Here is a 115,343-nt window from a genome sequence, read left to right on the forward strand (position 1 = left end):
CGCACGGCTCAACTGATCCGTCAATGGCTTCGTCAAAAACGACAGCGCCGTCCGCTCCTGTGTCGAGATGAAGACTTCGACCGGCATGCCGGGCAGGAGTTTGTGGTTGCCGAGCCTTGCGAGTTCTGTGGAGGAGACGGCGATGTCGGCTAAGTAGAAGATCTGGCCGGTTGACGGGTCGGTGCTGGTAGCGGCGGAGACGTAGGCGATGCTTCCGGAGAGCTCCGGCGTCGAGCGCTGGTTGAAGGCCGAGAAGCGCATGCGGGTCTCCTGGCCGATCGAGACCTGGTCGATATCGGTCGGCGCCAGGCGGGCCTCGATCTTCAGCGCGGCATCGGCGGGGACGAGGGTGAGCAGCTTTTCGGCAGGCGTGATGACGCCGCCGATCGTGTGGACGAAGAGCTCGTTAACGGTGCCTGAAAGAGGAGCGCGGATATCGGTGCGGGCGAGGCGGTCCTCGACGGCGATGCGGCGTTCCCTCAGTTCCGAGATTTTCGGCTCGACGATACCGAGTTCGCGCTGGGCTTCCGTTCGCGCCGCTTCGTCGATGGCGATGATCTGGACCTGGATTTCACTCATGCGGGCGCGGGAGCGGGCGATATTGGCCTGGATCTCGCCGCTCTCGCCGGTCAGCTTGGCGATCTCGCGGTCGATGAAATATTTGCGCGACGTGTCGATCAGCTTCCTGTCGGCCAGTCCCTTGATCTTGTCATGCTCGGTCTGGACCAGTTCGAGCTCGCCAGCCTTGGCGTCGCGCTGGGCGATCAGCCCCTTCAATTCTTCCTCAAGCTGCGAGATGCCATACTGCAGCTGCTGCTTCTGGTTCTGCCGGTTGCGGCGGTTGCCGTCGAACATCTTCTGTTCGCCGGTGGCGACCAGCGGGAATTCGCCGAGGATGGTTGCGAGCTCGGCCGGGTAGGCGATCGCCTCCACATTGTCGCGCTCGGCGATCAGCCGCGCCTGACGGGCGGTGAGTTCGACGAGCTGGGTGCGGACGATCGAGAGCTCGGCGCGGGTCTGGGCGTCGTCGAGGCGCAGCATGATCTGCCCCTTGCTGACCTGATCGCCTTCCTTGACCGCGATTTCGCTGACGATGCCGCCGTCGCGATGCTGGATCGATTTGAGGTTCCGGTCGACCTTCATCACCCCCGAAGCGATGATCGCGCCCCTGAGCTGCGTGGTCGCCGCCCAGCCGCCGGCGCCGGCAAAGAGCAGCAGGCCGAGGGCGATACCGGCGGTGATGCGGGTCGCCACCGGGAACATGTTGTTGGTTTCGGCCGACGGCCGCTGCTGGTCCTGGTTCATCGCTTGTCTCCCCCCGTCTCTACACATTCTCGACAATGACAAGCAGATGGTGACCCGTGAGATTGATGGTCATCTCGTAATGCTCGTCCTTGTCCATATCGACCTCGATCAGCGTCTGGCTCAGTTCGTCCGTGCCCTCGTGGCGGACGCGGATGGGTAGCGGCGTGCTGTCCGCCTTGTCGCCGTAGATATCCTCGAAGCGCTCCTCGATGCCGTCGAGCACCTCCTCGAAGATCTTGTATTTGGAGATGTCGATGCGATCGCCGACCATGAAATCGAGGATCTGGTGGACGACATCGGCGCTGCTTTCGCCGGCGGGGACGGTGAATTCGAACGTATCGTTTCCATCGCCGCCCGAGATGACCGCGGCGGTCAGTCCCGCCCGGATGACATCGTCGCCGGAGCCGGCAACGGCCTTTTCGAAACCCTCGATAATGTCCTGACCGACTTCGAAACCGGTCGCCTTGCCGCTTTCGAGATCGATCAGCACGCCATGGGCGGTCTGCGAATAATCGATCGTGTCGTCGCCATCGCCGCCGTCGAACACGTCGTCGGCTTCATCGGCCCGCGCTTCAACCGTGTCATCGCCATCGCCTGCGAAGAGAAATTCCTCGCCGTCGCCATCGCGGAGGATGTCGTCGCCGTCGCCGGTCTTGATCACCTCGAAGTTGCTGATGCTGTCCGTGCCGATGTCGGCGCCGCTGGCATTGGCGGCGACGAGGTCGACGACGACGGAGAGGACGGCTGCGGAATAGTCGAGCGTATCGACGCCTTCGCCGCCGTCATAGCTGTCGGCAGCCCAGTCGAAATCGCCGGTGACGGTGTCGTTTCCTTCGCCGCCCTTGACGAGATCGGTACCGGCGCCGCCGCTGATTTCGTCATCGCCGGCATTGCCATGCAGCTCGTCGGCGCCATCGCCGCCGGTGAGCGTATCGTCTCCCGATCCGGCGCGGACGATCTCGAAATCGGTGACGGTGTCGCAGCCGATCTCGCTGCTTTCGGCCTCGCCGGAGCCGAGGTCGATCGCGACGGCTTCGGCAAGGGCGGAATAGTCGAGCGTATCGGTTCCGGCGCCGCCGTCATAGATGTCGTCGGCCTGGTCGGCATCGCCGGTGACGGTATCATCGCCATCCTCGGCCTTGACCGTATCGGCGCCGCGGCCGCCGCTCAGCACATCGCGGCCGGTCCCGCCTGCGAGGTGATCGTCGCCGGTGCTGCCGAGGACAACGTCGTCGCCGTCGCCGCCATCGAGGCGGTCGTTGCCGTCTTCGCCGTCGATGATGTCGTTTCCGGCATCGCCATAGAGCTGGTCGGCGCCATCGCCGCCGCGCAGCAGATCGGCATCGGCGCCGCCGCTGAGGAGGTCGTCGCCGGCCTCGCCGAAGAGGCTGTCCCGGCCGTCCTCGCCATAGAGCCGGTCGTTTCCGGCGCCGCCCCAGACATGGTCGTCGCCGAGGCCGCCGAGCACGATGTCGTCGCCATTGCCGGCAAAGATCGTGTCATTGCCGCTGCCGCCGAGGATGTGGTCGTTGCCGTCTCCGGCGCTGATCACGTCATTGCCGCTGCGGGCATCGATGTTGTCATTGCCGGCGAGGCCTTCGATATCGTCGGCGCAGGCGGTTCCGGCGATCAGGTCGTCGCCCGATGTGCCGGTGATCGGTGGTGCCTTGACGACGGAGAAATGCGCCGTCTGCGAGACCAGGGCCCGGCCGTCGCTGATCATGTAGGTGATGGTGACCGGGCCGAGACCGGCGGCGTCGAAGCTCCAGCCGCTGGCGGTCTGGACGAGTTTTCCCGAGGACACGGCAATATCCTTGATCGACAGCAAGTCGCCATCGGGATCGATGCTGCCGCGCAGCAGATCGGCAAGGCCGATCAGCGCCAGGCCGCAGCCGGATATATCGGCGAGTGTCACCGGGCCGTTGGTACGCGGAGCGCGGTTGACCGGTTTCGCCGTTGGTTCTGCGTTCGAAGAACGATCAGCGCCGCCTGCGCGCGGGCCGGGATCCGGTTGCACCTGGCGCGGCCCGGTCCAGGCATTGTCATTGGAGGCGTGGAAGGAGGCGGAGACGCCGCCGAAGCTTTTCAGCAGCGACAGGCTCGGCAGGTTCAGCCGGTTGAACTCGATGGCGTCGGAATCGGTGAGCGCATAGCTGACCCGGTTCTTGTGGCCGGAGAGCACGACGCCACCCGGTTTGCCGCCGGAGTAGGAGCCGCCGATCTCTTCGTCGGGCATGCGGACCACGGCGCCGGCGGTTTCGACGTCGATCGGCGGCAGATCGTCTTCATCGCCGGCGGGGCGGCGGGGATCGGCCTCGCCGCGCCGCGGGGCTTCCTGCGGGCTCCCGAGCGCGCTTTTCAGGTAGAGCGCAAAGCCCGTCAGCAGCAGGGAAAGGAAGACCGGCACCCGGGACAGCTTGTCGTCACTTTTCAGGACGTAGCGGTCGTGCGGGTCTTCTTCGGTCTTTGCGGTTTTGGTGCCTTTGACCTCGATCATTCTGACATCCTCGCGGTGATGCGTGATCCAAGCTGCGTCATGGCGGCCGGCCGGCTGCCGGTTTCGGCGGCTGCGGGCTTGAGGATCTCGTCCTTGGGTCCGAAGGCCACCATCTTTCCGCTCTGGATGACGGCGACCATATCGACTGCGGCCAATGCGCTTGGCCGGTGAGCGATGACGATGGCAATGCCGCCGCGGGCGCGCACGGCCTTGATCGTCTGAGTGAGTGCTGCTTCGCCCTCGCCATCGAGGTTGGAGTTCGGCTCATCCATGACGACGATGAAGGGATTGCGGTAGAGCGCGCGGGCAAGGCCGATGCGCTGGCGCTGCCCCGCAGAGAGCGAGACGCCCTGTGGCCCGAGAGCGGTGCGATAGCCCTCCGGCATGCGCACGATCATCTCGTGGATGCCGGTGGTCTGCGCTGAATCGACGATCGCCCGGGCATCCACCTGCGGCTCAAGCCGCGAGATGTTTTCCTCGATCGAGGCATCCAGCAGCGCGACATCCTGCGGCAGGTAGCCGATATGCTGGCCGAGATCGTCGTCCGACCACTGCGTAAGCTCGGCGTCATCGAGCCGGACACTGCCGCGCAGCGTCGGCCAGACGCCGGTGAGTGCGCGGGCGAGCGTCGTCTTGCCGCCGCCGCTCGGGCCGATGATGCCGAGCGCCTGCCCGGCGGCAACCTCGAAGCTGACTTCGCTGAGCAGCACGCGGCCGGAGCCGGGGGCGGCGACGGTGATCTTCTCGACCTTCAGCGAGCGGCTGGGGGCGGGAAGCGCCATCGGCGGCTCGGCGCCGGCAAGCGCGATCACGGTTTCCTTCAGTCGCAGGAAGGCAGTGCGGGCGGCGACGAAGCCTTTCCAGTTGCCGATCGCCAGATCGACAGGGGCGAGCGCCCGGGCGGAGGCAACGGAGGCGGCGATGATGGCGCCTGCCGAAAGCTCGCCCTTGATCGTCAGCCAGGCGCCGAGACCGAGCACGGCCGATTGCAGGATCATGCGCAGCACGCGGGAGATCGCCCCGAATGTGCCGCTGATATCGTTGGTGCGGGTCTGAAGTTCCAGATGATCCTGGTTGGCGCGATTGAAGCGCTCGACGGCCCGCCCGGCAAAGCCCATTGCCTTGAGGATATCGGCGTTGCGGGCGTTGGAATCGGCAATGGCGTTGCGCTCGATGCCGGATTTGTGCGTGGCGCTCGCCAGCCGCCGGGTCACCAGCTCGGTGATGATCGTCAGCATGGAGAGCACGAAGGCGCCGGCGAAGGTAAGCGCTCCCAGATAGGGATGCAGCATGTAGACGAAGATGAGATAGAGCGGCATCCAGGGCAGATCGAAGAGTGCCACCGGGCCCTGACTGCCGAGGAAGGAGCGGACGGTATCGACATCCCGGCCGCGCTCCAGCGCTTCGGCTGTCGAGAAGCCGAAACGCGGCATGTCGATCGCCACCTGATGGGCGAGGGGGGCGATCCGGCTGTCGAGCCGGGCGCCCATGCGCACCAGGATTTGCGAGCGGATGATGTCGAAGAGGCCCTGGAAGAGATAGAGGCCGATGGCGAGCGCCGAGAGGCCGAGCAGCGTCGGGACACTGCCGCTCGTCAGCGCGCGGTCATAGATCTGCAGCATGTAGAAAGAGCCGGTCAGCGCGAGAATATTGATGGCGCCGGAGGTGAAGAAGAGGAACACGAAGATCCCTCTCAATCCGGATGTCAGCTTCTCGACCTGTTTGCGCTTGGCTCCGGTCAGCGGGTTCTTGGGGCGCATGTCGTTCACCACTTCTTTGATGACGGGAATTCAGGTGCGCCGGGTTTTCCGGCGCACCTGACCTTTCGGATCAGAGATTGAAATCCGAAGTGGTGAGGTTGTGGTTCCCCTTGATGCTGAGGCGCAGCTCGGCGCTGTTGTCGCCATCGACGCTGCCCTGGACGACCGTGTAGTCGCCATCGGCACGGACTTCATGCGTGACGATCAGTTGCGCCGCGCCCGTCAGCGTCGAACCGTTGACCAGCGTGAAGGCCTGGTTGCCGGCAAGACCGCCATTGGCGTCGGTGCCGCTGAGGTCGATCTTGTCGCCGGGCTGGAAGCCGATGATCGTGTCGCCATCGGCATCCTTTTCGGAGAGGAAGACGAACTTGTCGTTTCCGGCGCCGCCATCGAGAGTGTTGGCGGAGGCATTGGCGGTGATCGTGTCGTTGCCGGAGCCGGTGACGACATTTTCCATGCCCCAGAGCGTATCGGTGCCGGATTGCGTGCTCGAGGCGCTGCCCCGGCCCATGAAGCCGCTGCCGAGATCGACATTCAGATTGGCGGTGATCGCCGCCAGATCCAGCGTGTCGCTGCCGGCGTCACCGTAATAGGTGTCGTCGCCGTCACCCGCTTCGGCCACGAAGAGATCGTTGCCGTCCCCGCCATGGGCGGTATCGTTGCCCGTACCGGTCTGGATCATGTCGTCGCCGGCATCGCCGAAGACGCGGTCGGATCCGGCATCGCCATAGAGCATGTCGTTGCCATCGCCGCCGAGGAGATCGTCGTTTCCGGCGCCGCCGAAGACCATGTCACTGCCGCCTTCGGCATTGAGGAAGTCGTCGCCGTCATCGCCGCGGATGATGTCGGCACCGGCGCCGCCGGTTGCCACGTCATTGCCCGCAAAGCCGACGATCGTTTCGCCATTCGCCGTACCGAGGAGAACGTCGCCTGCTGCCGTGCCGGCGATCATGGCGCCTGTCGTTGCTGCCGGCGGGGTTGGGTTGGCCGGCGGTGTCGGCGCCGGCGGCGTGCCGGCATCGTCTTCTTCCTCTTCGGCCGTCGTGCCTTCACCATTGAACTGCGGCAGCCCGCCTTCGCTGGTGAACTGGATGCTGTGCTCGCCATTGGTCATCGTCGTCACGCCGTTTGCCCCGGTCGTGATCTCGTAGTCTGCAGCGGTGGTACCGGCGGCAAGCTCGATGACATCCTGCGGACGCAGCGTTCCGATGATCGTGTCGTTGCCGCCATTGGAGCGGAAGACGATGCGGTGGGCGGAACCGAGCGCCGAGATATCGATCGTATCATCCCCTGCGTCGCCATCGATGGTGATGGTGTTGAGACGCAGGCTGGTTGTCGAGAAGTCGCCGACGATGTTGAAGCTGTCGGCCCCTGCGCTGCCGGATGTTCCGGAGGGATCGACACCATTGATGCGGATTTCCTCGATCTCGCTGAGTTCGGCGATGACGGAGGCATTGTTGCTGCCATTGCGGGTCACGACGATTTCGGTCGCGGCATTGAGGTTTGCCGCGACATTACCCGCGATCGCCAGCCAGGCTGCCCTGGTGTAGATCGTGTAGGCCTCGGCCGTGGCATTGCCGTTGATGACGAAGGTGTCGCCCGCGGCTCCTTCCGTTCCGCCATTGACGATATCGCGGCCATCCGTGGCGCCGGAAGCATTGGCATTCCAGATAACGGTATCGTCGCCGGCATCGCCGTTGATGGTGTCGACGCCGAGGCTTCCGGTGGCGGTGACGATGAAGTTGTCGACGAAGAAGTCGTCGCCAGCATCCCAGTCGCCATTTGCCAGGAAGCGGATGGCAGACTGCGGTCCCATCTGCGCGGCCGACAGGGTGGTGTTGAACGTGCCGCTTGCCGTGCTCAGCACGCCGCCGGTCAAAGTCTCCCAGCTGTTGGTCGTGTGGTTCCAGGCCTGGACCGTTACGTTCTCGTTGCCGGTGAGTCCGCCGTCGCCGACATAGGTGAACTGGACACTTGCTCCGGTTGCGCCTGTGAGGTCGAAAGCGCGCTGGATGAACTCACCGCCGGTGATGCCGGGTTCGAAGTGCAGGCGGCTTCCGTCGGCGGTATTGATCTGGATATCACCATTGCCTGCGCCGGTATTCTCACCGCCACCTTCTGTCCACCCTCCGGCGAAGGTCAGCGTGCCATTGTTATCAGTGTAGGAGACCGCGCCATCGAAATTATCGCTGAACGTGCCGCCGTTGACTCCGGTCCCGCCGGTCAGCGTGTCGTTGCCATCGCCGCCGTTCAGTGTATCGGCGCCCTCGTTGCCGTTGATCACATCGTCCCCACCCGCGCCACTCAGCGTATCGTTGCCGCCGAGGCCGTTGATGGCGTTGGCTGTACCATTGCCGGTGATCGTGTCCGCATTTGCCGTCGGTGCGCCGAAGTTGGCGGGTGGTGCTGCTGCGAGCGTGAAGTCCGATATGTCGATGTTGGCGTTGGTGACGCCATTGATCTGGATCGTGCCCTGGACGGTCGAGGCCGCGCCGTTCTCACGGATGGTAATGATGGTGCTGCCGCCGGGGCCGGCGGATTCGAACACACGGTTGGCAAAGTTCGCTGCCGTCACGCCGAGGCCGGTGAGGTCAATGCGATCCTGATTGGCCGGGGTGCCGCCGGTGGCGTCGAAGCTGTTGATGACGTCGTTACCGAAGTTGGTGGCGTTGTAGATGATCGTGTTGAAACCACCGCCGACGTCGATCGTGTCGTTCCCGGCACCGCCGATGATGGTGTCGTTATCGTCGCCGCCGCTGATCGTGTCATTGCCGGCGCCGCCATCGAGGACGTCGTTGCCGTCATTGCCCGTCAGTGTGTCGTTGTCGCCGCCGCCGAACAGCTGGTTGGCGGCGTCATTGCCGATGATCGTGTTGATTCCGGCATTGCCGGTGCCGTTGATGGCGTCGGCGCCCGTCAGCGTCAGGTTTTCGAGCCCGGTCGCCAGCGTGAAGCTGACCGAAGCCTGTACGGTATCGACATCGGCCGCGAGACCGGTGCTTTCGTTGATGACGTCACCGACATCATCAACGAGATAGATATCGTTGCCTTCACCCCCGATCATGGTGTCGGCGCCGAGGCCGCCATTCAGGGTGTCGTTACCGGCGAGGCCGCTCAGCGTGTCGGCGAGGTCGCCGCCGGTGATGGCGTTGTTGCCCGCGTTGCCGGTGCCGACGAACTGGCTGGCATCGGCGCCGAGGAAGGCGAGGTTCTCGACGTTGGCCATGGCCGCAATCGAGAGTTCGGCCAGGAAGGTCTGGACGGTATCCGTGCCTTCGCCCGCGGCTTCCACCACCACGTCGAGGACATCGTCGACGCCGTAGGTGTCGTTACCGGCGCCGCCGACCATCGTGTCGGCGCCGATTGCGCCTTCGAAGTCATCGAGGGCTGCATTGAGACGGCTGTCGAGATCGTCGTCTCCGGTGCCGCCGACCAGGAGGTCGTCGCCGAGGCCGCCGACGAGATCGTCGCCCTGACCGCCACCGAAGATCAGGTCGTTACCGCTGCCGCCGGTGATCGCGTCATCATCGCCATCTTCGCCGGCAATGAGGTTGTTTGCGATGGATGCGGAGAGGTTGACGGTTCGGGTGCCGCCCGTCGGGTCTGCCCGGCTGATCGCATAGTCGCCGACCAGCTGGTAGCCGTTGAAGAAAGCGCCGTTGAAGTTGATGAACTCGACGCCGGTCTGGGCATTGATGCCGTCGAAGTGGTTGAGAACCGTGACGCTCTGCGCCAGCGGGGTCGCGCCATTGGGCAGGCTGTAGTTGACGACGAGGTCGCCGTCATTGGTGCCGGCGCCGTTGTCGACCACGTTGAGTGCGGAGATCGTATAGATGGGGAGACCATCGACATCCGTTCCGGTAACCGGCGCAAGGATCGAGATCTTGTCCGCCGTGCCCCCGCTGGTGGCAGAGACGCCTTCATTGATGACATCAGTGCCGTCGCCGAGTGAGAAGGAATAGGTGTCGTTGCCGAGGCCGCCATTCAGTGTGTCGCCGGCAGGCGTGGAGGTGACGGTGGTAAAGTTGATGACGAGGTTATCGATCTCGACATTTTCTTCCGTCGCGCTGATGCCCGAGACTTCGAACCGGATACGTGCAGTCGCCGAGAACGGTCCTGCGATGACGTGGTTCCCGCTGCCAGTATCATTGGCATCTATCGTGTTCAGAGTGGTGTAGTTCACCCCATCGGCAGCGAAACGCACCAAGACGAACTCGCCGGCATCCAGGTTGTCCGCGTCATAGTCATATGTGATTGTTGCCGTCGTGGCGGCGGACAAATTGACGTCACGGGTGATCTGGGCACCGTTCATCCCCGTGCCGCCATAGAAACGCAATACGTTGTTGTTGCCGTCGTCGATCCGGATCTGGTTGGTCTGACCGGTGCCGTCGTTCGTTTCGATCCAACTCGGTCCCCAATTGGTGGTTCCATCGCTATTCCCGGAACTATTGCTCTGGAAGTTGTCGCGGTAAGTTGCTGTTGTGCTCGTCGTCGTCGCCCCGTCGGCACCACCGACGAGAATATCGTCACCCGCAAGGCCATTCAGCGTATCCGCACCGGCAAGGCCAAGGATGAGGTCATCCTCGGCCGTCCCGTTGAGCGGAACATCACTGTTGGCCGTACCGACAATGATATTGAGCGCATTGCCCGTGGCAAACTCCACCTTCTCGATGTTGCGCAGCCGGTCGCTGCCGTCGATTGCGTCTTCGACAGCATGAGTAACGATGACCTGTCCATCAGTGGTGGCCGAGAAGGCATATTCACCGCGGTCGCCGCGGAAGACGGCGATATCGGTATCGGCGATGCCATCGGCTCCGGTGGTGGTGATTTCACGGATGATCTGCAGCTGGCCGGGGTTGATCTTGCCTTCGAACATCCAGGCAGCGAGCGTCTTCTTAACTTCAGTCCCACCAGTTTCGACAATTTCGCCTGCTTGATTAAGGCGTAGCGTGACGAGGCTCGTCATGCTCTTGATGTTCGGATTGCCGGCAATTTCCGTTCCGGTCGGGCCGTTGTCATTGAAGCCACTCATGATGCCGATGCGGACGTTCAGCCACTTGTCGCCATCGATGATGTCGTCGCCGCCATTGCCCTGGATCCTGTCGCTGCCGTCACCGCCGAGGATGATGTCTCCACCGGCAAAGGAGGTGACGCCCGCCCCGAGGACGGCCTGCAGGCCTGAGATCAGGGCGATGCCCTGGGCATCGAGCACGCTGCCGAGATAGCCGCTGGCGCCGCCGTTGTTGAGGCTCGCGCGGTCGGCCGCCACGTCTTCGGTGCCGCCGAGCTCGTCGGCGAACCTGGTGCCTGACAGGCCTTCCATCGACTCGTATTCGTCGAGGGCGGCGTTCTGCGGCAGGGTCGGAGCCTCGTCGAAGACGATCGGGCGCGACAGGTCGGCATTCACGCCGAGCGTATTGTCCTTGTAGGTCGCCCAGTCGAAGCCGGACATACCGGCCATCTTGCCGCGGCCGGCGCTGCCGACCATGATGTCGTCGCCGCCTTCGCCGATGAACTCGTCGAAGCCGCCGTCGCCGAGGAACACGTCGTTTCCGTCGATGCCGTCATGGGCGAAGATTTCGTCGAAGTTGTCGCCGGGGGCGCCGTCGAAGGTACCGGTTTCGATCCAGTCGTCGCCCTCGTTGCCGAGGATGCGTTCGGCATTCTTGTTGCCGTAGATGAAGTCGTTGCCGGTGCCGGCAAAGACTTCCGAGCCCATGTCGGTGCCGAGGAAGATGAAGTCCTGGCCGTCATTGCCCATCACGAGGTCGAGGCCGGGACCGGCATGCACGACGTCATGGCCCTTGCCGGCCTTGATATTGTCGTCGCCGCCGCTGTCGACGATGATGTCGTGGCCGTCGCCGCCGTTGATGATGTCGTTGCCGAAGCCGCCTTCCAGCCGGTCGTTTCCGCCGTCGCCGAACAATGTGTCGTCGCCGATGCCGGCAATCAGGGTGTCATTTGCTTCAGTGCCGCCAAGGACGACGTGGTCGCCGCCGGTATAGCGCAGATAGTTCGCATCGGCGCCCGCGGTGGCCGGGTTGTCGCGAATGACGAGCGGTGTCAGCAGGCTGGTGCCAAGAGGATCGATGCCGCGGTTGTCGGCGCTTTCATTCGCCACCGTATTCGGATCGTCCTCCAGTATGCCGTCGGCGCCGGGATCTTCACCCAGGCCGGGATTGTATTGCTTGGTGCGGTCAATCTCGAGGATGAGGCCGGGCGTCGAGAAGACATCCGACGGCAGATGCGTGGCGTCGGTGTTGCGCATGATCATCGCAGCGAAGGAGTTGTTCTCCATCTCGCCAAACAGATGCAGCCCGTCGAGGCGCTGCAGATAGTAGAAGCGGTCGCCGTTCTGCAGCTTTTCCATCTGCACTTCGAAGACGAAGTTGAAGGTCGAGCCGAGCATGCCGCCGAAGGGCATGATCTGTTCGGCAAGGCCGCCGATCCAGAGATCGACGTTTTCAAGGCCGCCGAGCGAGCCGCCGGCATAGGCGCCTGTAGCGTTCAGGAAGTCGAGCCGGTCTGTCGGCACGACGACCCCGCCCGTGGAGACGCCGGTGATGATGGTGAGCGCCGCGTCGCGCTTTTCCTGTAGCGTATCGGCTCCGGTGATCAACTCATGTGTGCCATAGGCGGCGATGAAGTTGATAATCGACGCCTCGTGCTTGAGGTGACCAGCGAAGTCGACCCAGCTCTCATAGGGCTTGAGCAGCGAGTCCTCGTTTGTGGCCTCATAGAAGGTGCGCCGCGCCTCGTTCAATGAGGGCACCCCGGTGTCGCGTCCGCGGGCGAGGTTGATCGTTGCAAGATCGAGCGGCAGGCCGAGCAGGTTGTTGCGCAGCGCCGTCGTGACGAACTCGTCGATCTCGTTGCCGACCTGCCGGGTCATGCCGCGGACAATGGCACCAGCCGCAATGTCGTCAGTGATCGAGTGAGCAACGCCGGTGTCGCCGCCGTCGAAGGCGAGCGGATTGAGGAAGCCCTCGATCAGGCCGATATGGTCTTCGTTGAACGACGGATCGAAACGGTCGATCGACTCGGTCAGCATCGAGTGACCGAAGCGATAGACGACATGAGCGAACTCGGCGACGATCGACGGGTCGATGGTGGTGTCGAAGCCATCCGGCACCAGGAAGACGTTGATATTCGGCTGGATCTTGCGCGCGAACTCTTCGAAGACGAGATGCTGGTACTGCATCTCGGTGCCGAACTTGGCTGCCTGGAACAGGCGCTCGCCATCCCAGACCAGTGCTGCGATCTGTGCGGGCGTCGGCAGGGCAACCAGATCGACTTCCAGCCATTCGTTGATGAAGGTCAGATCGTTGCTCGCCAGCACCGTGTCCTTGGTGTGCTGGACGAGCCGGTTGTGCTCGGCATGGAAGACATGGTGGACGGCGGTCAGGCCGATATTTTCGTTGACGCGGCCGTCGCCGGCGATGAAGTGCGCGTCCAGCAACTCGTTATCATATTCGGTATCGCCATTGCCCGGGTTGCCGAGGCCGATGGTGATGTCGCCATCGGCGATCTTGCCGATCGGCACGGCCTCATGGGCGATGTCGGCCAGGAACGCGCTGGCGGTGCGGATGGCGCCCGTCGTCGAGACGCCTAGTCCGCCGTTGGCGGCCGGATTGCCTTCGAGTACGACGTCATCGGCCGTGTTGGGGATGCCGTCGGCGCCGATCCCGAGGATGATCTGCGGGAAGCCGTTCGGACCGGGAATGAAATTGCCGTAGGGGTCGGTGCGCAGCAGCGGCACGGCGCCGACATCGGCATCCGTCAGGTTGATGCCGAGCAGCGTCTTCGCCTGAGCTTTCACTTCGCCCCAGGTGGCCATGCCGCCATTCGCGCCCTCGATAAGCTTGCCGGTCGCCACGGGGTCGCCCGCTGCATTGAGCTGATACTGGCGCAGGAAGACCTGGTGCGATGCATGCGAGGCATAAGTCTGGTTCTGGTCGACATAAGAGGTCGTAGTGTTGACGGGGCGGATATCATCCTCGGTGCCCATCATATTGTCCGGGCCCGCAGAGACTGTCGCGCGGGTCAGCACCATGAAGTTTGTATGGCTACCGGGGACGTAGAGCGGATCGTCTTCCGCCAGAGGGATGAACACCGTGCCGCTGCCGCCCTTGTTGATCAGGTCCAGGCCGTGATCGAAGAACTGGCCGAACAGCGTGAACCACGAATTGAACGGTGCCGACAGGCCTTCATCCGGCGCGACGGCGGGGAGGTAGACATTGTCGCCCTGCATGGTGATACCGAAGGGCTCAAGTGCCGCATCGCGGACCTCGCGAGCGGCTTCCAGAGCCGTCACTGTCGCGGCATGCGCTGCCGTGGCATTCGCCAATGTGTCCAGGGCGTTCTGCTCTTCCGGGGTCGGCGTGTTGTTGGGATCGCCATCGCCGAGCGCATCGGCCGCAGCCTTCGCGTTCTGCATCGCGACGCGCGCCTGATATTCGGCATCGGAAGCGGGCTTGAACGTCTGGTAGATCGCCGTAACCAAGGGGAGATCAGTCATCGGACTTGCTGCGCCGGCCCGCTCAAGTGCGGTCAGGATCGCGGCCGGGTTGCCGAGAGTCTGATCGACGAGCAGGTTGGAGATGGTGCGCAGGCTGGAATCGAAGACCAGCGAATTGGGATTGTTCGATGGGTTGTAGTTGGGTGCCGTCGGCATCGCCGGAGCCGGACCGTTCGGGCCGTCGGGATCGAAGGGCGTGCCATCAGCGGGCCGGTAGATCGGCGACATCAGTTCGGGGAACTCGGCACCTGCGGCGCCCCACATTTCCTGGCCGGGCAGGAGGTGGTTGTAACTGCCATCGACCGTGCGCAGGCCCCAGGCGACGTTGTACGCCGGGATCAAGCCGTCTTCGCCGTAGAGCGTGGCTCCCGCGGAATGCGCCTCCGCAATCTTGATCTGCGCCAAGATGAAATCGAGATCCGAGCGAATATAGGTGACCATGTTACTCTCCCCTCCGATTGCATTGGAAACGTTATCGTTTCGCCAATGCTTGATCCCCAGTGTGAAATCGCAGGGATATTCCGGTCGCCTTCCGGTTTTTACTGTGCGGTCATGCCGCGAGCGCAAAAATCCGGTGGAAAGTGAACGGCATTATCTGCGATGATCAGATGATGTCTTCGGGGGAGGTCATGGCATAGTTCCAAAGGTCCGGAGACGTCTAAAGACTTTGGTCTTCAGGGGGCCGGGACTTTCGACCCGGGAGGAAATGTGACTTACGTCCCGTACAAAAAAGAGCCGGGCGGCGGTGTGTCCGGCATTTCCAGGGTGTGGCAACGCCTTGATCTGACACAGCAATTTCTGATCGTTGCCGGGCTCGTCATCTGTTGCTCGATGGCGCTTCTCGGCGAGTGGCTGAGCGGTCGGATCGCTGCGAACCAGCTCAGAAGCCGGGCCGAGTCCGGGGCGCTCTATATGGAGGGGTTCCTTGCCCGGCATGTCGACGGACCGGCGAGCGACCCCAAGGTTTCAGAGGCCCGGCAGCTCGAACTCGACGATCTCCTGATCGGCACCGATCTCGCAAGACGGGTCGAGGGCTTCAGGATCTGGCGGCATGATGGATTGGTCATTTACAGCACCAACAAGCAGCTGATCGGCCAGAAATTCCCGTCCGAGGACATCGACCGCGCTTTTGCCGGGCAGGTCGTGGCGCAGCTGGAGGACAGCCATGACGACGGCGAGGAGGACGGGCCGCCGACGCGGCGGCCGCTGATCGAGATCTACGCGCCGATCTACGAGCCCGATACCCATGAGGTGATCGCGGTCGGTGAGCTCTATGAGGAAGCGGCCGATTTCATCGTCCAGCGCAACCGGGTGCAGCAGCAGACCTGGGCGATCGTCGGGGCGACGACGCTGGCGATCATGGCGCTCTTGTTCCTGATCGTGCGGCGCGCCAGCCATACGATCGCCTATCAGCGGATGATCCTGAAGACGCAGCTGACCCAAGCGCAGGCCCTGGCGCGGCAGAATACCGAGCTGCGCAAGGCGGCTGACCGGGCGCGCATGGATGCCAGCAAGTCGAACGAGCAGCTGTTGAACCGGATCGGCGCCGATCTGCATGATGGCCCGGTGCAGCTGCTCAGCCTGCTGATCCTGAAGCTCAGCGGCGGGGCGTCAGGGCTGCCGAAGGCGGCGCTCGAGCACCTGCCGGATATCAGGGGCGCCGAGCTTGCGCCGGCGCATCTTGCCCGGCTGGTGCTGAACGAACTGCGCGAGCTCTCGACCGGGCTGGTCATGCCGGAGATCGAGCATATGCCGCTGGAGGCGGCGCTGCGCAATGCGGTGGAGCAGCATGAATATGCGACAGGATCGAAGGTGTCGGCTGACTACGAGGCATTGCCGGAGCGCGTCGCCCATCCCCTGAAGATCTGTCTGTACAGGGTGGTGCAGGAGGGGTTGAACAATGCGTTTCGCCACGGCGGCGGGCAGGGGCAGCATGTCTCGGCTTCGGCCGATCTTTCGGCGATCACCGTCGTCATCACCGATGAAGGTCCCGGTCTTTCGGCGCCGAGCGCCACGTCGAGCCACCGCCCGCTCGGGCTGCAGGGCATCCGCAACCGTGTGGAAGCCTTCGGCGGCAGCGTCGAAATCCGGGCGCGGCAGGGGTCGGGAACGGAGTTGAAGGTGATCGTGCCGATGGAGGGAAACGGCATCTAGTGCGTCGCCCGGCGTTCAGTGGCGCGGCAGCGCCTCTCCGCCGCCTTCGAGCTTCTGCGCGGCAATCAGCACTTCCAGGCGATTGCGGGCATTCAGCTTCTGCATCAGGATTGTCATGTAGTTCTTGACGGTCTTCTCGCCGATATTGAGGCCGGTTGCGATCTGCTTGTTGGTGAAGCCGCGCAACAGCATGCCGATGATCTGCCCTTCGCGGATGCTGAGCTTCACATCGCCGCCCGCCTTCTTGCGCAGCGAGGCGATCTTCAGCTCCTCGATCACCTTGCAGGCAAAGGCCGGGGTGATGAACATGTCGCCGCGGTGGACGGCGGCGATCGCCTGGATCAGCTCCTGGATGCTGCTGCCTTTCAGCACATAGCCGCTGGCGCCGGCATTGAGCGCACGCACGGCATAGTCGCTGCCGGTATTGGCGGTGAAGACCAGGATTCTCGTGCGGATTTTCTCAACCAGCTTGGCGATCGCGTCGAAGATATTGCCGGGCATCATCAGGTCGACGATGAAAACATCGGGCGCGCATTTCAGCCCGATCTCCAGCGCATCATCGGCACTCGATCCGGTGGCGGCGACCGTAAACTTCGGATGGCTTTTCAGGATTTCACTCAATCCCGCCAGCATTACCGGGTGGTCGTCTATGAGTGCCAATGAAATCTTGCTCATTTTACGCACCATCTACAACTTACATAGAATAATTTATAGGATCAAACCAATATAGTGTCCATCTAGTCCATTAGGACTACATTGGAAGTCGTAATATCGCTTGCGATGGATGTTTTATTCTATGCTATCTATTTGCCGTAACTTGCAATTGGTTCGCAATTGCATCTGTGACCTTGTCTGCTCGACATGCCCGGCAAAGCCGCCCTTTTGGGGTGGGTGAGGTGGTTCGATGCGGTGCTTCGCTCGAAATAATTCACTATCAATGCGTGTATCGATAGATTTCGTGCACGCCGATTTCCCGGCTGCAAATGCGTCGCGAGCCAGGCCGCCCCGGCTCGCGACTTATGCGGTCAGGCCTCGCTCTTGACCGGCATATTCTCCGCCATCGTCCGCTTGAAGCCGCCACCGCCGCCCATGCCGGGGGTGATGATCACGGGGTAGAGGTAGAGGAAATCGTGGAAGTGGACGACGGTCGTCGGGCCGTCGGCGAGGGTCACGGCATATTCTGCCGGGCCCGAGCGGTCGGGATGCTTCATGCCGCTGAGATTGAGGCCGGCCTGGTGGTTCAGGCCGTAGCTCATCGACATCGGGATGCCGTGCCAGGAGCCGGCGATCGGGCGGTGGACATGGCCGAAATACATGTGGCGGATGGCCGGATGCGTCTTGAGCACGGCGAGCAGCGGCTCGTCGTCCACCATGCGGATCCGGTCGACGCCCATGCCGATGTCGAAGGGCGGGTGGTGGAAGAAGAGGTAGACGGGCTTGTCCAGCACCTCGGCAAGGCGGTCCTTCAGCCAGCTGAGGCGGGCCTCGTCCATATGGCCGGTATGTTTGCCGTGCTCCACGGTGTCGAGCATGATCAGGCGGCAGCTGTCATAGTCGATCACCGACTGCACGAAGCCATTGTCGTCGACGGGCTGATCCGGGAAGATCGAGCGGAAGTTATCGCGATTGTCGTGATTGCCGATCATCAGGCGGTAGGGGATGACGGTTTCCTGGTCGAGGATATCGCGCAGCAGCGCATAGGCTTCCGGCTCGCCGCGATGGGTCAGGTCGCCACTGAAGATCAGCCATTCGGCATCTGCCTGGTTGGCGCGGATATCGCGCAGCGCCTGGCGCAGGCGCACTTCCGGATCGGTATCGAACAGCGCGCTGCCCGGCGGCATCAGGTGCACGTCGGTCAGCTGGATGAATTTGGGCATATCAGTCTCCTTATGATTTCGTGATTTTATCGTTTCAGGCTGCCGCGCTTTTCGGCTGCAATTCCATCAGGCGGCCGTCGCTGCCGAAGAAATGGAGGTGTTCGGAGGGCAGGCTGACCGGGAGCGTGGTGCCGACGGCCTGCTTGTCGCTGGCGGGCAGCAGGGCGGCCATGCCCGTCTGGCCGATCCGCAGATGCACCTGGCGGCCGTTTCCGAGTTCCTCGACGAACTCCACCGGCAGATTGGCGCCCCGGCCGATCTGCACATGCTCGGGCCGGATGCCGGCGACGATCTCGCTGCCGGGTGCTGCGGGCACGGCGCCGCCGAGCGGGATGCGCATCTCGCCGCCGAGCACCACGCCGCAGCCGCTGTCATCGACAACAGCCGGGATCAGGTTCATCGGCGGGGAGCCGAGGAAGCTCGCGACGAAGGCGGTTGCCGGGCGCGCGTAGATATCGGCAGGCTTGCCGATCTGCTCGATGCGGCCCTTGTTCATGACGATCAGGATGTCGGCAAGCGTCATCGCCTCGATCTGGTCATGGGTGACGAACAGGCTGGTGACGCCCTGCTTGCGGTGCAGGCGCTTGATCTCGAGCCGCATCTGGGTGCGCAGCTTGGCGTCGAGGTTGGAGAGCGGCTCGTCGAAGAGGAAAACCTTGGGCTCGCGGATGATGGCGCGGCCCATGGCGACGCGCTGGCGCTGGCCGCCGGAGAGCTGGCCGGGCTTGCGCTGCAGGTAATCCTCGAGCTGCAGGGTGCGGGCGACCTCGGCGACGCGGCGGTCGATCTCGGCGCGCTTGACGCCTGCGACCACCAGCGAATAGCCGAGGTTCTGAGCAACCGACATATGTGGATAGAGCGCGTAGTTCTGGAACACCATCGCGACGTCGCGCTGGCGCGGTTCCAGCGTCTCGACGCGGCGGCCGGCGATCTCGATCTCGCCGCCGGAGGCACGCTCCAGCCCGGCAAGCAGCCTGAGCAGCGTGGACTTGCCGCAACCGGACGGACCGAGGATGACGGCGAAGGCGCCGCGCTCGATCTGCAGGTTGAGGCTGTGGAGCACCTGCGTCGCGCCGAAGGACTTGGTGATGTTGGAAAATTGGATTTCGGCCATGTGAAATATCCTTGCTTTTAGTCAGCCGCAGGCGGCTACTTTTCCGAGTTGACCAGGCCCTTGACGAACCAGCGCTGGGCGAAAACCACCACGGCGACCGGCGGCAGCATGACGAGCAGGGCGCCGGCCAGGATGACGTTCCAGTCCGAAGCGCCATCGGGGCCTGGCTGCATGAAGGTCAGCCCGATGGTCAGCGTGCGGTATTCGGAACCTGATGTGACGAGGAGCGGCCAGAGATACTGGTTCCAGCCGAAGACGAACATGATGACGGCAAGGGCCGCGATATTGGTGCGCGACAGCGGCAGAAGCACATCCCAGAGGAAGCGCAGTGCCCCGGAACCATCCATCTTCGCCGCTTCCGTCAGCTCGTCGGGGATGGTCAGGAAGAACTGGCGGAACAGGAAGGTGCCGGTTGCCGTGGCGATCAGCGGCAGGGTCAGGCCGGCGTAGGAATTGATCAGGCTCCAGTTGAGATCGACGCGGATGCCGGATGCGGTCTGGATCAGCCAGGCGAGGCCGGTCCATTCCAGGATCCGCTGCAGCGGCAGCAACACGTTCGAGGCGACTTCGTAGGTCGGCACGATGCGCACTTCGAGCGGCAGCATCAGGGTGATGAAGATCATCCAGAAGGCGATGCCGCGGAAGCGGAAACGGAAGTAGACGAGGCTGAAGGCGGTGATCATGGCGATGACGATCTTGCCGACCATGATGATCGTCGCCGAGATCAGCGAGTTCATATAAAGCGTCGAGAAGCCGCCTTTTTCCCAGGCGGCGGCCATGTTGACCAGCAACTGGTCGTCGGGCAGCAGCGGCTTCGGGAATTACGCCATGCGCTCCAGCGGCAGCGTCGCGGTGATGAACGACACATAGATCGGGAAGCACATCAACAGCGTTGCGGTGATCAGCACGGCATGGGTGACGAAATTGAGGATTGGGGTTTTCTCGATCATTCGCTTGCCTCCCCCTTGTCGGAACCGGCGTAGTGGACCTTGCGCTCGACGAAGCGGAACTGCAGGAGCGTCACCGAGATGACGAGCGCCATCAGGATCAGCGACTGTGCCGAGGACGAGGAGAGGTCGAGGCCGACGAAGCCGTCCTTGTAAATCTTGTAGACCATCGTCTGCGTGGCGTTGCCGGGGCCGCCCTGGGTCATGACGTTGATGATACCGAAGCCTTCAGTGAAGGAGGTCGTGACGTTCAGCACCAGCAGCAGGAAGAAGGTCGGCGAGATCAGCGGGAAGACCAGGTCGAAGAAGCGGCGCACCGGTCCGGCGCCATCCATGGCGGCGGCTTCGACGAGGCTGTTGGGGATTGCCTGCAGGCCGGCCAGAAAGAACACGAAATTGAAAGTGATCGAGGTCCAGCTGGAGGCGACGATGACCATGATCAGCGCGTCGCCGCCATTCAGCGACGGGTTCCAGAAACCCGGATACCACTGGTTGACGATGCCCATGAAGCCGATCTGCGGCTGGAAGATATATTGCCAGGCGACAGCGGCGACGGGTGCTGCGACCGCATAGGGCCACATGATCGCGGTCTTGTAGATGATCGTGCCGCGCAGGCCCCGGTCGGCGAAGACGGCAAAGATCAGCCCGAGACCGAGCGCAATCACCGTCGTCGAAACCGACATGATCAGCGTGTTGCGGATGGCGCTGTGATAGACCGGGCTGACGGCGATCTCGGCGATGTTGCGAAGACCGACCCAGACGGCATCGCCGCCGAAAGGCGGTTCGAGCGTGAAGGACCAGAACAGGGCCTAGCCGGTCGGCCAGTAGAAGAACAGGAAGATGATCAGCAGCTGCGGACCTATCAGCGGGTAAGGCAGCCACCGCTCTTCGAAGACGACGCGTTTAATCATGTGATGCTCGGCCAGAAACTATGGGGAGCTTGCCCGGATCGCGTGGGGACCCGGGCAAGCGTGCTCATGATCGTGCAATGCCGGATCAGGGCAGGGTGGCTCCCGGATAGGTGTCGGCGAAGCGCTTCAGCAGCTGGTTGCTGCGGTCGGTCGCGGTATCGAGCGCCTGCTGCATCGTCACCTGGTTGTTGAGAGCCTTCTGGATCTCTTCGGTGATGATGTTGCGGATTTCGACATAGTTGCCGAGGCGGACGCCCTTGGAGAGCGGCGTCGGGGTGGCGCGGGTCAGGCTCTTGACGGCGAGATCGCGGTTGACCTTGCCCTTCTGCTGGTAATAGCCCTCGGCGACGAGGTCGTTATAGGCCGACTTGGTGACCGGGATATAGCCGGTGCCGTTGGACCAGAGCTTCTGCTGCTCGGGCTGGGCGATGAACTGGTAGAAGGCACCAACGGCCTTGTACTCTTCCTTCGAGAAGCCCTTCATCGTCCACAGTGCTGCGCCGCCGACGAGGCTGTTGATCGGCGTCACGTCCTTGTTGTGCGGCAGCTGGGCGACGGTCCAGTTGGTGCCCTTGGCGGTCGCCAGTTCATCGGTCGTGGTGAAGCCGGCGATCGAGTCGAAGAAGATCGCGCACTGGCCGTTGACGAACATGTCGCGGCGGGTGTCGATATTCGGCTCGTACTTGGCGAGGCCTTCGTCGAACCAGCGCTTCTGGCGCTCCATGTGCTTGACGAACAGCGTCTTGTTGATCTCGAGCTGGGCGTCGAGGCCGTCATAGCCGTTATTCTGCGTCGCGACCGGAATGTTGTGGATCGCCGAGAACTGCTCCATGTCGGACCAGAGGTCGATCGACCAGCCGATCGGGCACTTCGAGCCGGCCTTGTCGCGTAGGGCAACCAGCAGCTTGTCGAAATCTTCCCAGGTCTCGGGGAAGCTCGTGTAGCCGGCGGCCTTCAGCTGGTCGGTGTTGTAATAGACCATCGCTGTCGAGGAATTGAACGGGAAGGCCCAGAGCTTGCCGTCGCGGCCGGCATAATAGTTGCCGATGACGGGGAAATAGTCGTCCCAGTTGATCTTCAGACCGACGTCCTCAGCCAGCTGATAGGCGGGAACGACGGCGCCCGAGAGCATCATCGTGCCGGTGGCGCGGTCAACGACCTGCAGGATGTGCGGCGGCTTGCCGGCGCGAACCGCGGCCATCGCCTTCTGGAAGATCTCGTCGTAGGTGCCCTCGCGGGTGCAGTTGATGTGGTACTGGTCCTGGCTCTGGTTGAAGCGATCGCACTGGGCCATCACTTCCTTCTGCAGGAGGCCCGAAAGCCCGAACCACATGTTGATCTCAGTCTTGGCGCTGGCCGGTGCGGCACCGGTGAGCACCGCAAGCGTGGCGGCGGCGGCAAATGCAGCTTTGAACATCCCTATCTCCAAAATCGTTTGTGCGGCGGCCGGTTGGTCGGGCCGTCCGGGAACGGTGCGACCGAGTGCCGTGAAAACGTTTCATCGGGATGACGGATATATGTCCGATTGGTGACTGCTGCAGATTTTTGCGGTCAGGAATCGGGCTGGCTGGAGAGGCTTGCAAGGCCGGTTGCGATGAGATCGGCGGTCACCGTGACGGTGTTTACGCCAATCGCGGCAATGGAATAGGAGGCGCCGACGGCCGCCCAGCGCGTTGCCGTCAGGGCATCCGCGGTGTTGAGGAATACCGCCAGGAAGATGCCGACGAAAACATCGCCGGCGCCGGTGACGTCGACGGGATCGACGGCCAATGCTGGAACGCAGACCGGCGCCTTGCCCGGCTGGATGAGAACGGAGCCGCTGGCGCCCATGGTCAGGACGATGCTGGCACCGCCGTCCGCCGCGTGGCGGGACAGCGTATCGGCAAGCTCGCCGTCATCGACATCGGTGCCCACGAGCTGGCGGGCGGCCGAGCGGCTCATGAAGATGAAGTCACAGCTTCTGCGCAGCGTGCCGAAGGCGGCCGGTGTCTGCCAGTGTGCAGGAAGGCCGGTCGTGTCGATGGTGACGAGATCCGGGCGCGAGGCGCCGGTCAGATGGAGTTCGTCAAGCAGGCCGACGCGGAAGCCTTCGAGATGCAGGCAGTGCTGGCCCTGTCGCGCCGCCGCCGCATTGAAATAGTCGCGAATGCGCGGGATCGGCAGCGATAACGGCTCATTGAGGATCGTTCGACGGCCGCCCGCCTCGACGATGACGACGCTGCGCGAGAGCCTGCCGCCGGTGACGCGTTCGATGGCGTCGACGTTGAGGCCGCATTCCAGCAGTTCGGCCAGCGCCCAGTCGCTTTCGGGGTCGTCGCCGAGCGAGGAGATCAGATCGACGGCCACCGGGAAGTCGCCGCCGAGCCGGCTTGCGGCGATCGCCACATTCGCTGCGGGTCCGCCGACCGACCTGTGGATCAGCTTGGCGGAGACGCGGCTGCCGGCCGGCGGCATTTCCTCGGTGAGGATGGAATGATCGATGCTGACATAGCCGATGGCAGTCAGCCGAGGGGCGCCTTGCGGCAATGGCGCTCCCTTGCGGGCGCGTTCCGTCTGGCCGACGAGCGAGCGGGCGACCGAGCTCGGGCGGTAGCCGAGCCTCTGGATCGCATCGAAAACGGCAAGGCGGTTTTCCTCGGTGACCGCCTTGTTGCCGTTGACGACACGGCTGACGGTGCCGATCGAAACGCGCGCCAGGCGCGCGACGTCCTTGATGGTTGCGCGATTTTTCATGGCTGGGCTGGGCTCATCTGAGCAGAGGAAAGAAGCTTCATTGAATCGTCATCGAATGGTGTCGGAAGTTTCACATTCTTGGCCTAGTTCGTCGCGCGCAATGAAACGTTTTCACGACGTCCGGCGCAACTCAAATTTAAGCGAGGATCCATGCTAATCACAACTTATAACATCCAGTATACCCGCGGCCAGGACGACCGCTACGACCTGGAACGTATTGTCGATACCGTCAAGGACAGCGACATCATCGCATTGCAGGAAGTCGAGAATTATTGGGACCGTTCCGGCAATATCAGCCAGTCGGAGGCGATTGCCCGTCTGCTGCCGGATCACTATTTCGTCTGGGGCCCGACCGTCGACGTGCTGAAGGTCTCCGATGCCGAGGGCAAGCGCCCGACGGATCACAAGCGCCGCCAGTTCGGCAACATGATCCTGTCGCGCTACCCGATCCTGTCCACCCGTAATCACATGTATCCGAAGTTCACCGCGCCCGGCCCGCATACGATCCAGCGCGGCGCGATCGAGGCACTGGTCCAGACCCCATCAGGTCCGGTACGTTTCTACTCGACCCATCTCGACCATCTCGCCAGCCGTCACCGCATGGTGCAGCTGCAGGAGTTGGTGAAGGTGTCCAACCGTGCCTTCGAAGACGGCCCGGCGATCGGTGGCCGCGAAATCGTGCCGTCCTGGCGCGAAGAGCCGGCGCTGCCCGACATGCCGCGCGAAGCGATCCTTCTCGGCGACTTCAATTTCGAGCCGACCTCGCCGGAATATGAGTGGATCTGCGGCGCCGTGAACCAGTGGCATGGCCGCCTGCCGGATGCATCCGGCTTCGTCGATGCCTACGTTGCCGCCGGTGGTGCGGAAGACGAGGGCCACACGCTCTACCGCGACATCGCCGCCAAGGCCGGCATCCGGATCGACTATTGCTTCGTGCCTGCCTGGCTCTCCAGCCGGATCAGCAAGTGCTGGGTCGACGAGCAGGCGACCGGTTCGGATCACCAGCCGCTGCGGGTCGAGATCGATCTCTAAGGCGAACTCGCGGCCGGGCAGCTTTCATGCCCGGCCGCCCCGATCTCAGCGATGGTCCAGCCGCTCCACCAGACGGTCGCCGAACCACTGGATGCCGCAGACCAGCACCATGAGAACAATGACGACGGCGATCATCACCGAGGTCTCGAAGCGCTGGTAGCCGTAGCGGATAGCGAGGTCGCCGAGGCCGCCGGCGCCGATGGCGCCTGCCATGGCGGAGGCGCCGATGAGGGTCACCAGTGTCACGGTGAAACCGGCGACGATGCCGGGCAGGGCTTCGGGCACCAGCACGTCGCGGATGATCGTCCAGCGATTGCCGCCCATGGCGCGGACGGCGTCGATCAGGCCCCGGTCGACCTCGCGCAGCGAGACCTCGGCGATGCGGGCGTAATAGGGTGTCGCGGCGATTGCCAGCGGCACGATCGCCGCCCAGGTGCCGAGCGCGGTGCCGACGATCAGCCGGGTCAGCGGGATCAGCGCCACCAGCAGGATGATGAAGGGGACCGAGCGGAAGCCGTTGATGACGGCGGCGAGCGCGCGGTTGATCCAGAGATTTTCGGCAATGCCGCCGCGCGCCGTCAGCACCAGGGCGAGCCCGAGCGGCAGGCCGGCCACCAGCGAGATGATGCCCGATGCGCCGGTCATCAGCACGGTTTCCCAGAGCGACCGCAGCAGCAGGTCAAGCATGATAGTTGTCATAGCCGAGTACCTCCACCCGCGCCGAGCGGGCCGTCAGAAATTGTGCGACCTGATCCTGCAGACCGGGATCGCGGGCCGGGACGGCGATGAAGAAGCGCGCCACCGGCTGGTTCTGGATGTGGTCGATGCCGCCATGGACGAGGCGGAAGGAGTGCGGCAGCGCTGCCGAAAGATCGGCAAACAGCGCACCCTGCGCTTCCGGTCCGGCAAGATCGACACTGAGGATCGCCTCGCTGCCTGTCTCGGCCGAGAGCCTGGCGGCGATATGCTCGGGGAGTTGCGGGCGGATGCTGCCGAGCAGGCTTCGGGTGATCGCGGTCTGCGGGTTGCCGAACACCGACCAGACCTGGCCTTCCTCGACGATTTTTCCGGTATCGATGACGGCGACGCGGTCGGCAATGCTGCGGATCACCTCCATCTCGTGGGTGATCAGCACGACGGTCAGGCCGAGTTTGCGGTTGATGTCCTTCAAGAGCGACAGGATCGAGCGCGTCGTTTCCGGGTCGAGCGCAGACGTCGCTTCATCTGAGAGCAGCAGGGCGGGGCGGGCGGCAAGGGCCCGGGCGATGCCGACGCGCTGCTTCTGGCCGCCGGAGAGCGAGGCGGGATAGGCCCTGGCCTTGTCCGAAAGGCCGACGAGATCGAGCAGCTCGCGGGCGCGCTGCAGCCGCTCGGGCTTCGCCACGCCTTCGATCTTCAGGGGCAGCGCGATGTTTTCCTCTACCGTCTTGGCGGAGAGCAGATTGAAATGCTGGAAGATCATGCCGATGCGCCGGCGCAGCGGCTGCAGTTCCTGCTCGGCCAGCCCGGCAATATCGCGGCCGTCAATATGGATCTCGCCGCTATCGGCGCGCTCCAGTCCGTTCAGGCAGCGGATCAGCGTCGACTTGCCGGCGCCGCTGCGGCCGATGATGCCGAAGATCTCGCCCTTGCGGACGGTCAGCGAAATGCCGTCGAGCGCCGGCGTCTCGCCGAAGCGGCGCCGGACACCGGCGAGGCGGATGATATCCGCGGCAGCTTCGGCTTTCGCCCCAATCGCCGTGGCGGAAACGAATGAATTCATGAGATTATCCTCTGCAAACGCTCAAGGCGGCCCGGACAAGGAACGTCCGGACCGCCCTGGCTTCGCGCCCTTTCCCCCAGGCGCGGATATCGGTTTAGTAGGCGCTCAGCCCCGTGCCCTTGTAGACCTTGTCGAACTCGGCCTTCACGGCGTCGTTCTGGTAGGAGGAGACCAGCGTCTTCACCCAGTCCGCATCCTTGTTGTCTTCCTTGACGGCGATGAAGTTGCGGTAGGGGTTGTCGGAGATCGGCTCCTGAGCGATGCGCTCCTTCGGCGACAGGCCGCTCTTCAGCGCCCAGTCGGTGTTGACGACGGCGGCATCGAGATCGTCGATCGAGCGGCCGACAATGCCGGCATCGAGTTCCTTGATCTCAAGCTTCTTCGGGTTCTCGGTGATATCGGCGATGGTGGCGAGAATGCCGGTGCCGTCCTTCAGCTTGATCAGGCCCTCGTTTTGCAGGACGCGCAGCGCCCGGCCTTCGTTGGACGGATCGTTTGGCAGGCCGACGATGGCGCCTTCGGGGATTTCTGAGACGGCCTTGTACTTCTTCGTATAGAGGCCGATCGGCCAGACGCCGGTATAGCCGACGCGGACGATGTGGTAGCCGTGGGTCTTGATCTGGTTGTCGAGATAGGGCTGGTGCTGGAAGGCGTTGGCGTCGATCTCGCCGCGCTCGAGCGCCTCGTTCGGCTGGGTGTAGTCGTTGAAGGTGATGGTCTCGATCTTGAGACCCTTCTTCTCCGCTTCGGCGGTGACGATGCGCCAGACGTCTTCGTCCTCGCCGCTCATGATGCCGACCTTGATGGATTTTTCGGCGGCGATCGAGGGAAGGGGTGCGGCAAAGGTTGCGAGCGCGAGGGCCGAAACGGCGAGCGCTGCGAGGCTTGCCCGGCGCGTCAGCGTCACGGCTGAGAAGGTCTTGTTGTTCATTTTGTTTGTCCCGTCTTGGTGATGAGATTGATCTCGAAACACAAAAAGCATGTCAGATCGGAAGGCCGCCTTCGAAGTACGCCCGTCTCTTCTCGAAAGCGGCGCGGGAAAAGTCTTGCCGGTCTGCCCGATCTCTTCCGAATAAAATTCTATAATGTTTATAGACTATATTGGTTGTGCCGCGGCGCGAACCGTCCTATTTCGATGTGAAGAGTAATGAATCTGGATGCGAGTGCGAGATGACAGCCGGTGGCGGAAAATCGAAGGTCGTGGCGATCATCGGCGGCGGCGTTTCCGGCGCCGGCGTGGCGCTGCATCTGGCTGATGCGCTGCCTGCCGGTGTCGCCGAGATCATCGTCTTCGAACCGCGCGAGGAGCTCGGCCGCGGCCTAGCCTACGATACGGAAGACCCGGCGCACCGCATCAACGTGCCCGCGGCGCGGATGAGCCTCTTCCCGGACAGGCCGGAGGATTTCCTCGAATGGATCGCTGCGACGGGTGCTGTCAGCCGCGATCCCGAAGCGGCGCGGCCGGATGGCAATCTCTTTCCGCAGCGGCGGCTGTTTGGCGCCTATGCCGCCTCGCGCCTGCGACCGGCTATCGGGGCCGGCCGCATCCTTCACCAGCGCGCGACGGTGACCGGGGTCGAGAAGACTGATGATGGCTGGCTGGTCTCCGACAGTACCGGCATCGAGACGCGGGCCGACTTGCTGGTGATCGCCACGACGCATCCGTCACCATCGCCGCCGCGCGGGCTGCAGGCGGTGCTGGCCGGTCACCCGCGCTATGTCGCCGATTCAACGGTATCGGGTGCTCTCGACAATATTGAGCCGGATGACCGCGTCCTGATCGTCGGCAACGGGCTGACGGCGGCCGATATCGTCGCCTCGCTCACTCTCTCCGGTCACCGCGGGCCGATCACCTCCGTCTCACGCCGCGGTTTGCGCTCGCGCGGACATGCGGCGACGGCGCAGGATCCGTTCGGCGATTTTATCGCGCGGCCGTCAAGGACGGCTTCGGAATTGCTGCACAGCATTCGCCAGGCGATCGCGCAGGCGGCCGGGGAAGGGATCAGCTGGCATGCGGTGATCGATGAAGTTCGTGGTCATGGACGGCTGATCTGGCAGGGGCTTCCGCTGGCCGAACGCCAGCGCATCGTCCGCCATCTCAGACCGTTCTGGGACGTGCACCGTTTCCGGGTCGCGCCGCAGGTCGAGGATGTGCTGGAGCGGGCGATCGGCGAGGGGCGGCTGACGATTGCCGCCGGTTCGGTCGCCGATGCCGAGCGGGACGGCGAAGAGATCCGCGTGACGCTGCGGCTGCGCGACGGCAGCCGGCCGGTGAAAAGCTTCGATGCCGTCGTGGTCACGACCGGTCCCGCGCATGGCGGCATCCTGCAGAGCCAGCTCTGGCTCTCCGAGCTCGGCGACGCCGGTATCCTGGAGCTCGATCCGACAGGGCTCGGCATTGCCTGCAACGAGCGCTCCGAAGCCATCGGCCGGAGCGGCGACGCCGATCCCTCGCTGCTGATCGCCGGTCCGCTGGCGCGCGGCACTTTCGGCGAGCTGATGGGCCTGCCGCAGGTCACCGAGCACTCGGTCTTCATGGCCGGTGAGCTGCTCCGCAAGCTGACCGGCGTCTGACGCCGTAGACTTTCCCTCGAACATTTCAGACTGATCGCGCCGTTCTCACCGCCGCGGCTAATCCCCTGCGCGTTGCCAGCAAGGCCGCAACCTGAGGGACCGAATTTCCCTACCGCTCTCCAGAATGGAATTCCATTCCTTTAGTGCACTAAATTTATAGAGAATATTTAATGCAAGATCAAAGGAGAGAGACATGCCCCTTCGCCTCGTCGGTATCGCCGGTAGCTTCAACCGCCCGTCCAAGACGCACGCGCTTGTCAGCCACGTCGCGGATCTCGCCTCCAGGCGTTACGGTTTCTCCTCGAAGGTTTACGACCTCCACGATGTCGGGCCGTCGCTCGGATCGTCGCTCTGGCGCAAGGAGCTGGATGCCCAGGCCGCCGGCGTCATCGACGATATCGTCAATGCCGATGTGCTGGTTGTCGGGTCGCCGACCTACAAGGGCTCCTATCCCGGCCATTTCAAGCATCTGATCGACCTGATCGAGCCGCATGAACTGCGCGCCAAGCCGATCATCATCACCGCCACCGGCGGCGGCGACCGCCATGCGCTGATGGTCGAGCACCAGCTCAGGCCGCTGTTCGGTTTCTTCATGGCCCATACGTTGCCGACGGCGATCTATGCCGCCGACCGCGATTTCGCCGATTACAAGGTGACCTCCGAGCAGCTGTCCGGCCGCATCGGTTTCGCCATCGACGAGCTCGCCGCCTTCTTCCCCTCGCAGCACAGCAGCCTGCAGGCGGCGGAGTGAACGCTATGAGCGGCGCTCCCGGCACGATGGCGCAGGAACTCTGGAATGTCGTCGATTTCGCCCGCCGCTACCGGCTTCCGGTTCGCGAACAGAACCGGCTGCTGATGCTTTTCGGCCCGGTGGCGCGTGCCGAAGAGCTGCTTGCCAATGCGAGACGCAACCAATCGATCTGACACCCTGACAAGGAGAACCGGATTATGAGGCTTGTATTCGAATTCCTGTCATTGCTGCGCCAGGGGCTCAGCCATCCGCAGCCGCTCACTGAAGCTCTGCCTCTCGATGACGACCGCGAGCCGAGCGCCAGCGACTATGAATTCTACTATTGGAGCCCGGCGCCCGGGCCCTGGTATTGAGGAGCCTCGTCATGGCAGTCTTCGATGACCGTCGCCCGGTGCCGCCTTCGCCATCCGGCCGGATCCTGCGCACGGGTGCCGATCTCGCTGCGCCCGCAGCCGCGGCATTTTCCTTCGCGCTGCTTTTCGCCATCACGCTCGGCATTCTCTAGATCGGAGACGACATGACGCCGGTTCTCATCGTGCCCGGACTTTTCGGATCGGAAGAGGCGCATTGGCAGAGCGCCTGGCTGAAGGATCACCCCGAAAGCCGTCTCGTACGGCAGGAAAACTGGGACCGCCCGCGTGTCACCGAATGGCTCGATGCCCTCGAAGCCGAGCTGGAGCGGGCAGGCGAGGCCTACATCGTTGCCCACAGCCTCGGATCCGTGCTCGCCGCCCGTCTTGCCGGGCGTCCGGCGGCCCGGCGGGTGAAAGGCGCGCTGCTGGTGGCGCCCTGCGATCTTGATGTGACCGACAAGCTGCATCCCGGCAGTATCGGCTTCGGCACGATGCCGACGGAGCGGCTGCCGTTTCCAAGCATCCTCGTCGGTAGCCTCAACGATCATTACATGTCGCTGGAGAGGCTGACCTATTTCGCGCGGCTCTGGGGCAGCGACCTGCGCAATGCCGGGCTTGCCGGGCATATCAATGTCGCCAGCGGATATGGCCGCTGGCCGGGTGGCTATCGGCTGTTCGATATCCTCAAACACAAGACGCGGCATCTTGAGAAAATACCCCAAAGAAAGCATTCACCTGGCCGGGAAGTTCCACTAGCCTAGCCGCGCGAATTCCACCCTCCGGCTTGGTGTCGCGGCCTTCCCAGCCGCACGATCCCGCCGGTCCAGTCGTCACAAAGGTCATATGTCATGAGTCTCCGTATCAACGATGTCGCCCCTGATTTCAGCGCCGACACCAGCCAGGGTTCCATCCAGTTCCACGACTGGATCGGTAACGGCTGGGCCGTGCTCTTCTCGCATCCGAAGAATTTCACGCCTGTCTGCACGACCGAGCTCGGCACGATGGCGGGTCTCGAAGGCGAGTTCAGCAAGCGCGGTGTGAAGATCATCGGCATCTCCGTCGATCCGGTCGAAAGCCACGCCAAGTGGAAGGGCGACATCAAAACGGCGACCGGCTTCGACGTCGAATATCCGCTGATCGGCGACAAGGACCTGAAGGTCGCCAAGCTCTACGACATGCTGCCCGCCGGCGCCGGCGACAGCTCGGAAGGCCGCACGCCCGCCGATAACGCCACGGTGCGCTCGGTCTTCGTCATCGGCCCGGACAAGAAGATCAAGCTGATCCTCACCTATCCGATGACGACAGGCCGCAACTTCAACGAAATCCTGCGCGCCATCGATTCCATCCAGCTGACGGCCAAGCACCAGGTCGCAACCCCCGCCAACTGGCAACAGGGCGACGACGTGATCATCACGGCCGCCGTTTCCAACGAGGATGCGATCGCCCGGTTCGGGTCTTTCGATACGGTGCTGCCGTACCTGCGCAAGACGAAGCAGCCGGCTGCTTGAGGGGCAACTCTCCCTCATTGCTGTGACGGCTAAGCCCTAGGGGGCACAGGGATGAGGAAAGTGTGGTGGGCGTGGCCCCCCTCATCCGCCCTTCGGGCACCTTCTCCCCGTTGGGGAGAAGGGAAAACCGAGTATGCCTTCCGCGCCGACATCCCCTCTCCCCAGCGGGGAGAGGGTAGGGTGAGGGGGCTCCGGGTGACGCGGGTCGCTTCCAAGCGATGCGCCCTCACACCTCCGCATGAAAATGATGCTTCTGCACACTGCCGGCCGAGCGGCGGATGACTTCGGCGATTTCCATCAGCTGCCTGACGAGCGGCGTCGAGTTGCGCCAGATCATGCCGATCGTGCGTGACGGGCGCGGCGACTGGAAGCGGGCGATCGAGACTTGCGCCGAGCGCGTCTCCACCGGTACCGCCATCTCCGGAATCAATGTGATGCCGATGCCGGCGCTGACCATCTGGACGAGGGTGGAGAGCGAGCTGCCTTCCATGATTTCGCGCGGACGGGCCGAGCCGATGCGGCAAAAGGACAGCGCCTGGTCGCGGAAGCAGTGACCTTCCTCGAGCAGCAGCAGGCGCATTTCCCGTAGCATGTCGCGATCCGGCACCGGGCGGCCTTCGTCTTCGAGGCGGCGCACCAGCACGAATTCCTCGTCGAACAGCTTCAGCTCGGTCAACGAAGGCTCCGAGACCGGAAGAGCGACGATCGCCAGGTCGAGATCGCCGCGGGAGAGTTCCTGCACCAGCTTGGCGGTCTGGGTTTCGCGGACCTCGATCTGGATGCCGTCGAAGGTGGCGTTGAGATCGTTGATAATGGCGGGCAGCAGGTAGGGTGCGACCGTGGGGATGACGCCGATCCTCAAGCGCGCCAGGAACGGATCGCGCGAGGCGCGGGCGAGATCGCCGAGTTCGTCGACGGCGCGGAGAATATCGTGGGCGCGCGACGCGAACATCTGGCCGAAGGCAGTGAGCTTCACCTCGCGGGCGCTGCGCTCGAAGAGCTCGTTGCCGAGCTCTTCCTCGAGCTCCTTGATCTGCATCGACAGCGCCGGTTGCGAGATGGCGCAGGCATCCGCGGCATGGCGGAAGCGGCCGTGGCGGGCCAGCGCCTCGAAATAACGCAGCTGTTTCAACGTCAGGTTCTTCATAATTTTATCTTATCGCGGCAATCAGTAAATCCAACTTAAATTTATCACACGCTTCCGATAAGAAGAAGACAGGGGAGGGCGCGTGCAACGCCGCGCCAGCCGGTCCGCCACTGGCACTCCCTCTCAATAACCGATGAATTGCATCATCCAAGGAGAACGCTATGGACGACCAAAAACCCGACAGCGCAGGCAAATGTCCCGTGCCGCACGGCAATGCCGCGCATCGCCCCGGCAACCGCGACTGGTGGCCGAACCAGCTCGACGTGCAGGTCCTGCACGGTCACAACGTCCGCTCCGATCCGATGGGCGAAGCGTTCGATTACGCCGAAGAGTTCAAGAAGCTCGATTTCGAAGCGCTGAAGAAGGACCTTCATGCGCTGATGACCGATTCGCAGGAATGGTGGCCGGCCGACTTCGGTCATTACGGCGGTCTCTTCGTGCGTATGGCCTGGCACAGCGCCGGCACCTATCGCATCACCGACGGCCGCGGCGGCGCCGGTCAGGGTCAGCAGCGTTTCGCGCCGCTGAACAGCTGGCCTGACAACGTCAACCTCGACAAGGCCCGCCGCCTTCTCTGGCCGATCAAGCAGAAATACGGCAACAGCATTTCCTGGGCCGACCTGCTGATCCTCACCGGCAACGTCGCGCTCGAATCCATGGGCTTCAAGACCTTTGGCTTCGCCGGCGGCCGCGCCGACGTCTGGGAGCCGGAAGAGCTTTATTGGGGCCCTGAGGGCACCTGGCTCGGCGACGAGCGCTACAGCGGCGAGCGCGAGCTCGCAGAGCCGCTCGGCGCCGTGCAGATGGGCCTCATCTACGTCAACCCGGAAGGCCCGAACGGCAATCCGGACGCGCTTGCCTCGGCCCGCGACATCCGTGACACCTTTGCCCGCATGGCGATGGACGACGAAGAAACCGTCGCGCTGATCGCCGGCGGCCACACCTTCGGCAAGACCCACGGTGCAGGCGATGCATCGTTCGTTGGCGTCGAGCCGGAAGGCAGCGCGATCGAAGACCAGGGTCTCGGCTGGAAGAGCACCCACGGCTCGGGCAAGGCTGGCGATACGATCGGCAGCGGTCTCGAAGTCACCTGGACGCAGACGCCGACGCAGTGGAGCAACTACTTCTTCGAAAACCTCTTCGGTTTCGAGTGGGAACTGACCACCAGCCCGGCCGGCGCCAAGCAGTGGGTCGCCAAGGATGCAGAAGCTTCCGTTCCCGATGCCTTCGACGCCTCGAAGAAGCATCGCCCGACCATGCTGACCAGCGACCTCGCGCTGCGCGTCGATCCGATCTACGAAAAGATCTCGCGCCGCTTCCTGGAAAACCCGGCTGAGTTCGCCGATGCTTTCGCCCGCGCCTGGTTCAAGCTGACCCACCGCGACATGGGACCGAAGGCCCGCTATCTCGGACCGGAAGTTCCGGCTGAAGACCTGATCTGGCAGGACGTCGTGCCCGCCGTCGATCACAAGCTGATCGACGATGCCGACATTGCAGCGCTCAAGGAAAAGGTTCTGGCGACGGGTCTTTCCGTGCAGGAACTGGTCTCGACCGCCTGGGCATCCGCGTCCAGCTTCCGCGGTTCCGACAAGCGCGGCGGTGCGAATGGCGCACGCGTCCGTCTTGCTCCGCAGAAGGATTGGGAAGCCAACCAGCCGGCGCAGCTCGCCAAGGTTCTCGGCGTTCTCGAAGGCATCCAGAAGGACTTCAACGCTGCCCAGACCGGCGGCAAGAAGATCTCTCTTGCCGACCTGATCGTTCTAGCCGGTGCTGCCGGTGTCGAGAAGGCTGCAAAGGCTGCCGGTCAGCCGGTCAACGTTCCCGTTACGCCGGGCCGTACCGATGCGTCCGAAGCACAGACCGATGCGGCATCCTTCGCCGCACTCGAGCCGCGCGCCGATGCGTTCCGCAACTATGTCAACGGCAAGCGCAAGCAGTTCATGAAGGCTGAAGAGGCCCTCGTCGACCGGGCGCAGCTTCTGACGCTGTCGGCACCCGAAATGACGGTGCTGATCGGCGGTCTGCGCGTGCTGAAGGCCGGTGCTCCCGAGCACGGCGTCTTCACCTCGCGTCCTGAGACACTGACCAACGACTTCTTCGTGAACCTGCTCGACATGGGCACGAAGTGGGCACCGCTGGCAGGCAAGGACGGCGTCTACGAAGGCCGCGACCGCAAGACCGACGCCGTCAAGTGGACCGGTACCCGCGTCGACCTGATCTTCGGCTCGCACTCGCAGCTGCGCGCCATCGCCGAAGTCTACGGCCAGTCCGACGCCAAGGCGAAGTTCGTCAAGGACTTCGTTTCGGCCTGGAACAAGGTCATGAACGCCGACCGTTTCGATCTCGTCTGATCGATCGAAAATTGCACTGGACGCGGCCCCTGCCGCGTCCAGTTCACGGCAGCTCCGTCGGCTAAGCCGTTTTATTCCTGACTAATTTACGACGGGATTAATCACATTTTTGGGACACTGTGTTCCGCTCCCGGGGGTAGAAAATATCCGTTGCGAGGCGTAACAGTGGATTCGTGATATATCGCTGTTGGCATCTTTTGCCACGCGAGTGACAAGACGGCCGTACGGTAAACGCACGGCGGTCGATCCCGAAAACAACGCGAAGAGTTCTTTTCACGTCCACTGTTCCGCGGCGCCACCTCCCAGGCGCTCACGCGGGCGTCCGCATTGATAATTCCTCCCGAAAAATTGCTATTCGACACTGATCATGACCACACCTTGCCCCGAGTTGTTTAAAACCCTCTTCGGCATCGCCTCCTATCCCGCTGCGCGGGAAATGGATGAAAGCGACCTGATGCCGAGCCAGACCTTCAGGAAGGCGCTGCGCATCGTCCTGACGATCGCCTATAACCAGACGCTGTCGCGCACGACGCCGCATCGCAAGATCCGCCGGATCGGCGGTATGGGCGCGCACGACGCCGATGCCATCCTCGATCTCCTCAAGTTCGCCGATATCGTCTCCGGCGATGACAACGGCTACCGGATCACCCGGTCGCTGCGCATGGTTTCGCTTGCTGAGATCTATGCCGCCATCACGCCGGCGCGGATGCTTCCGAAGACCAGCTTCGATCATCTCTATGACGCGATCATCGACAAGGCCCGGACGGCGGCTATCGCCGATCTCGACGGGATCGACCTGTCGTCGACGCTTGCCGATCTGCTCGGCACCGAACATGGCGCGAGCCTTGAGATGGCCGAGCGCGGCCACTAAGACCTGCAATCGCCGATTTTGTATCAATCGGCGATAGTGGTTCTGGATTTTCTGCTGTTTCAGCGGTATGTCACAATTGATGAGTGACACACGGTTTCCAACAGCGCTGCAAATCGTCGTGACGGTCGCGGTCAATGAGGCCGCGGGCGTTCGCACGACCAGTCCGCAATTGGCAGCCAGTCTCGATACAAATCCCAGTTTTGTCCGGAAAATCGTTTCGACCCTGTCGAAATCGGGGATACTCATTTCCTCAGACGGCGTCAGTGGCGGTATTCGCCTGGCGCGTCCGGCGCCCGATATCAAGCTTCTGGAGATTCATGGCAGCGTTCTGCCGGAACAGAAGGCGTGGTCGGCACGCGAAAACATTCCCACCATCTGCTCGGTCACGCGCAATATCAGCGCAGTATCCGACCAGCTCAGCGCCCGGGCCGACAAGGCTGTCGCCGGCGTGCTCGAAGGCGTTACGGTCCAGGATTGCATCGACAGGATCAATCAGCTCGACCGCGCCGCGCTCACAGCCGCCTCGCATTCCTGAAAAGCACTCATAAAAAAGAAGCCCGGAGGGAAATCCGGGCTTCTTCACTGTGATCGGAGGTCAACCAGATCACATGACGTGCGTCTCTAACCGCACGTCAATTCATTAGAAGTCGCGCTGCAGGCGGAAGAAGCCTTCAACCCAGTCAGCGTCCTTGCGGCCGTCGACGGTCTGATTGCCGTAGTCTTCCTTGACGTAGGTAGCAGCCAGCTTGGCGTTCAGGTTTTCAACAACCTGGTAGTCAAGCGTAACGCCAGCGCGCCACATGTTGCCGTCATCCCACGAGCCATCAGCGTCGGTCACGATGTTGTTCGTGTACTGAGCAGCCGGGGTGATGGTGAACTTGTCGGTTGCCTTCAGAGCGTACTGAGCGACAACGGTCCATTCGCCGTTAGCGTAGTAAGCGTTGCCGCCGTTGCCTGCATCGCCGAGACCGCTCGACCAGATGGCTGCGATTTCAGCCTTGCCCGGGCCAACGTCTGCGCCGATGCGAGCCGTTACAGCACCTTCCTGGTTGCCGGCGTCATAACCACCGTAAACAGCCCAGGTGAAGTTCGAGAACTTGCCACCGACAGAAGCGTCGACGCCGAGCGTGTTGCCGTGCTGGTCAGTGTTGCCCATGAAGAGCGAGCTGCGCGGCGAGGTGGTGTTCGTACCAGAGTTGCCGTTGAGCTCTTCGAGAGCGGCACCAGCGTAGAAGTCGCCGGCGTCGTACTGGTAACGGATAGCGTTCGTGTTGGTCACGTTCGCCATCGCATCGGTTTCGCCCGAGAAGTCGTCGTCCCACCAGCTGGTGAACTTACCAACGCGCAGGCCAGCGATGTCGATGTATGCCTGGTCGATAACGGTGGCGTTCTGGTTGCTGCCGAGAACGGTCGAGCTGCCGCCCGTGAGGCCACCGATGTCAGCATCGGCGCCGCCGCGGAAGTTGGATTCGAGAACGATGCGGCTCGTCAGCGTGCCGTACTCGGTGTCGCTCTTGGCGTCGAAAGCGACGTGAGCGCGGGTACGAGCCTGCCAGTCTTCCTGGGTGTTGTCCTTGTAAGCGTCGCCAGCGCCGAAGCCGACGTCGAAGCGGAGGTAGCCACCGATCTTGAGGCAGGTTTCGGTGCCCGGGATGTAGAAGTAACCAGTGCCGTAGGCGTCGCAAACGCGAACGTATTCAACAGCTTCCGGCTCAGCTGCAACAATGGCGTCGGCCGCGTATGCGCCGGACACCGAGCTCAGCGCAGCCGCCGAACCAATGAGAATAGAACGAATGTTCATAGCAGTTCCTTTTTCAATCGGGCGCAGGAAATCGCGCCGAGAAATCAGCGTCAAAAACCCATCCCAGTTTTGTCGAATCCCCTCGGGGGAAAGCGGCAACCCGCGAGTATTTGGATCGCACATCGCTCAAACCGTATCAAGCTAAGATACGGTTGAGTCACGCTGTTGCCGACCCCTGTTGCCAAAACGACACAAAATTGCCTTGTGAAAGCGCAGATATGGGAGGAACTGAGGGCGGAAACAAGACGTTGATGATTGAAAAACAACGAAAATCCGGGCCGCGGCGGATTTTTGTGCTGCCGAAAAGACGCTTTCAGCAAAGATTTGGACATAACCTATATAAAAGCTGGCTATTTCGTTGCGTGCCCACGCTTTCGGCGTTATTTGGCAGTAGCGAAAGCATATGGCGCGGATTGTGCAGGGCTATCGAAGATGTTGACGAAAAAGGGAAAGTACGGGCTCAAGGCGCTTGTCGATCTGGCGAAGCTGGCGCCCGGCGAGACGGCCTTCATCAATGATGTTGCGGCGCGCAACAATATCCCGAAGAAGTTCCTCGATACGATCCTGCTCGAATTGCGCAATGTCGGCATCCTGCGCTCGAAGAAGGGGCCGGGCGGCGGCTACTCCCTGTCGAAGCCTGCTTCCGAGATCAGAATCGGTCATGTGATCCGCACGCTAGACGGCCCGCTGGCGCCGATTCGCTGCGCCAGCCGCACGGCTTACGAAGCCTGCGACGACTGTTCGGATCCCGAAACCTGTCATGTGCGGAGGTCGATGACCGAAGTGCGCGATGCGATTGCCGATATTCTCGACAACATGACGCTGGAACAGTTCGTCGCCAAGGGTGGCAATCTTGCTGACGGCGGCGAGGACGAGGTGCTGCCGGTTTCGGCTGCCAGCTGATCAGATTTCCCAGCTATGGCTGTAATGGGCTGCCGCCTTGGCATGCAGGCGTTCGAGCTTGCCGCCGAGCGCCCGGATGCGGGCATTGCGCCAGTGGCGGTCGAGATTGAGGCCGATGCCTCCCGTATCCCCCTTGGCGATTTCGAAGATTGCCGTCGCGGTGCGCAGCGCGAGCTCACTCGCGTGCGCTTGGGCGGCTGTGGCGGAGAATTCGGCGTCGGCGATTGCCGGGCCTGAATTGATCTGCGCGATATCGAGCCGGTGACCGGCGCGCTCCAGAAGGGCGGCTGCCGCCTCGATGCCGACGATCAGGGTGCCTGCCGCGGCCGGGACGGCGCTTGTCTCCTGCAATTCCGACAGAACAGCGCGGGCGATGCCGAGATCGACCCCGGCATTGAGCAGGGCGGTCATCGCTGCTGCCGGTGTGCCCTGCCGGACCGCCGCATCGGCTCGGGCCTGGACATTTTCGGCAACGAGCAGCGCGGTTCCGTTGGTGCGCTGTCCGAAACCGTCCCAGCTGTCGACGGATTGCAGTCCCTCGCTTCGGCGGTTGACGTAGAGGAGCTGGTTGTCCGCCGCGCCTGATATCACCAGCCAGTCGGCAAAGAGCACGCCCGGCGCCTGCGCGCTGCGGCCGTCGATTCGATGGCCGAGCGGCAAGTTGGTGATGGAATCAGCGGGAAATGATGCCGTGGCGAAGCGGTCGCCCGATAGCGCCCGCGAGAATAACAGCCGCTGCAGATCTTCGCCGCCGTGCAGCCGCAGGCCTTCGAGCGCCGCGAAGTGGATCGCCAGGCATTCGCCGATCGAGGCGTCGCCCTCGGCGATGATCGCGACGATCTCGGCAAGCAGCGCGTTGCTGACATCAAGGCCCTCATATTCCGGGGGAACGGTGATTCCGGCCAGACCCGAGAGCGAGAGGGCATCGAGTTCCGGGAAGGGGAGAATGCGGTTGATATCGCGCTCGCTCGATTGGCGGCGGAAGCCGGCGGCGAGCCTGCGGGCGGCGGCCACGGCTGCCTCCTCGCTCTCGATCCGGTCGGCCGGCGGTCTCAGCCGGTCGTGCAGTTGCGATATCGTTCCCATCGGTCATTCTCTTCCTGATGCCCGTATGAGTGATCGATCCTACCTCGATTGATAAGGCCGGTTTTTCTACAAAATCGGTATGGTTTGAATTTTTCTACCGGCTTGTCAGCTGCGGCACTTTGCCTAACTATCTCGTAAAGCTCACAATTCGAACGTCACCGCTTCCAGCATCGCCCGGGATCGATTATGGCTCACTCTTTCGCAGACGACGACCGTGAGGTTCAGACCATGTCACCGCCAGCCCGGCAGCGCCTCCAATTCGATCCAGGCGACATGCCGATCTATGCAATCGGGGATATCCACGGCCGCCATGACCTTCTGGAGATGGCGGAGCATACGATCATCAGGGATGCGGCGCGCCTTCCGGGCCGCAAGCTGATCATCACGCTCGGCGACTATATCGACCGCGGTCCGTCCTCGGCGCAGGTGATTTCGCATCTGATGATGCCGCCTCCGGAGAATTTTGATCGCATCTGCCTGACCGGCAATCACGAAATCATGATGCTCGATTATATCGACGGCAAGATTTCCTACACCGAATGGATGCGGATGGGCGCCGATGCGCTGCTGCGGTCCTATGGGCTCGATCCCGATCATCTGCCGCTGATCTTCCCGACGACCTCGAAGCTCGACACCTTCATTCGCCAGTCGCTGCCGAAGTCGCATATCGATTTCATGCGCGACATGCCGATTTGCGCGGATACGCCGGACATCCTCTTCGTCCATGCCGGGATCGATCCCGGAGTGCCGCTCAGCATGCAGAGCGACGAGGACCTGGTCTTCATCCGCGACCGCTTCTTCTATGCCGACCGGTCGCTGCCGAAATTCGTGGTGCACGGCCACACGCCGGTGCCCGAGCCCGATATCCAGCCGATGCGGCTCAATCTCGACACCCGGGCCTTCAAGAGCGGCAGACTGACCGTCGCCAGGTTCTGGCGCGGTCAGGTCCACATTTTCTCCACCTGATCAGGCGTTGGTTTCCGCCGGCTCCGGCTTGCGCGGCATTTCCTCGGTATAATAGCTCACATATTTCTGGCGGTAGCGTTCGGTACCGCCGAAATTGCTGAACTTGCTGAGCTCAGACATATCCGTCTTGTTGAGGATGACGCCGAGCACTTTCTGCTTGATCTGCGGTTCGGCGTTCAGGATGTCGCGGACGACCGTCGTCGGCGTCTGGCCCCATTCGGTGACGAACAGGAAGCCGTCCACCTGCGGTGCAAAAGCCTTGGCGTCGATGACGGGGCCGAGCGGCGCCAGGTCGACGACGACATAGTCGAACATCTTGCGGGCATTTTCCATCAGGTTGAACATGCCCTGCGATGCGAGCAGCTCGCTCGTATGCATCAGGTTGTCGTTGGAAACGACCGGCAGGATCGCCAGCTTGGTGCGGTTGTCGACCTTGACGGCGCTTGCCCACGGGATTTCGCCGAGCACGGCTTCGACGAGGCCTTTTTCCGGTGGCTGCTTCAGCATGCGGGTCAGGCCGGGATTGCGAAGGTCGGCGTCGATCAGCAGCGTGCGCTTGCCGCTGGAGGCGAGCAGTGCGGCGAAGTTCGCCGCCGTCGTCGACTTGCCTTCGCCGGGCAGCGCTGAGACGACGCCAATGACGCGGTCCGACTTGCCCTGGAACATCACGTCGCTGGCGAGCTTGGCGTTGCGCAGCGTTTCGGCAAAGACCGAGCGCGGCGCTTCGAGGACGATGCGCATGATGCGCTCGAAGCTGGCGCCGTCATCGGCCACCGTCTCCACCGGCTTGGGTAGGGGCTCCTTGCGTGGCTTGAAGACCTTGCGCTCCTTCGGTGGCTTGCCGACCAGCGGCAGGTAGCCGAGGAATTTCAGGCCGAGAATCGTGCGCACATCGCCTTCGACGCGGAAGAAGCGTTCGCGGAATTCCTGGAACGCCGTCAGAGCGCCGCCGGCCATGAGGCCGAGCACGATGGCGAGACCGAGCGTCATGGTCTTCTTCGGGCTGGAGGGCGATGCCGGAACGCCGGCCTCGGAGATGACGCGGGCCTTGGCGATCGGGAAGGACTGCTGCTGCGACGCCTGCTCGTAGCGGGCGAGGTAGGATTCGTAGAGCGTCTTCAGCGCCGTTGAGCGCTGTTCCAGATCGTTGAGCTTGACGACCGACTCGTTGGATTCGGAGTTCTTGCCCGTCAGATGATCGATGTTCTGGCGCAACGATGCTTCGCGCGAGCGGGCCACTTCGAATTCGTTGCGATAGCTTGAGGTCAGCTGCTGCAGTTCCTGGAAGATCTGGCGGGTCAGGTCTTCCTTTTCGGAACGCAGCTGGACAGCCTGCGGGTGGTCGGCGCCGAAATTGGTGGTGATCTCAGCTTCGCGGCGGCTGACATTGATGTAGCGCGTGCGCAGGTCCTGGATCACCGAATTGTCGGTCTGGCCGGACGAGATCGCGGCATTGTTGACGGCGCCTTCCGGTCCCTGATCGACGATCGACTTGAACTGGTTGTAGCGGGCCGAGGCGCTGGCGGTATCGGCCTGGGCGACGATCAGCTGCTTGTTGAGGTCGGCGAGCTGCTGCTCGGACATCAGTTCGCCGTTGGCCGAGGTCAGGCCGTTCTGGCTCTTGAACTTGGCGACGTCGAGTGCGGCTTCCTGAGAGCGGTTGCGCAGGTCGGCGAGGCGCTCCTGCAGCCAGACGGAGGCGCGTTCGGTGGCGTCGAAATTGGCGTTCAGCGTGTCGTTCAGATAGGCGTCGGCATAGGCCTTGGTGATGCGCGCGGCGAGCAGCTTGTCGGTCGAGCGGAAGGAGACCGCGATGACCGAGCTGCGGGTAACGCGCGAAACGTTGAGCGCCTGCTGCAGCAAGGCGGCAGCCTTCTGGCGGCGGCCTTCCTTGGCGTCGTCGTCGGAGACCGGCGGGCCGCCTGGCGTCAATGCGCTGACGACGACCTTGAGGCCGGATTTGACGAGATCGACGGGACCCTGGCCGGGATCGAGAATCGTCTGGTTTTCCGAGAGGTTCTGGGCGTCGACGACGCGCAGCGCCAGTTCGGTCGATTTCAGGATTTCGACGGCGCTGGCGATCTGCATGTCGACCTGCTGGGAGCTGGCGGCGGGCGCCTGATCCTCGGCATATTTGGTCATGCTGTCATCCAGCAGGATCTGCGTCATCGAGGTATATTGCGGGGTCGCAAACAGCAGGTAGACGGCGGCGACTGCCACAAGTGCGGCAACGCAGAGCGCAATCGAACCGGCCCGGCGGATCACAATGGCGATCAGGCGATCGATGTCGATAAAGCTATCGGAATCGTCAGGGGCCTTCGGAACTGTGCTGTGCAGGGTCAGGTTTCGTTGATTCATGGGCTCTTATCCTTTGCGCGAGCGCGAAGCGCCGCCTGTGACTGTGATTTCCGTATTCTGAGCGGCAGCGCCGCGAAGGGCCGCCGTCATGCGGTTGAAACGGACTGCGATGGGCATTCTGAGATGGGCAACGGCCAGCGGATCGCGCCAGGCCGCCCGGATCGCTCCCGAGAGGGAGCGGCGCTTGATGCTTTCGACCAGTTCGAGAAAGGCATGCGCCTGGCGGAGGCTGCGGGCACGGAATTTATGGGCGGCCGTTGCCGAGGCATCGAGGCTGTGACGGGCAAGAAACCGGCGGTCGCCTTCCATCATCGCCTCGATATGATCGAGACGAAGGACGCGGGAGATCGATCCCTCGCGGATGTGATAGTTGTAGCCCGGCTCCGGTTCGAAAACGCAGGTGGCGCCGAGCGCCATCGCGGAGGCGAGGAAGAGATAGTCTTCGCCGATGCGCAGGTTCTCATCGAAGCGCAGGCCATGCCGCTCGATAAAGGCGCGCTCGAAGACCGGCTTCAGGTAGCCGAAATTGTGCTCGTTGCGGAACAGTGCGTTGGAGCGGATGAAATTCGCAAGCGTCAGCTCCGGCGTCGTGGCGAGAGCGGCGGGCGAGAACATGGTTTCGGGTGCCGTGCCGTCGGCGCGGATCACCCGCATATTGTCGACGGCGATCTGGGCACCCGCTGCTTCGGCGCGCGCGATCATGCGCTTCAGGCGATCCGGCTCGATCGTGTCGTCGGCGTCGAGGGTCGCCAGCCAGCGGCCGCGCGCGGCATCGATCGCCGCATTGCGGGCTGCCGAGGGGCCGCCGTTCTTTTCGAGTGCGATGAGGCGGACATTGCCGCCATAGGCAGCAGCGACCGCACGCGTCGCATCGCTCGAGCAGTCGTCGGCGACGATGATTTCCACCGTCACATCCGTCTGCGCCAAACCGCTGCCGATCGCCTTGTCCAGCGTTTCGGCAGCATTGTAGGCTGCAATGATAAAGCTGATGTCGGGCAGCTTTTCGCTCATGCAGCCCCCTCGACAGCGCCGTATTGGCGGATTTCGCGAACGCCGAGCAACCCGCTGACGACGCCGATATGCATCGTGCCGCGCAGCGCATAGCGATAGCGCGGAACCGGAACGAGGACGCAGACAGCCGCGACACCGAGGCAATAGCCGGCCTTGGCGGTGGCGAGGCCGATATGCTTCAGGCGGGCGAAACCGCTGTTCTTTTCCTGCAACAGGCGGCCATGCGTCTGGCCGAAGCGGAAGCGGCGCTTGGCAAGCCAGGAGAGGCCGGCGCGGTTTTCCGAAACCGGTTCATAGACATGGGCTTCCGGCGCGAAGGCGATCTTGCCGCCGTCGTGATGCATGTAGCTGAAGAATTCGGTGTCCTCACCGCCGGTCTTGCCGAGCGCAAGGTTGAAGCGGCGGCCGGCGACGCGCGGCGAATTCAGATTGAGCAGAACATTGCAGGTATAGCCGGTGCGGATTTCGCCATCGACCCAGACGGGCAGGGTGGAGTGGAAATCGCCCTCACGCATCCAGGCGGGGGCCGTCTGCGAATAGACGCTGCGGACAGGGCCGAGCACGGCATCGGCGCCGCTCTTTTCAGCCGTGTGCAGCAGCTCTACCAGCCAGTTCTCGGATGCGTCCTCATCGTCGTCGATGAAGGCGAGGTAGTCGCCCGTCGCATTTTCGAGGCAGGCGTTGCGGGCGATCGAGATGTTCGATGCCGGGCAATGCACATAGGCGATCTCATGGGGAATGGTCGAGCGCAGCGCCTCGACGCGGCCCTCGGCGCTCCGGGTCTGGTCATTATCGGCAACGATGATGCGCAGCCTGGCATTCTCGGGGACGGCGAGGACGGCGAGCGAAAGCAGGGCTTCGTCCAGCGACGCGCGCCGGTATGTGCAAACACCAATGTCGATCTGCATGATCTGGTCCTTCATCAGGAGACCTTCCGGTTGCGGAAGCTCAGGAGCTCCATCCAGAAACCGGCCGACCAGGCGAAATGCATCACCATGGCCGAGAAGGCCGCGAGCGGCCCGTAAGGATTGCGCTGGCCGACGGCCATCCAGAAGCCGTAGCCGACGCAGGCGATTGCCCACAGGCTGAAGGGGATCACGGCGATCCAGTTCAGCACGGCAAGAAACGCACCGATGAAGACCGGCACGACAGCAAGCGGCAGCATCTGACGAAGCTTCGGCAAGTTGCCATGCTTCAGGATGTTCTTGGCGCGTCCCCGGCCGTAGCCGAGATATTGCCGGAAGAGCGTCTTCACGCTCGAACGCGGATAGTAGATCATCCGCGTCTTGTCGGTCATCCAGATGCCGAACCCCGCCTTTTTCAGACGGTAGTCCAATTCCGCGTCCTCATTATGGCTGAATGTCTCGTCGTAGCCGCCGACCGTGTCGAAGGCGTTGACGCGCATCAGCGCGTGGTGGCCGTGATCGGTCCAGTGGCCCTCGGCGCCCTCGCGATGCTTGGAGCCGCCATTGCCGAGCTTGGAGTTCTGGGCGAAGGCCGTTGCCTTCTGGAAAATGCCGAAGCCGACCGTCTCCATGGCGACGACGACGGAATCGGCTTCCGTCAGTTCGGCTTCCTCGACGAGGCGCTGGCAGTAATCGTCCGGATAGTCGCCATGCGCGTCGATGCGGATGAAATATTCGTAGTCGCGGCCGAAGGTGTTGACGGCGAGATTGATCGCGGCGCTCTGCAGCCGGCGCGGATTGTCGAGCAGGATGATGCGCGGATCGCTCTCGCTGATGCGGGCGACGATCTCGCGCGTGCCGTCGGTGCTGCCGCCGTCGGCAACGACGATGCGGGCATTGAGCTCATCGAGCGCCGGATCGAGCTTTTCGATCAGCGGCTCGATATGCTTTGCTTCGTTCAGGCAGGGAATGATGATGAGGCTGGAGACGCTGGAACAAACATCAGTCTTCATTGCAGTCAACCCTTCTTGATCTGCGGGAGCAGGGACAACGGAACCGGCGGCGCGCCCCTCGGCAGCGGCCGGAACAAGATTGGAGAGCGTTTCGACCAGCGCGCGGCAATCGGCGCGGTCGGTCATCCAGGTGCGGCGGTCGGTGGCTGAAACCGCTGCGGAGAGCGCGCCGTAATGCTCGGCCGTCAGCCCCTCGAACATCGCCTGCAGCGCGACTGCGGATGGTTCGCCGAGCGTCAGGCCAAGACCGCGCGATGCGACGAAGCGATTGGTCTCTGTGCCCTCGACGGTGATCGGCACGCTGCCATAGAGGCAGCCTTCATAGAGCCGGTTCGGCAGCAGCCAGGAGGAGTTCTGGCCCTCCTCGAAGAAGTCGATCGCCCAGGAGAAATGCACCTCGCCATAGATATCGGCGAGATCCTCCGGGTTTTTGTAGGGGCCGCGAAAGCTGAGATAGGGCTCGTTCGCGACGAAGGCGTCGAAATCCTCGAATTCGGAATAGGCCGGGCGTCCGCGCAGGATGACCTCGACGCGGCCTTCCATGCGGCGGGTGAAATCGGCAAGCAGTTTCAGCGACTTGCGGCAGCGGAGCGCGCCGAACCAGCCGATCTTCCAGGGCTCGCCCTGTTGCGGCGGCAGGCGCAGCGAGGTGGCCTGCGGCATTCCCGCCAGCGAGAGCACCTTGTTTTCCAGAAGCGCGATCGGCGCCTTCAGGGCCGATTTCGGGGCAAAGTAGTTTTCGATGAAGGCCGGCGAGCTCGTCAGGATCAGGCGGGCGTTGCGGCCGAAATGGGCCTCGGCCCGGCGCAGCGCCTTGCCCGGTGCCTTGTCGCTCAGGAGCAGGCGGTGGATGTCGAGGCATTCATAGACGACGGGCACGCCGCCGAAGATTGCGCTCGCACGATCGGCGACGGCCAGCGCTTCCAGATTGCGGCCGATGATGACATCGGGTCGCTCGACGCCCTTCAACAGTCCGCGCAGACGGATTGCCGTTTTGGCGACCGCGCCTATACGCTGGGCGAACCTTCCGTCCGCCGTGCGGCCGAGCTCGACCGGCTTTACTCCGCTCACCTCCGCAAGTGCATTGTCGCCGCGGCGGAAGCCGGCGAGGGTGACGGCAGCGCCGCCCTCGGTCAGCATCAGCACGCGGCGGCGCACGGCCGGATCGGCCAGATCATGCACCAGATAAAGGACTTTCAGCATCAATGCTCCTGTGCGTAGACCGGCTCTGCCGGAGTCCGTTTCGGGGGTGTGCTAGGCAAGTCTAAGAGACCGGATGCACGCTCAGTTGAGCGTGCAGGCAATCGATTCCGGGAACTGGCATTTGTCGCCGGGCGCCGTGTAGGCGATCCGGTCGATCTGCATCGTCGTCGGCTGGGTGTAGGCGAACTTGCCCATCCATCCGGCCAGCATGTCCGTGCCCCAGAGGCTGAAGAAGATCTTCTGCGGGCTCTGCGGGATCTTGCTGGGATCCGTGACGTCCTGAATCAGCTTGCCATTCAGGTAGTAGCGCAGGCGGTTCTGTTCCCAGACGAAGGCATAGTCGTTGAAGCCCTGATCGGCGGGCTTGCCGACCGGCACCAGCTTCTCGTTGCCGCCCTTGGCCTTGATATACTGGTTCACCTGCACGGTGCCGCTATCCTTGCCGAGCACCTCGAAATCGATCTCGTCGTGCTGCTGCTTGTCGGCCGGGCCGATATAGGTGAAGAAGGCCGAGTTCAGGCCGGGGCCGGTCGCGGTCTTGATACGGGCCTCGTAGGTGCCGTAGCTGAAGCGCTTCTTGGTCTGGATCTCGCCGCAGAGATAGTTGCGGTCCTTCGATTTGCCTTCGGCAAAGCCCAGTTCCAGCTTTCCGTCTTCGGTCTTCACCTGGTTCTTCGACCAGGTGCAGTTCTGGTGTGCGCCGTTGTTCCAGCCGTCGGAAATGTACCAGACGCTGCGGTCGATCTTGTCGAAGTCATCGACGAAGGATGTGCCTGTTGCCTGCTGGGCAGATGCGGGGAGGGCGCCGGCGAGGGCGGCACCCGCAGTCAAAGTCAGCCAAAGCAGTCGCGCATGGGCGATTGTGGTCGTCATGTCTCACCTTTGCTGTGGAACGAAATCGGCCGGGATATCCCGGCGGGATGGGGAGTGCGGACCCTTCTTCGTCCGGCCGCCGGTCAGGACGGCGTAGAGCTTCGGCGCATTGCTGCGCACCAGACCGTTCGAGAGCGCCAGCAGCGGGAAAAGTACCAGCAGGCAGCCGCAGAAGAAGAGCGGGTAGAAATCGACGCCCGTCTTGCCCCAGACCATGAAGAGCAGGATGAGCAGGGGGTAGTGGGCGCAGAAGATCCAGAAGCTTAGGCTCCCGGTCTTCGACAGGCGCTGGCCGACCGAGGTCTTGATCAGCAGTGCCGACAGCATCCAGAAGCCGGCGGCGCCGCCGATCGCCAGCGCATTGCGCGACAGTTCCACCCAGTCGGGCATCGACGGGCCGGTTGCATAGATCGCGGTCGCCAGCAGCGCCGACAATGCGAAGAGCAGGAAGACGCCGAGCGGGGCGAAGCGGTCGAGCGCCTTGATGTCCAGCTTGTAGAGGCTGGCATAGATGCCGAAGGTGAAGCTGAACAGGATCGAGCGCTTGATGACGATGTAGAGCGACAACTGCGGCACGAGCGCCAGCAGCAGCAGCGTCGAGAGCGTCAGAAGCGGGGCGCGGCGCACCAGCCAGGCGAGGATCGGCGAAATCAGGATGCAGACGAAGAGATCGCGCAGGAAGTAGAGCGGGATATTCGCCGGAAAGGCTTCCGCCGCAAACAGCTGGGAGAGCAGTTCGCGGAAGCTCGATTGATAGGGGCTGATGACATAGCCATCGCCGATGCCGACCGCGAGGATCGCCAGGACCGCGATGAAAAACAGCGTGTTCCAGATCAGGAACGGCAGGAAGACGGTCTGCGCCTTGGTGCGCACCGTTTTCGTATAGTTGAAGCCTTCCATCCCGCCGCGAAATAGCAGGTAGCCGGAAATGGCGCTGAGGCACGGGACCCCGACACGGAAGAGCGCTTCGCTCAGGAACACCCGCAGCCAGTCGAAGAAACCGTAGTTTCCATTGAACGGCGTATTCGCAGGGTCGAATGGTATGTGGACGAACACAATGCCCGAAATGAGCACGATGCGCATCAGGTTGATCCGCGAGGATACGTTAGCGTCAACGTTCACGTTATCTGTCACCCCTGTTGGAGCTGCACCTCCCCTGCAGCCGTTTCAAAGAGCAGACTCTGGCCCGCAGACGAAAAGCTAGAGCGTTTTGCCGGAAGAAAATATGGCACTGCAGCAAAAAGTGATCGCGAGTCTCGTTTTGTAACGGAGCGAAATCGCAGCTACCATGGCGTGTCGGGTGCCGTAACGGCAGTTGCAAATATGCTGCAGGGCCTTTGCGCCAATGTATTTCCGAAAGTGATCATAAAACGTTTCCGCCTGTTGAGAAGCGTGACCCGCGCGGAAAAGTTTTTCCGCTTTAGTGAAGGATGTCCTGTGTTTTGTTACAATGCGCAGGCCCGGATTGCGGCTGAAATGTGTTCGGATCACCCCCATTTGGGTCTAATCGGCACAGCCGCCGCTGGTATCGCTGATGTCTGCCTTTGACAAATTTCGGCCGGAATGCCCTTCATCATGCTGCGGCGCAGCAACTTGCCCCCGGATGATCCGGCGCTAGATGCGTACTCACCGCTCTGGCCTGTCAGGAGAAAGAATGGCGACCTTTACGATCATCATCCCGTTTTGCCAGCGCGAGGACGGTATCCTGCGGCGGGCGCTGGCTTCGGTCTTTGCGCAGACCTACAGGGATTTCGATGTTCTCGTGGTCGACGACCAGTCGCCCTATCCGGCAGAAGACGAATTGAAGCCGCTCGGCGCCGAGGAGCGGTCGAGAATCACCGTCATCCGCCAGGCGAATGCCGGACCGGGCGGCGCCCGCAATACCGGCCTCGACAATGTCCCGGCTGCCAGCCGCTACGCCGCCTTCCTCGATTCGGACGATATCTGGACGCCCGACCATCTGCAGAACGCCTATTCGGCGATGCAGAGCTTCGATGGCGATTGCTATTGGGCGTCGATCCATGGCGGCGAGGAATTCGACTATCATTTCGGCATCGCCGATCTCGAAAAGAGCGAGGGGGCGCACCGGCTCGCGGATGCGCCGCTGATCATCGAGCTGCCGGATATCGCCGGCGTCATGCTGAAGAACTGGGCCTTCCTGCACATGTCCTGCATGGTGATCGGCCGGCCGCTGATCGAGACGGTGCGCTTCGACGCGGCGCTGCGGCTCGCGGCCGAGGACGTGCTGTTCTTCTGCGATTGCATGCTGGCGGCCCGCCAGGTGCTGCTCTGCGGCGAGGCGGGGGCACTGCGCGGCGAGGGCATCAACATCTTCCACGGCGTCGATAACGAATCGCCGCAGTTCCTGAAGCAGCAGTTCATCACCTGGATGGCGCTCGACCGGCTGGAAACGCGCTTCGCGGCGCGGCCGAAGGAGATCTCGACGATCAAGGATTACAAGACGCGGGCGCGCAAGATGGCGCTGTGGAGCCAGGCGAAGCGGATGCGCAAGGCGCGCCTGCCGGATTTCCGCCTGCTGTTCCACTGGGCATGCCGCGATCCGGCGCTGTTTGCCAGCGCCTTCAAGCTCGCGGGTGGCAAGTTCTCGAAATAGCCGTCAGTCGGCCGGCGAGGGGAGCAGGTAGCGCAGGCCGCCGGCACCACGCGTCGCGATCTCGACGCCGCCGGGACTGCGGAAGCGCTCGGTCTTGTCCATGAAGATGCCGCCGGCGATCGCCGGGACGGCACCCGGATTGGCGAGCGCATAGCCTAGCGCCGCTGCCGGGCCGGACTGCTTCTTCACATCGAGGAAATGGCGCAGCTCGTATTTGCCGCGCACATGGCTTTCGTGACGGCGCACGGCCGCCGCATCTTCCGCTGTCAGCTTGCAGGAGGCGAGGATCGCGCGATCGGCCTCATAGAGCTTGCGGATGTCGTCGGTGCGGTGGCTGCCGCTCAGCGAGTTGCCGCGCACGACCGCGCCATAGCCGCAGGAATGGATCACCTTGTAGCGGGCGCCGTTTGCGAGCGCGCGGACATAGAGCTCGTAATCCTCGCCGAGACGCATCTCCTCGCGGTAGCGCAGCTTGTGCGCATCGAGGAAGCTGCGGCGCATGACCGGCTTCAGGAAGCCGATCTCGCCACGGCGCACGCCGCGCTTGGAGATGTTGCCGTCGACGAAGGCGACGAGATCGAGGAAGAGGGGACGGTCGGGAAAACGGTCGAGCTGCTCGGGGGCGCGCGTCACCGTTTCCGAATCGACGAAGGCGATGTTGTCGGCGACGAAATCCCAGTCGTCTTCGGCCAGCATGCGGCTGAAGCGGCCGGCGAAGAAGAAGTCGTCGGCATCGAGGATGGCGATCAGCGGCGCGGTGGAGATATCGATCGCATGATTGCGGGCTGCCGAGGGGCCACGATTCTTTTCGAAGGAGACGACGTTCAGCCGTCCGCTCGCATCATCCGCGGCGCGCGCCGCATCGGCCGTGCCGTCGCTGGAGCCGTCGTCTATGACGACGACTTCGGCCACTTCCCTCTCGCGCAAAGCCGAATTGACGGCCAGTCCGATCGTATCAGCCGCGTTTTTGGCGGCGATGATCACGCATACGCTTGCAACCACGTCGTGCCCTCCGTTGTTGCCGCAACAGTTAGGACGCCAGCGCCGCGGGGGCAATGCGAGAGGTCTTCAAAAGATGTTACGCCGCCCGGGACGGCCCAGGCGAGGGCCGCTTACTGATTGAACGGCTCGGAATTGTTGAAGGGGCTGACCGGGATCTTGTCCTTGTCGTCACGCGCCGGCGCCAGGGCGGATGACATGCCCTTGGCGGCATTGCGCGCACGCGCTTCCTTCCACACGAGGAAAAGCACGCCACCGAAGTAGCCTATCTGCAGGAGAACCGCGCAGGTCGCCGTTTGTATGAGAGTCGTCGTCAGGGAACCGTTCAACACATAGGTTGCCACGGCAAAAACGGCGAGCGCGCCGATCATGCTAACGAAAACGCGAGGTGCATACATGACGTTTGCCTCCCTTTAGGAGGTTGGTTCAATGAACAGTCACTGAACTCGGGCTTCCTCCTAAGGACCCTTTACTCGATATATTTTAGCAGGCCCTGAGTTTCAACAGAACGAAAGCATTAGTACCTTCAATCTTTCGTAGGCCGTTGCAGGTTTTCTACAGTGCTCCGCTTAAGATTTCCTCCCAGCTTTGCCTAAAATCGCCGGACGGCCGGTAACCATGCGATTTGCGGGCCGTACGTCAGAAAAGGGCAAAACCTTACCCAAGGTTGTCTGCAATGGGGCATTGCACGCCTCGGCTCGCGCCACATTTGCATTGTCAGGACAACGCCTGAGAGCTCTATGCGTTCAACTTTTATTACAAAGATTTCATCTAAAACGATTTGAGTGTGCAGTGCAAAATGGATGGTGCGACGCAATATATGCGGCTACGCGCAAATAACATTTCGGTACTCGCGATAGTGGCCACGGGCTTTTTGCAAATGCTTTTCGAATTTCCCGAAAGGATTTGTTCTTCAGTCTTTTTGCAGCGCAAAGCAAACTCCGACGGCATTAGTGCAGTGCAGCCGACTTAGACGGAAACATTGCATGCTTTGCATATTAATTTGAGCTAATCCTAAAGAAAGAAAAAGGTGAACACGGTTTCCAAAAGCCCCCTGTTACACACCCGTCTTCAAATTGTGGCTTAAAAAAACAAAATCCGCCCATACACTCCGAACCTGTCAGCGCTACCTCAGCGACCTGGGCATACCGACCAAACGGCAAACATAAGTGGAGTTAACTCTATGAAGTCTGCGACGAGATCGGACAGTACGCCATTCTTTGGCGTGGTTCATGCAAACGTGTTTCCGCCGACAGGCGGGATCATGAAGCGCGCATTCGATATTACTGCTGCATCACTCGGCCTCGTTTTCCTGAGCCCGATTTTCCTGATGGTGATGCTGCTCGTCAAACTCTCCGATAAGGGGCCGGCCTTCTATGGTCATCGCCGTATCGGACATAACGGACAGGAATTCCGTTGCCTGAAGTTCCGCACCATGGTCACCGACGGTGACAGGGTGCTGCAGGAGCACCTGCGTAACAATCCGAAGGCAATGGACGAGTGGCGTGCGACCCGCAAGCTGCAGGACGATCCGCGGGTGACCGTGATCGGCAGCGTGCTTCGCAAGCTCAGCCTTGATGAGCTTCCGCAGCTCATCAATATCATTCGCGGCGAAATGAGCGTCGTCGGGCCGCGTCCCGTCGTACGTGACGAACTGGAGCTCTATGAGTCTTCGGCCGTCTTCTATCTTCAGGCACGTCCCGGCCTCACCGGCCTGTGGCAGATCAGCGGACGCAACGACGTCTCCTATGCCACGCGTGTCGCCTTCGACACCCACTATGTCGAAAACTGGTCTCTGACGCGTGACGTCATGATCATCGCCCGGACGATCCCTGCCGTCTGCATGCAGCGCGGTAGCTACTAACGCCGCTTCCACAGCTCGATACGTTCGCACGGTGCCGCCGATTGGCTTGCCGTGCAAATTCACGAGGAAGACTGAATGAAAGATTTCCTTTTTCGCCGCCTCACGGCACGCCGGTCCATTACCTCCAGTCTCGCCATCGTGGCGGGCTTTGGTGTTCTGATCGGCTCAGCCGGACTTGCCGGCGCTGCCGACTATCAGCTCGGCACGATGGACAAGCTGCGCATCCGCGTTGCCGAATGGCAGACGGCGGAGGGCGCGATCCGCGACTGGTCCGTGGTCAGCGGCGATTACTCGATCGGCCCGTCGGGCAGCCTCTCGCTGCCGTTCATTGGCGACCTCCCAGCCTCTGGAAAGACGACGGACGCGATCGCGCAGGAAATCGGTACCGCACTGCAAAAGCAGTTCGGTCTCAAGGACCGGCCCTCGGCATCTGTTGAACTTGCCGAGTTCCGTCCCGTGTTTCTGACAGGCGATGTCGAAAAGCCCGGCGAATATCCGTTCGCGCCCAATCTCACGGTGGTCAAAGCCGTGAGCCTTGCGGGCGGACTTCGCCGCGCCGACGCCGGCCAGCGCTTTGCGCGCGACTTCATCAATGCCAAGGGTGACGCTGTCGTCTACACCTCGGAGAAGAACCGGCTGATTGCGCGCCGCGCCCGTCTGCAGGCCGAGACGCAGAACAGCGATGCCATCGACATGCCGGCGGAACTCAAGGATCTGCCGGATGGCAAAGCCTTGATGGCCAGCGAAGCGGCGTTGAAGGATACGCGCAAGAAGCGGCTGACGCTGCAGCTTCAGGCGCTCGACGACCTGAAATCGCTGCTGCAGGCCGAAATCGAATCTCTGGCGAAGAAGACCGAAACGCAGACGCGTCAGCTCGAACTCGCCAAGGAAGACCGCGACAAGATCGAGAATCTTGCCGAAAAGGGTTTGGCGCTCAGCGCCCGCAAACTGACGGCGGAACAGCGCGCCGCCGATATCGAGGCAACGCTTCTCGATATCGATACCAATTCACTGAAGGCCAAGCAGGATATCAGCAAGGCCAACCAGGACGAGATCACGCTGCGCAACGACTGGGACGCCAAGCTTGCCCAGGAGCTGCAGGACACCGAATCCGATCTCGACACGCTCAACCTGAAACTCTCGACCAGCGGCGCGCTGATGTCGGAAGCGCTGGCGCAATCGAGCGATGCAGCGCGCTTCGACCCCGAGAATGCCGCGAATATCAACTATTCGATCGTCCGCGAAGTCGACGGGCAGTCGAAGGAAATTCCGGTGCAGGAGAACATGGCCCTCGAGCCGGGCGACCTGATCAAGGTCACGGCCGGGGTCGCGATGCGATAGAAGCGGAGACCGCATGCGGATCGCCAAATCGGCAATTATTACTCCGGGCGTGAACGCGGCCTATGCCATTCCGGCGGTCGCGCTCTCGATGTTCTGCTTTGCCTATTCGATCCGTTTCGGGCAGGCGGCGATCCTGCTGTACTATGCGCTCTGGCTGCCGCTGATCGCCGTCGACTACAAGAAGGTGCTCGGCAGTCACAGCAAGTTCGTCTGGCTCTATGCCTTCGCCGCTTTCGCCTTTCTCTCCGTGTTCTGGTCGCAGGTGCCGAGCGTTTCGATGCGCGCCAGCATCCAGTATTTCACGCAGGTGCTCTGCGCGCTGATCGCGGTGCGCACCGTCGATGTCCGCACGCTGACGCTTGGCGCGGTGGCGGGTGCGGCGGTCGTGCTGCTCTATTCGATCCTGTTCGGCTATTACGAATATGATCCGCTCGACGGGACATACAGCTTCGTCGGCGCGTTTGCCTCGAAGAACCAGCTTGGGTTCTATGCCTCGATCGGCATCATCTTTGCCTTCGCCGCCGTCTTTATCTATGGCGAGCGGCGGCTGTGGATGATGGTGTCGGGCGCTGTCGGGCTGATGGCCGCATACTGCCTTCTCGCCTCGCAATCGGCAACGTCGGTGCTAACCACCGCCGTCATCGTCGCGCTGCTGATCGGGTTGCGCGGCGTGCTGTTCCTGTCGCCAAACCAGCGCAAACTGCTCGTCATCGGCGGCGGTGTCGCGGCGATCATCCTGATCGTGGCGAGCGTCTATCTCGGCGTCGTCGATCTGGTGTTGGGGCTGTTCGGCAAGGATTCGACGCTGACGGGCCGCACCTATCTCTGGCAGCAGGGCATCGAGGCCTGGAAACAGAACCCGGCCGTCGGCATCGGCTATCAGGCCTATTGGGTGCAGGGCTTCTCGGAGCCGGAGCGTCTCTGGGAAGAGTTCTTCATCGGCTCGCGCAGCGGCTTCCACTTCCACAATACCTATATCGAAACGGCCGTGGAGCTCGGCCTGACCGGTGTCCTCATCCTCGCCGGTACGATCCTGGCGATGATCTGGGGCCATCTGCGCCGCGTCATCGAGGACGTGCGCAACGACGAGTCCTATCTGCTGCTCGGCATTGCCGTGCTGCTGACGATCCGCTCCTTCGTCGAGATCGACGTGCTGACGCCGTATAATGTCGGCACCTTCCTGCTTTACTACACGGCGGGCAAGCTCGCCGGGGCGCGGAAGCGCTCGGCGATGGCCGAGCTGCGGCGCTACGAATCCATACCTGCTGCACATTCCTGATCATTTCATTGCCCCGCCGCAGTCTCGCGGCATCATGAGGAAACTGCATGAAGACCCTCTACGGGATCCAGTATTTGCGTGCCTTTGCGGCGCTTGCGGTCGTGGTGTTCCACGCGGCCGAGCGCACCGGTGGCCATTTCGCCATCGGCGCGGCGGGCGTTGACGTGTTCTTCGTCATTTCGGGTTTCATCATGTGGGTGATCAGCGACCGGCGGCCGGTGACGCCGCAGCGCTTCCTGCTCGACCGCCTTAAGCGCATTGCGCCGTCCTACTGGCTGGTGACCGGCATCATGGTCGCGGGCGCGATCGCCGGGCTCTTCCCGAATCTGCAGCTCAGCGCCGGCCATCTGCTCGGCTCGCTGTTCTTCATTCCGGTGCGATCACCGAGCACCGGCGAGATCTGGCCGGTGCTGGTGCAGGGCTGGACGCTGAATTTCGAGATGTTCTTCTATGTGCTCTTTGCCGGCGCGCTGTTCCTGCCGCGCGCCTGGCGCCTGCTGTTCCTGACGGTGGTCTTCGGGCTGTTCTTCACCGCTGGTCTCATCTGGGATCCGCAGTCGGCGGCGCTCGCCACCTATACGCGGCCGATCATTCTCGAATTCCTCGGCGGCGTCTTCATCGCCGAGCTCTGGCTGCGGCGCAAGGTTGCGGGGACGAGCCTCGGGCTTGCCTGCGTCGGCGCCGCTCTTTGCGGCTTTGCGGCGATCTACCTGATGGGCGCGGAGTTCGACGAGTTCATCTGCGGGCCGCTCGCCATGGCGCTGGTCTTCGGCATGGTGTCGCTGGAAACCGGCGGCAGCATCGGCCGGGTGCCGGTTCTCACCTATCTCGGCGATGCCTCCTACTCGATCTATCTGTGGCATACGCTGACGATTTCGGTTGCCGTCAAGGCGGCGGAAATCCTCGGCCTTGACGGTGGACTGACGCTGCTCGGCGCCATCGTCGGCGGCACGATCACCGGGGTTGCGGCCTACGAGCTGATCGAAAAACCGCTGCGGAAGGTCTTTTCCGGCGAAGGCCTGAAGCGCCGCGATCTGCAGCGGCGCCCCTCCTGATATCCTGATTTATTGCGCAGCCTCCTCAGCCTGCTGCTCGGGCGGGGTTGCGCGCGTCGCCGCCTTGTTGCGGTAGCGGGCGCGCAGCAGCACGTAGAAGACCGGCGTCAGGAACAGGCCGAAGATCGTCACGCCCAGCATGCCCGAGAAGACGGCGGTGCCGAGCGACTGGCGCATTTCGGCGCCTGGGCCGGTTGCGATCATCAGCGGCACGACGCCGAAGATGAAGGCGAAGGCGGTCATCAGGATCGGCCGCAGGCGCAGATGGCTGGCCTCGATCGCCGCTTCGATTGCCGTCTTGCCTTCCTCTTCCGCCTGTCTGGCGAATTCGACGATCAGGATGGCGTTCTTGGCCGCGAGGCCAATCAGCACGATCAGGCCGATCTGCGTCAGGATGTTGTTGTCCATCCCGCGCAGATGCACGCCTGTCAGCGCCGCGAGGATGGCGAGCGGGACGATCAGGATGATCGCCAGCGGCAGGACCCAGCTTTCATATTGCGCCGAAAGCGCCAGGAAGACGAAGACCACCGAGAGCGCGAAGATGTAGATCGCCGTGTTGCCGGTGTTCTTTTCCTGGTAGGCGAGTTCGGTCCATTCGAAGGTCGTGCCCGCCGGCAGGATGCTCTTTGCCACACCCTCCATGGTGTTGAGCGCGCTGCCGGTGGAGACGCCGGGGGCGGCGTTGCCCTGCAGCGGCACGGAGACATACATATTATAATGCTGGACGAGCGAGGGACCGGATGTGTCCTTGATCTCGACCAGCGTGCCGAGCGGCACGAGCGCCCCGGTCGCCGAGCGAACCTTCAGCGCCAGAATATTGTCACGCTCGACGCGGTATTGCTGGTCGGCCTGGGCGCGGACCTGATAGACGCGGCCGAAGGCGTTGAAGTCGTTGACGTAGGACGTGCCGAGGTTGATCGACAGCGTGTCGAAGATATTGGGGATCGGCACATTCAAGGCGCGCGCCTTGTCGCGGTCGATCTCCAGGAAATATTGCGGGCTGGAGGCCGAGAAGGTGGTGAAGACGCCAGCAAGCCCCGGCGTCTGGTTGGCCTTGCCCATGATCTGGTAGGCCGCACCGAGCACCCGGCGCATGTCCGAACCCTCACGGTCCACCAGCTGCATCTTGAAGCCGCCGGCATTGCCGATGCCTGAAATCGGCGGCGGCGGGATGGCGATGATGAAGGCCTCCTGGATGCTCTGCAGGCTGCCATAGAGCTGGCCGATGATCTGGCCGGCATTCTGGTGGTGCTCCAGACGGTTCTCGAAGGTGTCGAAGGCGGCGAAGACGACGCCGGCATTCGAGGCGTTGGTGAAGGTGGCGCCGCTGAAACCGGAGAAGGCGACGGCGTTCTTGACGCCAGGCGTGTTGCGGATGATCTCGGAGGCGCGCTGCACGACGGCATCGGTACGCGCAAGCGAGGCGCCATCCGGCAGCTGCACGACGACGATCGCATAGCCCTGGTCCATGACCGGTACGAAGCCGCGCGGCACGATGTTGCCCATATAATAAGTGAGACCGAGCAATCCGGCGAAGACGAGGAGGGCGACGCCGATCGCCGCCCAGGTGCGGACCAGATGGCTGACCACCCAGGAATAGCCGGCGCTCATCTTGTCGAAGCCGCGGTTGAAGCCGTTGGCGAGCGCGTTGCCGAAGCGCGAGATCGGGTTTTTCGGCCTGTGATGGGCGTCGTGCGGCTTCAGCACGATGGCGGCAAGCGCCGGCGACAGGGTCAGCGAGTTCAGGGCGGAGATCGCCGTTGCTACCGAGATGGTCACGGCAAACTGCCGGTAGAACTGGCCCGAAATGCCGGGAATGAAGGCCGTCGGCACGAAGACGGCGATCAGCACCAGCGAGATGGCGAGAACGGCGGTGCCGACCTCGTCCATCGTCACATGCGCTGCCTCGCGCGGGCTCATGCCTTTCGCGAGGTTTCGCTCGACATTCTCGACGACGACGATCGCGTCGTCGACGACGATGCCGATCGCCAGCACCAGGCCGAACAGCGTCAGCATGTTGAGCGAGAAGCCGAAGGCGAGCAGGAAGGCGAAGGTGCCGATCAGCGAGACCGGAATGGCGACGATCGGGATGATCGCGGTGCGCCAGGACTGCAGGAAGACCAGCACGACGAGGGCGACGAGGATCGCCGCCTCGGCGATGGTCTTATAGACCTCGTTGATCGATTCCGAGATGAACTCGGTCGGATTGTAGACGATGTCGTAGGAGAGGCCGTCCGGGAAGTCCTGCTCGGCGGTCTGCATTGCCTGCTTGATCGAGGCGGCCGCCGCCAGCGCATTGGTGCCAGGGCGGGAGAAGATGCCGAGCGCGACGGCCGGCTTGCCGTTCAGGTAGCTGTTGGTGACGTAGTCCTTGGCGCCGAGCTCGATGCGGGCGATGTCCTGCAGCTGCACGAGGCGGCCGCTTTCCGTCGCCTTGACGATGACATAGCGGAACTGGCGGGCATCGGAGAACCGCCCCTCGGTCGTGACTGTATATTGGAAGGCATTGGTGCCGGAGGTCGGTGGGCCGCCGATCGAGCCGCCGGAGACCTGGACGTTCTGGTCGCGCAGCGCCTGGACGACGTCGCTCGAGGTCATGCCATAGGCCGAGAGCTTTTCCGGATCCAGCCAGATACGCAGCGAATATTCACGTTCGCCGAAGATGATGACGTCGCCGACGCCATCGAGGCGCACCAGCGTATCGCGGATGCGGCTGCGGGCGTAGTTGGAGACGTAGAGCTGGTCGTAGCGCGAGTTCGGCGACAGGAGATGCACGACCATCATCAGGTCAGGCGAGCTCTTTGCCGTGGTGATGCCGATGCGGCGGACTTCCTCGGGAAGGCGCGGTTCGGCGATCGCCACGCGGTTCTGCACGAGGACCTGCGCCTTGTCGAGATCGGTGCCGAGCTTGAAGGTGATGGTCAGCGCCATCGAGCCGTCGGCCGTCGAATAGGAAGACATGTAGAGCATGTCCTCGACGCCGTTGATTTCCTGCTCGATCGGCGTCGCCACAGTATTGGCGATGGTCTCGGAATCTGCGCCCGGATAGGCGGTGCGCACGACGATCGTCGGCGGGGCGATTTCGGGATATTGCGCGACGGGGAGCTGGAAATAGGCGAGCCCCCCGACGATCAGCAGCACGATGGAGAGGACCGATGCGAAGATCGGCCGGTCGACGAAGAAATGGGCGAACCTCATTGCGCCATCTCCATGCCTGCGGCTTCCGGCGGGATGTCGTCGCGGCTCTGCGGCAGCTCGGTTATCTGCGGCGTGATCTTCGAGCCGGGGCGGGCGCGCATCAGGCCGTTGACGACGATCGTCTCGGTGCCGTCCATGCCTTCGCGGATCGCTCTATAGCCATAGAGCCGCGGCCCGGGCCGAACGGGCTTGGTCGAAACGGTGCCATCGGCGCCGACAACATAGACGACGCGCTGGTTCTGGTCGGAGCCGATCGCCTCGTCGGGAACGAGGATCGCCTTATAGGTATTGGAGGCCTCGATCTGCACGCGGCCGAACAGGCCCGGCTGCAGGATCAGGTTCGGATTTTCGAAGCGGGCGCGGATGCGCATCGTGCCGGAAGCGTTGTCGACGCGGTTTTCGGCGAAGTTCAGCTTGCCGGCGAAAGGCTTCTGGCTGGAGTCGCTGATGCGGACCTGAACCGGAACGCCGCCACCGCCTTCCTGCAGGTCGCTGCCGCGGGAGCGGGCGGTCTCGGCGAAGTTCAGGAGGCGCCGTTCGTCGACGTCGAAATAGAAATCGATCGGATCGAGCGAGACGATGGTCGTCAGTATCGACTGGTCGGCCTGCACGAGATTGCCGGCCGAGATCAGGCGACGGTCGATGCGGCCGCCGATCGGCGCGGTGATCTTGGTATATTCGAGGTCGAGTGCGGCGCGGTCGGCAGTCGCCTGGGCGCCGCGGACGTTTGCCTGGGCGGAAACCCAGTCGCGGCGGCGGTCATCAAGTGTCGAGACCGACTGGCTGCCGCTATTGGCGAGCGATTCCGCGCGCTTGAATTGCGTTTCGGCATAGGAAAGCGTCGATTTTGCCACTTCGAGAGCGGCATTCGCCTCGTTGACGGCGGTCAGGAACGGGCGCTGGTCGATGACGAAGAGCAGGTCGCCCTGCTTGACGATCGCGCCATCGCTGAAATGCACTTCCTGCAGATAGCCGCCGACGCGCGAGCGGATCGCAACCTCATCCACGGCCTCGAAACGGCCGATGAACTCGTCATTGTCGACGACGTCGCGGACAACGGGCTTGGCGACCGTGACGGGCGGGGGAGGCGGGGCTGCGGCTTCCTGGGCCCCAGCGGTCAGCGGCAAGAGCGCCGTGACGAAGCCGAATGCAATGGCGGCACGAAGAGAGTAAGGCATAGCGATCCCCCGTATGGGCGGCCGTTATGCCGCCAATCTCATGCTGAAATGATGCGTCTCATGTCCACTGCTTCAAACGCGGCGGGCGCGTCTGCACTTCCATTCAATGCGCCGAGTGCGCCAGGCCAATAATCGAGCCGCCCGGTTCGTCCCGGGCTAACCAACTGAAACGGCACTATAAGCGGCACTTGCCGGAAATTGCAAACGACAATGGGTTGCATCTCGACCGTTCTTTCGTGCCCGGTTGCAGAGCTCTCAGCGGGGGCGGATGCGGCACGAAAATCAATCTTCGCTTAACGCTCCGCTGCGGCATTTTAGCCGCATCTGCAGAATCTGAGCCGGCTGATCTTGTGCGCTGCACATGCTCAATATATCTACAGACATTATAAGCACACTTATTAATAGCTGGCACAGTTTATGAACTCCAACCCGACCCTCGGCTTCCTTCTTCACGACGTTGCCCGGCTGCTGCGCAAGCGGTTCGAGCAGCGGGCGAAATGCCTGGGCCTGACGCGCTCGCAGTGGCAAACGCTGGCCTATCTGTCGAATAACGAGGGCATTCATCAGGGTGGACTCGCCGAGATTCTCGAAATCGAGCCCATCACGCTGGTGCGCATTCTCGACAAGCTTGCAGACCGCGGCCTTATCGAGCGCCGTCAACATCCGACGGACCGGCGCATCTGGCTTCTTTATATGCGTGAAGCTGCCCATCCCATCCTCGCCGAAATGCGCGAGCTGGGCGATCTGACCCGGGCCGAGGCACTGCAAGGCGTAACGCCGGAACAGCGCGAAGCCCTTTTCAACATCCTGTCCGAAATGAAGACGAACCTAGTACAGGCGTGCCGGACACCGGTCGCCGATAAAGAGCAAAGCCATGGCTGATAAATCCTCCCTCCGCGTTGTCGCTGATGCCAACGCAAAGCCTGCCGAAGATATCGAAACTGCAAAGACGCAAGAAACGGTAGCAGAAGCGCCTTCATCCAATTCAGCGCCCGCTACCGCTGTCGCTGCGCCTAGCGGCACCACGGTTCGCCGCCGGCGCAGCCTCACGCGCCCGATCCTGTTCGCATTGCTGCCGGTCGCCCTTGTCGTCGGCGGCTATTACTATGTGAACGGCGGCCAGGTCATGTCGACCGACAATGCGTATATCCAGGCGGACATGGTGGGCATCACCACCGACGTCTCGGGTATCGTCGACAAGATCAACGTTCATGAGAACGAGACGGTGAAGGCCGGGCAGGTGCTGTTCAACCTGCAGTCCGACACCTTCAAGATCGCTCTCGACGGCGCCAAGGCGCAGCTCGGCGTTCAGCGCAACCAGATTGCCAATCTGAAGGCGAGCTACCAGCAGTCGCTGGCCGAGATCACCCAGGCCGAAGCCGATCTGCCCTATTACCAGGACCAGTTCGACCGCCAGCAGAACCTCGTCAACAACGGCAGCGCCACACAGTCGGCCTATGACGAAGCCAAGCACAATCTCGAAGTCGCGCAGCAGAAGGTTTCGGTCGCCAAGGCCGAGGCGTCCACGACGCTCGCACAGCTCGGCGGCAATGCCGACCAGCCGGTCGAGGAAAATCCGCTCTACCTGCAGGCCAAGTCGAATGTCGACAATGCCCAGCGCGAGCTTGACCACAGCGTCGTCAAGGCTCCGTTCGACGGCGTCGTCACCAATGTCAACGCGCTGCAGGTCGGCTCCTACCTGCAGGCTTCGCAGCAGGCCTTCTCGCTGGTTTCGACCAACAATCTCTGGATTGCCGCGAGCCCGAAGGAAACCGAGCTGACCTATGTGAAGCCCGGCCAGGAAGCCACCGTCTATGTCGACACCTATCCGGGCGTTGCCTGGAAGGGCAAGGTCGAGAGCATCAGCCCGGCTTCGGGTTCCAGCTTCTCGCTGCTGCCGGCACAGAACACCACGGGCAACTGGGTGAAGGTCGTCCAGCGTATCCCGATGCGCGTCAGCATCGAGGATCAGCAGGGCAAGCCGCCGCTTCGCGTCGGCATGAGCACGGTCGTCGATGTCGATACCGGCCATGCTCGCGGCCTGCCTGATTTCGTCAACAACCTGCTTGGCCGGAAGACCAGCCACCAGTAACGGACAACTTCCATGAGCAACGCTCCCGCAAGCCCGGCGGCCCCTGTCGCCAACCGCGGCGCGATCACGGCCTGCGTCATCCTCGCCGTCATCATGCAGGCTCTGGATACGACGATCGCCAACGTTGCGCTGCCCTATATCCAGGGCAGCGTCTCGGCCTCCGCCGACCAGATCAACTGGGTTCTGACCTCCTATATCGTCGCTGCCGCGATCATGACGCCGCCATCGGGCTTTCTTGCCGCCAAATTCGGCCGCAAGAACGTGCTGCTGACGGCGATCGTCGGCTTCGTCGCTGCATCGGTCCTCTGCGGCCTGGCGCAGTCGCTGAACCAGATCGTCGCCTTCCGCCTGCTGCAGGGCCTGTTCGGCGCCTCGCTGGTGCCGCTGTCGCAGGGCATCCTGCTGGATATCTACACGGCTGAAGAACGCGGCTCGGCGATGGCGCTGTTCGGCGTCTCGGTCATGGTCGGCCCGGTTCTTGGCCCCGTCATCGGCGGCTGGCTGACCGACAATATCAGCTGGCGCTGGGTCTTCTATATCAACGTGCCGATCGGCGCGATGGCGTTTGCCGGTATCGTCATCTTCGTGACCGAGACGAAGAGGGACGCGCTGGCGAAGCTCGACTGGTTCGGCTTCGGGATGATGAGCCTGTTCATCGCCGCACTGCAGCTGTTCCTCGACCGCGGCGAGCAGCTCGACTGGTTCTCGTCAGGCGAGATCATGATCGAGGCGATCGTCTGTGCCGCAGCCTTCTATCTGCTGGTCGTGCATACGCTGACGTCGGAGAAATCCTTCGTCAATCCGAGGCTTTTCCTCGACCAGAACTTCACCGTCAGCATGATCTTCATCTTCGTGATCGGCATCACCTATCTCGCCTCGCTGGCGCTGATGACACCTTACCTGCAGACGCTGATGGGCTATCCGGTCATCACGGCCGGTATCGTCATGGGTCCGCGCGGTCTCGGCACCATGCTCTGCATGTTCATCGTCGGACGGCTGATCGGCAAGGTGGACTCGCGCTGGCTGCTGGCGCTCGGTCTCGGGCTGACGGCCTGGGCGATGTACGACATGACCGGCTGGACGCCTGATGTCTCGCAGTGGACGATCGTTTCCGTCGGCTTCATCCAGGGCGCCGGCCTCGGCTTCCTGTTCGTGCCGCTGACGACGATGGCCTTCTCGACGCTGCCGGCGCAGATGCGCGGCGATGGCACGGGTCTCTATAACCTGTCGCGCAACATCGGCTCGTCGGTCGGTATCTCCGTGGTCTCGGCGCTGATCGTCGAGAATACGCAGAGCAATCACGAGTCGATCGCCGCCTATGTCACGCCGTTCAACCGCGCTTTCGATGCGACGGCGGCACAGGGGCTGAGCCCGCTGACGGCGGCCGGACGTGCGGCGCTCAACGACGTCATCACGCTGCAGTCGACGATCATCGCCTATATGGACGACTTCAAGCTCCTGATGCTGATGTCGCTCGCCGTCATGCCGCTGGTCTTCCTGCTGCGCAAGCCGAAGGCCGCCCAGCCGCCGATGGATCATGCCGCGGTGATGGAATAATTACCTGAAAGGCTTGCTGAGATAACGCGACCCCTGAATGCCGAAGCGCCACGGTGCTTCGGCATTTTTCGTTATACCGATCCGCTTGCCGGAGACGATGGGGACAGGGGCGGAGGGAAAGAGTGCGTAGGGCTCGCGGTCGAGCGGCCGGTCGTTGATGGCGATGCCGATATCGAGGGCCTGGCAGAGCTTGCCTGGGCCGCTGCAGAGCGCGGTCAGCTGGTCGGTGGCGCGGCGCTCAGCCATCTCGCCGATGCCGGCTTCCGGTTCGAGCGCCCGGATCAGCACCGCCGAACCTGGCGTGCAGACGAAGTTCAGGCACCAGTACATGCCGTAGATGCGGTAGATATAGACATTGCCGGGCGGCCCATACATGGCGCCATTGCGCTTGGTCGGACCGCGGAAACTGTGCGAGGCCTCGTCGTCGGGGAAGTAGGCTTCCGTCTCGGTAATCTTGCCGCCGGCGCCATTGACCAGCAGCAGGCAGCCGAGCAGATCTCTCGCCACGGCAATCGCGTCGCGCTCGAAGAAGCCGCGCAGCGTATCGCCTGCAAGCGCAGCCGTGCCGATCGATCCCTCTTTATTCAACTGACGCCCTCGTTGCCCGTATCGCGCCGGTGCTGCGCGAAGATCTTCACCAGCCAGTCGATGAAGACGCGCACACGCGGCGAAAGCTGGCGGTTGCGGGGGTAGAGAAGCGAGACCGGCGTTTCCGTCAAGGGATAATCCTTGAGGATCTGCACGAGTTCGCCACTCGCGAGGTAGCGCTCGATGTGATAGCGCGGCACCTGGATGATGCCGAGGCCACAGCGGGCAGCGGCGTGCAGGCTTTCGGCGGCGTTGACCGAGATGGTCGCCGGAATGGTGATCTCGCGCACCCTGCCGTCGACGGTGAATTCGAGCGGCATCAGCGTGCCCGTAGCCGAGGACCGGAAGCCAACCATGCGGTGGCCGTCCAGCCTGTCTGGATGCTCGGGCATGCCGTGACGCTCCAGATAGGCGGGCGAGGCCAGCGTGATCTCCTCGAGCATGGCGACGCGCCTCGCCACCATGTCGCTATCCTGCGGAATGCCGACGCGCAGCACGCAGTCGATGCCTTCGCGCACCAGGTCCACCAGCCGGTCGCCCTCGCTCATGTAGAATTCGATATCGGGATAGGTCTCCAGGAAAGACGGCAGGCTCGGCAGCACGAAATGGCGGGCAAGCGTGCCGTGAACATCGACGCGCAGCATGCCCTTCGGCTTGGCGCCGGCAAAGGCGCCTTCGGCATCTTCGATATCGGCCAGGATCGACAGGCAGCGCTGGTAATAGGCCTCGCCATCGAGCGTCGGGCTGACATGACGGGTCGTGCGCTGCAGCAGCTGTACGCCGAGCCGTGCTTCGAGCTGTTTCACCGCATCGGTCACTGTCGAGCGCGGCAGGCCGGTATCCTCGGCGGCGGCGGTGAAGCTTCGCCGCTCCACGACGCGGGAATAGACCCGCATGGCATCGAACCTGTCCATTTGTTCGCTTTATCCGGATAGTGATACCGAATAATGCCTGATTATCCGAAAGAAAGATAGGCGCATCTTCCCCTCATCGAAACGGCGCTGCGGCGCGGATCCATGAAGGAGACTGAAGATGGCTAGTCAGGACAACAAGGTCGCTCTCGTTACGGGCGCATCGCGCGGCATCGGCGCGGCAATCGCCGAGCGCCTCGCCAAGGACGGCTTTACCGTCGTCATCAACTATTCCGGCAATGCGGCGCTTGCCGAGGAGCTGGCCGGCAAGATCGAGGCTGCGGGTGGCAAGGCGCTGACGGCAAAGGCCGATGTCAGCGATGCCGAGGCCGTGCGCCGGATGTTCGATGCGGCGGAAGCTGCCTTCGGCGGCGTCGACGTCCTCGTCAACAATGCCGGCATCATGATGCTGTCACCGCTCGCCGAGGCCAGCGACGAGAATTTCGACCGGCAGATCGCCGTCAACCTGAAGGGCACGTTCAACACGCTGCGGGAAGCCGCCAAGCGCCTGCGTGACGGCGGCCGGATCGTCAATTTCTCGACCAGCGTCGTCGGCCTTAAGCTCGAAAGCTATGCCGTCTATGCCGGCACCAAGGCTGCGGTCGAAACCATGACCGGCATCATGGCCAAGGAAATGCGCGGCCGCGGCATCACGGTCAATGCCGTCGCCCCCGGACCGACCGCCACCGATCTCTTCCTGAACGGCAAGTCCGAAGAGCTCGTCGCCCGCATGGCGAAGGCGAACCCGCTGGAGCGTCTCGGCACGCCTGAGGATATCGCAGCTGCCGTGTCGTTCCTCGCCGGTCCCGATGGAGCCTGGATCAACGGCCAGGTGTTGCGCGCCAATGGCGGCCTGATCTGAACAATCCAGGAGGCGGCAGCCCCGCCTCCCACTCTCGCGACTATCCCCCAACCGATTGAACAAGGAGCAGGACAATGAGCAAGCAAGTTATCGTCGTCACCGGTGCATCCAGCGGCTTCGGTGCCATGAGCGCCCGGGCGCTCGCCAGGGCCGGACACACCGTCTATGCCGGTATCCGCGCCACCACCACCCGCAATGCCAAGGCCGTTGCCGATGTGGCTGCCTTCGCCAAGGAGAACAATGCCGATCTGCGCAGCGTCGAACTGGATGTCACCGACGACGCCTCGATCGCGCAGGCCGTCGAGACCATCGTTGCCGAGAACGGGCGGCTCGACGTCATCGTCCACAATGCCGGCCACATGTCCTTCGGCCCGGCCGAGGCGTTCACGCCCGAGCAATATGCCGAGCTTTTCGACATCAACGTTCTCTCGACCCAGCGGCTCAACCGCGCCGCCCTGCCGCAGCTGCGCAAACAGGGCAGGGGTCTGATTGTCTGGGTGTCCTCATCGAGCACCCGTGGCGGCACGCCGCCGTTCCTCGCACCTTATTTCGCCGCCAAGGCCGCGATGGATTCGCTTGCCGTTTCCTATGCTAGCGAATTGACCCGCTGGGGCATCGACACCTCGATCATCGTGCCCGGCGCCTTTACCAAGGGCACCAATCACTTCGCCCATTCCGGCTCGCCGGCTGATACGGAGCGTGCCGCCGAATATCTGGAAGGTCCTTACAAGGGCATATCCGACATGGCGCTGCAGGGGCTGGCCGCGCTCGAGCCTGCCGATGCCGATCCGGAAGAGGTGGCCCTTGCGATCGTCGATGTGGTGGACAAGCCGTTCGGCAAGCGCCCGTTCCGCGTCCATATCGATCCGTCGCAGGATGGGGCGGAGATCGTCAACGGCGTTGCCGACCGCGTCAGGGCCGAACTCTTCTATCGCGTCGGGCTCGAGGATCTGCTGAAACCCGCCGTCATCGGCTGATCCGGGCTTGATTGTTGCATTTTTGCGAACACTGCTATGCGAATCAAACGCCTTACAAAGTTCGCATTAGGGCTTATATCTATTGGGCAAGGGGCGACGGGCAGTCTCCGTTCCGAAGCCCACCTCCAAGGCCTGCCGGGTCATTTCCCCTGGTGACGCGGCTGGCCCCGAAATTCAAAGTCGATGAAAAACGGCCCGTCGAAGGTTTCCCTCCCTTCCGGGCCGTTTTCATTTTCAGGGATCGTTCAGCCGCGCATCGGCCAGCAGCTTCACCATCCAGTCGACGAAGACACGCACCTTGTTGCTCAAGTGACGGTTCGGCGGATAGACGATGTAAAGCGGGATCGGCTCGCGCGACCATTGCGGCAAAACCTCGATCAGCTCACCTTTCTTGATCGCGTCGCGGGCCATGAAACGCAGCGTCTGCCCGATTCCCAGTCCCGTCGTCAGCGCGCTTATGAAGGTTCTCCCGTCGTTGACGGCCAGCATATAGCGCGGCGTGATCTCCAGATGTTCGTCGTCGCGGTCGAATTCGAAGGGCAGGGCGCGGCCCGTCTGGGCGCGGAAATAGTTGATCGTGTAATGGTCGTTTTCGAGGTCCTGCGGCCGTTCCGGCTCGCCGAATTTCTGGATGTAAAGCGGTGCTGCGCAGGTGATGATTTCGAGCTCGGATACACGTCTGGCGATCAATGACTGATCGGCCGGCGTGCCGGCGCGCAGCGCGCAGTCGACATTCTCGGCGAGGTAGTCGACGGTGCGGTCGCCGACGCCGAGATCGATGCGGATATCGGGATATTTCTGATAGAAGTCGCAGAGCGCCGGGACGACGATGGAATCGGCAAAAGCCCCTGCCATTTCAACACGTAAGCGGCCGGTCGGCAGGCTCTGCGAGTTCGAAAGGCTGCCGTCCAGTTCTTCCAGTTCCGAGACGATCTGCGAGGCACGCTCGTAATAGAGCGCGCCATCGGTCGTGACCATGACGCGTCTCGTCGTACGGTTGAGCAGCTTGGTGCGCAGATGGGCCTCGAGGCCCTGGATCAAATTGGTCACGGTGGCTTTAGGCATCGACAGGGTGTCGGCTGCCCGTGTAAAGTTACCCGTCTCCACTACGCGGATGAAGGCGCGCATTGCCGAGAGCTGGTCCATGATGGGATCTCCACAGTTTGCACTGCGATATTATTCGAAATACGGAACAGTGTAATCAGAATGGCGGTTCTTATTCCGTGGCCTGAATAACAATATGTTTTTTACAAGTTTGGCAAGCCGTGGCGTTTCGTCATGTGTTATGCAGCTAACAGGAATACAAGTCCGATGACGGTGCAGGTGAAAGACATGGTGTTCGAGAAGGTGGCCATCGGCCCCATCTCTACGCGCGTCTATCAGGGTGCTGAATACGGCAAGGGTTCGCCCATCGTGCTGTATTTCCACGGCGGCGCTTTCCAGAGCACGGGCGTTCTCGACAATCCGGTTGCCGAAAGCATTGCCAATGCCGGTGCGATCGTCGTCGTTGCCGATTACAACGCGCCGCTCGGCGGTGTTTTCCCGAAGCCGCTCGAAGTCGGCTATTCGCTGTTCTCCTACATGGCCAACAAGCGGGCGTCCGGTCTTGGTGACCGCAATTCGCTGCTGCTGGTGGCGGGCGAGGAAGCGGGCGGCAATATCGCCGCCGGTGTCGCGCTCAAGGCCCGTGACCACTACGCCAATGCGCTGAACGGCCAGATCCTGATTTCTCCGCTGCTCGATCCCTTCATGGGAACGTCCTCGATCCGCAAGGCCGATGGCATCGGCATGCGCCAGCGCTGGACCGAGGGCTGGAGCCATTATCTCAGCGGCGGCGGCTGCCATCCCTATGCGGCGCCGTGCCTGTGCTCGCGGATTTCGGGTGTCGCGCCTGCGCTGATCATGACAGCAGAAGACGACCCGCTTCGCGACGAGACGCTCGGCTATGCCGCGCGTCTCAAGAAGGCGGAAGTTTCGGTTCGCCAGCACGTTTTCCCCGCCGGGAAGGGCTGGCCGTCACTCTACGGCGGGAAAACGGACGGAGTGTCCGACTGGCAGGCGACCATCAGCCGCGAGTTCGGAAGCTTCATCCGCGAGTTAAGCCTCCAACCCCAATTGCATTGAAGTCTTGTTGTGAATGAGCGGCCGTTGAGGCCGCAAGGAGAGATACCGATGACGTCCAGAAAGAAGCGCTGGGCCCTCGTGGGCGCCGGCCTAGGCCTTGCTGCGTCTGTTTCAGCCGCTGCCATCTTTTTCGAACTGCCGATGAGCACGGTCGCGACCGCCGCTTCGGAACCCGCACAGGCTCCCGCTGTGCCGGTCACCGTTGCCCTGGTCCAGAACCGTGACGTGACCGCCTGGGAAAATTTCTCGGGCCGCCTCGAAGCAGTCGACCGCGTTCAGGTCCGTCCCCGCGTTGCGGGTGCGATCCAGTCCGTGCATTTCCGGGAAGGCGCGCTGGTGAAGACCGGCGACCTGCTGTTCACCATCGATCCGGCACCGTACCAGGCGGCCGTGGCGCAGGCACAGGGCCAGGTGGCCTCCGCCGATGCCAAGGTCAGCCTGGCGCAGACCGAGCTCGATCGCGGCCGCAAGCTTTCCGACAACCGCACGATCTCGCAGAGCGATCTCGATCAGCGTCAGAGCACGCTGGCCGAAGCGCAGGCGGGTCTCCGTTCGGCTCAGGCAGCCCTGCAGTCCGCCCAGCTCGACCTCGACTATACGCAGGTGCGGGCTCCGGTTTCCGGCCGCATCGGCAAGATCGAAGTCACCGCCGGCAACCTCGTCGCCGCCGGTTCGGCATCGCCCGAGCTGACGACGCTGGTTTCGGTCGATCCGATCTACGCGAGCTTCAACGCCAGCGAAGAGATGGTCACCAAGGCTCTCTCGGAGCTTCCGGCAACCGATAGCGCCCTGCCTGCCGTCGAGCAGATCCCGGTCGAAGTCGGCACGCTTGCCGATGAGGGCACGCCGATCAAGGGCAAGCTGCAGCTGGTCGACAACGTCGTCGATGCTGCGAGCGGCACGATCGCCGTTCGCGCCGTCTTCGACAATCCGGGCGGCAAGCTGATCCCGGGCCAGTTCGTGCGGGTCCGCATGGGCCAGCCGAAGGCCGAGAACAAGATCGTCATCAGTGACCGCGCCGTCGGCACCGACCAGGACAAGAAGTTCGTCTTCGTCGTCGATGGCGAGAACAAGGTCGGCTACCGCCAGGTCAAGCTCGGCGCGATCTATGACGGCCAGCGCGTCGTCGAAGACGGCCTGAAGGCTGGCGAAAAGATCGTCGTCAACGGCCTGCAGCGCATCCGTCCGGGCGCCGTTGTCGCGCCGCAGATGGAAGAGAAGGTCGCGACCAACTGAGAACTGCCTTCTCCCCAGCGGGGAGAAGATGTCCGACAGGACAGATGAGGGGGTGAGCGTCGAAGGCGCGAACGGCTGAGCGCAAGCGAAGTCGAAGCTGCGGCAAGCGGCCCCCTCATCCGGCCCTGCGGGCCACCTTCTCCCCGCGGGGGAGAAGGGGAATCCCACACTATTCCTACCCCACCGGCGGCCTCCCAGGCTGCCGGAGCGGGACGTTGCATCCATGTTCACCCCGGAGAGGGCTTTGATATGAACATCTCCAGATTCTTTATCGACCGGCCGGTCTTTGCTGGCGTGCTGTCGGTTCTGATCGTCGTCGCAGGTTTGATCGGCCTGCGTTCGCTGCCGATCTCGGAATATCCCGAGGTCGTGCCGCCGTCGATCGTCGTGCGCGCCACCTATCCCGGCGCCAACCCCTCGGTCATCGCCGAAACTGTGGCGACACCGCTTGAGGAACAGATCAACGGCGTCGAAGGCATGCTTTACATGGCGAGCCAGGCGACATCGGACGGCGTTCTCAACGTCACCGTCACCTTCAAGCTCGGCACCGATCCCGACAAGGCCCAGCAGCTGGTTCAGAACCGCGTGTCGCAGGCCGAGCCGCGCCTGCCGGCCGAAGTTCGCGCGCTTGGTCTGACGACCGTCAAGAGCTCGCCGAACTTCATCATGGTCGTCAATATCGTCTCGACCGGCGGTGATCACGACATCACCTATCTGCGCAACTATGCGACCCTGAACATCAAGGACCGCCTCGCCCGCATCGAGGGCGTTGGACAGGTGCAGGTGTTCGGTGCCGGCGACTATTCGATGCGCGTCTGGATCGATCCGCAGAAGGCTGCCGAGCACAATCTCGCTGCCAGCGACATCAGCAGCGCGATCAGCTCCCAGAACGTTCAGGCGGCCGCCGGTATCATCGGTGCGTCGCCCAGCCCGCAGGGCGTCGATCTTCAGCTGAACGTTAATGCCCAGGGCCGTCTGCGCACGCCCGAGGAATTCGGCAACATCATCGTCAAGACGGGCGCCAACGGCGAGATCACCCGCCTTCGCGACGTTGCCCGCATCGAACTCGGCGCGGCCGACTATACGCTGCGTTCGCTGCTCGACGGCGAGCCGGCCGTTGCCGTTGCCGTGCTCCAGGCTCCTGGTTCCAACGCCATCCAGATCGCCGACAACGTCAATGCGACGATGCAGGAACTGCAGAAGGCGATGCCGACAGGCGTCAAGTACGAGATCGTCTACGATACGACGAAGTTCGTTCGCGCATCGATCGAGAAGGTCATCGACACGCTGCTCGAAGCCATCGCGCTCGTCGTGCTCGTCGTCATCATCTTCCTGCAGACGTGGCGTGCCTCGATCATTCCGCTGATCGCCGTCCCCGTGTCGATCATCGGTACGTTCGCGGTGATGTATGCCTTCGGCTTTTCGATCAACGCGCTCAGTCTCTTCGGGCTGGTGCTGGCGATCGGTATCGTCGTCGACGATGCGATCGTCGTCGTCGAAAACGTCGAGCGAAACATCGAGGCGGGTCTCAGCCCGCGGGCCGCCACCTACAAGGCGATGAAGGAAGTGTCCGGTCCGATCATCGCGATCGCCCTGGTGCTGGTCGCGGTTTTCGTGCCGCTCGCCTTCATCTCGGGTCTGTCCGGTCAGTTCTACCGCCAGTTCGCGCTGACGATCGCCATCTCGACCGTCATCTCGGCCTTCAACTCGCTGACGCTGTCTCCGGCACTCGCCGCACTTCTCCTGAAGGGCCACGGTGCGAAGAAGGACTGGCTGACGCGGTTCATGGATACCATCTTCGGCTGGTTCTTCCGCGGCTTCAACCGTGCCTTCGGCTCGGGCTCGAATGCCTATGGCAAGGGCGTCGGCGGTCTCCTGTCGCGCAAGAGCATCGTCATGGTCATCTATCTGGCGCTCGTCGGGGCAACCTACAGCCTGTTCACCGCAGTGCCCGGCGGCTTCGTGCCGTCGCAGGACAAGCAGTATCTGATCGGCTTTGCACAGCTGCCGGATGCCGCCAGCCTCGACCGCACCGAGGACGTCATCAAGCGGATGACCGACATCGCGCTGAAGCAGCCGGGTGTCGCCAATGCGATCGCCTTCCCGGGCCTGTCGATCAACGGTTTCACCAACTCGTCCAACGCCGGCATCGTCTTCGTGACGCTGAAGGATTTCGAGGAGCGCAAGACGCCTGATCTGTCCGGCGGAGCCATCGCCATGGCGCTGAACCAGAAGTTCGGTTCCATCCAGGATGCCTTCATCGCCATGTTCCCGCCGCCGCCGGTCAACGGTCTCGGCACCACGGGTGGCTTCAAGCTGCAGATCGAGGACCGCGCCGGTCTCGGCAACCAGGCTCTCGACGAGGCGACCAAGGCCGTGCTCGCCAAGGCCTACCAGACGCCGGAACTCGCAGGCATCTTCTCGAGCTTCCAGATCAACGTGCCGCAGCTCTATGCCGATCTCGACCGCGCCAAGGCCGAGCAGCTCGGGGTTTCCGTCACCGACGTCTTCCAGACGCTGCAGATCTATCTCGGCTCGCTTTATGTCAACGACTTCAACGCCTTCGGCCGCACCTACAGCGTCCGTGTGCAGGCCGATGCCAAGTTCCGTGCCCAGCCGGAAGATATCGGTCAGCTGAAGGTCCGTTCGGCATCGGGCCAGATGATCCCGCTTTCGGCCCTGCTGAAAGTCGATGCCACGACCGGTCCGGAGCGCACGAACCGTTATAACGGCTTCCTCGCTGCCGATATCAACGGCGGTCCGGCACCGGGCTTCTCGTCCGGCCAGGCGCAGGCTGCGATCGAGAAGATCCTGAAGGAGACGCTGCCGTCGGGCATCGACTTCGAATGGACGGATCTGACCTACCAGCAGATCCTCGCCGGCAACTCGAGCATCATCGTGTTCCCGCTTGCCCTGCTGCTGGTGTTCCTGGTGCTGGCTGCGCAGTATGAAAGCCTGACGCTGCCGCTGGCGATCATCATGATCGTGCCGATGGGTGTGCTTGCCGCCTTGACGGGTGTCTGGCTCACCGGTGGAGACAACAACATCTTCACGCAGATCGGCCTTGTCGTCCTTGTCGGTCTCTCGGCGAAGAACGCGATCCTGATCGTGGAATTCGCCCGCGAGCTGGAGTTCGAGGGACGCACGCCGGTTCAGGCTGCGATCGAGGCAAGCCGCCTGCGTCTTCGCCCGATCCTGATGACCTCCATGGCCTTCATCATGGGTGTCGTGCCGCTCGTGACATCGACGGGTGCCGGTGCCGAAATGCGCGCCGCCATGGGTGTCGCGGTGTTCTCCGGCATGATCGGCGTTACCTTCTTCGGCATCTTCATGACGCCGGTCTTCTATGTGCTGCTGCGCAGGCTGGCGGGCAATCGTCCGCTCATCCAGCACAACGACAATCATCCGGTGGACGAAGAAGACCATATGAAGGTCGCAGCCGAGTAAGCGGCAGCCAATGAACGAGACAGAGGAAGGCGGGACATTTGGTCCCGCCTTTTTCATTTGCATCACCCCGTCAGGGGGTTATGTCTTTGATGAACGTACGTCGGTGGAGAGAGGCCGACGCTACGAGAAGCGGAGGATTGCAATGCGTATTGCCATTATTGGTGCGGCCGGCATGGTCGGCCGCAAGCTGACGGCCCGTCTCGTCAAGGACAAGGGGCTGGATGGCCGCGAAATCGCGGCTCTGTCGCTGGTCGATGTCATCGAGCCGGAGCGGCCGTCAGGGTTTGCCGGTGAGGTCAAAGCCTGGGCTGCCGATATTTCCACGCCCGGCGAGGCGGCGAGGATCGTCGCGGGGCGTCCCGATGTGATCTTCCACCTGGCGGCGATCGTCTCGGGCGAGGCGGAACTCGATTTCGAGAAGGGCTACCGCATCAATCTCGACGGCACCCGCGAACTCTTCGAAGCGGTCCGGCTTGCCAATGCCGAGGATGGCTACAAGCCGCGCGTCGTCTTCACCTCGTCGCTGGCGGTTTTCGGTTCGCCCTTCCCGAAGGTCATCCCCGATGATTTCCACCAGACGCCGCTGACGAGCTATGGCGCGCAGAAGGCGATGAGCGAGTTGCTGCTGTCGGATTACAGCCGCCGCGGTTTCCTCGACGGCATCGGCATCCGCCTGCCGACGATCTGCATTCGTCCGGGCAAGCCCAACAAGGCGGCCTCCGGCTTCTTCTCCGGCATCCTGCGTGAGCCGCTGGCGGGGCAGGAGGCGGTGCTGCCCGTGCCCGATACGGTGCGGCACTGGCATGCCTCGCCGCGCTCGGCCGTTGGCTTCCTGCTGCAGGCGGCGCGGATCGATCTTGCACCGCTCGGGGCTGCGCGCAGCCTCACCATGCCCGGCGTCAGCGCCACGGTCGGAGAGCAGATCGAGGCGCTGCGTCGTGTGGCGGGCGACAAGGCGGTGAAGCTCATCCGCCGCGAACCGGACGAGCTGATCATGCGCATCGTCTCCGGCTGGCCGGAGGCCTTCGAGGCGAAGCGTTCGCGCGCTCTCGGCTTTGTCGCCGACACGTCCTTCGACGAGATCATCCGCATTCATATCGACGACGAGCTCGGAGGACGCATTCCATGACCACGACGCGCAAGATCGCCTTTATCGGCACCGGCCTGATGGGTGCACCGATGGCGCGGCGGCTGCTCGGCGCAGGCTTTGAGCTGGCCGCCTGGAACCGCGATGGCAGCAAGGCCGCACCGCTTGCCGCAGACGGCGCGCGCGTGGCCGGCAGCGCCCGGGAGGCGGCTGAAGGCGCGGATGTCGTCTTCACCATGCTCACAGACGGTAATGCCGTCGAGGACGTGCTCTTCCGGCAGGGCGTTGCCGATGTGCTGGCGCGGGGTGCGACGGTTATCGACTGCAGCTCGATCGCGCCGAAGGCGGCGCGCGATCATGCGGCACGGCTCGCCGAGCGCGGCATCCGCCATCTCGACGCGCCGGTTTCCGGCGGTGTCGTCGGTGCGGCGGCCGGAACGCTCGCGATCATGGCGGGCGGTGACGGCGCCGTCGTTGCCGAGCTTGCCGATGTCTTCGCGCCGCTCGGCCGCGTCACCCATGTGGGGCCCAGCGGAACCGGCCAGCTGGCGAAGCTCGGCAATCAGCAGATCGTCGCCGTCACCATTGGAGCCGTTGCCGAGGCGATGATGCTGGTGGAAGCCGGTGGCGGTTCGCGCGAAGCCTTCCGCAACGCCATCCGCGGCGGTTTTGCAGAGAGCCGCATTCTCGATCTTCATGGGCAGCGCATGGTGGAGCGGAACTACGGCAATGGCGGACCGTCGAAGCTGCAGCTGAAGGATCTCAACAATATCCTGGCCGTCGCCGAGAGCCTGTCGCTGACCCTGCCTCTGACGGAGGCGGTGCGGGCGGAATTTGCGGAATTCGTCGGCAATGGCGGCGGCGATGTCGACCACAGCGGCCTCCTGAAGCATTTCGAGGAGAAGCACGCGGCAGGCACCGGGAAGGCCTGAACGCCCGTTTTGAGGCATTTCGTGCCCCCGCCTAAATATAGCGGCGGCACAACCCATGAGCGCTTTTGTGACAGGCGTAAGGAACAGTTCACCTAGTAACTAGTTCGATAATACGTAAAAGGCTTCGTTAATCGGGCTTTGAGAAGGTAGTATGAACGGCGAATGCCGCTGTTAGGTTGAACTGCATTGCCCCATAACAAACCGACCCGGTCGGAACGCGAATTTCAGGATCTGTTGAGGCGCCTCGAGCTCGCGCTTGATGCGTCGCAGATCGGCGTGTGGGAGCATGATGTCCGCAAGAGCGAAATTCTCTGGGACGCGCAGATGCATCGCATCTACCAGACGGGCCAGGACACCCGGGCGGTGCCGACCTCCATCTGGGAAGACTCCATTCACCCTGACGACAAGGAGCGCGCCTTCGCCGAGTTCGACGACGCGATCGCGCGCCGCGGCGCCTATAATTCCGAATTCCGTATCATCTGGCCGAACGGCGAAATCCGCCACCTGCGTTCGCGCGCGCATTTCTTCCTGAGCGAAGAGGGCGCGCCGTCCTTCATCGGTGCCGAATGGGATGTCACCGCCGATGTCGAGCTCAATGCCGAGCTGCAGCGCCAGCGCATGGTCGCCGAGGCGCGCGCCCGGGCGCTCGAAGAAAGCAATGCGCGGATCGAATATGCCGCCGAGCACGATTACCTGACGGGACTGCCGAACCGCCGTCTTGCCGACAAGCGGCTTGGCGAACTGCATGGCGACAAGTCGGTCTCGTCGCTCGCCGTCCTTCATCTCGATCTCGACCAGTTCAAGCAGATCAACGACAGCCACGGCCATTCCGCCGGCGACACGGTGCTGCGCACCTCCGCGCTACGCATCACCGCGGGCATTCCGGCAAACGGCATGGTCGCTCGCGTCGGCGGTGACGAGTTCGTCATCATCCTCTGGAATTTTGCGGGCAGGGAAGAGCTGGAGCGGATCGCTGCCGATCTGCAGCGCCGCCTCAGCAAGAAGATCCGCTTCGGTCAGGAGCTTCTGCAATCCGGCACCTCGATCGGCATTGCCTGGAACAACGGTCGCAGCTCGCGCAACCTGCTGACGGAATCCGATCTGGCGCTTTTCCATGCAAAGCGGCTCGGCCGCAACCGCATCGAGTTCTTCAGCCGCCAGCTCCAGGAGGATCTGCAGAGCAAGCGGCGGCTTGCCGAGGAGCTGAAGCTCGGGCTGGAGCGCGGCGAGATCATTCCCTATTACCAGATCCAGCTCGACGCCAAGACGCGCGAGATCGCTGGCCTCGAAGCCCTGGCGCGCTGGGCGCATCCGGAGAAAGGCGTGCTGTCGCCCGCCGTCTTCCTGAAGGTCGCCGACGAGGCGGGGCTGGCGGCGCAGATCGATGCTGCGATCCTCGGCAAGGTGCTGGAAGACCGCCTCGACTGGCAGAACCAGGGTGCGACGGTGCCGCGGGTTGCTGTCAATATTTCCGGTCCGCGGCTCTTCGATCCGGCGCTGCTTGCCAATCTCGAAGCGCTGAACATCCCGCAGGGCGCGCTGTCGTTCGAACTGGTGGAAACGATCTTCCTCGACGATTCCGACGACCGGCTGCTCGCCAATATCGACCGGATCAAGACGATGGGCATCGATATCGAGATCGACGACTTCGGCTCCGGCCATGCCTCGCTGATCGGCCTTGCGCGCCTGCGCCCGAAGCGGCTGAAGATCGACCGCCAGCTGGTCAACAATATCGTCGAATCCGAGGAGCAGCACCGCGTCGTCAGCTCGATCATCGAGATCGCCAAGGCGCTCAATGTCGAAGTCATTGCCGAAGGCGTCGAGACGGAGGGGCATGCCGAGGTGCTGACGGCGATCGGCTGCGATACGCTGCAGGGCTATGCGCTCGGCTATCCGGCGCCGGCGGCGGATATCGCGCGGCTGATCTCGCCGCGCGCCCGCAATCATGCCACGCCTGGCGCCAGCGGCCGCTAGGCCGGGATTTCCATGTCGGCGCGGGCTTCGAGATACCACTCGACGAAAGCCTTCACGCCCTTGTCCAGCGTCGTCTCCGGCTTGTAGCCGGTCAGCGCCACGAGCAGGTCGGGGGCTGCGAAAGTGCGCGGAACGTCGCCCTTCTGCATCGGCAGCATGGTGCGTTTGGCGGACTGGCCGAGAGCGTGCTCGACGGTCTGGACGAAATCCATCAGGCTGACGGGCTGGCCGCCGCCGATATTGACGACGCGGAACGGTGCCTGGTGCGACAGGGTCTCGACCCCGGTGTCGCCGACGCGGTTGTCTTCGGCAGGGATGACCGCCGAAAGGCGGACGATCGATTCCACGAGATCGTCGATATAGGTGAAATCGCGGCTCATCTTGCCTTCGCCGTAGATCTCGATCGGCTGGTCTTCGAGCATGTTCTTGACGAACTTGAAGAGCGCCATGTCCGGGCGGCCCCAGGGGCCGTAGACGGTGAAGAAGCGGAAGGCGGTGACCGGCAGCTTGTAGAGGTGCGAATAGCTGTGCGCCATCAGCTCCATCGACTTCTTGGTCGCGGCATAGATGGTCAGCGGCTCATCGGCGCGGTCGGTTTCGCGGAACGGCACGTCGGGGTTGGCGCCGTAGATCGAGGAGGTCGAGGCGAGCATCAGGTGCTTGACCTTATACTTGCCTGCGAGTTCCAGGATGTTCCAGGAGCCGTCGACATTCGAGCTCAGGTAAGAGCGCGGGTTTTCGAGGCTGTAGCGGACGCCGGCCTGGGCAGCGAGGTGGATCAAGACGTCGGGTTTGGCGGCATCCATAGCCGCCTCAAGCGCTTCCCGGTCTTCCAGCATGGCAATTGCCGGGGTGAACGACGGGAACTGCGCCAGTGCCGCATGGCGCATATGCTTGAGCTTGACGTTGTAATAGGGTGTCAGGCCGTCGAAGCCGGTGACCTGATGCCCATCCTGCAACAGGCGCCGCGCCAGATGGAAGCCGATGAAGCCTGCGGTGCCCGTTACGAAATAATGCATCCTACTTCGCGCTCTTCTTGCCGACGGCGAAATAGCTGAAGCCGTGACGGCTGACTTCGGCGGCCGGATAGATGTTGCGCAGGTCGACGATGGTGGGCGTCTTGACCGTGGTCTTCAGGCGCTTGAAGTCGAGGGCGCGGAACTCGTCCCATTCGGTGACGATGACGATCGCGTCGGCATCCTCGGCGATCTCATAGGGATCCTTGCCGTAGGTGACCGGGCCGAGCATGCCCTTGGCGTCTTCCATACCTTCCGGGTCATAGGCATGCACTTCTGCCCCGCCATCGAGAAGCGCCTGGATGATGGTGATCGAGGGCGCATCGCGCATGTCGTCGGTGTTCGGCTTGAAGGTCAGGCCGAGGACGGCGATCTTCTTGCCGCGCACGCTGCCGTCGCAGGCGGCGATGACCTTGCGGCCCATGGCGCGCTTGCGGTTGTCGTTGATGGCGACCGTCGTTTCGATCAGCCGCATCGGGCTGTCGAAGTCTTGCGCCGTCTTGACGAGGGCGAGCGTATCCTTCGGGAAGCAGGAGCCGCCGTAGCCGGGGCCGGCATGCAGGAACTTGTCGCCGATGCGCTTGTCCATGCCGATGCCCTTGGCAACCTTCTGCACGTCGGCGCCGATCTGCTCGCAAAGGTCGGCGATCTCGTTGATGAAGGTGATCTTCATCGCCAGGAAGGCATTGGCGGCATATTTGATCAGCTCGGAGGTGCGGCGTTCGCAGAAATAGAGCGGTGCCTCGTTGAGATAGAGCGGACGGTAGACTTCGCGCATGACGTCGGTGGCGCGGGCGTCCTCGGTGCCGATGACGATGCGGTCGGGGCGCTTGAAGTCGGTGATCGCAGCACCTTCGCGCAGGAACTCGGGGTTCGAGACGACGGCGATATTCTTGCCCGGGAATTCTTCGCGGAAGATGCGCTCGATCTCGTCGCCGGTGCCGACGGGGACGGTGGATTTGGTGACGACGACGGTGAAGCCGGTGACGGCAGCGGCGATCTCGCGGGCTGCGGCATAGACGTAGCTCAGGTCCGCATGGCCGTCGCCGCGGCGCGACGGCGTGCCGACAGCGATGAAGACGACATCTGCGGCGGCAACCGGGGCTGCCAGATCCTTCGAGAAGTCGAGGCGGCCGGCCGCCCGGTTATGCTCAATGATCGCATCGAGGCCCGGCTCGAAGATCGGCACTTCGCCGCGCTCCAGGGCATCGATCTTGGCTTCGGACTTGTCCACGCAGGTGATGTGGTGGCCGAAATCCGCAAGGCAGGCGCCGGACACGAGGCCGACGTAACCAGAACCGATCATAACAATACGCATGGGGGTAACTTTCATCCTGAACACGGTCGCGTCCCGCCAATGGCAGAACGCGACCGTGTTACAGAGTGAAGGTCATAAGTTCAAGACAAGCGCTGTCGTCAGTTGCGTCCAAACTCGTCGACGATGCGGATGATGTCGTCTTCGCCGAGATAGGAGCCGGTCTGAACCTCGATGAGTTCGAGAACGATCTTGCCCGGATTGGCAAGGCGGTGAACTTCGCCGAGGGGGATATAGACCGACTCGTTTTCGCGCAGCATCTGGACGTTCTCGCCGATCGTCACCTCGGCCGTGCCCTTGACGACGATCCAGTGCTCGGAGCGGTGATGGTGCTTCTGCAGCGAGAGCTTCTTGCCCGGGGTGACGAAGATGCGCTTCACCTGGAAGCGGTCGCCGTTGAGGATCGAGGTATAGCCGCCCCAGGGGCGGTAGGAGGTCGGGTGCGTTTCGGTCAGCTTCGCGGTCTTCGGCAGTGCGGCGAGCGTCTTGACGATATCGCCCACACTCTGGCTGTCCTGCAGGCGGCCGACATAGACGGCATCTTCGCTGGCGATGACGGCGATGTCGTCCATGCCCTGGACGGCGAGATGCACGCCATGGCTCATGACCAGCGAGTTATGGCTGTTCATCAGCGTGGTGTTCTGCGTCGCGACATTGCCGTGCTCGTCGCGCTTGCCGGATTTCCAGACGCTGTCCCAGCTGCCGAGATCCGACCACTTGAAGGGCGAGGGGACGACGGCGGCGTTGGCGGTCTTTTCCATGATCGCATAGTCGATCGAGATGTTCGGCGCCTTGGCGAAGGCCTTGGCGTCGAGGCGGATGAAGTCGAGGTCGCGGGCGGATTTGGAAACCGCATCGTCGGCGGCGCGCAGCGCTTCCGGCGCATAGTCGCGCATCTCGGAAAGCAGGGCCGAGACCTGGAACATGAACATGCCGGAGTTCCAATAGAAGCCGCCGGCGGCAAGCATCTCCTCGGCCTTGGCAAGCGGCGGCTTTTCGATGAAGCGCTTGACGCTGAGCGCGCCGGTCGCGAGCTTCTCGCCGCCTTCGATATAGCCGTAGCCGGTCGCAGCTTCGGTCGGCTCGATGCCGAAGGTGACGAGCTTGCCCTTGGCGGCGGTCGCCTCGGCGGCGCGCACGCTGTCGAAATAGCTCTGGTCGGCGACGATCTCATAATCGGAGCCCAGGACGTGCATCAGCGTGTCCTTGCCGAAGAGATCGGCAATCAGCACGGCGGCGGCGGCAACGGCGGGCGCCGTGTTGCGGGCGGACGGCTCCAGCAGGATCGCCTTCAGCTCATGACCGAGTTCGCGCGCCTGTTCGGCCACCAGGAAGCGGAATTCCTCGTTGGTCAGAACGACCGGCGCCTCGTACATCGCGGGGTCGGAGACGCGGGCGAGCGTTTCCTGGAACAGCGTGCGGTCGCCGATGAACTGGATGAACTGCTTCGGCGCCGATGCGCGCGACAGCGGCCACAGGCGCGTGCCCTTGCCGCCGGCCATGATCACGGGAACGATCTTCTGCGTCATAAGGTGTTTCCTTGCGGTCGTAGGTCTTGGTTCAATTCGCGTTGGCCCACTGCCGGATGCGGTTCAGGCCGGCATCCAGAAGCGAGGCTGCCGCCGCTTCGTCTTTTGCTTCTACATAACAGCGCATTTCCGGTGCGTTACCGGAGGGCCGAAAGTGGATGATGCGTTCATCCTTAAGCGTTACGCGCAGGCCATCGATATCGCTGCTCCTGCCCGGTTCGCCGATCGGCTTCAGGAATTCGGCGAGGTTGTCAGGCGATTGGCGCAGATAGGCCATCAGTTTTGCGCTGGTCTCGACCGGGAAATTTTCCAGCCTGTCGGCCGCGGCAACGGGCAGTGCGAAGGAGGCGGCGACCGCCGAAAGCGGCTTGCGCTCGGAGGCTGCCAGCGACAGCACCGCCAGCATCGGCAGGAAGCAGTCGCGGGTCGGCAATGGGGCGAGGGCGGCGCCATTCAGCTGGAATTCGGATGCGGTCAGCGTTCCGCCATTGGCCTCGAAACCGATGACGCGGTCCTTGCCGGCGGCAACGGCTTCCTGCATGCCGGAGATGACGAAGGGCGAGCCGACCCTGGTGCGGGTGACCGCGAAGCTTCCGGTGGTTTCGATGCCCGAGTTAGAGGTGACGGGGGTGACGACCACGGCCGCATTCAGGACCTTCGCCGAGATCAGGCCAAGGAGGTCGCCGCGCAGCGGTGTGCCTGTTTCGTCGGCCACCAGCGGCCGGTCGGCGTCGCCGTCGGCCGAGACGATGGCGTCGAGCTTGTGGGCCGCGGCCCAGCCCTTGAGGAGATCGATGGTTTCGGCCGACACGGCTTCGGTATCGACGGGAATGAAGGTCTCGGAGCGGCCGAGCGGGATGGCGTCAGCGCCGTAATGGGCGAGCAGCTCGATCAGCATGTCGCGGGCGACGGTGCTGTGCTGGTAGACGCCGATCCTGAGACCCGCGAGCGCCTTGCCGGGCAGGATCGCGGCGTTGCGGGCAAAGAAGCCTTCGGCGCAGACGGCGGCGCGGTCGAGCGCGCTCGCGGTTGCCTGCGGCATCACATAGGAGGAGTCGAGCTCTGCGGCTTTCTCCGAGATCGCCACTTCGTCGGCCTTGTCGATTTCGCCGTCGGCCCGGTAGAACTTGATGCCGTTGCGGTCGGCGGGGATATGCGAGCCGGTGATCATCAGGCTCGCAGCCTGTTGCTGAAGGCCGTAGAGCGCCAGTGCGGGTGTCGGAACGGTGCCGCAATCGGCGACGCGGAAGCCGAGGGCGGCCAGTGCAGCCGTGCAGTTTTGCGCAATCTCGGGGCTGGAATCGCGAAAATCCCGGCCGAGCAGGATCAGGTCGCCCGTCTTGGCGCGTCCGCTTTCCAGCAGGTAATGACCGAAGGCCGCCGCATAGAGCGCCGAGGCCCGTCCCTTGAGATCGGCGGAGAGGCCGCGCAGTCCACTTGTTCCAAATTTCATTCTGAATAAGCCCTAGCCAGCGCTTGAATCCGTCGGCGATTATCAACACACTACCGGGACTTCGTAAATTTTGATCCGCAGGGATCGCTAAATTACATCCGAATTCCCTTTTCGAGCCACATAGAGCTCGTTCGGCGAGAACGGGACAGCAGATGACCGAACAGACGATTGCCCTTGAAGACAGCTGGAAGACGGCGCTCGCTTCCGAGTTCTCCAGCCCCTACATGCAGCAGCTGAAAGCCTTCCTGCAGGCGCAGAAGCAGGCGGGGAAGCACATCTTTCCGAAGGGCTCGGAATATTTCCGGGCGCTCGACCTGACGCCGCTTGCGGATGTGAAGGCGGTGATCCTCGGGCAGGATCCTTATCACGGTCTCGGCCAGGCGCACGGGCTCTGCTTCAGCGTGCGCCCCGGCGTGCGCATCCCGCCGTCGCTCGTCAATATTTACAAGGAAATGGAAAGCGATCTCGGCATCGAGCGCGCCCGCCATGGCTTCCTCGAGCATTGGGCGAAACAGGGCGTGCTGCTCCTGAACAGCGTGCTGACTGTCGAGGAATCACAGGCTGCCTCGCATCAGGGCAAGGGCTGGGAACAGTTCACCGATGCGGTGATCCGCAGGGTCAACGAGGAATGCCAGAATGTCGTCTTCATCCTCTGGGGCTCCTATGCGCAGCGCAAGGCAGCCTTCGTAGACACGTCCCGGAATCTGGTGCTGAAGGCGCCGCATCCGTCGCCGCTTTCGGCGCATAACGGCTTTTTCGGCAGTAAGCCGTTCTCGAAGACCAATGCCTATCTGCAGTCCCACGGGCGGACGCCGATCGATTGGGCACTGCCGCCAAACCCGCAGGATGGCTAGATTTTCTGAACGCGTGTCTTTTGTCGTTCAATAATTGGAGACAATGCGTGTCGATCTGCGGGGCTATTCCTGCGGCGGATGAAGGATCATCTATCACCCATCGAAAGCCCGCCGATGCGGGCAAGAAAGGGGTTTTCCATGTTGAACCAGATCAAGGGCCTGCACCACGTCACGTCGATGGCTGAGGATGCCCGCACCAACAACACGTTCTTCACCGATGCGCTCGGCCTGCGCCGTGTCAAGAAGACCGTCAACTTCGACGCGCCCGATGTCTATCACCTCTACTATGGTGACGAGACCGGCTCGCCGGGCACGATCATGACCTATTTCCCGTTCCCGAAGATGCCGAAGGGCCGTCCGGGCACCGGTGAAGTCGGCACCACCGTATTCTCCATCCCGGAAGGCTCGATCGGCTTCTGGAGCGATCGCCTGACGAAGCTCAATGCCGATGGCCTGAAGACCGAAGAGAGCTTCGGTGAGAAGCGCCTGAACTTCGCCGGTCCTGATGGCGACGGCTTTGCGCTTGTCGAGGTCAAGGACGATGCCCGCCAGCCCTGGACGCATGGCGGCATTTCCGAGGACCACGCGATCCGCGGCTTCCACTCGGTCGCCATGCGCTTGCGTGACGATGGCGCCACTTCGGAACTCCTGAAGTTCATGGGTTATGACGTCCAGGACGAGAAGGACGGCGTCAAGCGGCTGATCATGCCCGGCGGCAATGGCGCGCATCTGATCGACCTCGAGACGATGCCGAGCATCAACCGCGCGCTTCCGGGTGCCGGCTCCGTTCACCATGTCGCCTTCGCCGTCGAGAACCGCGAAAAGCAGCTCGAAGTGCGCAAGGCGCTGATGGATACCGGATACCAGGTGACGCCTGTTATCGACCGCGATTACTTCTGGGCGATCTATTTCCGTACGCCGGGCGGCGTGCTGTTCGAGATCGCCACCAACGAACCCGGCTTCGACCGTGACGAGGATACCGCTCATCTCGGCGAGGCGCTGAAGCTGCCGCAGCAGCACGCGCATATGCGTGACCTGATCGAGCAGCATCTGCCGCCGCTCGAAGCCTGACGGGAGAACAGCAATGGATGATACGTCTTATGTGCACCGGCTGCATGCCGGTGCACCCGGAAAGCCTATTCTCTTCGTGCTGCACGGCACGGGGGGCGACGAGAACCAGTTCTTCGAATTCGGGCGGCGCCTGCTGCCCGAGGCGACGATCGTTTCGCCGCGCGGCGATATTTCCGAATACGGTGCCGCCCGCTTCTTCAAGCGCACCGGCGAGGGCGTCTACGATATGGACGACCTTGCCCGGGCGACGGAGAAGATGGCCGCTTACGTCAAGGATCTGACCGTCGACCATGGCGCGTCGCAGATCCTCGGCCTCGGCTTCTCGAATGGCGCCAACATTCTTGCCAATGTGCTGATCGAGAAGGGCCTCTTCGATGCCTCGGTGCTGATGCATCCGCTGATCCCGTTCCAGCCGAAGCCCAATCTGGAGCTTTCCGGGCGCCGGGTGCTGATCACCGCCGGCCAGCGCGACCCGATCTGCCCGGTGCCGCTGACCGAAGCGCTTGCCGCCTATTTCGAGACCGAAAAGGCCAAGGTGGCGACGGAATGGCATGCGGGCGGCCACGACATCCGGCCGAACGAGATCGACGCCATCAGGACATTCTTCGAGCCGTATTTTTAGGCTCTAGCGGAAATAGGGCGGCCGCCTTTCCGAAGGCGGCTGCTCGGGCATTTCGAGCCAGCGGGCGGCCGAGAAATAGGCCCGCGTGCGGACCTGTGGGCCGGGTGCGGCCTTCATGGCGATGATGAAGTTGAAGCTGTTGTCGCTCGTCGTTTCGCGGGCGAAGCTGATGCTGGCGCCGAAACTTTCCTCCTTCGCATCCTTCAAATCGCGGATCGCGGCCAGCATGGCGGAGAAATCCTGCCAGTGCGGCTGGGCAAGCAGCGTCTCGAAAATCCGCATCGCTGCCGGATCGAGCTTGCCTGCCGTATCCGTTTCCGGGCCGACCAGCTTTGCTCGCATATTGGCGATCGCGCCGGTGCGGTCGCCACGGATGATCACGAAGACGGAACTCAGTGGCTTTTCAGCATCCTGCTTGTAGATCTGCTGGAAGGTGCATTCGAAGGTGTCGCCGCTCATGGCGGCAGCGCGCCAGGGCGTGGTCTCGATGCCTGCCTTGCGCAAGGCCTCGCAGATCGCCGGTCCCGTCGTCCACCATGTCCGGAAGAATGCGGCCGCGAGCTCGTCGAGCGGCGCTTCCATCAGCCGTGGATCGTGCTCGATGCTTGCGAGCACCGGCTTTACCGGCGGGCGCGGCCTTGGCGGTGGCGGGGAGGTGCGGGGCAGCGCCGCCACCGGTTTGGGCTTGTCGAAAGTGTAGCCCAGCCGTTCGGCGAGGCCGCGCAGGTGGCGCATGTCGTTCGAGAGCAGAACGGTGCCGCCGATCAGAGAGAGCGAGAGGGCAAGCATCAGCCACAGCACCAGGCCGCGTCTGCGGCGTGCCGGCGGGGTCTTCATTCCCTGGCCTGTCGTGTCGGTTGCCAACGTCGTTTCCAAACCTGATGCGGCGCATCTTAGGCGTGCAGAGCGCGTTTCGTAACGGTAAAGATAAAACGAAAAGCCAAAGGAAATAACGAAAATTCTACTGAGGCCGCGCAGAGCCTATTCAAAAAAGCGATAAAGCATTCTGCGATCACGAAAACGCGCTTATTTCAGCGGCCCGCCGCTTCCGATTTGTTAAGTAATTTTCTTGAGATTGTTACAGCGTTGTTTCATGATAATTGCGGCACGAAGTTCTTCGCTCCGTGCCTTATGGCGATCGATGCTTGATCGCTTCAGTCATGAACATGTTTCTTCGTACGGGGCGGGGATGCTGGGAAAGCTAGACTTTAGCTTTTCTTCATGTTGCGCTTTGCGGGTTTGCAGCAGAGTTGGTTAGGGAAGTTGCATGAATTCGGAGTTTGCGGTTCGCCCCATGCGGCCGGGCGAGTTGGAGCTTGTGCTTGAATGGGCCCGTCAGGAAGGCTGGAATCCGGGCCTCGACGATTCCCTCGCGTTTCATGATGCAGATCCTTCCGGCTTTTTCGTCGGCGCTGTCGGGGAAGTCCCCGTCGGCTCGATCTCGGTCGTCAAGTATGGCGATGAATTCGCCTTTCTCGGCCTCTACATCGTCCATCCCGATTTCCGCGGCAAAGGCTATGGCAAGGCGATCTGGAATGCCGGCATGGCATCTGCCGAGGGCCGGGCGATCGGTCTCGACGGCGTCGAGGCGCAGCAGCCGAGCTACCGCAAGGCAGGCTTCGAGCCGGCCTACAAGACGATCCGCTTCGGCGGCGTCGCCACCTCCGTTCCGTCCTCGTCGCTCACCGCCCAGGCCGTGACCGACAAGACCGATGGCATCGTGCGCTACGACGCCTCGATCTTCCCGGCGGCGCGGCCGGAATTCGTCAGCGCCTGGTGCACCAGCCGCAAGGGCCGCAGGAGCGCCGTGGTGCGCAAAAGCGGCAAGATCCGCGGCTACGGCACGATCCGCCGTTGCTACGAGGGCTACAAGATCGGCCCGCTGTTTGCCGCCGATGCCGATACGGCTGCCGCGCTGATGGCGCAGCTGATCACCGAGGCCGATGGCGCGCAGGTTTTCATCGACGTGCCCGAAGACAACAAGGACGGCCTGGCGCTGGCCGAAAGCATCGGCCTCGTGCCCGTGCTGGAGACGATGCGCATGTATCGCGGCAAGGCGCCGTCGATCCCGCTTAGGAATGTCTATGGCGTGACGACGCTGGAACTCGGCTAGTCGACCGGCGAGGCGGGCACTGCCGGTGCAGCGTCCTTCGGCCGGCCCTTTTCGGCGATCGCGATGCCGCCGAGCGTCAGGGCAAGCGCCACCATGTGAAAGGTCTGCAGCTCTTCGGCGAGCAGGAGCACCGAGAGCAGTGTGCCGAACACAGGCACCAGATTGATGAACAGCCCGGCGCGATTGGCGCCGATGGTCTCGACGCCCTTGATGTAGAGAATCTGCGCCAGCAGCGAGGCGAAGATCGCCGTGTAGAAGGCGATGACCCAGCCATCCGCATCGGGCACCTGGACGTTGCCCTTCGAGCTTTCCCAGATCAGCAGCGGTACAGAGGTCAGCGCGGCTGCAAATGCCGGGATCGCCATCAGCGTGCGCCAGTCGACCGGCGGCTTCCAGCGCAGGAAGATCGTGTAGACGGAATAGGCGACGACGGCGATCAGCATCAGTGCGTCGCCGCGGTTGAGGCTAAGCTGCAGCAGGGTCGCAAAATCGCCGTGGGCGGCGGTCAGCGCCACACCGATGAGCGTCATGCCGAAGCCCGCGAACTGGGCAGCCGAGACGCTGGTCCGGAAGAAGACGAAGTTCAGCAGGAAGATCAGCATCGGAATGCCGGCCTGCTCGATCGCGACGTTGATCGCCGTCGTATATTGCACGGCGGAATAGAGCATGGCGTTGAAGGTCGTGTAGCCGATGATGCCGTAGAAGAAGAGCAGCGGCAGGTTCTTTCGCACGAGCGGCCAGTCGCGCTTCAGGTAGGGCAGGGAGACCGCGGCGATCAGCAGCGTTGCCAGCGTCCAGCGCAGCAGCGTCAGCATCATCGGGCTCACATGCCCCAGCGCCAGCTTGCCGGCCACCGCATTGCCGCCCCAGCACAGCGTGGCGATGACGAGGCAAATATAGGCCGTGATCTGCACGATGATTCTTTCCGTATGCGGCAAAGGCTGGGGAGGAAGGCGTGGACCGGAACGGCAATAGCCCGCTGCGGGCTGTTTTGTCACGCAAAAAGCCCATTTCACCGCGATAACAGGGTCGCTTTCCAAAAAACAAACCTTTATAGATGCGCGGGTTTGAGCAGGGCGCGGATAATCCGCCGGTAACAGGAAGAGTTGGATGACGAACGTAGTCGTGGTCGGTTCCCAGTGGGGTGACGAAGGCAAGGGCAAGATTGTCGATTGGCTTTCGGAACGTGCGGATGTCATCGTCCGCTATCAGGGCGGCCATAATGCAGGTCATACGCTCGTCATCGACGGCGTCAGCTACAAGCTGGCTCTGCTGCCGTCGGGTCTCGTGCGCGGCAAGCTCAGCGTCATCGGCAACGGCGTCGTCGTCGATCCGCATCACTTCGTCGCCGAAGTCGAGAAGCTGCGCGCCCAGGGCGTCAACGTGAACCCTGACGTGCTGCGCATCGCCGACAACGCGCCGCTGATCCTGTCGCTGCACCGCGACCTCGACGGTTTCCGCGAAGATGCGGCTTCCAACAGCGGCACGAAGATCGGCACCACCCGCCGCGGCATCGGCCCGGCCTACGAAGACAAGGTCGGTCGCCGCGCCATCCGCGCCATCGACCTTGCCGACAAGGAAGCGCTGCCAGCCAAGATCGACCGCCTGCTGACGCATCACAATGCGCTGCGCCGCGGCCTCGGCCTGCCGGAAATCTCGGTGGAATCGCTCGAGAAGGAACTGGCGGACGTTGCCGATCGGGTCCTGCCCTATGTCGACCAGGTCTGGCGTATCCTCGACGACCAGCGCAAGGCCGGCGCCCGCATCCTGTTCGAAGGTGCGCAGGGCGCGCTGCTCGACAATGACCACGGCACCTATCCCTATGTGACGTCGTCCAACACCGTTGCCGGTCAGGCTGCCGCAGGTTCCGGCCTCGGCCCGACGGCGATCGGTTACGTCCTCGGCATCACCAAGGCCTACACGACCCGCGTCGGCGAGGGCCCGTTCCCCTGCGAGTTGCATGACGAGATCGGCAAGCACCTGTCGACCGTCGGCCGCGAAGTCGGCGTCAACACCGGCCGTCCGCGCCGCTGCGGCTGGTTCGATTCGGTTCTGGTGCGCCAGACGGTGAAGACCTCCGGCATCACCGGCATCGCGCTCACCAAGCTCGACGTTCTCGACGGTCTCGACGAACTGAAGATCTGCGTCGCCTACAAGCTTGACGGGAAGGAGATCGATTATCTTCCGGCAAGCCAGGCTGCTCAGGCTCGCGTCGAGCCGGTCTACATCACGCTTGAAGGCTGGAAGGAATCCACCGTCGGCGCCCGCAGCTGGGCCGATCTTCCGGCGCAGGCGATCAAATATGTGCGCCAGGTCGAAGAACTGATCGGCGCGCCGGTGGCCCTGTTGTCCACAAGCCCTGAGCGAGATGACACGATACTTGTGACCGATCCCTTTGAGGATTAATGTCGCGGGTCATACCGATTTGGCCCGTGCTTTAAGCCGGGCCTTTTGAGAAAGTACGAATGGCGGATTTTATTGCAGTCATCCGGCGGGCCGTTGACGGTCTGACCGAGAATACCCCCGAGATGCGGGTGAAGGTTTACGAGCGTGCCCGCGGCGCAGTGCAGCGGCAGCTCGAAAACATGAAACCGCGTCCGCCGGAAGCGATGCTGCAACGGCAGCTTGAAAAGCTGGATGCCGCCATTCGCGAAGTCGAGGCCGAACATGCCGAGGCGCTGCCCGATGAGGCAGCCGCCGCGGCTATTGCCGAAGAGGCCGCGCCCGAGCCGCATTACGAAGAGCCCGCCGCTCCGGCTGAAGAGCCGGTTGGCGCCGTCGAGGCGGCTGCCGAGCCGGTCGAGGAAGTCGCTCACGAAGAGCATCCGGTTTACGAAGAGCCGGTTGCCGCCGAACCCGCTTACGAAGAGCCACAGGCCGTCTATCACGATGAGCCGGTGCATGCTGTCGAGCCCGAGGTTCATGCCGAGCCGGAAGTTCACGCAGAGCATGACGTTCACGCGGAGCCTGAAGTTCACGTTGAGCCGGAGGTTCACGCCGAGCCTGAAGTCCATGCTGAGCCGGCACCGTGGCAGCAGCCTGTCGAGGATGCGCCCACCGAAGCCTGGCCGGCGCCGCATCACGAAGAGCCCACAGAGCCTGAATATCACGCTGCCGAACCGGCGGTGTATGAAGAGCCTGTCGTTGAGCCGGAGCCGGTGGAAGCCGTCGAGCCGGTGCGGGCAAGCGAATACAATCCGGCCAACCGGCTGGTAGAGCCCTTCGCCTCTTTCGAAAAGCCGCAGGAATTCGTCGAGCAGACGCAGGAAGAGCCGCTGCAGAGCGAAGCCGCCGCGCGCTTCGATCCCGTATGGAACGAGCCAGCCGCGGAGACGCCGGCAGAGCCGCCGAAGGATGCCGATACCGTCTGGGCCGACCAGGAACTGCACAATTTCTCTGGCCTCGCCCCTGCCGCTTCGGCGGACGCCGGTGCGCGCGCCTTCGAGGAAGCGCTGTCCGGCCTGCAGACCGCGCCTGAAGCGGCGAAGATGCCCGCTGCCAACGAGGGCTTCTCGTGGGAGGCTGCAGCTTTCGACGACCTGCCGCCGATCGATGCGCCGAAGAAGGCCGACAACGCCCAGGCGCGGACAGACGATTCCGATCTGTTTTCCGAAGTGCACGGCAACAAGCCGCAGCAGCCCGCGCCGGATGTTCCCGGCAGCGAGTGGAAGGAAGCCGAAGCGCTGCGTGGTTACGGCCGCCGTGGTTCCGTTGCCAATGACGATGACGATACGGCCCCGGTTGCCGATATCGACCAGATCGTCGCTGCCAAGCTGCAGAACAAGAATTTCCGCATGGAGCCGAAGCGCCGCCGCTTCGGCCTCGGCCGCATCATCGGCATCGTCCTGGTGCTCGCCGTTCTCGGCGGTGCCGGCTATGCCGCATGGATGAACCGCGACCAGCTGAACGCCATGGTCAACGGCTTGATCAGCTCGGCGCCGAAGACTGCCGAGACGACCGCGCCTGCCGCCAGCACGACGCCGTCGGCAACGACGCCTCCTGCATCGGGCACAGCGGCACCGGCCGCCAATGGCAGCTCGGCAGCACCGGCCGCCGACGCCAACAAGCAGGTTGCTGCGCTCGATGACGGCGCCTCCGTCACCAACAAGTTCAACCAGCGTCTGATGGCTGACGGCACCGAAACCGATGCCGGCCCGGCGACAGCCGCCGCAACGCCGACTGCCGAAGGCAAGTCCGTCGCGCAGCAGAGCATTGCCTCTTCCGCTCCGGCCCAGGCGCCGGCGCAACCGGCCGCCCAGACGGATCCGGCCGCTGCCCAGCCGCCGGCTGCAGGCGATGCCGCAGCCGCGCAGCCGCAGGTGACGGCGCCGGTCGGCGCTTCGGAAAAGATGTTCCTCTATGAGGAGCGGATCGGCCAGAGCTCGCCGACGGCGATCCAGGGCTCGGTCGTCTGGAGCGTCCAGCACGAGAAGGATGCAAGCGGCAAGGATGTCGCCACCGTTCAGGGCAACGTCACCGTTCCCGAGCGCAATCTCTCGGCTCTCGTCACCTTCAAGCGCAATTCCGACCCATCGCTGCCCGCCAGCCATCTGGTCGAGATCGTCTTCTCGGTGCCGCCGAATTTCGAAGGCGGCAAGATCGACAGCGTCCAGCGCATCTCCATGAAGCGCACGGAGCAGGATCGCGGCGACGCGCTGATCGCGGTGCCCGCCAAGATCACCGACGACTTCCACATGATCGCGCTCAACGACTATCCGGATGCCCGCAAGTCGAACCTCGACCTGCTCGCCACCCGCGACTGGATCGATATCCCGATCACCTACCGCAACGGCCGCCGCGCCCTGATCACCATGCAGAAGGGCTCGACAGGCGCCCAGGCGTTCACCACCGCGATCCGCGACTGGGGCACGCTCGGCGATGTCAGCACCAGCCAGTAAGGCGAGGCGCATCGCAGAAACAAAAAGGCGGGTCATCGACCCGCCTTTTATTTTGTCTTGTGTTCAAGCTGCACTGATCGCTTTGCGGCAATTGCCGTCATCGCGAGACCTTCAGATGATGTGCCGCACGATCACATAAGCTGTGACGTGGATAAACATAAAGGCTGCGAGTGAGGTTACGAACGCAAGTGCCATGTACACGGCGGGATGGGTCTCCAGCCAGGACGCTGGCTGGTCGCTGGGCTCAAGCGCAATGTTGAGCGCGGTCCTCCATCCTGCGAGCCATCGAAGAGAGTTCCAAAGCGCTGCCCACAATAGAACCCATATGATGGACGCTTCTTGGAGGGCGAAGTAGACTGGGCCTATAGACGATGCGATTGGCAGAAGAAGCTTCATGCACACCTCGCTTTGACTTTTTGCTGAGGGTCCTAGTCGCTCGAACCTTGATTGCAAAGTGTATCAAAGCCGTCTTGAGGAATTGTAATGCGGGTCACTACAAGTCTCGACGCCCGACAGTGCGGAGTCTGGGGTCTCCAAATCGCAAAAAAGGCGGGTCATTGACCCGCCTTTTTGTTTGTCTCGACGCTTGCGCCTTAGGCGGTGGCTTCGACCACGCGGACGGCTTTGGCCATTTCCAGCGCTTCCTTGCGGACCGCGTCCTGGACCTTTTCAAAGGCGCGGACTTCGATCTGGCGGACGCGCTCGCGGCTGATGTCGAACTCGGACGACAGGTCTTCCAGCGTCACCGGATCGTCGGAGAGGCGGCGTGCCTCGAAGATGCGGCGTTCGCGGTCGTTCAGCACGCTCATTGCCTTGGACAGCATGCGGCGGCGGGTGTCGAATTCGTCCTGCTCGATGAGCACTTCTTCCTGGCTGTCGTGATCGTCGACCAGCCAATCCTGCCACTGGCCGCTATCGCCCTCGGACGCCTTGATCGAGGCGTTGAGCGACGCGTCGCCAGACAGGCGGCGGTTCATCGATACGACCTCCTCCTCGGAGACGTTGAGCTTGGTCGCGATCTCGGAGACGTGTTCCGGCTTCAGGTCGCCATCGTCGATCGCCTGGAGGCGGCCCTTCAGGCGGCGCAGGTTGAAGAACAGACGCTTCTGGTTGGCGGTCGTGCCCATTTTCACGAGCGACCACGAACGCAGGATGTATTCCTGGATCGAGGCCTTGATCCACCACATGGCGTAGGTTGCCAGGCGGAAGCCGCGTTCCGGGTCGAACTTCTTCACGGCCTGCATGAGGCCGACATTACCTTCGGAGACGACTTCGCCGATCGGCAGGCCATAGCCGCGATAGCCCATTGCGATCTTCGCAACGAGGCGCAGATGGCTGGTGACGAGCTTGTGCGCAGCATCGCGGTCGCCATGTTCGGCATAGCGCTTGGCGAGCATGTATTCCTGCTGGGGTTCCAGCATCGGGAACTTGCGGATTTCGTCGAGATAACGGTTAAGACCGGCTTCGCCGGCCGTAATGGATGGCAGGTTGTTACGGGCCATGATTGCACCCTCCTATATAGATTCCGGTTCCCGATGGAACGCGTCCCCGCGTCGATAAAGGCAAACCGGGACGTGCGCCTCAAACTAGAGCCCGCACTAAGTCCATATACAGATAAGTATGGCCGAACAGGGGTTCAAGGCCAGAGGGGTCTTCACGAAGGCGTTATAGAGACGCCCCGCGAAGAGCCACGACAAGCTCCATCATATCATCAGGCAGTGGCGCCTCGAAGCGCATGATCTCACCGGTTCGGGGATGCTCGAACTGCAGCATATAGGCGTGGAGAGCCTGACGCTTGAAGCCGTTGACGACTTTGCGGGCATCATCGGGCAAGAGGTTCGCCTTGGTCTTGAAGCCGCCGCCATAGACGGCATCGCCGAGCAGCGGGTGGCCGATATGGGCCATGTGCACGCGGATCTGATGCGTGCGTCCGGTTTCGAGATGGCACTCGACGAGCGAGGCCAGCGACAGCGCGTTCGACGTTTCGTGAAAGCGCTCCAGCACCTCGTAGTGGGTGATCGCCTCGTCAGCTTCCTGATTGCCGGCGCGCTTCACTTCACGGCGCGTGCGGTCGGCGGTGCCGCGGCCGAGCGGCGCGTCGATCGTGCCCTTCAGCGTCGGTGGCCGGCCCCAGACGATCGCCTGGTAAGCGCGTTCGAGCGGCATGGTGCGGCCGTGATCGGCGAATTGCAGCGACAGGTGGCGATGGGCGACGTCGTTCTTTGCCACGATCATCACGCCCGTCGTATCCTTGTCCAGCCGGTGGACGATGCCGGGGCGCTTGACGCCGCCGATGCCGGAAAGGCTCTCGCCGCAATGGTGGATCAGCGCATTGACCAGCGTGCCGGTCCAGTTGCCGGCGGCCGGATGGACGACGAGACCGGACGGCTTGGAGATGACGATGACATCGTCGTCCTCGAAGAGGATGTCGAGCGGGATGTCCTCGCCCTTGGGTTCCGGGTCCTCAGCCTCGGGCAACAGGATCTCGTAGGTCTCGCCGGGCTTCACCTTCTTCTGCGGATCGGCGGCCGGAGCACCGTTGACCGTCAGCATGCCGTCCTTGATCAGCACCTTGACGCGGCTGCGCGAAAATTCGGCGCCGAGCTGGGCCGTCAGCCAGGCATCGAGGCGGCCTTCGGCGCTCTCGTCTGCCGTCAGGACTTTCCTAATGCCGGATGCTTGTTTAAAGGGGTCGCTCAAGACGCTTCTTCTCCGAGGAATTCATAGGACGCCGTAATGACGAAAATCGAGATAGACGACCAGGAAGAAAAGCCCCTTGATCCGGCAATGGAAAATGTCCGGCGCAAGATGGTTCGCCTGCAGATCGTCTCGGGCGCCATCATGTTTGTGAGCCTTATGGCGGTCTTCGGCGCCGTTGTCTACAAGGTGACGCGGACGGAACCTGCGGGTGGCGCACCCGTTGCCTCGAACGGCGTGCCGTCGGGTTCGCCGGTCAGCGGCACGGTCACACTGCCTTCAGGCTTTGCCGTTCAGTCGACCTCGCTTTCGGGCAGCCAGATCCTGTTCTACGGCCAGGGCGCCGATGGCAAGCACCGGGCGATCGTCGTCGATACCAAGACGGGCCACACCGTCGCCGACATCGCCGTCGCCGGCAATTGAGCCATGGCGGCCGCTCCCGTCACGATCGTTGATGCCGCGGATCCGCGGATCGCGGAGTTCCGCGAGATCCGCGAGCGTGACCTGACGGGGCGGCAGGGACGGTTCATCGCCGAGGGCACCGTCGTGTTGCGCATGCTGGCGCAGGCGCATCGCCGCGGCACCTTCGCCGCCGAAAAGATCCTGCTGCTCGCCAACCGGGCGGCAGGCGTTGCCGATATCGTTGCCGAGTTCCCGGACGATGTTCCGGTCTATATTGCCGAAGCCGAAACACTCGATGGCATTGTCGGCTTTCACCTGCATCGCGGCGTGCTGGCGCTCGGCCGGAAGCTTTCTCCCGAGACGAGCCTCCTCGACAGGCTGCCGGAACAGGCGCTGGTGATTGCCGGATGCGGCATTTCCAATCACGACAATGCCGGATCGATGTTCCGCAATGCGGCGGCCTTCAAGGCCGATGCGATCTTCCTCGACGAAACCTCCTGCGATCCGCTCTACCGCAAGGCGCTGCGCGTCTCGGTCGGTTCGGTGCTCAGCGTTCCCTATGAGCGCAGTGGTTCTGCGCTGGGCCTGTTGAGCGGGCTCGCGGAACGCGGCTTCGATATCTGGACGCTGTCGCCGCGCGGTACCGTCGATATCCGCGACATCCCGGCGTCGCCGCGCATGGCGCTGGTGGCGGGAACCGAGGGGGAGGGGCTGCCGGCGGAGATCCTCGCGCGCTTCCGCAGTGCCCGGATTCCACAGTCCGAGGGGCTGGACAGCCTGAACGTCGCGACGGCAACCGGGATCGCGCTGTTTTCCATGGCATCAGCCGCCAAGCGGATCTGACGCTTACTTGTCTTCGGTAAGGATCGCGGCGGCACGGCCGGCGAGATTGAGGCGGTCCTGAGCGCCGGTCTCGGCGGTTTCAGGCAGCAGCTTGCGGATCGGCGAGGTCTCGCCTTCCTTCAATGCCGTCAGCGCGACCACCTTGGCAGCGATCGAGGCGATCTCTTCGCGCAGCGCGCTGTCCTTGCCGGTGACGGTCTTGGCCTTGAGGATGCGGTCGGAGACGTCGGCACTGCGGGTGCGGACATCGTCTGCCAGACTTGCGGCAACGGCGGCAGGATCGATGCTCTCTTCCGGCTCGGCCGGTGGTGCATCGGGCAGGGCGTTCAGCAGCGAGCCGGAAACGCCGGCGTCGCGCATGGCGCGGCTTGCCTTGCGCAGCTCGGAATTGGCGCCCTTCAGCTGTTCCTTCAGCTTGGCGATTTCCTGCTGGCGGCGGGTGAGCAGCGTCTCCTTGTCGGAAGCGGATGCCGTTTCGCGGGCAGCCTTGTCTTCCAGGCGGATCACCATGTGTTCCTGCTGGGTCAGCTTCTGCTCGGCATCCTTGGCGCGCTTCTGCAGGAGGTTGACGTCCTGGCGCAGCGTATCGCGCTCGTCGCGCAGCGCATTGGCGCGGAACTTGACGCTTTCGATCTCGGTTTCGCGAGCCGCCATGTCGATCTTCAGGTTGTCGGACTGTTCGGCAAGCTTGTTCAGGCGGCTGCGCAGCGCTTCGAGTTCGCCTTCCTTCTGTGAGCTCGACTGCTCGGCAATATGAAGGCTGGTCTTCAGCTGGCTGATATAGTTCTCGTCCTTGCGCAGGTGAGAGCGCAGTTCGGCGGCCTCGACGTTGAGATCGCTGATCTGGCCCTGCAGGGTGCTGATCTCGGCGGCCAGCCGGCCGGCATCGAGCGCCAGCGAATCGTGGCGCAGCTGCAGCGACAGCGACTTCTCGCGCTCACGGGCAAGATCCTGCGTGGTGCGGGCATTGTCGGCGGCGTAGAGGGCGCGGACCATATCCTTCTGGGCGCGCACCTCCTGCGGGCTCAGCGGCATCGTCGCCTTCATCCGGTTTTCCGTATACCAGACGATGCGGCGGTGGATGGCGGGGGAAACCAGGAAGACCAGGAAGGCCGCTGTCAGAAAACCCAGCCCGAATAGAAGAGCGTATTCGATCACGGCGCGGTCAATGCTTCCAGAAAGTGATTTGCTTCGCGCCAATGATTACGCACGCGATGCGCGCGCGGCAAGTGGCGGATGGGTGACGGCGGGCAAGAATCCCGCCGTCCACTCCATTATCAGAAGGGGTTCCAGGTCGGGCCGGGGGTGATCTTCAGGTAGCCGACATTGACGCCGAGGCGGGCGCCGACGCCGGTGCGGATCGGCACGACGAGGACATTGTTGTTCTTCAGAAGCGTCATGCCGAAGCCGGCGATGACGAAGGCCTGGCCGCTGACGCCGCCGAAACGGGCATAGATGCTGTCGATCGAGGGAAGGTCGTAGACCAGCATCATGACGCGGGTGCCCTGACCGCCGTAGTCGATGCCGAGAGACGGGCCCTGCCAGTAGAGCGGATGCTCGCCGGCATTCTTGGTGTTGAGCTGGCCCTCGCCATAGGTCAGGCCGGCGATGAAGGCGCCAGAGCCTTCCTGGCCGAGAATGTAGCCGTTCGGCAGGCCGTATTTCTGGAAGGCGGCTTCGACAACCTTGGCGAGGCCGCCGCTGGTGGAGCCAAAGAAGGAGTGGCCGGCGTCGACGATCTCCTGCACGGTGTACTGACTGCTGTTGGCCTGCTGGGCGGCCGCCTGCTGCGAGGAGAGCATGAATGCAGAAATGGTCAGCGCGACAATAAGCCGGCAGAAGCCCATAAATCTTCCTGGGGATTGAAGGTGCATGGTGTCATCCGTTCATCATGGTCGGTTCAATGAGCCGTTTCCGGCAATTGACGCATTTTGCTCCGATCGTCTTAACAATCGGTTTACCAAATATGGTGTCATTATGGCGCCGAGTACGGGCGCAAACTTCGTGCAATTTTGATCAGGCAAGATATGGCGGAATGAAGTATTCGCCATCAGGAGACGATGATGTCCAAGAACCCAAATCTTACTTTGACCGGCCCGGACCTGGCTGCTCTTCTTTGCAGCCGCGTGTGCCATGACGTCATCTCGCCCGTCGGCGCCATCAACAACGGCCTGGAACTGCTCGATGAGGGCGGCGCCGACGCCGATGCCATGGATCTGATCCGCACCAGCGCGCTGAACGCCTCCGTCCGCCTCAAGTTCGCCCGCCTTGCCTTCGGTGCCTCCGGCTCCGTCGGCGCGTCGATCGACACAGGTGAAGCCGAGCGCGCTGCCAAGGATTTCGCGGCCGCCGAGAAGAAGACCGAGGTCACCTGGACCGGGCCGCGCGCCATCGTCGCCAAGAACCGCGTCAAGCTGCTGCTCAACCTGTTCCTCGTTGCCTACTCCTCGATCCCGCGCGGCGGCTCGATCGAGATCACGCTCGAAAATCCGGAATTCGACGCCAAGTTCAAGCTCGTCGCCAAGGGCAAGCTGATGCGCATGCCGCCGAAATTCGTCGAGATCGCTTCCGGCCATGTCGAAGAGGCTGTCGATGCCCACTCGATCCAGCCCTATTACACCGTCCTGCTCGCCGAGGAATGCGGCATGCAGCTCGGTCATTCGGCAACCGGCGAAGAGATTATTTTTACAGCCGAAATCGCTGCGGCCTAACGTTACGGTTGCATGAGAGCAGTTTGTCTCTTTCTCGGTAAGACTTCCTTAGCCTAATCGACCTATCCTTTCAGGCTGAGGAAGCGCCACCGGGACAGAAGTGGGGCGAAGGAGCAGTCATGCAGCGTTTCATGATCACCGACAGTTCGGACGTCGTTCGCAAGGTCGGAAAGCGTATCCTGTCCGAACTCGATTTCCTGGTCAGCGAGGCGTCAAACGCTTCCGAAGCGCTGTCGGCCTGCCAGACGGAACTGCCCGATTACCTCATCGTCGATTCCGGCATCGAGGGTGCCCTCGAGCTGATCACCACCATCCGCGGCATGGATGGCGGCAAGGAAGTGAAGATCTATTACTGCGTCATCGAGGCCGATCTGAAGAAGCTGATGGCCGGCAAGCGGGCAGGGGCGACCGACTTCCTGCTGAAGCCCTTCGATCGCAAGATCCTGACCGCCGTCTTCGGCAACCGGGCGATCGCCGCCTAATTCTCTTCCATTTCAAGTTCTTACGATGCTCGGGCCTGTCCCGAGCATTTTGCGTTTGTCTATGCAGTGGCAGATTTCCGCTACCTTGCGACCCGCACAAACAAAAAAATCCCGCCGGAAGGGCGGGATTTCTGAATTGGTAAAGGGGGTTCGGTATCAGGCGCTTTCGGCGTATTCGCTGCCATCGGGCTCGCGCAGCACATAGCCGCGGCCCCAGACGGTTTCGATGTAGTTGGCGCCGCCGGCAGCATTCGCGAGCTTCTTGCGCAGCTTGCAGATGAAGACGTCGATGATCTTCAGTTCCGGTTCGTCCATGCCGCCATAGAGGTGGTTCAGGAACATTTCCTTGGTGAGCGTGGTGCCCTTGCGGAGCGAAAGCAGCTCCAGCATCTGGTATTCCTTGCCCGTCAGGTGAACGCGCTGGCCACCGACTTCGACGGTCTTGGCGTCGAGGTTGACGATGAGCTCGCCCGTCATGATGACCGACTGAGCGTGGCCCTTCGAACGGCGGACGATGGCGTGGATGCGAGCGACGAGCTCGTCCTTGTGGAACGGCTTGGTCATGTAGTCGTCGGCGCCGAAGCCGAGACCGCGGACCTTGTCTTCGATGCCGGCCATACCCGAGAGGATGAGGATCGGTGTCTTGACCTTGGACAGGCGGAGAGTGCGAAGCACTTCATATCCGGACATGTCGGGAAGGTTCAAATCGAGAAGGATGATGTCGTAATCATACAGTTTGCCGAGGTCGACGCCTTCTTCACCGAGATCGGTGGTGTAAACGTTAAAACTCTCGGACTTGAGCATCAGTTCGATGCTCTGCGCTGTCGCGCTGTCGTCTTCAATCAGTAGTACCCGCATTATTATCCCCTTTACCGCCGCCGAAAGGTGGTCTGGCCCCCTACGCGATACCGAAATATGTCACTGCGTGATTTGGAAGCTGCCACGAAATGGTTAACAAATTCTATTCCACTCTGGCAAGGGGTAACGAATTTATTAAATATTTTGTCCATTCCGCTGTTTTCCAACGAGAATCCGCAAGGCCAAATCCTTAACTTTTACATTAAGAACGGCCGCTAAGCGATTCATTCGACTCAGCAATGAAAAGGTTTCGGAAATCGCGTAGTGATGTTTACCGAGCCTTAAATCATCGGGCCTATCATTAACGATGCCCGTAAACGAAAGGTTACCAGCGGTAGGTTTTTGTTAATACCGACGGAAATTTTTTGGGCAAACCGTCTCAAAGCGGTGCGCAAGGGGCAATTTAGTAGAGCCGGGGTCTCGCATCACTGGAGTAATGCGTATGAAGTCGCGTGAGAGCCTAGTTCGCCTGAAGGAGTTTCAGGTGAACGAAAAACGACGTCAGCTGCAGCAATTGCAGATGATGATGTCGGAATTCGAACGGATGACGAAGGATCTGGAAAGCCAGATCGTCGTCGAAGAGAAGAAGTCCGGCATTTCCGATCCGAATCACTTCGCCTACCCGACCTTCGCCAAGGCCGCTCGTCAGCGCGCCGACAATCTTCAGGTTTCGATCAAGGAACTGAAGATGCAGGAAGAAGCTCTGGAACAGGCGCTCGAGGAGATGCAGGCAGAATATGCCCGCGCAGCCGCCCTCGAGGAGCGTGACGGCGCAATTCGCGCACGGGCGTAATCAAGCTGGCGATGGATGCCGTCACCGGCATCCTGGGGAATCGCCGAAGAAAAAGCCACGTATGATGGGCCTCAGTCCGTCATACGTGGCTTTTGGTGTTTTTTTGACCGTCAGAGTTTCAGAAGACGGACGCTTTTCGACGGAACCAGCGCCAGGATGCGCACGCCTTCGCTAACCTTGTCATAAAGAATGATGTGGCTTTGGTGCTCGTGGCGCCTGACACCCTCGCCAATCCTGCTGGCGGGCCGTCCCATATCGGGGTTGCCGGCGATCAATTCGAAACAGTTCTTCAGGCTGTCCCGGTAGCGCCTCGCCTGAGGCACGCCGAAGAGCTCGATGCTTTGCAGAAAAATGGCGAGGAGGTCGCGCTCGGCGCGCGCGGTTAAGACATATCGGCTCAAGAGGCACCGGTGCGGCGCGCAGCGAGCGCTTCCGCCTCGGCGAAAATCTCATCCACGCTTCGCTTGCCGGTGCCGCTTGCACGCGACGCAGCGACGATGTCCTGAAGTTCGGTGACCGACAGCGTCTCGCCCTGCTGCGTCCGGTCCATCAGGATCAGGTCGCGCAGATAGTCTTCAGCATTGGCATAGTTGCCTTTGCTGACGCGGCTTTCGACCCAGTCACTCTGCTGATCGGAAAGCGATATTGTTAAGCGAGCCATCGGTCACCTCTTGATGCAAACAGGATAATCGGTGGACGCGCGTTTGCCAAATGCCTCTCAGTTCACGACATCGCGCCATTCCTCGTGGCGCTGGGACTGTGCCTTGAAGAAAGGGCAGAGCGCGAAGATCTTCCAGCCGCCCTTGCGGGCTTCCTCGACGGCGTGCAGGGCGAGTGCCTGGCCGACGCCCTTGCCGCGCAGGGCATCGGGTACACCGGTGTGGTCGATGATGACGAGCTTCGGCGAGGTGCGGGAATAGCTCATTTCGGCCTCGTGTCCCTCGACTTCAGCGACATAACGGCCGCCCGAGGCATTTTCTTCGTTGCGGATATCCATTCTATTGTCCTCCGAAAGAGTTGCGTTGCCCGAACGTGGCATGGCGGGCAGGGGCTCACAAGCCGGGACAGGTGGCGACGCAGTGTTCATCGGATTGATGGGGGAGAGGGATTGATGGCGAGATTGGCGTGGATAAAGCCGGTGCTTCTGGTTGCGGCGCCGTTCTTTCTGGCGCTTGGGCTGGTGCTGCCGCTGATCCGCTTCGAGACGCTTTACTTTTTCGACGAGACGCCGTCGCTGATCGGGATCATCGCTTCGCTGTGGAGCGGCGGCGATGCATTGCTTGCGGCGATCGTCGTTCTCGTGTCGATCATTCTGCCGGTCTGCAAGATTGTCAGTCTCGCCGTTGAGGCGACAGCGGCCGGCGGCGGAACCGGCAGCTGGTTTTATCGTCACGCCGTACCTCACCTGTCCAAGTGGTCAATGATGGACGTTTTATTGGTGGCGGTCGTGATTGCGGCGGCAAAGACGACGGGGCTTGCGGATGCTTTCACCCAGCCCGGCCTCTGGTGCTACGCCGCGTCGACAATAATTTCGGGCCTTCTTCATTCTCTGAGCGAGAATGCGTCCGGCCCGAAGTAATGTCGTTGCCTTGCGGCGATTAGTGGCGGTACTGCTGGATACGCGTCGTGCGCAGGCCGGCAAGGCCGTGGCTGCTGATCGACGACTGCCAGGACAGGAATTCTTCAACGGTGAGCGTGTAACGCTCGCACGCTTCTTCCAAGCTCAACAGGCCACCGCGAACTGCCGCGACAACCTCAGCCTTGCGACGGATCACCCAGCGCCGGGTATTCGGCGGGGGAAGGTCCGCAATCGTAAGCGGGCTGCCATCGGGGCCGATGACATATTTTACTCGGGGTCGTATCATTTCGGTCATTGGGACTCTCTACACAACTCAAGACCACAGATGGCACTCTAGCCCGTCACATTTAAAAATTGCCTAAACTGATCGTAAGACTTTGATAACAACTTTAAGTGCCGGAGCTACCCACCCCGGGACGAACTTCCGTTACGTCAATTTGAGCCGGCTGCATGGCTCCCATGCGTAATAAATAATATCTATATTTCGCGGGAAGATTTATAAGCGCTGCAACATTAAGAATGAGCGCAAGACATCGTCTCCGTTCTTCTCGCAGTATCAGTCAAAGAATAGTGTTTGCAGCTCCCGTCCCGCCGACGCGGGGCTTCGCGGCTTTCTTTTGCTGTTTCCGGCGCCGTGGATGGCCTGCCGGTGCGAGAGCTGGGCAGGCGCGCGCGGTTGAGGACATAAGAGATGACGAGACGTGAGCGCGCAGTGCGTAACTGCGCAGACGATAACGCTTTTTCGCTTTCTACCACCGCCCGCCAAGGCGATCTCAAGATCGAGTTCAAGCGCAGCCTTGAGCGCATGACCAAGGAAGCGGGCTTCGATTTCTTTCTTATTGCATCCTTCCCACGCGGCGACGCCACCTCCTTTGTCGAAAACCGCATTGCCAGCAACTGGCCGCAGACGCTCGTCAACCTCTATGAAGAGGCCGACATGTTTTACTGCAGCGAGCTGGTTAACGCGCTGAAGCACACGATCATCCCGGTCTATTGCAATGCGGGAACTTTTGGCGGCGCGGCTGCAAATATTGAAAACCGCCGGTTGAACGCGGTCTTCCAGATGCATGGCCTGCAGGCAACTTTCGGCTTTTCGCTGCATGACGCTGATCTAAAACAGTACATCTTTGCATTCTCCGGAACGCGCGCTGCGCTTGAATATGAAGAGCAGATGGCGCTTTTCTTCGCGGCGATGCAGGCGCTCGACCGGTTCAGCATTGCCAATCGCGGTGAAGAAGGGCCGGCTGAAACGCTGACGCGGCGCGAAATCGAATGTCTGCGCTGGTCGGCGGCTGGAAAAAGCAGCGACGAGATTGCCATCATTCTCGATCTCTCGTCGCATACCGTCGTCGGCTATCTGAAGAGCGCGATGCGCAAGCTCGATTCGGTCAATCGCATGCAGGCCGTCGCCCGTGCGCTCCGTTACCGCCTGCTCTGATCCCTAGAGCAGGATCGCACTGATCTCCGTTTCTCCGGCGCCGAACTTATATTGCGCCGTTCCCGTATGCAGGATCGACAGCCAGTCGCCGGCGGCAAGCTGGGCGAGGCCGAAGGCCGTCTGTCTTGATGCGACGGTGGTCGCCACGCCGGCGATCGCTGCAAGCGCGGTGCTGCCATTGGCTTCCAGCCGCGCGCCATAAGCCGAGCTCGTCACGGTGCTCACCGACAGAATCAGCAGATAGAGACCCGAGGCCGGAACCGTCAGCCGGTTGCCGCCGCCGGAGGGGACGGCTGCGCCAAGCGAAAAGCCGCCCTGTTGCACATGCAGCGCGTTGAAGCCGGTGCGGGTGTTGTTGCCGGGCGTCGTGGTCGCCGCCGCCAGGGCGGCGCGAGCGACCGGGCGGGCCGGGGTCTTGACGATGCCACCTGCGGCTATCGCCAGCGCCGTTTCCCAGGCAGACCCGTCACCGCTGACCTTGATTGCGAATTCATCATTTCCGGCAAGCCCCATCTCGGCCCGGCCCGACCAGTTGGACTGGAAGAGCAGCGAGGCCGTTTCGGCGGCGGAGGCCTTGTTGACCTTCACCTGATGGCCGTGGCCCTCATGATTGAAGAGGCTGGCGGGGGAGGCGACGGCCAGCCGGTTCTGTGCGTCGGCGCTGGCGTTCAGGCCGAGAAGCGGCAGGCTGGCCGGCGGTGGCGGTACCAGATCGCTCCAGACGCCGGCGGCGAAGACGCGGAGCCTCGATACGGCGGCGAAATAGGCCCGCCAGCCATCGCGCGGCAGAATGTAGATCCAGGCGCCGTCCTGCCGGAAGGCGAGACGGCCGTCCTTGCCTGACCAGATGCCGGTTGCCCCAGCAGAGACGAGATAGCAGGCGCCTTCGGCCGGGTCTTCCGGTGCGGCTGACGCTTCGGCTGATATCGTCAACTGGGTCACGGCATCGATCAGCTGCAGCGCTTCGTTATGGGTGACGTGCTTCTGGGCCTGCGACGGCAGGATATAGGGAAGGGCGAGATTGATTGTCATGTCGGACATGCATGCGGCCTCCATAGCGGTGCCGCTGATCTTATGTCCGCTCAGATGCGCGGGGAGGGCAAGGCTCGCTTGCTGCTGATCTCCAAGCCATTTCGGCCTTGCTTATGCGCGCTGCAGCGCCCGCTTGCGGCTGCCCCAAGAGATGAAATCCGGATTGACGAAATCCGGATCGCCGGGCTTGCCGTAGCCGAGAGGCTCGCCGTCCAGCGTCAGCGTCGTGCCGCCCGCGGCCCTGAGCACCGCGTCACCCGCGGCCGTGTCCCACTCCATCGTGCGGGTAAAGCGCGGGTAGACATCGGCCTTGCCCTCGGCGAGCAGGCAGAATTTCAGCGACGAACCGATATTGGTGCATTCGGAAATGGCGTGCTTCTTCAGGAAGCTGTCGGTGGCCGGGCTGTTGTGGCAACGGCTGGCGAGCGCCAGGCGATGCTCCGGCTCGTCGCGCACGGCGATCTTCTCGCGGCGGTCAACGGTGAAGTCGTCGCCGACATGCAGTTTCTCGGCGCTGCCCGATTCGCCGACGAAGGCGACGCCGAGGGCAGGGGCGTAGACGATGCCCGCCAGCGGAACGCCGTTTTCGATATAGGCGATATTGACCGTGAATTCCTTGCGCTTGTCGACGAACTCGCGCGTGCCATCGAGCGGATCGACAAGGAAGAAGGGTCGGCCGGCGATGTCAGGCACATGTCCCGCGGCCACCGATTCCTCGGCGATGACAGGAATGTCGGGGAAGTCGCGGCTCAGATGCGCCAGGATGATGATCTCGGCTTCATGATCGGCGAGTGTCACCGGCGTGGCATCGGCCTTGGTCGAGACTGTGCATCCGGCGCGGAATATCTCGATGATCTTCCGTCCTGCTTCCAGGGCTGCATTTTCGAATGTCGATAGCATCGGCTCTTGCGGTTTGGGACCGGGAAGCGAACCCGGCGAAGCGGCAACTATAGCCGCAAATATAGGGATGAGGCCAGAGTTTTGCATTTTTCCTGCTGGTCGCAGCCAAAGGCGGTGGCCTGGAATAGTTTTCACCGGCTCGTGTTTTAGCCGGTCAGAATTTGCTTCGAATTCCAGTCTTGTGGAATAGCATTCGCAAATCGGAAATGATGGCTGCCACCGAATTGCCGCAATGGTTAATCCACAGGCGCGGTTTGGCTAAATTTTTGTCATATAATGCCTTTTTCGTGTGGATTTTGATTTGTATCGCGCCATTTAAGCGCAGTTGAGCAAGAATCTGACTCAGTAAAGCCTTTTTGTCTTCACATTTTCCCTGAAAGCGCTATGCATGCGGCTACGAGGTTCCGATTTAAAAGCGGAGCCCTAACCAAAAAGAGATGCAGCCATGTTGGTTCGCATCCAGGGGAAATGACATATGGAGTACTTTATCCAGCAGCTCTTCAATGGGCTGACTCTTGGATCCATCTATGGTCTCGTCGCTATTGGCTATACGATGGTTTACGGCATTGTCGGCATGATCAATTTCGCCCATGGCGATGTCTTCATGCTCGGTGGTTTCGCTGCTCTTATCGTCTTTCTCGTTCTCACATCCATCTTTGCAGGTCTTCCGGTAGCAGTTCTTCTGCTGGCGATGCTTGTTGTTGCGATGCTGATGACGAGTTTGTGGAACTGGACGATCGAGCGAGTTGCATACCGTCCGCTGCGCGGTTCGTTCCGCCTGGCGCCGCTGATCACCGCGATCGGCATGTCGATCACGCTTTCCAACTTTATCCAGGTGACGCAGGGCCCGCGCAACAAGCCGATCCCGCCGCTGGTAAGTTCGGTCTATAATATCGGCGGTATCTCGGTCTCGCTGAAGCAGATCATCATCATCGTCATCACCGTCGTTCTTCTGGCTGCCTTCTGGTACCTCGTGAACCGCACGGCGCTCGGCCGCGCCCAGCGCGCCACCGAGCAGGACCGCAAGATGGCGGCGCTTCTCGGCGTCAATGTCGACCAGACGATCTCCATCACCTTCATCATGGGCGCCGCGCTCGCTGCCGTCGCCGGTACGATGTACCTGATGTATTATGGCGTTGCGTCCTTCACGGATGGCTTCACCCCTGGCGTCAAGGCGTTCACGGCTGCCGTTCTCGGCGGTATCGGCTCGCTGCCGGGTGCAGTCTTCGGTGGTCTGCTGATCGGCCTCATCGAGTCGCTCTGGTCCGCATATTTCACCATCGCCTACAAGGACGTCGCGACCTTCGCGATCCTGGCTTTCGTCCTGATCTTCAAGCCGACCGGTATTCTCGGACGGCCGGAAGTCGAGAAGGTATAAACGTCATGGCAAACATCGAAACTTCCGCAGACAAGCCCGAGGCCGGGCTTGTCCAGAAGGGTATCCGTGAAGCTTTCTTCACCGGTCTCGTCTCGCTCGGCCTGTTCGTTCTCTATGTCGGTCTCGGCACGCAGCAGAACATCAATAACGAACTGATCATCGTTCAGCGCTGGGGCCTGCTTGCGATCTTCGTCGCAATCGCCGCCATCGGCCGCTTCATCATGGTCGTCTTCGTCCAGCCGAACATCAACCGCCGCAAGCTTGCCAAGGCAAAGCACGGCGAGCTCGATATCTCGACGGACAAGGGCTTCTTCCACACGCATTTCCTGAAGATCGCTCTGGTGGCGCTGCTGCTCTACCCGATGGTGATCTATGCGCTGGTCGGCGCACAGGGCTCGCTGAAGTGGGTCGACAACTTCGGTATCCAGATCCTCATCTACGTGATGCTGGCCTGGGGCCTGAACATCGTCGTCGGTCTGGCCGGTCTTCTCGACCTCGGTTATGTCGCCTTCTACGCTGTCGGCGCCTATTCCTACGCGCTGCTCTCCAGCTATTTCGGCCTGTCCTTCTGGGTGCTGTTGCCGCTTTCGGGCATCTTCGCCGCTCTCTGGGGCATCATCCTCGGCTTCCCGGTCCTGCGTCTGCGCGGCGATTACCTCGCCATCGTGACGCTCGCCTTCGGTGAAATCATCCGTCTCGTCCTCATCAACTGGACCGATTTGACCAAGGGTACGTTCGGCATCTCCGGTATTCCGAAAGCAACGCTGTTCGGCATTCCGTTCGATGCGTCCGCCGGCGGCTTTGCCAAGCTGCTCGGCCTGCCGATGTCGTCCGCCTATTACAAGATCTTCCTGTTCTATCTGATCCTGGCGCTCTGCCTGATCACGGCCTACGTCACCATCCGGCTTCGCCGCATGCCGATCGGCCGCGCCTGGGAAGCTCTGCGCGAGGACGAAATCGCCTGCCGTTCGCTCGGCATCAACACGGTCACGACCAAGCTCACCGCCTTTGCGACGGGCGCCATGTTCGGCGGTTTCGCCGGCTCGTTCTTCGCAGCGCGTCAGGGCTTCGTCTCGCCTGAATCCTTCGTCTTCCTGGAATCGGCCGTCATTCTTGCCATCGTCGTTCTCGGCGGCATGGGTTCGCTGACCGGTATCGCGATTGCGGCCGTCGTCATGGTCGGCGGCACGGAAGTGCTGCGCGAAATGGACTTCCTGAAGGTCGTCTTCGGCCCCGATTTCACGCCGGAACTCTACCGCATGCTGCTCTTCGGCCTGGCCATGGTCGTGGTCATGCTGTTCAAGCCGCGCGGTTTTGTCGGCTCGCGTGAACCGACCGCCTTCCTCAAGGAGCGCAAGGCGGTATCCGGAAGCTTCACCAAGGAGGGCCACGGCTGATGAGCCCTGTAGAAACGATGTCGAAAGATACCCTGCTCAAGGTCGAGCACCTGTCGATGAAGTTCGGTGGTCTGATGGCCATCAACGATCTCTCCTTCGAAGCCAGGCGCGGCGATATCACCGCGCTGATCGGCCCGAACGGCGCCGGCAAGACCACCGTGTTCAACTGCATCACCGGCTTCTACAAGCCGACGATGGGCATGATCACCATGAACCAGAAGGACGGAAAGCAGTATCTGCTCGAGCGTCTTCCCGACTTCCGGATCACCAAGGAAGCCAAGGTCGCCCGTACCTTCCAGAACATCCGCCTTTTCTCGGGCCTGACGGTTCTGGAAAATCTGCTGGTCGCGCAGCACAACAAGCTGATGAAGGCCTCGGGCTACACGATCCTCGGCCTGCTCGGCATCGGCGGCTACAAGAAGGAGGCTGCTGCTTCCATCGAGCTCGCCCGCTACTGGCTGGAAAAGGCCGATCTGATCGATCGCGCCGACGACCCGGCCGGCGACCTGCCTTACGGCGCGCAGCGCCGCCTGGAAATCGCCCGTGCGATGTGCACCGGTCCGGAACTGCTCTGCCTCGACGAACCGGCCGCCGGTCTCAACCCGCGTGAATCGCTGGCGCTCAACGAGCTGCTGCAGGGTATCCGTGCCGAAACCGGCACGTCGATCCTGCTCATCGAGCACGACATGTCCGTCGTCATGGAAATCTCCGACCACGTCGTCGTCCTCGAATACGGCCAGAAGATCTCCGACGGCACGCCCGATCATGTGAAGAACGACCCGAAGGTCATTGCGGCCTATCTCGGCGTCGAAGACGAAGAAGTCGAAGAGGTCATCGCGACCGTAGAAGGGGGCGCACACTGATGGCCGGGGAACAGCTTCTCAAGGTTCAGGGCGTCGAGACCTATTACGGCAATATCCGCGCGCTCGCCGGCATCGATGTCGAAGTCAACAAAGGTGAAATCGTCAGCCTGATCGGTGCCAACGGCGCCGGCAAGTCGACGCTGATGATGACGATCTGCGGCAGCCCGCAGGCGCGCACCGGCTCGATCATCTTCGACGGCAAGGATATCACAAAGCTTCCGACGCACGAGATCGCGCGGCTGCGCATCGCGCAGTCGCCGGAAGGGCGCCGTATCTTCCCGCGCATGACCGTTCTGGAAAACCTCCAGATGGGCGCGGGCCTCGATAACCTCAAGTATTTCCACGAGGATCTCGAAAAGATCTTCGTCATGTTCCCGCGCCTGAAGGAACGCCAGACGCAGCGCGGCGGCACGCTTTCGGGCGGCGAACAGCAGATGCTGTCGATCGGCCGCGCGCTGATGGCCCGTCCGAAGCTCCTGCTTCTCGACGAGCCGTCGCTCGGTCTCGCACCGCTGATCGTCAAGGGCATTTTCGAGGCGATCAAGAAGCTCAACGAAACGGAAGGCCTGACGGTCTTCCTCGTCGAGCAGAACGCATTTGCTGCCCTCAAGCTTTCGCACCGCGCTTACGTGATGGTGAACGGCAAGGTGACGATGAGCGGTTCCGGCAAGGAGCTGCTTGCCAATCCCGAAGTCCGCGCCGCCTATCTCGAAGGCGGACGGCATTGATCCGGGCAGAAGGGAGACTTTGACATGCAGGGACTTTTCTTCGAACCGGATATGGGCGTCAGAACCGTCATCCGCGCCATCGTCATGCTGATCGGTTTCTGGACCGCATGGCGCGCCGGCAAGGCCGCAGCCGATGGCTGGAGCAATTACCCGCTGGTGATTGCCTATACCTTCCTGCTCGCCTGGGTGATGCAGTTCCTGCATCACGCGCTGTTCGACGGCCCGATGCTGAGCGGCTTCTACTACATCATCGATTTCGTGCTGCTGCTGGTCTTCTCGACGGCCGGCTTCCGCTATCGCCGCACCAATCAGATGGTCAACAACTATTACTGGCTGTACGAAAAAACTTCCGCCTTCTCGTGGAAGAACAAACATTGACAGCCCGTTGAAACTAGGCATGAATTGCCTCAGCGGCGGTGACCCAAGTCTTCGACTTGAAACGGAAATCCGCCACTGACAAAAATCGAAGGGCATGGCCAAAAGCCGGACAATCCGGTTTCGTGCCCCCAGAGTGGAACAGCTTCCCCGGCGCAGACGATGGTGGGTAATGCGCTGGGTCTTGGACCGGAACCCGCCCAAAAATTGGGAGTAAATACATGAAGAAGTATCTTCTGTCGGCAGTCGCCCTGACGGCTATGGTTGCTTTCAGCAACGCCGCCCGCGCTGACCTGCTCGTCGGTGTTGGTGGTCCGCTGACCGGCCCGAACGCTGCGTTCGGTGCACAGCTCCAGAAGGGTGCCGAACAGGCAGCCGCTGACATCAACGCTGCCGGTGGCATCAACGGCGAGCAGATCAAGGTCGAGCTCGGTGACGACGTCTCCGACCCGAAGCAGGGCATCTCGGTCGCCAACAAGTTCGTCGCTGACGGCGTCAAGTTCGTTGTTGGCCACTTCAACTCGGGCGTTTCCATCCCGGCTTCCGAAGTCTACGCCGAAAACGGCATTCTCGAAATCACCCCGGCTGCGACGAACCCGCAGTTCACCGAGCGTGGTCTCTGGAACACCTTCCGTACCTGCGGCCGTGACGACCAGCAGGGCGCCATCGCCGGCAAGTATCTCGCCGACCACTTCAAGGACGCCAAGATCGCTGTCGTTCACGACAAGACGCCTTACGGCCAGGGTCTCGCTGACGAAACCAAGAAGGCCATGAACGCCGCTGGTATCACCGAAGCCTTGTACGAAGGCATCAACGTCGGCGACAAGGACTTCTCGGCCCTCATCGCCAAGATGAAGGAAGCCGGCGTTTCGATCATCTACTGGGGTGGTCTCCACACCGAAGCCGGTCTCATCATCCGCCAGGCGAAGGACCAGGGCCTGAAGGCAACGCTCGTATCGGGTGACGGTATCGTTTCGAACGAACTGGCTTCGATCGCCGGCGACGCCGTCGAAGGCACGCTGAACACCTTCGGCCCGGATCCGACGCTGAACCCGGCCAACAAGGACCTCGTCGAGAAGTTCAAGGCTGCCGGCTTCAACCCGGAAGCTTACACCCTCTACTCCTACGCTGCGATGCAGTCGATCGCAGGCGCTGCAAAGGCTGCCGGTTCCAATGATCCGGAAGCCGTTGCCAAGGCCATGAAGGAAAAGGGTCCGTTCCCGACCGTTCTCGGCGACATGTCGTTCGACGAAAAGGGCGACCCGAAGCTCCCGGGCTACATCATGTACGAATGGAAGAAGGGTCCGGACGGCAAGTACAGCTACTTCCCGCAGGAAGCTGCGAAGTAAGCATCGCTTGCACGGTTCATGCCGTTTAGAGGAAGCCCGGTTTCGACCGGGCTTCTTTGTTTTTGGCGACGGTTGGAGCGTGGAGTGACGTTTTCAATCGGGATGTGATGGGCTAGCTTTCACGCCCCGCCAGAATTCAGAAATGGAAATTTCGATGTCCCGACCGCGCATTCTCGTCACCCGCCGGTGGCCTGCCGCCGCCGAAGCCGCTCTTGCCGAGCGTTTCGACGTGACTTTCAACGACGCAGACGTGCCGCTCGGTCCCGATGCGCTGCGCCAGGCGCTGGCGGATTATGACGCTGTCCTGCCGACGGTTTCCGACAAGCTGCCGGCATCCGTGTTCGAGGGCAGCCCGCGGGCGAAAATCCTCGGCAATTTCGGCGTCGGCTACAATCACATCGACATCGACGCCGCCAAGGCGAAGGGTATTGCCGTCACCAATACACCGGGCGTGCTGACGGACTGCACCGCCGATATCGCCATGCTGCTGCTGCTCGATGTCGCCCGCCGTGGTGGAGAGGGTGATCGGCAGGTCCGCGCCAATGAATGGAAGGGCTGGTGCCCGACGCATATGATCGGCACCAAGGTCTCCGGCAAGACCGTCGGCATCATCGGCTTCGGCCGCATCGGCAAGGCCTTCGCCCAGCGCTGCCATTTCGGCTTCGGCATGGATGTGGTGTTTTACAATCGCTCGAAGGTCGATGAGGCCGAAGCCGCCCGCTACGGCGCCCGCCAGCTTGCGACCGTCGAGGACGTGCTCGGCGCCGCCGATTTCGTGTCGCTGCATTGCCCCGGCGGGGCCGAAAACCGCCATCTGATGAATGCGGCGCGGTTTGCTGCGATGAAGAAGGGGGCGTTCCTGATCAACACGGCTCGCGGCGATGTTGTCGACGAGACGGCGCTGATTGCGGCGCTGCAGACCGGTGTGATCCGTGGGGCCGGGCTCGATGTCTACGAGGCGGAGCCGCAGGTGCCGGAGGCTTTGAAGGCGATGGAGAACGTCGTCCTCCTGCCGCATCTCGGCAGCGCGACGGAGGAGACGCGCACG

General features: G+C 62.4%; 95 protein-coding genes and 3 pseudogenes (1 of these 98 running past the window's edge). 50 read left to right on the top strand and 48 right to left on the bottom strand.

What is annotated here, in order from left to right:
* From ACODR6_RS23430 to ACODR6_RS23445, 4 genes are all read right to left on the bottom strand, one after another.
* A partial coding sequence (locus tag ACODR6_RS23430; protein WP_489024687.1) for an HlyD family type I secretion periplasmic adaptor subunit occupies positions 1 to 1,305 on the bottom strand: 1,305 nt, incomplete at its 3' end.
* Between the two features lie 19 nt (positions 1,306 to 1,324).
* Positions 1,325 to 3,802, bottom strand: a complete 2,478-nt coding sequence (locus tag ACODR6_RS23435) for a calcium-binding protein (RefSeq protein WP_489024689.1) — start codon at positions 3,800 to 3,802, stop codon at positions 1,325 to 1,327.
* On the bottom strand, positions 3,799 to 5,562 hold the full coding sequence (locus ACODR6_RS23440) for a type I secretion system permease/ATPase (RefSeq protein ID WP_489024691.1): 1,764 nt from the start codon (positions 5,560 to 5,562) through the stop codon (positions 3,799 to 3,801). The genes ACODR6_RS23435 and ACODR6_RS23440 overlap by 4 nt, the downstream gene beginning before the upstream one ends.
* Positions 5,563 to 5,632: 70 nt before the next feature.
* Positions 5,633 to 14,521: a peroxidase family protein gene (locus ACODR6_RS23445; protein WP_489024693.1), complete on the bottom strand. Its 8,889-nt coding sequence runs from the start codon at positions 14,519 to 14,521 to the stop codon at positions 5,633 to 5,635.
* 267 nt (positions 14,522 to 14,788) lie between these two features.
* Between ACODR6_RS23445 and ACODR6_RS23450 the strand changes: the two genes are divergently transcribed.
* Entirely contained in the window at positions 14,789 to 16,234 is a 1,446-nt protein-coding gene (locus tag ACODR6_RS23450) for a sensor histidine kinase (RefSeq protein WP_489024695.1), read from the top strand.
* A 15-nt stretch (positions 16,235 to 16,249) separates the two neighbouring features.
* Here ACODR6_RS23450 and ACODR6_RS23455 read toward each other — a convergent pair whose 3' ends face one another.
* The 7 genes and pseudogenes from ACODR6_RS23455 to ACODR6_RS23485 all read right to left on the bottom strand — a co-directional run bounded on the left by ACODR6_RS23455 (position 16,250) and on the right by ACODR6_RS23485 (position 23,816).
* Entirely contained in the window at positions 16,250 to 16,909 is a 660-nt protein-coding gene (locus tag ACODR6_RS23455; protein WP_112719993.1) for a response regulator, read from the bottom strand.
* 350 nt (positions 16,910 to 17,259) lie between these two features.
* Complete coding sequence (locus ACODR6_RS23460; RefSeq protein WP_489024698.1) at positions 17,260 to 18,111, bottom strand: phosphodiesterase; 852 nt, start codon at positions 18,109 to 18,111, stop codon at positions 17,260 to 17,262.
* A gap of 34 nt (positions 18,112 to 18,145) precedes the next feature.
* On the bottom strand, positions 18,146 to 19,225 hold the full coding sequence (locus ACODR6_RS23465) for an ABC transporter ATP-binding protein (RefSeq protein ID WP_489024700.1): 1,080 nt from the start codon (positions 19,223 to 19,225) through the stop codon (positions 18,146 to 18,148).
* Positions 19,226 to 19,260: 35 nt separating this feature from the next.
* Positions 19,261 to 20,175 (bottom strand): annotated as a pseudogene (locus tag ACODR6_RS23470) (ABC transporter permease subunit).
* Positions 20,172 to 21,083: pseudogene (locus tag ACODR6_RS23475) on the bottom strand (ABC transporter permease subunit). The pseudogenes ACODR6_RS23470 and ACODR6_RS23475 overlap by 4 nt, the downstream one beginning before the upstream one ends.
* 85 nt (positions 21,084 to 21,168) lie before the next feature.
* A complete protein-coding gene (locus tag ACODR6_RS23480) occupies positions 21,169 to 22,500 on the bottom strand; it encodes an extracellular solute-binding protein (RefSeq protein WP_489024702.1) in 1,332 nt (443 codons plus the stop codon).
* A gap of 134 nt (positions 22,501 to 22,634) precedes the next feature.
* Positions 22,635 to 23,816, bottom strand: coding sequence for a PfkB family carbohydrate kinase (locus tag ACODR6_RS23485; protein ID WP_199627738.1), 1,182 nt, complete (start codon positions 23,814 to 23,816; stop codon positions 22,635 to 22,637).
* Between the two features lie 150 nt (positions 23,817 to 23,966).
* On the opposite strand from ACODR6_RS23485, the gene ACODR6_RS23490 reads away from it, so the two are divergent.
* On the top strand, positions 23,967 to 24,848 hold the full coding sequence (locus tag ACODR6_RS23490) for an endonuclease/exonuclease/phosphatase family protein (protein ID WP_489024704.1): 882 nt from the start codon (positions 23,967 to 23,969) through the stop codon (positions 24,846 to 24,848).
* 45 nt (positions 24,849 to 24,893) lie between these two features.
* On the opposite strand, the gene ACODR6_RS23495 is transcribed toward ACODR6_RS23490, so the two are convergent.
* The 3 genes from ACODR6_RS23495 to ACODR6_RS23505 form a co-directional block, all read right to left on the bottom strand.
* Complete coding sequence (locus ACODR6_RS23495; RefSeq protein ID WP_489024706.1) at positions 24,894 to 25,547, bottom strand: methionine ABC transporter permease; 654 nt, start codon at positions 25,545 to 25,547, stop codon at positions 24,894 to 24,896.
* The gene (locus ACODR6_RS23500) at positions 25,528 to 26,610 is read right to left on the bottom strand and encodes a methionine ABC transporter ATP-binding protein (RefSeq protein ID WP_489024708.1); all 1,083 of its coding nucleotides are present in this window, start codon (positions 26,608 to 26,610) and stop codon (positions 25,528 to 25,530) included. Before ACODR6_RS23500 ends, ACODR6_RS23495 begins: the two co-directional genes overlap by 20 nt.
* A gap of 94 nt (positions 26,611 to 26,704) precedes the next feature.
* A complete protein-coding gene (locus ACODR6_RS23505; RefSeq protein ID WP_489024710.1) occupies positions 26,705 to 27,541 on the bottom strand; it encodes a MetQ/NlpA family lipoprotein in 837 nt (278 codons plus the stop codon).
* Between the two features lie 239 nt (positions 27,542 to 27,780).
* Here ACODR6_RS23505 and ACODR6_RS23510 point away from each other — a divergent pair, with 239 nt between their 5' ends.
* From ACODR6_RS23510 to ACODR6_RS23540, 7 genes are all read left to right on the top strand, one after another.
* A complete protein-coding gene (locus ACODR6_RS23510) occupies positions 27,781 to 29,184 on the top strand; it encodes an FAD/NAD(P)-binding protein (protein WP_489024712.1) in 1,404 nt (467 codons plus the stop codon).
* Between the two features lie 193 nt (positions 29,185 to 29,377).
* On the top strand, positions 29,378 to 29,935 hold the full coding sequence (gene msuE, locus ACODR6_RS23515) for an FMN reductase (RefSeq protein ID WP_112720005.1): 558 nt from the start codon (positions 29,378 to 29,380) through the stop codon (positions 29,933 to 29,935).
* 5 nt (positions 29,936 to 29,940) lie between these two features.
* A complete protein-coding gene (locus ACODR6_RS23520) occupies positions 29,941 to 30,108 on the top strand; it encodes a hypothetical protein (RefSeq protein ID WP_199627732.1) in 168 nt (55 codons plus the stop codon).
* 24 nt (positions 30,109 to 30,132) lie between these two features.
* Entirely contained in the window at positions 30,133 to 30,288 is a 156-nt protein-coding gene (locus tag ACODR6_RS23525) for a hypothetical protein (RefSeq protein ID WP_199627731.1), read from the top strand.
* A gap of 11 nt (positions 30,289 to 30,299) precedes the next feature.
* Positions 30,300 to 30,440, top strand: a complete 141-nt coding sequence (locus ACODR6_RS23530) for a hypothetical protein (protein WP_162708775.1) — start codon at positions 30,300 to 30,302, stop codon at positions 30,438 to 30,440.
* Positions 30,441 to 30,452: 12 nt separating this feature from the next.
* Positions 30,453 to 31,049 (top strand): RBBP9/YdeN family alpha/beta hydrolase, encoded by a 597-nt coding sequence (locus ACODR6_RS23535; protein WP_413710132.1) that lies wholly within the window; start codon positions 30,453 to 30,455, stop codon positions 31,047 to 31,049.
* Between the two features lie 87 nt (positions 31,050 to 31,136).
* Positions 31,137 to 31,796, top strand: coding sequence for a peroxiredoxin (locus tag ACODR6_RS23540; RefSeq protein WP_489024716.1), 660 nt, complete (start codon positions 31,137 to 31,139; stop codon positions 31,794 to 31,796).
* A gap of 226 nt (positions 31,797 to 32,022) precedes the next feature.
* Here the strand turns inward: ACODR6_RS23540 and ACODR6_RS23545 are convergent, their stop codons facing one another.
* Positions 32,023 to 32,943 (bottom strand): hydrogen peroxide-inducible genes activator, encoded by a 921-nt coding sequence (locus ACODR6_RS23545; protein WP_203428145.1) that lies wholly within the window; start codon positions 32,941 to 32,943, stop codon positions 32,023 to 32,025.
* Between the two features lie 161 nt (positions 32,944 to 33,104).
* Between ACODR6_RS23545 and katG the strand changes: the two genes are divergently transcribed.
* From katG to ACODR6_RS23560, 3 genes are all read left to right on the top strand, one after another.
* Positions 33,105 to 35,294: a catalase/peroxidase HPI gene (gene katG, locus ACODR6_RS23550; RefSeq protein ID WP_203428146.1), complete on the top strand. Its 2,190-nt coding sequence runs from the start codon at positions 33,105 to 33,107 to the stop codon at positions 35,292 to 35,294.
* 367 nt (positions 35,295 to 35,661) lie between these two features.
* Positions 35,662 to 36,165 (top strand): hypothetical protein, encoded by a 504-nt coding sequence (locus tag ACODR6_RS23555; RefSeq protein ID WP_130284070.1) that lies wholly within the window; start codon positions 35,662 to 35,664, stop codon positions 36,163 to 36,165.
* 79 nt (positions 36,166 to 36,244) lie between these two features.
* A complete protein-coding gene (locus ACODR6_RS23560) occupies positions 36,245 to 36,700 on the top strand; it encodes an RrF2 family transcriptional regulator (RefSeq protein WP_162708777.1) in 456 nt (151 codons plus the stop codon).
* A gap of 105 nt (positions 36,701 to 36,805) precedes the next feature.
* On the opposite strand, the gene ACODR6_RS23565 is transcribed toward ACODR6_RS23560, so the two are convergent.
* The gene (locus ACODR6_RS23565; RefSeq protein WP_203428147.1) at positions 36,806 to 37,966 is read right to left on the bottom strand and encodes a porin; all 1,161 of its coding nucleotides are present in this window, start codon (positions 37,964 to 37,966) and stop codon (positions 36,806 to 36,808) included.
* A gap of 432 nt (positions 37,967 to 38,398) precedes the next feature.
* Here ACODR6_RS23565 and ACODR6_RS23570 point away from each other — a divergent pair, with 432 nt between their 5' ends.
* On the top strand, positions 38,399 to 38,869 hold the full coding sequence (locus ACODR6_RS23570) for an RrF2 family transcriptional regulator (protein WP_112720013.1): 471 nt from the start codon (positions 38,399 to 38,401) through the stop codon (positions 38,867 to 38,869).
* On the opposite strand, the gene ACODR6_RS23575 is transcribed toward ACODR6_RS23570, so the two are convergent.
* On the bottom strand, positions 38,870 to 39,955 hold the full coding sequence (locus tag ACODR6_RS23575; RefSeq protein WP_489024719.1) for an acyl-CoA dehydrogenase family protein: 1,086 nt from the start codon (positions 39,953 to 39,955) through the stop codon (positions 38,870 to 38,872).
* Positions 39,956 to 40,183: 228 nt separating this feature from the next.
* On the opposite strand from ACODR6_RS23575, the gene ACODR6_RS23580 reads away from it, so the two are divergent.
* Positions 40,184 to 40,921, top strand: coding sequence for a metallophosphoesterase (locus ACODR6_RS23580; RefSeq protein ID WP_489024899.1), 738 nt, complete (start codon positions 40,184 to 40,186; stop codon positions 40,919 to 40,921).
* Here the strand turns inward: ACODR6_RS23580 and ACODR6_RS23585 are convergent, their stop codons facing one another.
* The 7 genes and pseudogenes from ACODR6_RS23585 to ACODR6_RS23615 form a co-directional block, all read right to left on the bottom strand.
* Positions 40,922 to 43,279 carry a polysaccharide biosynthesis tyrosine autokinase gene (locus tag ACODR6_RS23585; protein ID WP_489024721.1) on the bottom strand — a complete coding sequence of 786 codons (2,358 nt, stop codon included), beginning with the start codon at positions 43,277 to 43,279 and terminating at the stop codon, positions 40,922 to 40,924.
* A 6-nt stretch (positions 43,280 to 43,285) separates the two neighbouring features.
* The gene (locus ACODR6_RS23590; RefSeq protein WP_489024723.1) at positions 43,286 to 44,290 is read right to left on the bottom strand and encodes a glycosyltransferase family 2 protein; all 1,005 of its coding nucleotides are present in this window, start codon (positions 44,288 to 44,290) and stop codon (positions 43,286 to 43,288) included.
* Positions 44,287 to 45,213 (bottom strand): glycosyltransferase family 2 protein, encoded by a 927-nt coding sequence (locus tag ACODR6_RS23595; protein ID WP_449099674.1) that lies wholly within the window; start codon positions 45,211 to 45,213, stop codon positions 44,287 to 44,289. The genes ACODR6_RS23590 and ACODR6_RS23595 overlap by 4 nt, the downstream gene beginning before the upstream one ends.
* On the bottom strand, positions 45,213 to 46,208 hold the full coding sequence (locus ACODR6_RS23600; RefSeq protein WP_489024901.1) for a glycosyltransferase family 2 protein: 996 nt from the start codon (positions 46,206 to 46,208) through the stop codon (positions 45,213 to 45,215). Before ACODR6_RS23600 ends, ACODR6_RS23595 begins: the two co-directional genes overlap by 1 nt.
* Positions 46,209 to 46,268: 60 nt before the next feature.
* Positions 46,269 to 47,411: pseudogene (locus tag ACODR6_RS23605) on the bottom strand (glycosyltransferase family protein); the annotation flags it as partial.
* An 81-nt stretch (positions 47,412 to 47,492) separates the two neighbouring features.
* Positions 47,493 to 48,284 (bottom strand): endo-1,3-1,4-beta-glycanase ExoK, encoded by a 792-nt coding sequence (gene exoK, locus ACODR6_RS23610; protein ID WP_489024725.1) that lies wholly within the window; start codon positions 48,282 to 48,284, stop codon positions 47,493 to 47,495.
* Between the two features lie 3 nt (positions 48,285 to 48,287).
* The gene (locus tag ACODR6_RS23615) at positions 48,288 to 49,406 is read right to left on the bottom strand and encodes an acyltransferase family protein (RefSeq protein ID WP_130284050.1); all 1,119 of its coding nucleotides are present in this window, start codon (positions 49,404 to 49,406) and stop codon (positions 48,288 to 48,290) included.
* 532 nt (positions 49,407 to 49,938) lie between these two features.
* On the opposite strand from ACODR6_RS23615, the gene ACODR6_RS23620 reads away from it, so the two are divergent.
* Positions 49,939 to 50,898, top strand: a complete 960-nt coding sequence (locus ACODR6_RS23620; protein WP_489024728.1) for a glycosyltransferase family 2 protein — start codon at positions 49,939 to 49,941, stop codon at positions 50,896 to 50,898.
* Positions 50,899 to 50,901: 3 nt separating this feature from the next.
* Here the strand turns inward: ACODR6_RS23620 and ACODR6_RS23625 are convergent, their stop codons facing one another.
* On the bottom strand, positions 50,902 to 51,900 hold the full coding sequence (locus ACODR6_RS23625; protein WP_489024730.1) for a glycosyltransferase family 2 protein: 999 nt from the start codon (positions 51,898 to 51,900) through the stop codon (positions 50,902 to 50,904).
* A gap of 110 nt (positions 51,901 to 52,010) precedes the next feature.
* Positions 52,011 to 52,295 (bottom strand): exopolysaccharide production repressor protein, encoded by a 285-nt coding sequence (locus tag ACODR6_RS23630; RefSeq protein WP_489024732.1) that lies wholly within the window; start codon positions 52,293 to 52,295, stop codon positions 52,011 to 52,013.
* Positions 52,296 to 53,080: 785 nt separating this feature from the next.
* Between ACODR6_RS23630 and ACODR6_RS23635 the strand changes: the two genes are divergently transcribed.
* The 4 genes from ACODR6_RS23635 (at position 53,081) to ACODR6_RS23650 (ending at position 57,436) form a co-directional block, all read left to right on the top strand.
* Positions 53,081 to 53,761, top strand: a complete 681-nt coding sequence (locus ACODR6_RS23635; RefSeq protein WP_130284044.1) for a sugar transferase — start codon at positions 53,081 to 53,083, stop codon at positions 53,759 to 53,761.
* Between the two features lie 75 nt (positions 53,762 to 53,836).
* Positions 53,837 to 55,102, top strand: a complete 1,266-nt coding sequence (locus ACODR6_RS23640) for a polysaccharide biosynthesis/export family protein (protein ID WP_489024735.1) — start codon at positions 53,837 to 53,839, stop codon at positions 55,100 to 55,102.
* Positions 55,103 to 55,115: 13 nt separating this feature from the next.
* On the top strand, positions 55,116 to 56,381 hold the full coding sequence (locus ACODR6_RS23645) for an O-antigen ligase family protein (RefSeq protein WP_199627714.1): 1,266 nt from the start codon (positions 55,116 to 55,118) through the stop codon (positions 56,379 to 56,381).
* A 47-nt stretch (positions 56,382 to 56,428) separates the two neighbouring features.
* Positions 56,429 to 57,436: an acyltransferase family protein gene (locus tag ACODR6_RS23650; protein WP_489024737.1), complete on the top strand. Its 1,008-nt coding sequence runs from the start codon at positions 56,429 to 56,431 to the stop codon at positions 57,434 to 57,436.
* 9 nt (positions 57,437 to 57,445) lie between these two features.
* Here the strand turns inward: ACODR6_RS23650 and ACODR6_RS23655 are convergent, their stop codons facing one another.
* Both ACODR6_RS23655 and ACODR6_RS23660 read right to left on the bottom strand, forming a co-directional pair.
* Positions 57,446 to 60,634: an efflux RND transporter permease subunit gene (locus ACODR6_RS23655; RefSeq protein ID WP_489024739.1), complete on the bottom strand. Its 3,189-nt coding sequence runs from the start codon at positions 60,632 to 60,634 to the stop codon at positions 57,446 to 57,448.
* Positions 60,631 to 61,812 (bottom strand): efflux RND transporter periplasmic adaptor subunit, encoded by a 1,182-nt coding sequence (locus tag ACODR6_RS23660; protein ID WP_489024741.1) that lies wholly within the window; start codon positions 61,810 to 61,812, stop codon positions 60,631 to 60,633. Before ACODR6_RS23660 ends, ACODR6_RS23655 begins: the two co-directional genes overlap by 4 nt.
* Before the next feature lie 417 nt (positions 61,813 to 62,229).
* Between ACODR6_RS23660 and ACODR6_RS23665 the strand changes: the two genes are divergently transcribed.
* From ACODR6_RS23665 to ACODR6_RS23675, 3 genes are read left to right on the top strand one after another with little or no spacing between them, the layout of a single operon-like run.
* Positions 62,230 to 62,694 (top strand): MarR family winged helix-turn-helix transcriptional regulator, encoded by a 465-nt coding sequence (locus tag ACODR6_RS23665; protein WP_112720030.1) that lies wholly within the window; start codon positions 62,230 to 62,232, stop codon positions 62,692 to 62,694.
* Positions 62,687 to 63,904 carry an HlyD family secretion protein gene (locus tag ACODR6_RS23670; protein WP_489024743.1) on the top strand — a complete coding sequence of 406 codons (1,218 nt, stop codon included), beginning with the start codon at positions 62,687 to 62,689 and terminating at the stop codon, positions 63,902 to 63,904. Before ACODR6_RS23665 ends, ACODR6_RS23670 begins: the two co-directional genes overlap by 8 nt.
* Before the next feature lie 12 nt (positions 63,905 to 63,916).
* Positions 63,917 to 65,461 (top strand): DHA2 family efflux MFS transporter permease subunit, encoded by a 1,545-nt coding sequence (locus ACODR6_RS23675; protein ID WP_489024745.1) that lies wholly within the window; start codon positions 63,917 to 63,919, stop codon positions 65,459 to 65,461.
* Here ACODR6_RS23675 and ACODR6_RS23680 read toward each other — a convergent pair whose 3' ends face one another.
* Complete coding sequence (locus tag ACODR6_RS23680; protein ID WP_489024747.1) at positions 65,462 to 66,049, bottom strand: DNA-3-methyladenine glycosylase; 588 nt, start codon at positions 66,047 to 66,049, stop codon at positions 65,462 to 65,464.
* Positions 66,046 to 66,963 (bottom strand): LysR family transcriptional regulator, encoded by a 918-nt coding sequence (locus ACODR6_RS23685; RefSeq protein WP_489024749.1) that lies wholly within the window; start codon positions 66,961 to 66,963, stop codon positions 66,046 to 66,048. The genes ACODR6_RS23680 and ACODR6_RS23685 overlap by 4 nt, the downstream gene beginning before the upstream one ends.
* 118 nt (positions 66,964 to 67,081) lie before the next feature.
* Between ACODR6_RS23685 and ACODR6_RS23690 the strand changes: the two genes are divergently transcribed.
* Both ACODR6_RS23690 and ACODR6_RS23695 read left to right on the top strand, forming a co-directional pair.
* Positions 67,082 to 67,822, top strand: coding sequence for an SDR family oxidoreductase (locus ACODR6_RS23690; protein WP_489024751.1), 741 nt, complete (start codon positions 67,082 to 67,084; stop codon positions 67,820 to 67,822).
* Positions 67,823 to 67,896: 74 nt separating this feature from the next.
* Positions 67,897 to 68,799, top strand: coding sequence for an SDR family oxidoreductase (locus tag ACODR6_RS23695; protein WP_489024753.1), 903 nt, complete (start codon positions 67,897 to 67,899; stop codon positions 68,797 to 68,799).
* A gap of 234 nt (positions 68,800 to 69,033) precedes the next feature.
* On the opposite strand, the gene ACODR6_RS23700 is transcribed toward ACODR6_RS23695, so the two are convergent.
* Positions 69,034 to 69,945 (bottom strand): LysR family transcriptional regulator, encoded by a 912-nt coding sequence (locus tag ACODR6_RS23700; protein WP_112720037.1) that lies wholly within the window; start codon positions 69,943 to 69,945, stop codon positions 69,034 to 69,036.
* Between the two features lie 165 nt (positions 69,946 to 70,110).
* Between ACODR6_RS23700 and ACODR6_RS23705 the strand changes: the two genes are divergently transcribed.
* The 6 genes from ACODR6_RS23705 (at position 70,111) to ACODR6_RS23730 (ending at position 79,599) form a co-directional block, all read left to right on the top strand.
* Entirely contained in the window at positions 70,111 to 70,923 is an 813-nt protein-coding gene (locus ACODR6_RS23705; protein WP_489024756.1) for an alpha/beta hydrolase fold domain-containing protein, read from the top strand.
* 48 nt (positions 70,924 to 70,971) lie between these two features.
* Positions 70,972 to 72,159, top strand: a complete 1,188-nt coding sequence (locus ACODR6_RS23710) for an efflux RND transporter periplasmic adaptor subunit (protein WP_130284022.1) — start codon at positions 70,972 to 70,974, stop codon at positions 72,157 to 72,159.
* Between the two features lie 249 nt (positions 72,160 to 72,408).
* Positions 72,409 to 75,606, top strand: a complete 3,198-nt coding sequence (locus ACODR6_RS23715; protein ID WP_489024758.1) for an efflux RND transporter permease subunit — start codon at positions 72,409 to 72,411, stop codon at positions 75,604 to 75,606.
* Between the two features lie 142 nt (positions 75,607 to 75,748).
* Positions 75,749 to 76,735: a D-erythronate dehydrogenase gene (denD, locus tag ACODR6_RS23720; protein ID WP_489024759.1), complete on the top strand. Its 987-nt coding sequence runs from the start codon at positions 75,749 to 75,751 to the stop codon at positions 76,733 to 76,735.
* Complete coding sequence (locus ACODR6_RS23725) at positions 76,732 to 77,625, top strand: NAD(P)-dependent oxidoreductase (RefSeq protein ID WP_203428166.1); 894 nt, start codon at positions 76,732 to 76,734, stop codon at positions 77,623 to 77,625. Before denD ends, ACODR6_RS23725 begins: the two co-directional genes overlap by 4 nt.
* 186 nt (positions 77,626 to 77,811) lie before the next feature.
* Positions 77,812 to 79,599 carry a putative bifunctional diguanylate cyclase/phosphodiesterase gene (locus tag ACODR6_RS23730; protein ID WP_203428167.1) on the top strand — a complete coding sequence of 596 codons (1,788 nt, stop codon included), beginning with the start codon at positions 77,812 to 77,814 and terminating at the stop codon, positions 79,597 to 79,599.
* Here ACODR6_RS23730 and ACODR6_RS23735 read toward each other — a convergent pair.
* From ACODR6_RS23735 to ACODR6_RS23750, 4 genes are all read right to left on the bottom strand, one after another.
* Positions 79,596 to 80,618 carry an NAD-dependent epimerase gene (locus ACODR6_RS23735; protein WP_489024761.1) on the bottom strand — a complete coding sequence of 341 codons (1,023 nt, stop codon included), beginning with the start codon at positions 80,616 to 80,618 and terminating at the stop codon, positions 79,596 to 79,598. The genes ACODR6_RS23730 and ACODR6_RS23735 overlap by 4 nt on opposite strands.
* A 1-nt stretch (position 80,619) precedes the next feature.
* Positions 80,620 to 81,933, bottom strand: coding sequence for a UDP-glucose dehydrogenase family protein (locus ACODR6_RS23740; protein ID WP_489024763.1), 1,314 nt, complete (start codon positions 81,931 to 81,933; stop codon positions 80,620 to 80,622).
* A 98-nt stretch (positions 81,934 to 82,031) separates the two neighbouring features.
* Positions 82,032 to 83,459 carry a mannose-1-phosphate guanylyltransferase/mannose-6-phosphate isomerase gene (locus ACODR6_RS23745; RefSeq protein WP_449099652.1) on the bottom strand — a complete coding sequence of 476 codons (1,428 nt, stop codon included), beginning with the start codon at positions 83,457 to 83,459 and terminating at the stop codon, positions 82,032 to 82,034.
* A gap of 31 nt (positions 83,460 to 83,490) precedes the next feature.
* Entirely contained in the window at positions 83,491 to 84,912 is a 1,422-nt protein-coding gene (locus tag ACODR6_RS23750) for a phosphomannomutase (protein WP_489024766.1), read from the bottom strand.
* Positions 84,913 to 85,064: 152 nt separating this feature from the next.
* Between ACODR6_RS23750 and ung the strand changes: the two genes are divergently transcribed.
* The 3 genes from ung (at position 85,065) to ACODR6_RS23765 (ending at position 87,459) form a co-directional block, all read left to right on the top strand.
* Positions 85,065 to 85,766 (top strand): uracil-DNA glycosylase, encoded by a 702-nt coding sequence (gene ung / locus ACODR6_RS23755; RefSeq protein ID WP_489024768.1) that lies wholly within the window; start codon positions 85,065 to 85,067, stop codon positions 85,764 to 85,766.
* 138 nt (positions 85,767 to 85,904) lie between these two features.
* A complete protein-coding gene (locus ACODR6_RS23760) occupies positions 85,905 to 86,837 on the top strand; it encodes a VOC family protein (RefSeq protein WP_489024770.1) in 933 nt (310 codons plus the stop codon).
* A gap of 13 nt (positions 86,838 to 86,850) precedes the next feature.
* Positions 86,851 to 87,459: an alpha/beta hydrolase gene (locus ACODR6_RS23765; RefSeq protein WP_489024772.1), complete on the top strand. Its 609-nt coding sequence runs from the start codon at positions 86,851 to 86,853 to the stop codon at positions 87,457 to 87,459.
* A 3-nt stretch (positions 87,460 to 87,462) separates the two neighbouring features.
* Here ACODR6_RS23765 and ACODR6_RS23770 read toward each other — a convergent pair whose 3' ends face one another.
* Positions 87,463 to 88,323 carry a DUF6030 family protein gene (locus ACODR6_RS23770; RefSeq protein ID WP_489024774.1) on the bottom strand — a complete coding sequence of 287 codons (861 nt, stop codon included), beginning with the start codon at positions 88,321 to 88,323 and terminating at the stop codon, positions 87,463 to 87,465.
* 403 nt (positions 88,324 to 88,726) lie between these two features.
* Between ACODR6_RS23770 and ACODR6_RS23775 the strand changes: the two genes are divergently transcribed.
* Positions 88,727 to 89,572 carry a GNAT family N-acetyltransferase gene (locus ACODR6_RS23775; RefSeq protein WP_112711451.1) on the top strand — a complete coding sequence of 282 codons (846 nt, stop codon included), beginning with the start codon at positions 88,727 to 88,729 and terminating at the stop codon, positions 89,570 to 89,572.
* On the opposite strand, the gene ACODR6_RS23780 is transcribed toward ACODR6_RS23775, so the two are convergent.
* The gene (locus ACODR6_RS23780; RefSeq protein ID WP_489024777.1) at positions 89,569 to 90,486 is read right to left on the bottom strand and encodes a DMT family transporter; all 918 of its coding nucleotides are present in this window, start codon (positions 90,484 to 90,486) and stop codon (positions 89,569 to 89,571) included. The genes ACODR6_RS23775 and ACODR6_RS23780 overlap by 4 nt on opposite strands.
* Before the next feature lie 196 nt (positions 90,487 to 90,682).
* Here ACODR6_RS23780 and ACODR6_RS23785 point away from each other — a divergent pair, with 196 nt between their 5' ends.
* The gene (locus tag ACODR6_RS23785; protein WP_489024779.1) at positions 90,683 to 91,978 is read left to right on the top strand and encodes an adenylosuccinate synthase; all 1,296 of its coding nucleotides are present in this window, start codon (positions 90,683 to 90,685) and stop codon (positions 91,976 to 91,978) included.
* A 59-nt stretch (positions 91,979 to 92,037) separates the two neighbouring features.
* Entirely contained in the window at positions 92,038 to 94,470 is a 2,433-nt protein-coding gene (locus ACODR6_RS23790; RefSeq protein ID WP_489024781.1) for a hypothetical protein, read from the top strand.
* Positions 94,471 to 95,063: 593 nt separating this feature from the next.
* Here ACODR6_RS23790 and rpoH read toward each other — a convergent pair.
* Together rpoH and ACODR6_RS23800 are read right to left on the bottom strand one after the other, a co-directional pair.
* The gene (rpoH, locus tag ACODR6_RS23795; protein WP_489024783.1) at positions 95,064 to 95,972 is read right to left on the bottom strand and encodes an RNA polymerase sigma factor RpoH; all 909 of its coding nucleotides are present in this window, start codon (positions 95,970 to 95,972) and stop codon (positions 95,064 to 95,066) included.
* Between the two features lie 163 nt (positions 95,973 to 96,135).
* On the bottom strand, positions 96,136 to 97,170 hold the full coding sequence (locus ACODR6_RS23800; RefSeq protein WP_489024785.1) for an RluA family pseudouridine synthase: 1,035 nt from the start codon (positions 97,168 to 97,170) through the stop codon (positions 96,136 to 96,138).
* Between the two features lie 36 nt (positions 97,171 to 97,206).
* On the opposite strand from ACODR6_RS23800, the gene ACODR6_RS23805 reads away from it, so the two are divergent.
* Positions 97,207 to 97,590, top strand: a complete 384-nt coding sequence (locus tag ACODR6_RS23805) for a hypothetical protein (RefSeq protein ID WP_489024787.1) — start codon at positions 97,207 to 97,209, stop codon at positions 97,588 to 97,590.
* A gap of 3 nt (positions 97,591 to 97,593) precedes the next feature.
* Positions 97,594 to 98,412 (top strand): TrmH family RNA methyltransferase, encoded by an 819-nt coding sequence (locus ACODR6_RS23810; RefSeq protein ID WP_489024789.1) that lies wholly within the window; start codon positions 97,594 to 97,596, stop codon positions 98,410 to 98,412.
* Between the two features lie 3 nt (positions 98,413 to 98,415).
* Here the strand turns inward: ACODR6_RS23810 and ACODR6_RS23815 are convergent, their stop codons facing one another.
* The gene (locus tag ACODR6_RS23815) at positions 98,416 to 99,570 is read right to left on the bottom strand and encodes a hypothetical protein (RefSeq protein WP_489024791.1); all 1,155 of its coding nucleotides are present in this window, start codon (positions 99,568 to 99,570) and stop codon (positions 98,416 to 98,418) included.
* A gap of 119 nt (positions 99,571 to 99,689) precedes the next feature.
* Positions 99,690 to 100,286 (bottom strand): DUF1134 domain-containing protein, encoded by a 597-nt coding sequence (locus ACODR6_RS23820; RefSeq protein WP_112711441.1) that lies wholly within the window; start codon positions 100,284 to 100,286, stop codon positions 99,690 to 99,692.
* A gap of 189 nt (positions 100,287 to 100,475) precedes the next feature.
* Here ACODR6_RS23820 and chpT point away from each other — a divergent pair, with 189 nt between their 5' ends.
* Positions 100,476 to 101,123, top strand: a complete 648-nt coding sequence (gene chpT / locus ACODR6_RS23825; protein WP_112711440.1) for a histidine phosphotransferase ChpT — start codon at positions 100,476 to 100,478, stop codon at positions 101,121 to 101,123.
* Between the two features lie 119 nt (positions 101,124 to 101,242).
* Positions 101,243 to 101,605 (top strand): response regulator, encoded by a 363-nt coding sequence (locus ACODR6_RS23830; RefSeq protein ID WP_112711439.1) that lies wholly within the window; start codon positions 101,243 to 101,245, stop codon positions 101,603 to 101,605.
* Between the two features lie 156 nt (positions 101,606 to 101,761).
* Here ACODR6_RS23830 and ctrA read toward each other — a convergent pair whose 3' ends face one another.
* The gene (gene ctrA / locus ACODR6_RS23835) at positions 101,762 to 102,463 is read right to left on the bottom strand and encodes a response regulator transcription factor CtrA (RefSeq protein ID WP_112711438.1); all 702 of its coding nucleotides are present in this window, start codon (positions 102,461 to 102,463) and stop codon (positions 101,762 to 101,764) included.
* A 442-nt stretch (positions 102,464 to 102,905) separates the two neighbouring features.
* Here ctrA and ACODR6_RS23840 point away from each other — a divergent pair, with 442 nt between their 5' ends.
* Positions 102,906 to 103,256 carry a flagellar export protein FliJ gene (locus ACODR6_RS23840; RefSeq protein ID WP_112390402.1) on the top strand — a complete coding sequence of 117 codons (351 nt, stop codon included), beginning with the start codon at positions 102,906 to 102,908 and terminating at the stop codon, positions 103,254 to 103,256.
* Between the two features lie 110 nt (positions 103,257 to 103,366).
* Here the strand turns inward: ACODR6_RS23840 and ACODR6_RS23845 are convergent, their stop codons facing one another.
* From ACODR6_RS23845 to ACODR6_RS23855, 3 genes are read right to left on the bottom strand one after another with little or no spacing between them, the layout of a single operon-like run.
* Positions 103,367 to 103,657, bottom strand: a complete 291-nt coding sequence (locus ACODR6_RS23845; RefSeq protein WP_203428179.1) for a type II toxin-antitoxin system RelE/ParE family toxin — start codon at positions 103,655 to 103,657, stop codon at positions 103,367 to 103,369.
* Complete coding sequence (locus ACODR6_RS23850; RefSeq protein ID WP_203428180.1) at positions 103,654 to 103,917, bottom strand: ribbon-helix-helix domain-containing protein; 264 nt, start codon at positions 103,915 to 103,917, stop codon at positions 103,654 to 103,656. The genes ACODR6_RS23845 and ACODR6_RS23850 overlap by 4 nt, the downstream gene beginning before the upstream one ends.
* A 57-nt stretch (positions 103,918 to 103,974) precedes the next feature.
* A complete protein-coding gene (locus ACODR6_RS23855) occupies positions 103,975 to 104,253 on the bottom strand; it encodes a GNAT family N-acetyltransferase (protein WP_112711435.1) in 279 nt (92 codons plus the stop codon).
* 114 nt (positions 104,254 to 104,367) lie between these two features.
* On the opposite strand from ACODR6_RS23855, the gene ACODR6_RS23860 reads away from it, so the two are divergent.
* A complete protein-coding gene (locus ACODR6_RS23860) occupies positions 104,368 to 104,835 on the top strand; it encodes a paraquat-inducible protein A (RefSeq protein WP_112711434.1) in 468 nt (155 codons plus the stop codon).
* Between the two features lie 19 nt (positions 104,836 to 104,854).
* Here ACODR6_RS23860 and sciP read toward each other — a convergent pair whose 3' ends face one another.
* Positions 104,855 to 105,130, bottom strand: a complete 276-nt coding sequence (gene sciP / locus ACODR6_RS23865; protein ID WP_034476390.1) for a CtrA inhibitor SciP — start codon at positions 105,128 to 105,130, stop codon at positions 104,855 to 104,857.
* A gap of 396 nt (positions 105,131 to 105,526) precedes the next feature.
* Between sciP and ACODR6_RS23870 the strand changes: the two genes are divergently transcribed.
* Positions 105,527 to 106,273 (top strand): LuxR C-terminal-related transcriptional regulator, encoded by a 747-nt coding sequence (locus tag ACODR6_RS23870; protein WP_130283983.1) that lies wholly within the window; start codon positions 105,527 to 105,529, stop codon positions 106,271 to 106,273.
* A gap of 3 nt (positions 106,274 to 106,276) precedes the next feature.
* On the opposite strand, the gene ACODR6_RS23875 is transcribed toward ACODR6_RS23870, so the two are convergent.
* Complete coding sequence (locus ACODR6_RS23875; RefSeq protein WP_489024795.1) at positions 106,277 to 107,314, bottom strand: DUF2793 domain-containing protein; 1,038 nt, start codon at positions 107,312 to 107,314, stop codon at positions 106,277 to 106,279.
* Between the two features lie 102 nt (positions 107,315 to 107,416).
* Positions 107,417 to 108,205 carry a 3'(2'),5'-bisphosphate nucleotidase CysQ gene (cysQ, locus tag ACODR6_RS23880; RefSeq protein WP_199627672.1) on the bottom strand — a complete coding sequence of 263 codons (789 nt, stop codon included), beginning with the start codon at positions 108,203 to 108,205 and terminating at the stop codon, positions 107,417 to 107,419.
* Positions 108,206 to 108,680: 475 nt separating this feature from the next.
* Between cysQ and ACODR6_RS23885 the strand changes: the two genes are divergently transcribed.
* The 7 genes from ACODR6_RS23885 to ACODR6_RS23915 all read left to right on the top strand — a co-directional run.
* Positions 108,681 to 109,583: a branched-chain amino acid ABC transporter permease gene (locus tag ACODR6_RS23885; protein WP_075856523.1), complete on the top strand. Its 903-nt coding sequence runs from the start codon at positions 108,681 to 108,683 to the stop codon at positions 109,581 to 109,583.
* Positions 109,584 to 109,588: 5 nt separating this feature from the next.
* Positions 109,589 to 110,980 (top strand): high-affinity branched-chain amino acid ABC transporter permease LivM, encoded by a 1,392-nt coding sequence (gene livM / locus ACODR6_RS23890; protein ID WP_489024798.1) that lies wholly within the window; start codon positions 109,589 to 109,591, stop codon positions 110,978 to 110,980.
* Positions 110,980 to 111,843 carry an ABC transporter ATP-binding protein gene (locus tag ACODR6_RS23895; protein ID WP_489024800.1) on the top strand — a complete coding sequence of 288 codons (864 nt, stop codon included), beginning with the start codon at positions 110,980 to 110,982 and terminating at the stop codon, positions 111,841 to 111,843. Before livM ends, ACODR6_RS23895 begins: the two co-directional genes overlap by 1 nt.
* Positions 111,843 to 112,571, top strand: a complete 729-nt coding sequence (locus ACODR6_RS23900) for an ABC transporter ATP-binding protein (protein WP_489024802.1) — start codon at positions 111,843 to 111,845, stop codon at positions 112,569 to 112,571. The genes ACODR6_RS23895 and ACODR6_RS23900 overlap by 1 nt, the downstream gene beginning before the upstream one ends.
* A gap of 24 nt (positions 112,572 to 112,595) precedes the next feature.
* On the top strand, positions 112,596 to 112,949 hold the full coding sequence (locus ACODR6_RS23905) for a DUF6867 family protein (RefSeq protein WP_489024804.1): 354 nt from the start codon (positions 112,596 to 112,598) through the stop codon (positions 112,947 to 112,949).
* 218 nt (positions 112,950 to 113,167) lie between these two features.
* On the top strand, positions 113,168 to 114,295 hold the full coding sequence (locus ACODR6_RS23910) for a branched-chain amino acid ABC transporter substrate-binding protein (RefSeq protein ID WP_489024806.1): 1,128 nt from the start codon (positions 113,168 to 113,170) through the stop codon (positions 114,293 to 114,295).
* A 154-nt stretch (positions 114,296 to 114,449) separates the two neighbouring features.
* On the top strand, positions 114,450 to 115,343 hold the 5' portion of the coding sequence (locus tag ACODR6_RS23915; RefSeq protein WP_489024808.1) for a 2-hydroxyacid dehydrogenase. Its footprint extends 75 nt past the window's final position; only the first 894 of its 969 coding nucleotides appear in the window; the start codon lies at positions 114,450 to 114,452; its stop codon lies beyond the right edge, outside the window.

It is taken from the genome of Rhizobium sp. FG96 (assembly GCF_057808655.1).

Bases quoted from the DNA above. Each gene is read 5' to 3' on its own strand.
- ACODR6_RS23435 (WP_489024689.1), bottom strand. From the start codon at position 3,802: ATGATCGAGGTCAAAGGCACCAAAACCGCAAAGACCGAAGAAGACCCG.
- ACODR6_RS23440 (WP_489024691.1), bottom strand. From the start codon at position 5,562: ATGCGCCCCAAGAACCCGCTGACCGGAGCCAAGCGCAAACAGGTCGAG.
- ACODR6_RS23445 (WP_489024693.1), bottom strand. From the start codon at position 14,521: ATGGTCACCTATATTCGCTCGGATCTCGATTTCATCTTGGCGCAGATC.
- ACODR6_RS23455 (WP_112719993.1), bottom strand. From the start codon at position 16,909: ATGAGCAAGATTTCATTGGCACTCATAGACGACCACCCGGTAATGCTG.
- ACODR6_RS23460 (WP_489024698.1), bottom strand. From the start codon at position 18,111: ATGCCCAAATTCATCCAGCTGACCGACGTGCACCTGATGCCGCCGGGC.
- ACODR6_RS23465 (WP_489024700.1), bottom strand. From the start codon at position 19,225: ATGGCCGAAATCCAATTTTCCAACATCACCAAGTCCTTCGGCGCGACG.
- ACODR6_RS23480 (WP_489024702.1), bottom strand. From the start codon at position 22,500: ATGTTCAAAGCTGCATTTGCCGCCGCCGCCACGCTTGCGGTGCTCACC.
- ACODR6_RS23485 (WP_199627738.1), bottom strand. From the start codon at position 23,816: ATGAAAAATCGCGCAACCATCAAGGACGTCGCGCGCCTGGCGCGCGTT.
- ACODR6_RS23490 (WP_489024704.1), top strand. From the start codon at position 23,967: ATGCTAATCACAACTTATAACATCCAGTATACCCGCGGCCAGGACGAC.
- ACODR6_RS23495 (WP_489024706.1), bottom strand. From the start codon at position 25,547: ATGACAACTATCATGCTTGACCTGCTGCTGCGGTCGCTCTGGGAAACC.
- ACODR6_RS23500 (WP_489024708.1), bottom strand. From the start codon at position 26,610: ATGAATTCATTCGTTTCCGCCACGGCGATTGGGGCGAAAGCCGAAGCT.
- ACODR6_RS23505 (WP_489024710.1), bottom strand. From the start codon at position 27,541: ATGAACAACAAGACCTTCTCAGCCGTGACGCTGACGCGCCGGGCAAGC.
- ACODR6_RS23510 (WP_489024712.1), top strand. From the start codon at position 27,781: ATGACAGCCGGTGGCGGAAAATCGAAGGTCGTGGCGATCATCGGCGGC.
- msuE (WP_112720005.1), top strand. From the start codon at position 29,378: ATGCCCCTTCGCCTCGTCGGTATCGCCGGTAGCTTCAACCGCCCGTCC.
- ACODR6_RS23520 (WP_199627732.1), top strand. From the start codon at position 29,941: ATGAGCGGCGCTCCCGGCACGATGGCGCAGGAACTCTGGAATGTCGTC.
- ACODR6_RS23525 (WP_199627731.1), top strand. From the start codon at position 30,133: ATGAGGCTTGTATTCGAATTCCTGTCATTGCTGCGCCAGGGGCTCAGC.
- ACODR6_RS23530 (WP_162708775.1), top strand. From the start codon at position 30,300: ATGGCAGTCTTCGATGACCGTCGCCCGGTGCCGCCTTCGCCATCCGGC.
- ACODR6_RS23535 (WP_413710132.1), top strand. From the start codon at position 30,453: ATGACGCCGGTTCTCATCGTGCCCGGACTTTTCGGATCGGAAGAGGCG.
- ACODR6_RS23540 (WP_489024716.1), top strand. From the start codon at position 31,137: ATGAGTCTCCGTATCAACGATGTCGCCCCTGATTTCAGCGCCGACACC.
- ACODR6_RS23545 (WP_203428145.1), bottom strand. From the start codon at position 32,943: ATGAAGAACCTGACGTTGAAACAGCTGCGTTATTTCGAGGCGCTGGCC.
- katG (WP_203428146.1), top strand. From the start codon at position 33,105: ATGGACGACCAAAAACCCGACAGCGCAGGCAAATGTCCCGTGCCGCAC.
- ACODR6_RS23555 (WP_130284070.1), top strand. From the start codon at position 35,662: ATGACCACACCTTGCCCCGAGTTGTTTAAAACCCTCTTCGGCATCGCC.
- ACODR6_RS23560 (WP_162708777.1), top strand. From the start codon at position 36,245: ATGAGTGACACACGGTTTCCAACAGCGCTGCAAATCGTCGTGACGGTC.
- ACODR6_RS23565 (WP_203428147.1), bottom strand. From the start codon at position 37,966: ATGAACATTCGTTCTATTCTCATTGGTTCGGCGGCTGCGCTGAGCTCG.
- ACODR6_RS23570 (WP_112720013.1), top strand. From the start codon at position 38,399: ATGTTGACGAAAAAGGGAAAGTACGGGCTCAAGGCGCTTGTCGATCTG.
- ACODR6_RS23575 (WP_489024719.1), bottom strand. From the start codon at position 39,955: ATGGGAACGATATCGCAACTGCACGACCGGCTGAGACCGCCGGCCGAC.
- ACODR6_RS23580 (WP_489024899.1), top strand. From the start codon at position 40,184: ATGTCACCGCCAGCCCGGCAGCGCCTCCAATTCGATCCAGGCGACATG.
- ACODR6_RS23585 (WP_489024721.1), bottom strand. From the start codon at position 43,279: ATGAATCAACGAAACCTGACCCTGCACAGCACAGTTCCGAAGGCCCCT.
- ACODR6_RS23590 (WP_489024723.1), bottom strand. From the start codon at position 44,290: ATGAGCGAAAAGCTGCCCGACATCAGCTTTATCATTGCAGCCTACAAT.
- ACODR6_RS23595 (WP_449099674.1), bottom strand. From the start codon at position 45,213: ATGAAGGACCAGATCATGCAGATCGACATTGGTGTTTGCACATACCGG.
- ACODR6_RS23600 (WP_489024901.1), bottom strand. From the start codon at position 46,208: ATGAAGACTGATGTTTGTTCCAGCGTCTCCAGCCTCATCATCATTCCC.
- exoK (WP_489024725.1), bottom strand. From the start codon at position 48,284: ATGACGACCACAATCGCCCATGCGCGACTGCTTTGGCTGACTTTGACT.
- ACODR6_RS23620 (WP_489024728.1), top strand. From the start codon at position 49,939: ATGGCGACCTTTACGATCATCATCCCGTTTTGCCAGCGCGAGGACGGT.
- ACODR6_RS23630 (WP_489024732.1), bottom strand. From the start codon at position 52,295: ATGTATGCACCTCGCGTTTTCGTTAGCATGATCGGCGCGCTCGCCGTT.
- ACODR6_RS23635 (WP_130284044.1), top strand. From the start codon at position 53,081: ATGAAGTCTGCGACGAGATCGGACAGTACGCCATTCTTTGGCGTGGTT.
- ACODR6_RS23640 (WP_489024735.1), top strand. From the start codon at position 53,837: ATGAAAGATTTCCTTTTTCGCCGCCTCACGGCACGCCGGTCCATTACC.
- ACODR6_RS23645 (WP_199627714.1), top strand. From the start codon at position 55,116: ATGCGGATCGCCAAATCGGCAATTATTACTCCGGGCGTGAACGCGGCC.
- ACODR6_RS23650 (WP_489024737.1), top strand. From the start codon at position 56,429: ATGAAGACCCTCTACGGGATCCAGTATTTGCGTGCCTTTGCGGCGCTT.
- ACODR6_RS23655 (WP_489024739.1), bottom strand. From the start codon at position 60,634: ATGAGGTTCGCCCATTTCTTCGTCGACCGGCCGATCTTCGCATCGGTC.
- ACODR6_RS23660 (WP_489024741.1), bottom strand. From the start codon at position 61,812: ATGCCTTACTCTCTTCGTGCCGCCATTGCATTCGGCTTCGTCACGGCG.
- ACODR6_RS23665 (WP_112720030.1), top strand. From the start codon at position 62,230: ATGAACTCCAACCCGACCCTCGGCTTCCTTCTTCACGACGTTGCCCGG.
- ACODR6_RS23670 (WP_489024743.1), top strand. From the start codon at position 62,687: ATGGCTGATAAATCCTCCCTCCGCGTTGTCGCTGATGCCAACGCAAAG.
- ACODR6_RS23675 (WP_489024745.1), top strand. From the start codon at position 63,917: ATGAGCAACGCTCCCGCAAGCCCGGCGGCCCCTGTCGCCAACCGCGGC.
- ACODR6_RS23685 (WP_489024749.1), bottom strand. From the start codon at position 66,963: ATGGACAGGTTCGATGCCATGCGGGTCTATTCCCGCGTCGTGGAGCGG.
- ACODR6_RS23690 (WP_489024751.1), top strand. From the start codon at position 67,082: ATGGCTAGTCAGGACAACAAGGTCGCTCTCGTTACGGGCGCATCGCGC.
- ACODR6_RS23695 (WP_489024753.1), top strand. From the start codon at position 67,897: ATGAGCAAGCAAGTTATCGTCGTCACCGGTGCATCCAGCGGCTTCGGT.
- ACODR6_RS23700 (WP_112720037.1), bottom strand. From the start codon at position 69,945: ATGGACCAGCTCTCGGCAATGCGCGCCTTCATCCGCGTAGTGGAGACG.
- ACODR6_RS23705 (WP_489024756.1), top strand. From the start codon at position 70,111: ATGACGGTGCAGGTGAAAGACATGGTGTTCGAGAAGGTGGCCATCGGC.
- ACODR6_RS23710 (WP_130284022.1), top strand. From the start codon at position 70,972: ATGACGTCCAGAAAGAAGCGCTGGGCCCTCGTGGGCGCCGGCCTAGGC.
- ACODR6_RS23715 (WP_489024758.1), top strand. From the start codon at position 72,409: ATGAACATCTCCAGATTCTTTATCGACCGGCCGGTCTTTGCTGGCGTG.
- denD (WP_489024759.1), top strand. From the start codon at position 75,749: ATGCGTATTGCCATTATTGGTGCGGCCGGCATGGTCGGCCGCAAGCTG.
- ACODR6_RS23725 (WP_203428166.1), top strand. From the start codon at position 76,732: ATGACCACGACGCGCAAGATCGCCTTTATCGGCACCGGCCTGATGGGT.
- ACODR6_RS23735 (WP_489024761.1), bottom strand. From the start codon at position 80,618: ATGCATTATTTCGTAACGGGCACCGCAGGCTTCATCGGCTTCCATCTG.
- ACODR6_RS23740 (WP_489024763.1), bottom strand. From the start codon at position 81,933: ATGCGTATTGTTATGATCGGTTCTGGTTACGTCGGCCTCGTGTCCGGC.
- ACODR6_RS23745 (WP_449099652.1), bottom strand. From the start codon at position 83,459: ATGACGCAGAAGATCGTTCCCGTGATCATGGCCGGCGGCAAGGGCACG.
- ACODR6_RS23750 (WP_489024766.1), bottom strand. From the start codon at position 84,912: ATGAAATTTGGAACAAGTGGACTGCGCGGCCTCTCCGCCGATCTCAAG.
- ung (WP_489024768.1), top strand. From the start codon at position 85,065: ATGACCGAACAGACGATTGCCCTTGAAGACAGCTGGAAGACGGCGCTC.
- ACODR6_RS23760 (WP_489024770.1), top strand. From the start codon at position 85,905: ATGTTGAACCAGATCAAGGGCCTGCACCACGTCACGTCGATGGCTGAG.
- ACODR6_RS23765 (WP_489024772.1), top strand. From the start codon at position 86,851: ATGGATGATACGTCTTATGTGCACCGGCTGCATGCCGGTGCACCCGGA.
- ACODR6_RS23775 (WP_112711451.1), top strand. From the start codon at position 88,727: ATGAATTCGGAGTTTGCGGTTCGCCCCATGCGGCCGGGCGAGTTGGAG.
- ACODR6_RS23785 (WP_489024779.1), top strand. From the start codon at position 90,683: ATGACGAACGTAGTCGTGGTCGGTTCCCAGTGGGGTGACGAAGGCAAG.
- ACODR6_RS23790 (WP_489024781.1), top strand. From the start codon at position 92,038: ATGGCGGATTTTATTGCAGTCATCCGGCGGGCCGTTGACGGTCTGACC.
- rpoH (WP_489024783.1), bottom strand. From the start codon at position 95,972: ATGGCCCGTAACAACCTGCCATCCATTACGGCCGGCGAAGCCGGTCTT.
- ACODR6_RS23805 (WP_489024787.1), top strand. From the start codon at position 97,207: ATGACGAAAATCGAGATAGACGACCAGGAAGAAAAGCCCCTTGATCCG.
- ACODR6_RS23810 (WP_489024789.1), top strand. From the start codon at position 97,594: ATGGCGGCCGCTCCCGTCACGATCGTTGATGCCGCGGATCCGCGGATC.
- ACODR6_RS23820 (WP_112711441.1), bottom strand. From the start codon at position 100,286: ATGCACCTTCAATCCCCAGGAAGATTTATGGGCTTCTGCCGGCTTATT.
- chpT (WP_112711440.1), top strand. From the start codon at position 100,476: ATGTCCAAGAACCCAAATCTTACTTTGACCGGCCCGGACCTGGCTGCT.
- ACODR6_RS23830 (WP_112711439.1), top strand. From the start codon at position 101,243: ATGCAGCGTTTCATGATCACCGACAGTTCGGACGTCGTTCGCAAGGTC.
- ctrA (WP_112711438.1), bottom strand. From the start codon at position 102,463: ATGCGGGTACTACTGATTGAAGACGACAGCGCGACAGCGCAGAGCATC.
- ACODR6_RS23840 (WP_112390402.1), top strand. From the start codon at position 102,906: ATGAAGTCGCGTGAGAGCCTAGTTCGCCTGAAGGAGTTTCAGGTGAAC.
- ACODR6_RS23850 (WP_203428180.1), bottom strand. From the start codon at position 103,917: ATGGCTCGCTTAACAATATCGCTTTCCGATCAGCAGAGTGACTGGGTC.
- ACODR6_RS23855 (WP_112711435.1), bottom strand. From the start codon at position 104,253: ATGGATATCCGCAACGAAGAAAATGCCTCGGGCGGCCGTTATGTCGCT.
- ACODR6_RS23860 (WP_112711434.1), top strand. From the start codon at position 104,368: ATGGCGAGATTGGCGTGGATAAAGCCGGTGCTTCTGGTTGCGGCGCCG.
- sciP (WP_034476390.1), bottom strand. From the start codon at position 105,130: ATGACCGAAATGATACGACCCCGAGTAAAATATGTCATCGGCCCCGAT.
- ACODR6_RS23870 (WP_130283983.1), top strand. From the start codon at position 105,527: ATGACGAGACGTGAGCGCGCAGTGCGTAACTGCGCAGACGATAACGCT.
- ACODR6_RS23875 (WP_489024795.1), bottom strand. From the start codon at position 107,314: ATGTCCGACATGACAATCAATCTCGCCCTTCCCTATATCCTGCCGTCG.
- cysQ (WP_199627672.1), bottom strand. From the start codon at position 108,205: ATGCTATCGACATTCGAAAATGCAGCCCTGGAAGCAGGACGGAAGATC.
- ACODR6_RS23885 (WP_075856523.1), top strand. From the start codon at position 108,681: ATGGAGTACTTTATCCAGCAGCTCTTCAATGGGCTGACTCTTGGATCC.
- livM (WP_489024798.1), top strand. From the start codon at position 109,589: ATGGCAAACATCGAAACTTCCGCAGACAAGCCCGAGGCCGGGCTTGTC.
- ACODR6_RS23895 (WP_489024800.1), top strand. From the start codon at position 110,980: ATGAGCCCTGTAGAAACGATGTCGAAAGATACCCTGCTCAAGGTCGAG.
- ACODR6_RS23900 (WP_489024802.1), top strand. From the start codon at position 111,843: ATGGCCGGGGAACAGCTTCTCAAGGTTCAGGGCGTCGAGACCTATTAC.
- ACODR6_RS23905 (WP_489024804.1), top strand. From the start codon at position 112,596: ATGCAGGGACTTTTCTTCGAACCGGATATGGGCGTCAGAACCGTCATC.
- ACODR6_RS23910 (WP_489024806.1), top strand. From the start codon at position 113,168: ATGAAGAAGTATCTTCTGTCGGCAGTCGCCCTGACGGCTATGGTTGCT.